Annotated in this window: 107 protein-coding genes and 4 pseudogenes (1 of these 111 running past the window's edge); 61 read left to right on the plus strand and 50 right to left on the minus strand. The window is 60.9% G+C overall.

Translation table 11 applies throughout. The features are described 5' to 3' along the window. The 3 genes from hutG to BX592_RS22220 form a co-directional block, all read right to left on the minus strand. Positions 1-133, minus strand: partial view of an N-formylglutamate deformylase gene (hutG, locus tag BX592_RS22210; protein WP_134194548.1) — the 5' end (the start) only. Its footprint begins 677 nt before the window's first position; 133 of the gene's 810 nt are visible here — the first part of the coding sequence; it begins with the start codon at positions 131-133; the stop codon falls past the left edge of the window. A 125-nt stretch (positions 134-258) separates the two neighbouring features. Continuing rightward, entirely contained in the window at positions 259-1,458 is a 1,200-nt protein-coding gene (locus tag BX592_RS22215) for an NnrS family protein (protein WP_134194550.1), read from the minus strand. Positions 1,459-1,659: 201 nt separating this feature from the next. Continuing rightward, on the minus strand, positions 1,660-2,544 hold the full coding sequence (locus tag BX592_RS22220) for a bifunctional helix-turn-helix transcriptional regulator/GNAT family N-acetyltransferase (RefSeq protein ID WP_134194552.1): 885 nt from the start codon (positions 2,542-2,544) through the stop codon (positions 1,660-1,662). Between the two features lie 350 nt (positions 2,545-2,894). Here BX592_RS22220 and BX592_RS22225 point away from each other — a divergent pair, with 350 nt between their 5' ends. Beyond that, complete coding sequence (locus BX592_RS22225; protein WP_134194554.1) at positions 2,895-4,247, plus strand: epoxide hydrolase family protein; 1,353 nt, start codon at positions 2,895-2,897, stop codon at positions 4,245-4,247. 258 nt (positions 4,248-4,505) lie between these two features. On the opposite strand, the gene BX592_RS22230 is transcribed toward BX592_RS22225, so the two are convergent. From BX592_RS22230 to BX592_RS33945, 3 genes are read right to left on the minus strand one after another with little or no spacing between them, the layout of a single operon-like run. Beyond that, positions 4,506-5,423: a hypothetical protein gene (locus BX592_RS22230; RefSeq protein WP_134194556.1), complete on the minus strand. Its 918-nt coding sequence runs from the start codon at positions 5,421-5,423 to the stop codon at positions 4,506-4,508. Continuing rightward, positions 5,420-6,784, minus strand: coding sequence for an ATP-grasp domain-containing protein (locus BX592_RS22235; RefSeq protein WP_166676422.1), 1,365 nt, complete (start codon positions 6,782-6,784; stop codon positions 5,420-5,422). Before BX592_RS22235 ends, BX592_RS22230 begins: the two co-directional genes overlap by 4 nt. Then, on the minus strand, positions 6,772-7,023 hold the full coding sequence (locus BX592_RS33945; protein ID WP_166676423.1) for a hypothetical protein: 252 nt from the start codon (positions 7,021-7,023) through the stop codon (positions 6,772-6,774). Before BX592_RS33945 ends, BX592_RS22235 begins: the two co-directional genes overlap by 13 nt. A 126-nt stretch (positions 7,024-7,149) precedes the next feature. Here BX592_RS33945 and BX592_RS22240 point away from each other — a divergent pair, with 126 nt between their 5' ends. Then, the gene (locus BX592_RS22240; protein ID WP_243849671.1) at positions 7,150-8,082 is read left to right on the plus strand and encodes a LysR family transcriptional regulator; all 933 of its coding nucleotides are present in this window, start codon (positions 7,150-7,152) and stop codon (positions 8,080-8,082) included. Positions 8,083-8,195: 113 nt separating this feature from the next. On the opposite strand, the gene BX592_RS22245 is transcribed toward BX592_RS22240, so the two are convergent. Next, the gene (locus BX592_RS22245; RefSeq protein ID WP_134194560.1) at positions 8,196-9,548 is read right to left on the minus strand and encodes an MFS transporter; all 1,353 of its coding nucleotides are present in this window, start codon (positions 9,546-9,548) and stop codon (positions 8,196-8,198) included. 547 nt (positions 9,549-10,095) lie between these two features. On the opposite strand from BX592_RS22245, the gene BX592_RS22250 reads away from it, so the two are divergent. The 7 genes and pseudogenes from BX592_RS22250 to BX592_RS34540 form a co-directional block, all read left to right on the plus strand. Next, positions 10,096-10,752 carry a DsbA family protein gene (locus BX592_RS22250; RefSeq protein WP_134194562.1) on the plus strand — a complete coding sequence of 219 codons (657 nt, stop codon included), beginning with the start codon at positions 10,096-10,098 and terminating at the stop codon, positions 10,750-10,752. Further along, positions 10,749-11,345, plus strand: coding sequence for a helix-turn-helix domain-containing protein (locus tag BX592_RS22255; RefSeq protein WP_134194564.1), 597 nt, complete (start codon positions 10,749-10,751; stop codon positions 11,343-11,345). Before BX592_RS22250 ends, BX592_RS22255 begins: the two co-directional genes overlap by 4 nt. Before the next feature lie 305 nt (positions 11,346-11,650). Further along, a complete protein-coding gene (locus BX592_RS22260) occupies positions 11,651-12,178 on the plus strand; it encodes a hypothetical protein (protein ID WP_134194566.1) in 528 nt (175 codons plus the stop codon). A gap of 55 nt (positions 12,179-12,233) precedes the next feature. After that, complete coding sequence (locus BX592_RS22265) at positions 12,234-12,725, plus strand: YybH family protein (RefSeq protein WP_208327952.1); 492 nt, start codon at positions 12,234-12,236, stop codon at positions 12,723-12,725. A 57-nt stretch (positions 12,726-12,782) separates the two neighbouring features. Further along, positions 12,783-13,679 (plus strand): alpha/beta hydrolase, encoded by an 897-nt coding sequence (locus BX592_RS22270; RefSeq protein WP_243849672.1) that lies wholly within the window; start codon positions 12,783-12,785, stop codon positions 13,677-13,679. 15 nt (positions 13,680-13,694) lie between these two features. Continuing rightward, on the plus strand, positions 13,695-14,483 hold the full coding sequence (locus BX592_RS22275; protein WP_134194570.1) for an enoyl-CoA hydratase/isomerase family protein: 789 nt from the start codon (positions 13,695-13,697) through the stop codon (positions 14,481-14,483). Between the two features lie 834 nt (positions 14,484-15,317). After that, positions 15,318-15,758: pseudogene (locus BX592_RS34540) on the plus strand (hypothetical protein); the annotation flags it as partial. A gap of 155 nt (positions 15,759-15,913) precedes the next feature. Here the strand turns inward: BX592_RS34540 and BX592_RS22285 are convergent. After that, positions 15,914-21,505: an ATP-binding sensor histidine kinase gene (locus tag BX592_RS22285; RefSeq protein WP_134194572.1), complete on the minus strand. Its 5,592-nt coding sequence runs from the start codon at positions 21,503-21,505 to the stop codon at positions 15,914-15,916. A gap of 153 nt (positions 21,506-21,658) precedes the next feature. Next, positions 21,659-22,627, minus strand: coding sequence for a helix-turn-helix domain-containing protein (locus BX592_RS22290; RefSeq protein ID WP_134194574.1), 969 nt, complete (start codon positions 22,625-22,627; stop codon positions 21,659-21,661). A gap of 98 nt (positions 22,628-22,725) precedes the next feature. Here BX592_RS22290 and BX592_RS22295 point away from each other — a divergent pair, with 98 nt between their 5' ends. After that, a complete protein-coding gene (locus tag BX592_RS22295) occupies positions 22,726-23,970 on the plus strand; it encodes a DUF1479 domain-containing protein (RefSeq protein WP_134194576.1) in 1,245 nt (414 codons plus the stop codon). 172 nt (positions 23,971-24,142) lie between these two features. Next, a complete protein-coding gene (locus BX592_RS22300) occupies positions 24,143-24,736 on the plus strand; it encodes a CBS domain-containing protein (RefSeq protein ID WP_134194578.1) in 594 nt (197 codons plus the stop codon). Positions 24,737-24,745: 9 nt separating this feature from the next. Here the strand turns inward: BX592_RS22300 and BX592_RS22305 are convergent, their stop codons facing one another. From BX592_RS22305 to BX592_RS22320, 3 genes are all read right to left on the minus strand, one after another. After that, the gene (locus tag BX592_RS22305; RefSeq protein ID WP_134194580.1) at positions 24,746-25,216 is read right to left on the minus strand and encodes a YaiI/YqxD family protein; all 471 of its coding nucleotides are present in this window, start codon (positions 25,214-25,216) and stop codon (positions 24,746-24,748) included. 78 nt (positions 25,217-25,294) lie between these two features. Further along, positions 25,295-26,284 (minus strand): AraC family transcriptional regulator, encoded by a 990-nt coding sequence (locus BX592_RS22310; RefSeq protein ID WP_166676424.1) that lies wholly within the window; start codon positions 26,282-26,284, stop codon positions 25,295-25,297. A 374-nt stretch (positions 26,285-26,658) separates the two neighbouring features. Then, the gene (locus tag BX592_RS22320; RefSeq protein ID WP_134194586.1) at positions 26,659-27,555 is read right to left on the minus strand and encodes a LysR family transcriptional regulator; all 897 of its coding nucleotides are present in this window, start codon (positions 27,553-27,555) and stop codon (positions 26,659-26,661) included. A gap of 410 nt (positions 27,556-27,965) precedes the next feature. Here BX592_RS22320 and BX592_RS22325 point away from each other — a divergent pair, with 410 nt between their 5' ends. After that, entirely contained in the window at positions 27,966-28,736 is a 771-nt protein-coding gene (locus BX592_RS22325; RefSeq protein ID WP_134194588.1) for a Smr/MutS family protein, read from the plus strand. A 20-nt stretch (positions 28,737-28,756) separates the two neighbouring features. Then, on the plus strand, positions 28,757-29,377 hold the full coding sequence (locus BX592_RS22330; protein WP_134194590.1) for a trimeric intracellular cation channel family protein: 621 nt from the start codon (positions 28,757-28,759) through the stop codon (positions 29,375-29,377). Between the two features lie 56 nt (positions 29,378-29,433). Here BX592_RS22330 and BX592_RS22335 read toward each other — a convergent pair whose 3' ends face one another. The 5 genes from BX592_RS22335 to BX592_RS22355 form a co-directional block, all read right to left on the minus strand. Beyond that, a complete protein-coding gene (locus BX592_RS22335; RefSeq protein WP_134194592.1) occupies positions 29,434-29,784 on the minus strand; it encodes a hypothetical protein in 351 nt (116 codons plus the stop codon). A gap of 170 nt (positions 29,785-29,954) precedes the next feature. Then, complete coding sequence (locus BX592_RS22340; RefSeq protein ID WP_134194594.1) at positions 29,955-31,070, minus strand: ABC transporter ATP-binding protein; 1,116 nt, start codon at positions 31,068-31,070, stop codon at positions 29,955-29,957. A 43-nt stretch (positions 31,071-31,113) separates the two neighbouring features. Beyond that, positions 31,114-31,971, minus strand: coding sequence for a carbohydrate ABC transporter permease (locus BX592_RS22345; protein ID WP_134194596.1), 858 nt, complete (start codon positions 31,969-31,971; stop codon positions 31,114-31,116). Next, the gene (locus BX592_RS22350; protein WP_134194598.1) at positions 31,961-32,902 is read right to left on the minus strand and encodes a carbohydrate ABC transporter permease; all 942 of its coding nucleotides are present in this window, start codon (positions 32,900-32,902) and stop codon (positions 31,961-31,963) included. The genes BX592_RS22345 and BX592_RS22350 overlap by 11 nt, the downstream gene beginning before the upstream one ends. Before the next feature lie 196 nt (positions 32,903-33,098). Next, entirely contained in the window at positions 33,099-34,346 is a 1,248-nt protein-coding gene (locus BX592_RS22355; protein ID WP_134194600.1) for an ABC transporter substrate-binding protein, read from the minus strand. Positions 34,347-34,857: 511 nt separating this feature from the next. Between BX592_RS22355 and zwf the strand changes: the two genes are divergently transcribed. From zwf to BX592_RS22375, 5 genes and pseudogenes are all read left to right on the plus strand, one after another. Then, positions 34,858-36,318 (plus strand): glucose-6-phosphate dehydrogenase, encoded by a 1,461-nt coding sequence (gene zwf / locus BX592_RS22360; RefSeq protein WP_134194602.1) that lies wholly within the window; start codon positions 34,858-34,860, stop codon positions 36,316-36,318. Between the two features lie 128 nt (positions 36,319-36,446). Continuing rightward, a pseudogene (gene pgl, locus BX592_RS22365) lies at positions 36,447-37,151 on the plus strand (6-phosphogluconolactonase); the annotation flags it as partial. Further along, the gene (locus BX592_RS22370; protein WP_134194606.1) at positions 37,129-39,045 is read left to right on the plus strand and encodes a bifunctional transcriptional regulator/glucokinase; all 1,917 of its coding nucleotides are present in this window, start codon (positions 37,129-37,131) and stop codon (positions 39,043-39,045) included. The pseudogene pgl and the gene BX592_RS22370, both read left to right, overlap by 23 nt. Then, complete coding sequence (locus BX592_RS33950; RefSeq protein ID WP_166676426.1) at positions 39,042-39,203, plus strand: hypothetical protein; 162 nt, start codon at positions 39,042-39,044, stop codon at positions 39,201-39,203. Before BX592_RS22370 ends, BX592_RS33950 begins: the two co-directional genes overlap by 4 nt. Before the next feature lie 41 nt (positions 39,204-39,244). After that, entirely contained in the window at positions 39,245-40,120 is an 876-nt protein-coding gene (locus BX592_RS22375) for an alpha/beta fold hydrolase (protein ID WP_243849673.1), read from the plus strand. A gap of 57 nt (positions 40,121-40,177) precedes the next feature. Here the strand turns inward: BX592_RS22375 and BX592_RS22380 are convergent, their stop codons facing one another. Continuing rightward, positions 40,178-41,395 carry a Bcr/CflA family multidrug efflux MFS transporter gene (locus BX592_RS22380; protein ID WP_134194608.1) on the minus strand — a complete coding sequence of 406 codons (1,218 nt, stop codon included), beginning with the start codon at positions 41,393-41,395 and terminating at the stop codon, positions 40,178-40,180. 270 nt (positions 41,396-41,665) lie between these two features. Between BX592_RS22380 and BX592_RS22385 the strand changes: the two genes are divergently transcribed. The 4 genes from BX592_RS22385 (at position 41,666) to BX592_RS22400 (ending at position 45,689) form a co-directional block, all read left to right on the plus strand. Further along, complete coding sequence (locus BX592_RS22385) at positions 41,666-42,292, plus strand: hypothetical protein (RefSeq protein ID WP_134194610.1); 627 nt, start codon at positions 41,666-41,668, stop codon at positions 42,290-42,292. 185 nt (positions 42,293-42,477) lie between these two features. Beyond that, positions 42,478-43,761 carry a glutamate-1-semialdehyde 2,1-aminomutase gene (gene hemL, locus BX592_RS22390; RefSeq protein ID WP_134194612.1) on the plus strand — a complete coding sequence of 428 codons (1,284 nt, stop codon included), beginning with the start codon at positions 42,478-42,480 and terminating at the stop codon, positions 43,759-43,761. 154 nt (positions 43,762-43,915) lie between these two features. After that, positions 43,916-45,037 (plus strand): bifunctional diaminohydroxyphosphoribosylaminopyrimidine deaminase/5-amino-6-(5-phosphoribosylamino)uracil reductase RibD, encoded by a 1,122-nt coding sequence (gene ribD, locus BX592_RS22395; RefSeq protein ID WP_134194614.1) that lies wholly within the window; start codon positions 43,916-43,918, stop codon positions 45,035-45,037. A gap of 16 nt (positions 45,038-45,053) precedes the next feature. Continuing rightward, the gene (locus BX592_RS22400) at positions 45,054-45,689 is read left to right on the plus strand and encodes a riboflavin synthase (RefSeq protein ID WP_134194616.1); all 636 of its coding nucleotides are present in this window, start codon (positions 45,054-45,056) and stop codon (positions 45,687-45,689) included. A gap of 292 nt (positions 45,690-45,981) precedes the next feature. Here the strand turns inward: BX592_RS22400 and BX592_RS22405 are convergent, their stop codons facing one another. Beyond that, positions 45,982-46,371: a GNAT family N-acetyltransferase gene (locus tag BX592_RS22405; protein ID WP_166676427.1), complete on the minus strand. Its 390-nt coding sequence runs from the start codon at positions 46,369-46,371 to the stop codon at positions 45,982-45,984. Positions 46,372-46,666: 295 nt separating this feature from the next. On the opposite strand from BX592_RS22405, the gene BX592_RS34545 reads away from it, so the two are divergent. Continuing rightward, positions 46,667-47,011: a low molecular weight protein tyrosine phosphatase family protein gene (locus BX592_RS34545; protein ID WP_134194763.1), complete on the plus strand. Its 345-nt coding sequence runs from the start codon at positions 46,667-46,669 to the stop codon at positions 47,009-47,011. A 261-nt stretch (positions 47,012-47,272) separates the two neighbouring features. On the opposite strand, the gene BX592_RS22415 is transcribed toward BX592_RS34545, so the two are convergent. Next, a complete protein-coding gene (locus BX592_RS22415; protein ID WP_134194620.1) occupies positions 47,273-48,220 on the minus strand; it encodes an oxidoreductase in 948 nt (315 codons plus the stop codon). Positions 48,221-48,487: 267 nt separating this feature from the next. Between BX592_RS22415 and BX592_RS22420 the strand changes: the two genes are divergently transcribed. Continuing rightward, the gene (locus BX592_RS22420) at positions 48,488-49,477 is read left to right on the plus strand and encodes a zinc-dependent alcohol dehydrogenase family protein (protein WP_134194622.1); all 990 of its coding nucleotides are present in this window, start codon (positions 48,488-48,490) and stop codon (positions 49,475-49,477) included. Positions 49,478-49,912: 435 nt separating this feature from the next. On the opposite strand, the gene BX592_RS22425 is transcribed toward BX592_RS22420, so the two are convergent. The 4 genes and pseudogenes from BX592_RS22425 to BX592_RS22440 form a co-directional block, all read right to left on the minus strand. After that, positions 49,913-50,419 carry a hypothetical protein gene (locus tag BX592_RS22425; RefSeq protein WP_134194624.1) on the minus strand — a complete coding sequence of 169 codons (507 nt, stop codon included), beginning with the start codon at positions 50,417-50,419 and terminating at the stop codon, positions 49,913-49,915. 656 nt (positions 50,420-51,075) lie between these two features. Further along, on the minus strand, positions 51,076-51,552 hold the full coding sequence (locus tag BX592_RS22430; RefSeq protein WP_134194626.1) for a cupin domain-containing protein: 477 nt from the start codon (positions 51,550-51,552) through the stop codon (positions 51,076-51,078). Positions 51,553-51,584: 32 nt separating this feature from the next. Next, the gene (locus BX592_RS22435) at positions 51,585-51,920 is read right to left on the minus strand and encodes an HdeA/HdeB family chaperone (protein WP_134194765.1); all 336 of its coding nucleotides are present in this window, start codon (positions 51,918-51,920) and stop codon (positions 51,585-51,587) included. Positions 51,921-51,998: 78 nt separating this feature from the next. Beyond that, positions 51,999-52,115, minus strand: a pseudogene (locus tag BX592_RS22440) (DNA-binding response regulator); the annotation flags it as partial. A gap of 312 nt (positions 52,116-52,427) precedes the next feature. On the opposite strand from BX592_RS22440, the gene BX592_RS22445 reads away from it, so the two are divergent. From BX592_RS22445 to BX592_RS35380, 3 genes are all read left to right on the plus strand, one after another. Beyond that, positions 52,428-52,937, plus strand: coding sequence for a sulfite exporter TauE/SafE family protein (locus BX592_RS22445; RefSeq protein ID WP_134194628.1), 510 nt, complete (start codon positions 52,428-52,430; stop codon positions 52,935-52,937). Between the two features lie 144 nt (positions 52,938-53,081). Beyond that, positions 53,082-53,795 (plus strand): DUF4396 domain-containing protein, encoded by a 714-nt coding sequence (locus BX592_RS22450; protein ID WP_134194630.1) that lies wholly within the window; start codon positions 53,082-53,084, stop codon positions 53,793-53,795. Positions 53,796-53,900: 105 nt separating this feature from the next. After that, complete coding sequence (locus BX592_RS35380) at positions 53,901-54,224, plus strand: four-helix bundle copper-binding protein (protein WP_134194632.1); 324 nt, start codon at positions 53,901-53,903, stop codon at positions 54,222-54,224. Between the two features lie 83 nt (positions 54,225-54,307). Here the strand turns inward: BX592_RS35380 and BX592_RS22460 are convergent, their stop codons facing one another. Both BX592_RS22460 and BX592_RS22465 read right to left on the minus strand, forming a co-directional pair. Then, positions 54,308-54,619 carry a zinc-binding dehydrogenase gene (locus BX592_RS22460; protein ID WP_166676428.1) on the minus strand — a complete coding sequence of 104 codons (312 nt, stop codon included), beginning with the start codon at positions 54,617-54,619 and terminating at the stop codon, positions 54,308-54,310. A gap of 60 nt (positions 54,620-54,679) precedes the next feature. Continuing rightward, positions 54,680-55,498: an alpha/beta fold hydrolase gene (locus BX592_RS22465; protein ID WP_134194636.1), complete on the minus strand. Its 819-nt coding sequence runs from the start codon at positions 55,496-55,498 to the stop codon at positions 54,680-54,682. 374 nt (positions 55,499-55,872) lie between these two features. Between BX592_RS22465 and BX592_RS22470 the strand changes: the two genes are divergently transcribed. After that, positions 55,873-56,790 (plus strand): LysR substrate-binding domain-containing protein, encoded by a 918-nt coding sequence (locus BX592_RS22470; RefSeq protein WP_134194638.1) that lies wholly within the window; start codon positions 55,873-55,875, stop codon positions 56,788-56,790. Positions 56,791-57,120: 330 nt separating this feature from the next. On the opposite strand, the gene BX592_RS22475 is transcribed toward BX592_RS22470, so the two are convergent. The 3 genes from BX592_RS22475 to BX592_RS22485 all read right to left on the minus strand — a co-directional run bounded on the left by BX592_RS22475 (position 57,121) and on the right by BX592_RS22485 (position 59,705). Next, entirely contained in the window at positions 57,121-58,017 is an 897-nt protein-coding gene (locus tag BX592_RS22475) for an NmrA family NAD(P)-binding protein (protein ID WP_134194640.1), read from the minus strand. A gap of 44 nt (positions 58,018-58,061) precedes the next feature. Then, a complete protein-coding gene (locus tag BX592_RS22480) occupies positions 58,062-58,604 on the minus strand; it encodes a carbonic anhydrase (protein ID WP_134194642.1) in 543 nt (180 codons plus the stop codon). Positions 58,605-58,718: 114 nt separating this feature from the next. Further along, the gene (locus BX592_RS22485) at positions 58,719-59,705 is read right to left on the minus strand and encodes a nitrilase-related carbon-nitrogen hydrolase (protein ID WP_134194644.1); all 987 of its coding nucleotides are present in this window, start codon (positions 59,703-59,705) and stop codon (positions 58,719-58,721) included. A 210-nt stretch (positions 59,706-59,915) separates the two neighbouring features. On the opposite strand from BX592_RS22485, the gene BX592_RS22490 reads away from it, so the two are divergent. Further along, positions 59,916-60,872 (plus strand): GlxA family transcriptional regulator, encoded by a 957-nt coding sequence (locus BX592_RS22490; protein ID WP_134194646.1) that lies wholly within the window; start codon positions 59,916-59,918, stop codon positions 60,870-60,872. 340 nt (positions 60,873-61,212) lie between these two features. Here BX592_RS22490 and BX592_RS22495 read toward each other — a convergent pair whose 3' ends face one another. Further along, a complete protein-coding gene (locus BX592_RS22495) occupies positions 61,213-62,112 on the minus strand; it encodes a LysR substrate-binding domain-containing protein (protein ID WP_134194648.1) in 900 nt (299 codons plus the stop codon). 152 nt (positions 62,113-62,264) lie between these two features. On the opposite strand from BX592_RS22495, the gene BX592_RS22500 reads away from it, so the two are divergent. From BX592_RS22500 to BX592_RS22510, 3 genes are read left to right on the plus strand one after another with little or no spacing between them, the layout of a single operon-like run. Beyond that, positions 62,265-63,011, plus strand: coding sequence for an SDR family NAD(P)-dependent oxidoreductase (locus tag BX592_RS22500; RefSeq protein ID WP_134194650.1), 747 nt, complete (start codon positions 62,265-62,267; stop codon positions 63,009-63,011). Between the two features lie 49 nt (positions 63,012-63,060). Then, complete coding sequence (locus BX592_RS22505; protein ID WP_243849674.1) at positions 63,061-63,897, plus strand: SDR family NAD(P)-dependent oxidoreductase; 837 nt, start codon at positions 63,061-63,063, stop codon at positions 63,895-63,897. After that, positions 63,894-65,552 (plus strand): mechanosensitive ion channel family protein, encoded by a 1,659-nt coding sequence (locus BX592_RS22510; RefSeq protein WP_243849675.1) that lies wholly within the window; start codon positions 63,894-63,896, stop codon positions 65,550-65,552. Before BX592_RS22505 ends, BX592_RS22510 begins: the two co-directional genes overlap by 4 nt. A 39-nt stretch (positions 65,553-65,591) precedes the next feature. Here BX592_RS22510 and BX592_RS22515 read toward each other — a convergent pair whose 3' ends face one another. Next, positions 65,592-66,272, minus strand: a complete 681-nt coding sequence (locus tag BX592_RS22515) for an alpha/beta hydrolase family protein (protein ID WP_134194652.1) — start codon at positions 66,270-66,272, stop codon at positions 65,592-65,594. A 278-nt stretch (positions 66,273-66,550) separates the two neighbouring features. On the opposite strand from BX592_RS22515, the gene BX592_RS22520 reads away from it, so the two are divergent. Next, complete coding sequence (locus tag BX592_RS22520) at positions 66,551-66,799, plus strand: hypothetical protein (protein ID WP_134194654.1); 249 nt, start codon at positions 66,551-66,553, stop codon at positions 66,797-66,799. Positions 66,800-66,925: 126 nt separating this feature from the next. Here BX592_RS22520 and BX592_RS22525 read toward each other — a convergent pair whose 3' ends face one another. Further along, entirely contained in the window at positions 66,926-67,333 is a 408-nt protein-coding gene (locus BX592_RS22525; RefSeq protein ID WP_134194656.1) for a MerR family transcriptional regulator, read from the minus strand. Between the two features lie 64 nt (positions 67,334-67,397). Here BX592_RS22525 and BX592_RS22530 point away from each other — a divergent pair, with 64 nt between their 5' ends. Then, positions 67,398-68,045: a cation efflux transmembrane domain-containing protein gene (locus BX592_RS22530; RefSeq protein WP_279589203.1), complete on the plus strand. Its 648-nt coding sequence runs from the start codon at positions 67,398-67,400 to the stop codon at positions 68,043-68,045. A gap of 39 nt (positions 68,046-68,084) precedes the next feature. Here BX592_RS22530 and BX592_RS34555 read toward each other — a convergent pair. From BX592_RS34555 to BX592_RS22560, 6 genes and pseudogenes are all read right to left on the minus strand, one after another. Then, a pseudogene (locus BX592_RS34555) lies at positions 68,085-68,251 on the minus strand (transposase domain-containing protein); the annotation flags it as partial. A gap of 65 nt (positions 68,252-68,316) precedes the next feature. Further along, a complete protein-coding gene (locus BX592_RS22540) occupies positions 68,317-69,558 on the minus strand; it encodes an MFS transporter (protein WP_134194660.1) in 1,242 nt (413 codons plus the stop codon). 49 nt (positions 69,559-69,607) lie between these two features. Then, positions 69,608-70,687: a lactonase family protein gene (locus BX592_RS22545; protein WP_134194662.1), complete on the minus strand. Its 1,080-nt coding sequence runs from the start codon at positions 70,685-70,687 to the stop codon at positions 69,608-69,610. A 32-nt stretch (positions 70,688-70,719) separates the two neighbouring features. Beyond that, positions 70,720-71,445, minus strand: coding sequence for a hypothetical protein (locus BX592_RS22550; RefSeq protein WP_134194664.1), 726 nt, complete (start codon positions 71,443-71,445; stop codon positions 70,720-70,722). A gap of 110 nt (positions 71,446-71,555) precedes the next feature. After that, positions 71,556-72,698 carry an NAD(P)/FAD-dependent oxidoreductase gene (locus tag BX592_RS22555; protein WP_134194666.1) on the minus strand — a complete coding sequence of 381 codons (1,143 nt, stop codon included), beginning with the start codon at positions 72,696-72,698 and terminating at the stop codon, positions 71,556-71,558. Between the two features lie 55 nt (positions 72,699-72,753). Next, positions 72,754-73,545 (minus strand): glycosyltransferase family protein, encoded by a 792-nt coding sequence (locus tag BX592_RS22560; RefSeq protein ID WP_134194668.1) that lies wholly within the window; start codon positions 73,543-73,545, stop codon positions 72,754-72,756. Positions 73,546-73,899: 354 nt separating this feature from the next. Here BX592_RS22560 and BX592_RS22565 point away from each other — a divergent pair, with 354 nt between their 5' ends. Both BX592_RS22565 and BX592_RS35260 read left to right on the plus strand, forming a co-directional pair. After that, positions 73,900-74,295 (plus strand): transposase, encoded by a 396-nt coding sequence (locus BX592_RS22565; protein ID WP_166676429.1) that lies wholly within the window; start codon positions 73,900-73,902, stop codon positions 74,293-74,295. A 146-nt stretch (positions 74,296-74,441) separates the two neighbouring features. Next, positions 74,442-74,681 carry an IS3 family transposase gene (locus tag BX592_RS35260; protein WP_377681501.1) on the plus strand — a complete coding sequence of 80 codons (240 nt, stop codon included), beginning with the start codon at positions 74,442-74,444 and terminating at the stop codon, positions 74,679-74,681. A gap of 498 nt (positions 74,682-75,179) precedes the next feature. Here BX592_RS35260 and BX592_RS22575 read toward each other — a convergent pair whose 3' ends face one another. Beyond that, complete coding sequence (locus BX592_RS22575) at positions 75,180-75,992, minus strand: DUF3800 domain-containing protein (RefSeq protein ID WP_134194674.1); 813 nt, start codon at positions 75,990-75,992, stop codon at positions 75,180-75,182. Between the two features lie 526 nt (positions 75,993-76,518). On the opposite strand from BX592_RS22575, the gene BX592_RS22580 reads away from it, so the two are divergent. The 6 genes from BX592_RS22580 to BX592_RS22605 all read left to right on the plus strand — a co-directional run bounded on the left by BX592_RS22580 (position 76,519) and on the right by BX592_RS22605 (position 82,992). Continuing rightward, positions 76,519-77,838, plus strand: a complete 1,320-nt coding sequence (locus BX592_RS22580) for a hypothetical protein (protein WP_134194676.1) — start codon at positions 76,519-76,521, stop codon at positions 77,836-77,838. A gap of 10 nt (positions 77,839-77,848) precedes the next feature. Next, a complete protein-coding gene (locus tag BX592_RS22585) occupies positions 77,849-78,238 on the plus strand; it encodes a hypothetical protein (protein WP_134194678.1) in 390 nt (129 codons plus the stop codon). A gap of 662 nt (positions 78,239-78,900) precedes the next feature. Beyond that, positions 78,901-80,067, plus strand: a complete 1,167-nt coding sequence (locus BX592_RS22590) for a dsDNA nuclease domain-containing protein (protein ID WP_134194680.1) — start codon at positions 78,901-78,903, stop codon at positions 80,065-80,067. After that, positions 80,064-80,543 (plus strand): hypothetical protein, encoded by a 480-nt coding sequence (locus BX592_RS22595; RefSeq protein ID WP_134194682.1) that lies wholly within the window; start codon positions 80,064-80,066, stop codon positions 80,541-80,543. The genes BX592_RS22590 and BX592_RS22595 overlap by 4 nt, the downstream gene beginning before the upstream one ends. An 80-nt stretch (positions 80,544-80,623) precedes the next feature. Then, complete coding sequence (locus BX592_RS22600) at positions 80,624-82,342, plus strand: coiled-coil domain-containing protein (RefSeq protein WP_134194684.1); 1,719 nt, start codon at positions 80,624-80,626, stop codon at positions 82,340-82,342. 407 nt (positions 82,343-82,749) lie between these two features. Further along, positions 82,750-82,992: a SymE family type I addiction module toxin gene (locus BX592_RS22605; protein ID WP_134194686.1), complete on the plus strand. Its 243-nt coding sequence runs from the start codon at positions 82,750-82,752 to the stop codon at positions 82,990-82,992. A 243-nt stretch (positions 82,993-83,235) separates the two neighbouring features. On the opposite strand, the gene BX592_RS22610 is transcribed toward BX592_RS22605, so the two are convergent. Continuing rightward, positions 83,236-84,627 carry an aminotransferase-like domain-containing protein gene (locus BX592_RS22610; RefSeq protein WP_134194688.1) on the minus strand — a complete coding sequence of 464 codons (1,392 nt, stop codon included), beginning with the start codon at positions 84,625-84,627 and terminating at the stop codon, positions 83,236-83,238. A gap of 12 nt (positions 84,628-84,639) precedes the next feature. Further along, complete coding sequence (locus BX592_RS22615) at positions 84,640-85,023, minus strand: hypothetical protein (RefSeq protein ID WP_134194690.1); 384 nt, start codon at positions 85,021-85,023, stop codon at positions 84,640-84,642. On the opposite strand from BX592_RS22615, the gene BX592_RS22620 reads away from it, so the two are divergent. The 10 genes from BX592_RS22620 to scpA are packed head-to-tail and all read left to right on the plus strand — an operon-like array spanning position 85,022 to position 95,033. Beyond that, positions 85,022-85,504, plus strand: coding sequence for an MSMEG_0572/Sll0783 family nitrogen starvation response protein (locus tag BX592_RS22620; protein ID WP_134194692.1), 483 nt, complete (start codon positions 85,022-85,024; stop codon positions 85,502-85,504). The genes BX592_RS22615 and BX592_RS22620 overlap by 2 nt on opposite strands. A 12-nt stretch (positions 85,505-85,516) precedes the next feature. Then, complete coding sequence (locus BX592_RS22625; RefSeq protein WP_134194694.1) at positions 85,517-86,584, plus strand: Nit6803 family nitrilase; 1,068 nt, start codon at positions 85,517-85,519, stop codon at positions 86,582-86,584. After that, the gene (locus BX592_RS22630) at positions 86,553-87,689 is read left to right on the plus strand and encodes an MSMEG_0568 family radical SAM protein (protein ID WP_134194696.1); all 1,137 of its coding nucleotides are present in this window, start codon (positions 86,553-86,555) and stop codon (positions 87,687-87,689) included. Before BX592_RS22625 ends, BX592_RS22630 begins: the two co-directional genes overlap by 32 nt. Before the next feature lie 3 nt (positions 87,690-87,692). Beyond that, a complete protein-coding gene (locus BX592_RS22635) occupies positions 87,693-88,262 on the plus strand; it encodes an MSMEG_0567/Sll0786 family nitrogen starvation N-acetyltransferase (protein ID WP_134194698.1) in 570 nt (189 codons plus the stop codon). Continuing rightward, the gene (locus tag BX592_RS22640) at positions 88,259-89,281 is read left to right on the plus strand and encodes a sll0787 family AIR synthase-like protein (protein ID WP_134194700.1); all 1,023 of its coding nucleotides are present in this window, start codon (positions 88,259-88,261) and stop codon (positions 89,279-89,281) included. Before BX592_RS22635 ends, BX592_RS22640 begins: the two co-directional genes overlap by 4 nt. Beyond that, a complete protein-coding gene (locus BX592_RS22645) occupies positions 89,278-90,459 on the plus strand; it encodes an MSMEG_0565 family glycosyltransferase (RefSeq protein WP_134194702.1) in 1,182 nt (393 codons plus the stop codon). Before BX592_RS22640 ends, BX592_RS22645 begins: the two co-directional genes overlap by 4 nt. A gap of 29 nt (positions 90,460-90,488) precedes the next feature. Next, a complete protein-coding gene (locus BX592_RS22650; protein WP_134194704.1) occupies positions 90,489-90,773 on the plus strand; it encodes an MSMEG_0570 family nitrogen starvation response protein in 285 nt (94 codons plus the stop codon). Positions 90,774-90,787: 14 nt separating this feature from the next. Further along, positions 90,788-92,086 (plus strand): MSMEG_0569 family flavin-dependent oxidoreductase, encoded by a 1,299-nt coding sequence (locus tag BX592_RS22655; RefSeq protein WP_134194706.1) that lies wholly within the window; start codon positions 90,788-90,790, stop codon positions 92,084-92,086. Continuing rightward, positions 92,083-92,904, plus strand: coding sequence for a Pnap_2097 family protein (locus BX592_RS34560; protein ID WP_243849676.1), 822 nt, complete (start codon positions 92,083-92,085; stop codon positions 92,902-92,904). The genes BX592_RS22655 and BX592_RS34560 overlap by 4 nt, the downstream gene beginning before the upstream one ends. Next, positions 92,901-95,033 (plus strand): methylmalonyl-CoA mutase, encoded by a 2,133-nt coding sequence (gene scpA / locus BX592_RS22660; protein WP_243849677.1) that lies wholly within the window; start codon positions 92,901-92,903, stop codon positions 95,031-95,033. The genes BX592_RS34560 and scpA overlap by 4 nt, the downstream gene beginning before the upstream one ends. Positions 95,034-95,089: 56 nt before the next feature. Here the strand turns inward: scpA and BX592_RS22665 are convergent, their stop codons facing one another. Then, positions 95,090-95,392: a hypothetical protein gene (locus BX592_RS22665; RefSeq protein ID WP_134194710.1), complete on the minus strand. Its 303-nt coding sequence runs from the start codon at positions 95,390-95,392 to the stop codon at positions 95,090-95,092. 208 nt (positions 95,393-95,600) lie between these two features. Here BX592_RS22665 and BX592_RS22670 point away from each other — a divergent pair, with 208 nt between their 5' ends. Next, positions 95,601-96,632: an aldo/keto reductase gene (locus BX592_RS22670; protein WP_134194712.1), complete on the plus strand. Its 1,032-nt coding sequence runs from the start codon at positions 95,601-95,603 to the stop codon at positions 96,630-96,632. Here the strand turns inward: BX592_RS22670 and BX592_RS34890 are convergent. Further along, positions 96,550-97,275, minus strand: coding sequence for a PepSY-associated TM helix domain-containing protein (locus tag BX592_RS34890; RefSeq protein ID WP_166676430.1), 726 nt, complete (start codon positions 97,273-97,275; stop codon positions 96,550-96,552). The genes BX592_RS22670 and BX592_RS34890 overlap by 83 nt on opposite strands. Here BX592_RS34890 and BX592_RS33955 point away from each other — a divergent pair. From BX592_RS33955 to BX592_RS34895, 3 genes are all read left to right on the plus strand, one after another. Further along, positions 97,253-97,579 (plus strand): Rieske (2Fe-2S) protein, encoded by a 327-nt coding sequence (locus BX592_RS33955; protein WP_166676431.1) that lies wholly within the window; start codon positions 97,253-97,255, stop codon positions 97,577-97,579. The two genes, BX592_RS34890 and BX592_RS33955, sit on opposite strands and share 23 nt — an antisense overlap. A gap of 47 nt (positions 97,580-97,626) precedes the next feature. After that, positions 97,627-98,847 carry a glycosyltransferase family 4 protein gene (locus BX592_RS22685; protein WP_134194716.1) on the plus strand — a complete coding sequence of 407 codons (1,221 nt, stop codon included), beginning with the start codon at positions 97,627-97,629 and terminating at the stop codon, positions 98,845-98,847. A gap of 439 nt (positions 98,848-99,286) precedes the next feature. Then, positions 99,287-99,505, plus strand: a complete 219-nt coding sequence (locus tag BX592_RS34895) for an NAD-dependent epimerase/dehydratase family protein (RefSeq protein ID WP_208327954.1) — start codon at positions 99,287-99,289, stop codon at positions 99,503-99,505. Here the strand turns inward: BX592_RS34895 and BX592_RS22695 are convergent. The 4 genes from BX592_RS22695 to pdxR form a co-directional block, all read right to left on the minus strand. Further along, positions 99,497-100,000: a hypothetical protein gene (locus BX592_RS22695; RefSeq protein WP_134194720.1), complete on the minus strand. Its 504-nt coding sequence runs from the start codon at positions 99,998-100,000 to the stop codon at positions 99,497-99,499. The two genes, BX592_RS34895 and BX592_RS22695, sit on opposite strands and share 9 nt — an antisense overlap. A 414-nt stretch (positions 100,001-100,414) precedes the next feature. Further along, positions 100,415-100,843: a hypothetical protein gene (locus tag BX592_RS22700; protein ID WP_134194722.1), complete on the minus strand. Its 429-nt coding sequence runs from the start codon at positions 100,841-100,843 to the stop codon at positions 100,415-100,417. A gap of 173 nt (positions 100,844-101,016) precedes the next feature. Next, on the minus strand, positions 101,017-102,189 hold the full coding sequence (locus BX592_RS22705) for an acyl-CoA dehydrogenase family protein (protein WP_134194724.1): 1,173 nt from the start codon (positions 102,187-102,189) through the stop codon (positions 101,017-101,019). Positions 102,190-102,612: 423 nt separating this feature from the next. Further along, positions 102,613-104,091: a MocR-like pyridoxine biosynthesis transcription factor PdxR gene (gene pdxR / locus BX592_RS22710; protein ID WP_134194726.1), complete on the minus strand. Its 1,479-nt coding sequence runs from the start codon at positions 104,089-104,091 to the stop codon at positions 102,613-102,615. Positions 104,092-104,185: 94 nt separating this feature from the next. Here pdxR and BX592_RS22715 point away from each other — a divergent pair, with 94 nt between their 5' ends. Further along, the gene (locus BX592_RS22715) at positions 104,186-104,857 is read left to right on the plus strand and encodes a pyridoxamine 5'-phosphate oxidase family protein (RefSeq protein WP_134194771.1); all 672 of its coding nucleotides are present in this window, start codon (positions 104,186-104,188) and stop codon (positions 104,855-104,857) included. Positions 104,858-105,047: 190 nt separating this feature from the next. Here the strand turns inward: BX592_RS22715 and BX592_RS34570 are convergent, their stop codons facing one another. Both BX592_RS34570 and BX592_RS22725 read right to left on the minus strand, forming a co-directional pair. After that, the gene (locus tag BX592_RS34570; RefSeq protein WP_134194728.1) at positions 105,048-105,278 is read right to left on the minus strand and encodes a hypothetical protein; all 231 of its coding nucleotides are present in this window, start codon (positions 105,276-105,278) and stop codon (positions 105,048-105,050) included. A gap of 52 nt (positions 105,279-105,330) precedes the next feature. Then, complete coding sequence (locus tag BX592_RS22725) at positions 105,331-105,639, minus strand: hypothetical protein (RefSeq protein ID WP_134194730.1); 309 nt, start codon at positions 105,637-105,639, stop codon at positions 105,331-105,333. Between the two features lie 611 nt (positions 105,640-106,250). On the opposite strand from BX592_RS22725, the gene BX592_RS22730 reads away from it, so the two are divergent. The 4 genes from BX592_RS22730 (at position 106,251) to BX592_RS22745 (ending at position 109,901) form a co-directional block, all read left to right on the plus strand. Beyond that, positions 106,251-107,294 (plus strand): hypothetical protein, encoded by a 1,044-nt coding sequence (locus BX592_RS22730; protein WP_134194732.1) that lies wholly within the window; start codon positions 106,251-106,253, stop codon positions 107,292-107,294. 102 nt (positions 107,295-107,396) lie between these two features. Then, positions 107,397-107,657 carry a SymE family type I addiction module toxin gene (locus BX592_RS22735; RefSeq protein WP_279589204.1) on the plus strand — a complete coding sequence of 87 codons (261 nt, stop codon included), beginning with the start codon at positions 107,397-107,399 and terminating at the stop codon, positions 107,655-107,657. A 126-nt stretch (positions 107,658-107,783) separates the two neighbouring features. Continuing rightward, positions 107,784-108,839 carry a UDP-glucuronic acid decarboxylase family protein gene (locus BX592_RS22740; RefSeq protein WP_208327955.1) on the plus strand — a complete coding sequence of 352 codons (1,056 nt, stop codon included), beginning with the start codon at positions 107,784-107,786 and terminating at the stop codon, positions 108,837-108,839. 348 nt (positions 108,840-109,187) lie between these two features. Further along, on the plus strand, positions 109,188-109,901 hold the full coding sequence (locus tag BX592_RS22745) for a phosphatase PAP2 family protein (protein ID WP_134194736.1): 714 nt from the start codon (positions 109,188-109,190) through the stop codon (positions 109,899-109,901). Between the two features lie 176 nt (positions 109,902-110,077). Here the strand turns inward: BX592_RS22745 and BX592_RS33960 are convergent. After that, positions 110,078-110,260 (minus strand): hypothetical protein (locus BX592_RS33960; RefSeq protein WP_166676432.1); only part of this gene is annotated, 183 nt, incomplete at its 5' end.

The raw sequence follows: 110,260 nt of genomic DNA on the forward strand, positions 1-110,260 counted from the left end.
AGTCGGTATCCGCGACAGTCAGTGCGATATCCGTGTATTGGTCGCGCATCGCATCGGGGATTTGCGTGCCGAGATGCGGGATCGAAATAAGCAACGGCGCTGTGCCGCGCTCGAGGGAAAACAGATCGGTCATGGAAATCGACTCCGGATAGGTGCGCGCATACACGTCCGAACACCAACGTGCCTTCGTTGCGATGACCGCGGTGGTGGACCACTTGCGCTGCCGACATACTACAACCGTATCGTTTCTCCCCGGACCTAGCCAGCCTTGCCATCAATACGTGAACGGGTCAGATAAGGCGCATATTTGGTCAGGTACAGAACGAACGCAACGCACCAGCTCGCGCCGGCCAGGTCGATCCAGAAGACGGCGGCGCCGGGCACGGCCCACGGCCCGAAAACGCGCACCAGCGCGGCGACGATCATCAACACGTAGGCCGCAATTTCCGCGCGGCCGGCGACTAGCGCACGCCCCGTGTGTCCGAGTGCGGTACGCGTAATCATTGCGATGATCGCGCATCCGATCGCTCCGACCGTCAATGCGTGAATCGCGAGCGAATGCCGCACGACGCCGATCGATGCGAGCGCAAGCATCGCGAAACCGACTGGAATCCACGCATACGCGACATGCAGGATCCAGAGAATGGGTCGTGAACCGGTCCGCCATGAGCGCCATCCGACGACCCTGGTCCCGTGGACCAGCGCTGCAGCGCCCGCGCACGCAGCCATAACTGAAGGCGGCGCGTTAGCCAGATCCGCAACGAACGTGACGAGGACAACCGGCACGGCAAGTGTCTCGATCATCTTCCAGCGTTTCAGCGAAAAGCCAGGGATCGCGTTGGTCGTGAACATCGGCACCACGCGGCCCGCGATCACGGTGACGAATAGAATGACGAGCCCCGTTGCCGCATAAGCGATGCGCAGGGAAAGATCGACGCGACCGTGCCATGCCCACCAATGGCACAGCGCATTTAACACGCCGAACAATGCCAATGCGACGGGTAGAAAGATATTGTGCCGATTGCGCGCCGCGATCAGCACACGCAACAGCACAACGGCGGCAACCGGCAGGAAAGCGGAATCGACTATTGCCGCGACCGGTTCCGGGCCGGTCCAGGTGAGCACGCGACCAGCCGCCCACAGCAACCAAAGCGCGGCAAGCGCCGCGCCACGCGGGGTTTCCAGTGACGTCCACGCGCGCACAGCAGTGAGCAAAAAACCGACGACGATGGCGGCGGCGAAGCCAAATACCATTTCGTGCGCATGCCAGAGCATGCCGCTCAGCGCCGGCGAACGACCGGCGATAGGATGGCCGTGCAGCGCGATCAACCAGAGCAGCATTGCGATAAGCCCGAAGCACGCGCCGCCCAGGTAGAACGGCCGGAAGCCAAGGCGCAGGACCGGCAAGCCGGCGGCTGTGCTGGGCATTCCATTTAACGCCGGATCGTCGATCTTCATTCCGCCTCCTTGCAAACATGCACACTGTGTGCATGTTATAGCGTGCACCGGCGCAAAGATACTGTTCCCGTTCGGGATGCGACAGCGTGCCGCTGCTACCCATAAGACGCAGGAGTGCGATGGTCATCTGATGACGAGCGGCCAGGAGAAGAGTTGGCTCGCTACCCCGCCGCACCGCGCGGAAAGACATTCAATGGACGTTCACGGCAGTCGCTTTTCAAACCAGTGATGCGCGTACGGCTCCGCGCTGAACGCCTCGACTTCAACATATCCGCACTGCCGGTATAGAGAAATCGCCTCGCGCAGCGTGCGATTGGTTTCGAGGCGAATAACGCGCACTTTGCTCTGTCGAGCATGTTTCTCAGCCTCGACAATCAACCGGCGACCCACCCCCATACCGCGCGCAGTCGGACTCACCCACATCCGCTTGAGCTCCGCCGGGGATTTCTTATGAAACTTCAGCGCGACGCATCCGATCGGGCTTCCATGGAGTCTCGCGACGATCAACGCGCCCTCCGGCGCCCTGAGTTCATCGGCCTTCGCCGACAGGCTTGCAGATGGGTCGAAGCCCGCGTCAAAGCGCTGATCGAGTTCGCCGAAGTACTGTTTAAAGCACCACCGCGCGTCGTCACTGTCCGGGTCCTCCAGCGCGAAATGCACGAGAGACGGCTGCAGCAAGCGCTCCACTTCAGCCATGGCGACGACAAGTCGCCGGCGCTGTTCCTCGCCCAGCGGTTCGAGCGCGCGCGAAGCGACTTGATCGGAAAGCCGTTCGAGTTCAGCCCTTTCGTTGCGGCCTGCCTGCGTCAAGCAAGCCCGGCGCACGCGCCGATCATCCGGATGCGTGACAACAGCGACAAGCTTCTGCCTTTCAAGCGAAGCCAACGTACGGCTGAGATAGCCTGAATCAAGATTGAGCCGCGCGCGGAGCGTGCGAAGATCCGCACCTTCAACTCCGATCTCCCATAAGAGGCGCGACTCACCCATCGGGCGGCCCCTTCCCAGAAAATGATCGCTGATCGCGCCAATGCTTTCGGCCACGATGCGATTGAAGCTGCGAATCTGGAGAATGTCGGTTGCGCGCATATCTCTGACTTTAGTCAGAGATACGGGAGCCGTCAACACGCGCCCCGTTCTTCGCGCATGCGGCGCATTAATCTACCTACACTATTGCAGTCACGCACTGGTTGATTCGATCGTCCGTTTGCGTCTGTCTCCATACATGCCGATACATTTGCGCAGATCTGAGACACGTTCGGGATACGTGCAGGTCTTCTAATACGCGGAACCGACAACTTTCGCAATTAAGTGTGTGTATGCATAAACGACCTGTTCGAGCTAACCGGCCGCCAACCGATGAGCATGTACGAATTTGTCAGGCTGCATGCAGCTCAATTCACGCGCAACGCAACACATTGACCGGAACCGGATCTGTCATGTCAAACCAAGCCCCCCAATCGTCATCGCGCCGGCAGTTTGTCGGTCTGGCTGCCGCGGCACTCGCCGCTGGCTCGCTGAGCCGGTTCGCCTTCGCGGACGCGAACCCGGCAATCGGCGAAACCGCGCAACCCACAAACGGCGACAACACCGCAATTCGCCCGTTTCGTGTCCACTTCCCGGAAGCGCAGCTCATCGACATGCGGCGTCGCATCAAGGCGACGCGCTGGCCCGACCGCGAGACGGTGCCCGATGAATCGCAGGGCATTCAGCTCGCGACGATCCAGGGGCTCGCCCGATACTGGGCAACCGGTTACGACTGGCGCAAATGCGAAGCCCGCTTGAATTCGTATCCGCAGTTCGTGACCGAGATCGACGGACTCGATATTCACTTCATCCATCTACGCTCGAAGCACGAAAACGCGATGCCGCTGATCGTCACGCACGGCTGGCCCGGCTCGATCATCGAACAGTTCAAGATCGTCGATCCGCTCGTCAATCCCACCGCGCACGGCGCACCGGCTTCCGATGCGTTTCACCTCGTGATTCCGTCGTTGCCCGGCTACGGATTCTCGGCGAAGCCGACCACGACCGGCTGGGGACCCGAGCGCACCGCCCGCGCATGGGTCGTGCTGATGAAGCGGCTTGGCTATGACAGGTTTGCTTCGCAGGGCGGCGACCTCGGCGGGATCGTGACCAACATCATGGCCAAACAGGCCCCGCCTGAGCTGATCGGGATCCACGTGAACTTCCCCGCTGCGGTACCGGCCGACATTCTCAAGTCCATTGTCGCCGGCGACCCGACGCCTGCGGGCCTGTCGGATGATGAGAAGCACGCGTACGAGCAACTGAGTGCGAACTTCAAGAAGAAACGCGGCTACGCGCTCGAAATGGGTACGCGGCCGCAAACGCTCTACGGTCTGGCCGACTCACCCGTCGGGCTCGCTTGCTGGCTGCTCGACCACGGCGACGGTTACGGCCAGCCCGCCGCGGCGCTGAGCGCGGCCGTGCTCGGTCACCCGGTCAACGGTCATTCGGCGGGCGCGCTAACGCGAGACGACGTGCTCGACGACATCACGCTTTACTGGCTAACCAATACCGGCATTTCGGCCGCGCGCTTCTACTGGGAGTCGCATTCGAACTTCTTCCTCGCGGCCGATGTGAATGTACCCGCCGCGGTCAGCGCGTTCCCCGGAGAAAACTATCAGGCGCCGAAGAGCTGGACCGAGCACGCATATCACAACCTGATTTACTTCAATAGGCCAGAGACGGGCGGGCATTTCGCGGCGTGGGAAGAGCCAATGATCTTCGCGAATGAAGTGCGCGCGGGTTTGAGACCATTGCGGACCTGAACGGTGCGTCGCAAATGAAGATCGGCGAGTTCCTCGATCGTGCGGCTGGCGAGCCGTGGGCCGACGCGCTCATATTCGGCGCGCGGTTCATCATCGGACGGATGCAGCGGCCAGTCGATGCCGTGAGTTCGCAGAAACCCGAGCCCGACGCCAATCGCCTGGTCAACCCGGTTGAGCGTCAGGTACAGATCGATGCAAACGCGTGCGCGCGACGGCGGGATCGCCGCAGGCGGTGGGCCCGCCGCGACGCGAATCACGTCAGCGCACGGCGACCGGCGCAGGCTTGCCGCGCCCGGCGAAACCATCGAAAAGCAGCGCACCGGCCACGATCAGCGTCCCCGCCAGCGTGACCGGTTGCCACTGATAGGCCGGCGACAGCATCGACAGCATGAACGACAGCACCGGCTGCAACGCCATGCAGATCATCAGCGTCAACCCGTCGGTCTTGCGCACGGCGAACTGCAGCAGCAACAGCGGCAGCATCACGCCGATCACCGCGACCGCGATAATCGACAGCGCATCCGCGGGCGCGGGAAGCGCCAGACCAGCGCCGCCGCCGGTACCGCCGTCGAACGTGAGCCAGACCAGCGCCACCGCGATCGTCAGATAGAACCGGTGTGCGAGGATCGAGGCCGGACCCCAGCCGCTATCGGCGAGCCGGCGAAACGACCCGATGATCATCGTCGAAGCGGCGCCTGCAATCGCGGCCGCGACAAGTGCCAACACCGTGTGCCACGATGCGGCTGCCGCGCGTTCGAGTTCCACCGGAACGAGCAACGCGCATCCGCCGACAATGCCGACGCAGGCGACGAACTTCGCCGCACCCGGCCGACCACCGGATTGCGCGCTCCCTCTGCGCCACGCTGCAACCACGACCGCCACCAGCACCGCGACACCGATCTCGATCGCACCGACCGCGGCCGGCGACAAATGCTTCAATGCGAAGAAGAAGCCGATGAATGCGACGGCCGTCCACACATTGACCGATACGATCGACGCGCGCGAGCCGGCCGGCAGGCGGCCACGCGCGACCACGAGGAAGACGCCCGCGACGACGCAGAAACTGATCAGCAGAAATTGCGCGGGCGCGATCATCCCGAGAAAGGTGCCGTACATCACCTTGCCGGCCGATTGCAGAAACACGGCAAGAAACGACAGCGCATGGGCAGACGTCATGACGCACGATCCGCTTCGGTTGCGAGTGCAACTTTTCTTTCCGGGCGATTGCCGCGTTCCGGTGCGGCTTCGGATGCGGCGGATGCACGCGCGGATTCGGGTTCGATCGCATACAACGCACCTGCGTCTTCCCATGCGCGAAACTGTGCGATGTCCATGCGGATCTGAACCGGATCGTCGTGAATCAGGTAGACGACGCCACCGCAAAACAGCGAATCGGAGGTTCGCCACACGCGTGCGCCGCGCTCGAGCCGACGATAGTGCGCATGAAACGACGGCAGTTTCGCGAGTCTGCGTAAGCCGTCCGTCGACGCAACATAGCCGCCGTCGTTAAACACGAAGAACACTTTCGCGAAATGGCGCCGGCGCTCGTACACATCACGTTCGGCAAACACATTGTCGGCTCGTGCGACGAGCCGGTCCGCGAAGCAGCTGGCCTGCGTCGGCAGTCCCGCGACCGCGTATGAGGGCGCATCCATCATGCCGCCCATCAGCCGCGCGCCGGTTTCGATTAGCGCCGGGCCTGCTTCGGTCAGCCGCAGTTCGCTGTGGGCGGGGCCGTTTTCGATGCCGAGCGCGCTAATCGCGCGCTTCGTGTAATCGAACAGTGCGACGCTCAGCTCGGCGTCGGGGTCGAGCAGCGTCATCGAACACATCGCGGGCGAGCCGCCGCATACGTTGCGACAGTGGACATGCCACGCGTCGGTGACCCGATGTCTGCCGTTCGCGCTCACCGTGTTCACGATGAATTGCGGCCCTCTCAGATAAGACTGGATGACGAGGCTATCGTTGAAGCCGCCAAGCAGGTTATCGCGGTACAGCGCCGCATGAACCGCGCGATCGATATCGGCATGGTCGTAGCAGATCACGACGCCATCGGAACCGGCGCTCAGCAAAGGCTTGATGACGACCGGCCAGCGGCCGTGGCTATGCGCCCATGCGTGCGCTTGCGCTGCGGACACGATGCGCGCCTGCCGCGCCGCATGCAATCGATGCGCATGCAACTGGTTAATCATGTCGAACTTGTTGCGCCTTGCACTGAGCGTATCGCTACGATTGGTCGGCAGACCAAGCGCGAGTGCCAGCGATTCGGCAAACGTGACACCCCATTCCGAGCCCGCGACGACAGCGTCGAAGCGCACCGGCGGCAACTGTGCGAGCGCCTGGTCCTCGGTGCCGAGATAGCCCAGATCGGCCGCGTACGGCGTCACGTCGAAACACGGCGCCGCGAGTTGTGGAATCTGCTGGGTCGAGCGCAGATGAATGCAGACTGCGCCGCGCTGGTTCAGTTCGCGCACGAGTTCGCGCCCGGTCGAGTAGCCGTCGACGATCAGGATAAGTTTGCCGCTCAAGCTTGCCATGGTGAAGTTTCCGTCTGATGTGGAAGCGCGATACAGGCGATTCCAGCGATGAGATCGCTCTCGTCCATTGACGGCGTCGCATGTTTGCGTTGTGTCGCCTGCAAGGTTCGAAAGCCCGTGTCGGCAATGTACAAGGCGAAGCGGCGGTTCGAATATTCGAAAAAACTTTGCGAAGCGAAGAAAAAAGCAGGCGGTAAAGCAGGTTTGACGGGCGCTATCGCCGCTAATTTCCGACTCATTCTGCGCGGATAAGATGCGCGGCATCGACACATCGTGCGCGATTCAGACGTTGCAGGCGCGTCGTCCGATAGGTCGATTCATCAATTCACAGCGCGTGACGAATGCACTCACGCATGGATGCGCTCGTGCGCGCAGATCGATCGTGTATCGACGAAGGACGGGTGGAGCGGATGAACTACAAGCACCTGTATTACCTATGGATGACCGCCAGATTCGGCGGCATTGCCGGCGCGTCGCAGCGGCTGCATCTGACGCCGCAGACCGTGAGCAGCCAGATCAAGCTGCTCGAAGACCGCGTCGGTTGCGCGTTGCTGCGCCGGCGCGGACGGCTCGTCGAACTGACCGATGCCGGGCGCGTGGCCGCCGACTACGCGGCGAAAATCTTCGCGCTGGGCGCGGAGCTCGAACGCGAATTGCGCGCGCCTTGCAGCAACGCCGATGTGCTGCGCGTCGGTATCGCCGATTCGATTCATAAGACGATCGCGTGCCGCCTCATCGAGCCGGCCGTGTCGTCGCGTGACGGCCTGCGCGTGGTGTGCCGCGAAGGCAATCAGGCGGCGCTCGTCGGTGCGCTCGCCGAGCATCGGCTCGACGTCGTGCTGTGCGATGCGCCGTTGCAGGCCAACGTGCAACTGCGCGCACGCAGCGACAAGCTCGGTTCAACCGGCATGTCGGTGTTTGCGACAGCGGCCGTCGCGAAGCCGTATCTCGATGCCGCGTTTCCCGCCTGTCTCGCGCAGATGCCGATTCTGCTGCCGGGTGCGGATAGCGTGCTGACCGCGCGCTTCGACGCGTGGCTCGATTCGAACGGACTCGCGCCGCCGATCGTCGGCGAGTTCGACGATGGCGCATTGATGATCGCGTTCGCCGGAGAGGGCAAAGGCGCGATCGTTGCGCCATCGGTGCTCGAAGCGTCGTTGCGCGCGCAATACGCACTGCTGCCGGTGGGTCAGATCGACGGCGTGCGCCACGATCTGTATGCGATTTCGCTCGACGGGCGCGGCAGGCATCCGGCGGTCAGCGAAATTACGCGCGCGGGCAGACAGCTCGCGTTTTGAAGCTGGAAACGAATACGCCGTTCGACGGACTCGTCACGACATCGCTGGCGCTCATGCATGAAGCGCTCGCGGTTCCCGGACATCAGCGACCCGCACATCCGTGCCCGCACACGCTACCGCGATGCGGCGCGGCGCTCCAGCACCGCTTTCGGGATACAGGTCAACAGCACGACGGCGCCGATCACCAGCAGCACCGCAATCGCGTACAGGCCGCTGGCGAGACTGCCTGTCGTCGTCTTCAGCCATCCGACGATGACCGGACTGACAAGGCCGCCGATCAGGCCAATGCTGTTCGTCAACGCAAGGCTGCCGGCCATCGCATCGGTCCCGGCAAAATAGGTCGAGCAGATCACCCAATAGAGCGGCAGCGTCACATAGATCGCCGTCGTGCCGATGCTGAGCACCACGAGCGAAAGCGCAAGGCTATGTTCGACTAACGGAATCAGGCATAGCATCGCCGCGCCGACGACCGCGCAAATCGCCAGATGCCAGCGTCCCTCGAGGCGCTTGTCCGCGTGGCGGCAGATGATCACCATGCCGATCGCGCTGGCACCGAACGGGATCATCGAATAAAGGCCGATCGAGAATACGTCGCGAATACCCGCGTTTTTCAGCACGCTGGGCAACCAGAAGCCAACCACATACACGCCGCAGATGCAGGTGAAGTACGCGGCAGTCAGTATGTACAGGTTCGGGTCGCGCACGGCCTGCAGGAAGTTGTGAGACTTCGCGTGGACCGCGCTTTCCACCTCGGGTCGCAGGCCTTCGGTGATCACGTCCCGCTCGGTCCGCGAAAGCCATTTGGCTTTGGCCGGAGAGTCGGTAAGCAACAGCGTGCACACGATCCCCAGCACAACCGCAGGGATGCCTTCGACCACGAACAGCCATTGCCACCCAGCCAGACCGAACACGCCCTGCAAGCTGTCCATCGCCCATCCCGCGAGCGGGCCGCCGAGCAGACCCGAGATCGGCATGCCCAGCATAAACAGTGCGATGACGCCGCCGCGACGCCTCTGCGGAAACCACTGGGTCAACAGAAAGAGTGCGCCGGGAACAAGGCCGGCCTCGAATGCGCCTAGAAGAAAACGCATCACGTAGAAGATCGCGGGACTGGACACGTAAACCATCGCAATCGACACGAGGCCCCACGGGATCAATATCCGCGTCAGCGTCGCACGCGCGCCGATGCGTGTCAGGATCAGGTTGGACGGCACCTCGAAGAGCGCGTAGCCGATAAAGAACACCCCCGCGCCCAGGCCGTACACGGCATCGCTAAAGCCAAGCGCCTGTTTCATCTGCAATTGGGCGAAGCCGATGTTGGTCCGGTCGAGATAGGCGACGACGTAGCACAGAAACAGAAACGGAATAAGGCGCCACGCAACCTTTCGATATGTCTTTGCCGCTTCATCCGATTCAACGTCGTCTACACGAGGCAATTCTTGTGTCGCGGAAGATAAAAGATTCATACGCTGATCTCAATCAGAGTGCTATGGATTTCGCGGGGCTCGAGCTTACGCTTCGATTGTTTGAGACGGGGTTCGGCCGTGGCGCGAGCTTCGTCGCCCAGGCGCAAAGCGATGCCTGGTGGTCGAATCGGCGGCGTGAGCCGTTCCGCACATCAGGCAAACGTAGCGGTTGCGGGTTGTCTCCTGCGCTGGAGATTAACAGCTTCATTGGCTAAGCGCACGAGTTCGCCGCTTAATGCGGCGATTAATGAGCATTGAAAGCGCTCGTGAAAGCACTCATGAAAAAAGACGAAAGATACTTATCAGGATTACTTTTTTATTCGGGAGTTTTGACCTGCTTTCGGTTTGTCAGGACTGAGTTTCCAGTCGCCCGGGACCGTGCGCGAACGTCGTATCGCGGTTATTCAGCAACAAGCGGGCGAACTCGACAAAACATGGCCGGATGAGCAGCATTTTTGTACCAGACCGGATAGAACATGCGCTATGCAACATTAAGCGGAATGTATTATCGTTCCCCGCTCTCGCGGAATAATAAGGCGCTCTTCGCATGACTGCGTTGCCAACCGTTCGTTTGGATTGCTGGACAGACTATGTGTGCCCGTTCTGCTATCTGCAGATGGGTGTGCTCGACCGGTTCATCGAGGAATCCCGCGTGCCGCTCGTGATCGAGTGGCACGCGTTCGAGCTGCGCCCCACCCCCATCCCGCTCATCGAGCCTGACGGTGAATACATCACCCGCATCTGGCTCAACGCGGTCTACCCGCTTGCCGCCGAACGCAATGTGAAGGTGAAGCTGCCTCCGGTTGCGCCACGCAGCCGGCTTGCATTCGAGACCGCTTTTTTCAGCCGCGCGGCAGGTCGTTTCGACGCCGTGCATCGTGCGATTTTTAAAGCGTATTTCGAGGACGGGAGAGATATCGGCAATGCGGACGTGCTGCTGGATATAGCGAACGAATATGGCGTCGATCGCACGGAGCTGGCCGCGTCCTTAACCGCACAGCGATTCCAGACCGCTATCGAGCATGACGAAGCAATGGCCGGTCGACTCGGCATAACGGGGCTGCCGTTCGTCATGCTGTCGCGCACCGGCGATGCGGCGAAAATGACGCCTCCCGTGGTCGTGCGTGGCGTCGCGCCAGTCGAGCACATGACGGCTGCGCTGGACCGGCTGCTTGCCGACGCGCCCGCGACCGACCTTCGATGATCGTTGAAGGAGTCGACCACGCCGTATTCGAGCGACCCACGCCGGTCGCCGCCAAGCCTTCGTTCCTGACCGTTCAGGTGCAAGCGGCGCAAGGCCATGCAGCGGACGGGAAGCCATGCGGCACGTCGGCCGCGCTGTTCTTCGATCTCACTACGCGAACCATTCACAGCTATGTCCTCGACGGCTACGTGCGCACTCACGCGACCGGAACATTGCGCCGTGTGCGCGGCGGGCTTTCTCCCGCTCACCTGCAACTTGCCAAGGCCATGCTATCGATTCGCGACCATGACAAGGTCACACTCACCGCGCTAGGCCGCGCGTGCGGGCTGTCGCCGAGTCATTTTGCGCGGGAGTTCAAGCAGTCGACGGGTTTGCCGCCTCACCGATGGGCGCTCAAAAACAAGGTCAGCCGCGCTCAGGACATGCTGCTGCACAGCGGTCTTACGTTGCCGGCCATTGCGTTCGCGTGCGGTTTCGTCGATCAATCCCATCTGGGACGATGGTTCAAGCGACTGACCGGGCTTAGCCCGAAGGCCTGGCAGCGCCTGCACCTCGATGGCGATCGCACGCCGGGGCCCTTCGCTCACCAGTAGGCTCCGCGAAACGCGGCATCAGAGCAGCGCTTTTCCAGCGGCTGCAGAAAGCATCATTTTTGTACCAGCGCACGCCGAAACCCGTACTGCTGCCGCGCTCGCAACCGCTACGATATTCACCGGCCGACCCGAATTCCCAAGCCACCGCGTAACGGATGCACATCGCGCTGCCCGGGTGTACTGCTCTCCTGTTCGCGAGAGTCATCAATCCGTGCTCGCTGCGACGCACCGCAAGCACCGGGATGGGGCCGGCATAGGACCAGCCGCACCGACACAACGCTTCCTTTCCGCATCGGGATCTGATCATGCACAAAATGGTTTTGGCGGTTGTCGTCACACTGATTGTCTCCACGCAATCTTTTGCAGCTACTTCGGCTAACTACACAGACCCGTTGGACGCAAAGACGCTGGACACGATCCGATCGAACTTTACCCACCTGATGCAATTAGCGAATCGCCACGACTTCAAGGCGCTACATGACATGTTCTGGCAATCCCCTGCTGCCCTTCTGGTCGCGAAAAGCGCGATCCCTTCTGAAGGGAACTGGGCGGGATTCTGGGGCAATGACGCGATCGATCGGAAGCTTCACGATATCGGCACGTCCGGCCCAGTCGTCCTTCAACCGGATTATTCGAAATTCAAGGCGGTAGGCCTGACGAAGGACGTCGCGCAAACATACGCGCCCGTGACTATCACGGTTTCCTACGCGGGCCAGGACGGCACACCCAAGCCGTTTCTATTGCTGATCAACTGGATAAAAGTGGGCAAGGACTGGAAGGTCGCTTCGGAGATCATCCTGCCCGTGCCGCCGGCGCCCGCGGCAAAGAGTTAGGCGGCACGGTATTGGCGTCACCGGTGCCCGGATCTATCAACCAGGAGCCTCGATCATGATCTTCAGCGTAAAAAAGTCCCTCTTTGCGGGCCTCTGCATGACGGCACCGCGCATTGTCAGTCCATCGCCGGCTGCTTCGGCCAGCCCGGATGACTTACGGGAAATCCGCGCGCTTTTCTTGCGACAGGCGGCGGGTGAAACGGCTCACGACATCGAGGTGATCGAGTCGGTGCTCGCGCGCGCACCGGCTGGACAACCGGACCCCGTCAACTTCGTGGCGCGCGCCTACACGTTCTGGGGCCGTGACGCGGTGCTGGCTCACTTCCGCAAAGTCTTCACCGGCACGTGGCGATTCGAACCCGATGAAGATGCGATCCGCGTGATCCCGCTTGGCCCGGATGTCGCGCACATCTACGCACCGGTTCGAATCACAGCCGGCGCTATCGGCCAGCCGGCAGCCGTGTTTCAGTTTCTCGTCAACGAAATCGCGATCCGTACGCCCGACGGTTGGAGGATCTCAGTCATTGTTCCCGTGCCGACGCAGTAACGTGACGCTTCGCGCCACCGTCATTCACCCCACCCGAAGAAGCAAGGAGAAGTGTCCATGGTGCAGCGACTGGATGTTGAGTTTGAAGCAGACGGAGGCGTCAGACTGCGGGCCTGGCTGTTCGTGCCGTCCAGCAATGGCACGCTCCGGCCCGCGATCTCGATGGCGCACGGATATGCGGGTACCCGGGAGCATGGCATTGAGGGTTTTGCCCGTGCGTTCGCCGACGCCGGTTTCATCGTGTTGCTTCACGATCACAGAGGGTTCGGCGCGAGCGAAGGCGAACCAAGGCACGACATTGATCCATGGCGGCAGATTGCCGACTGGCGGCGCGCACTTTCGTTTCTCGAATCGTGTGAAGGAGTCGACCCCGCGCGGATCGGCCTATGGGGTACCAGCTACGCCGGCGGCCACGCGCTCGTGCTGGGCGCGACCGATCGCCGTCTTCGCTGCGTGGTCGCGCAAGTGCCGACCATCAGCGGCTACGAGCAGGGGCTACGGCGGATTCCACCCGAATTGACCGCGTCGATCGAGCAAGCATTTACCAACGACGAGCGCGCGCAGGCCCGGGGAGAGCCACCGATGCGACAGGCCATCGTCAGTGTCGATGCGGGCGTGCCGGCCGCGTATCGCACGAACGACGCGATGGACTTCTACCTGCAGCCGGTCCCCGAAGGCACCTGGGAAAACACGGTCACCCTGCGTTCGACCCGGGCCGCTCGAATGTACGAGCCGGGCGCGTGGATTTCGCGGGTGTCGCCAACGCCGCTGCTGATGGTCGTGGCGACCTACGACACGATCACCGTCACCGATCTCGCGCTAGCCGCCTATGAAAAGGCGTTGCAGCCGAAGCGCCTCGTGATGTTCCCCGGCGGACACTTCGACGGCTACGCGAAGTATTTCCGCGAGTCCAGTACCGCTGCGGTCGACTGGTTCCGCGAACATCTTTCATAGCCCACGGAGGCGCACATGTCTCATCTGTTTTTAGACGTCTCAAACCAGGTCGCGACCATCAGCCTCGATAACCCACCGCAGAATCGTCTCGCCGAGCAGATGATCGGCGAACTGCAAGAGGTTTTGACAGCCATAAGCCGCAGCGATGCTCGCGCCGTCCTGCTGCGCGCCGACGGGCCTGATTTCAGTTTCGGTGGCGACATCCTTCCATGGGACGGGATGTCGAACGCAGAACTACGGTCGCTGTTCGAGCGTTACCTGAGCGCGTTCAACCGCTTCGAGCGCCTACCGCTTCCCGTTATCGCGGCTGTTCAAGGACTGTGCTTCGGTGGCGGTCTGGAACTCGCGCTTCGCGCCGACATCGTCTTCGCCGGCGAATCTGCCCGATTCGGCCATCCCGAGCAGACGCTGGGAATCGCAACGATGCTGGGCGGAATCTATCGGGTAGCGCAGCAAGCGGGTCGATTCCTTGCCGCTGAATGGGCGTTCACGTCAGAACCGGTGCGAGCGGACACGATGGAGCGGTTTGGCGTCGTGAATCGCGTCGTGCCGGACCGCGACTTGCTTGAGCAGGCCAATGCTTTCGCTTTGAAATTGGCCAAGGGCCCGACGCGAGCCCATGCTGCACACAAGGCACTGCTTCGCAGCTGGGCTACCGGCGGCGTCGATGCGGCAGATGACGCGCTGTTCGACATTGCGATGCCGCTCTTTGATACGGAGGACGCGAAGGTCGGGCTCACCTCCGCTATCAAGGCCGCCAACGCGGGAAAGCCACGGCCTGCTGTCGAATTCAAAGGCCGCTAGCCCCGCGCGCAAAGCATTTGCCGCGACCATACATGTTGTCGAACGCTGAGCGTCCACGACACGGCGGACCTATCGAACCAACTTCCGGGCACGCGTTGTGCAACACGTCTGCAATACGCGTGCATGGAGCCTGCCGACATGATGTTGTGGAAGCACTGCCTCGCCGCGGCTTTGGCCGCCGCTGCCGCCGCATTCGTGCCGGCGCGCGCGCAGACGCAGGTACAAGGTGTGGTGCGGCCTGAGGCGCCCGCCTCGCAGCCTGCGGCTCCGGCGTCGCCACCGGTGATACACGCCGTTCCGCTGCATCCTTCCGCGTCGGCACCCCGGCCCGCTCAGTCGCAGCAGCCTGCTGAAAAGCCGGTTGAAAAACCTGAAGAAAAGGCCGCGGGTAAGCCTGTCGAAAAGCCGGTTGAAAAACCAGCGGAAAAGGCCGCTGAAAAGCCCGTTGGAACGCCCGCCGAAAAACCCGCTGAAAAGCGTGCGCAGAAACCCGCTGAAAAACCGGCTCGCAAGCCCGCGCAAAAGCGTGCGCATGAGCCCACTCCAAAGACGCCTGCGCCGCCTACCGTGCAGCGAACGCCCCCGATCCTGCCGGTGCCGACGCCGCAACCCGAGGAGCCCGCGCCCACACCTCAGCCCTATGCAGCACCCTCGCCGGCACCGCAGCCCCACACACAACCCGCGCCCGTGCCACAGCCGTATGCAGAGCCAGCGCCGGTACCGCAGCCGCCGCACCCGCAGCCGACCCCGGCGCCACAGCCGTATGCAGAACCCGCGCCGGCGCCGCAGCCTTATGCACAACCCGGCGCACGACCAGGCGAACAAGCCGGCGCACAACCGGGCGCACAACCCGTCGTGAACTGGACGCTGCAGGTGATCCGCAACGGTCAGCAAATCGACTCATTCGATGGCACGAGCGCGGTCGGGCAGACCCGGACGAACCGGCATCACAAGGTGGTCACGCATAACGTCGGCTGCAAGAACGAACCCGCGGGCAGCATCGACCTGCAGCGCACCATCACGGTCACGCCGCTGCGGGTGGACCCGAGCGGCCCGGTGCTCGCGATCGACGCGCACGAAACCGTCGAGAGCGACACCGCTCGCATGACCCGGAGCGGTTGCAAGCTGCCGCCACAGCCAAGCCAGGTGCACGCGATCCATCCGGGACTGATCGTGCCGTCGGGTCAATGGGTCAGCTGGCAAATCGTCAACCAGGATCCTTCACTGCTGTACCGTGTACGCGCGAGCGTCGCGCCGGCGGCCGCGCAGCAGTAACCGGCAACACGGGACGATCACATCGACCGGAACTCCGTCATCGATGCGCGGTGCTCGCCACGCGTTTGCGTTCCGTTCATCGCTTCGTTCGCTTCATGCGTTGCGGAACGACTGTGTAGAACGGTCTGAACGGTCACCGGGATGCGCTGACCGCGTCACGCCACCGGCAGCCCCTCGTCCTCGCTCGACGGCGCGCGTGCGATCTCCCCGCGCGGCAGAACGAGTCGAAAAATAGCGCCATGCGGCGCGTTCGCGCTCGCGCACAGCCGGCCGCCGTGCGCCTCGGCGATCGCACGGCAAATCGACAAACCCATGCCGAGGCCATTCTGCTTCGTCGTGTAGAACGGATCGAAGAGGCGCGTGACCTCCACCGGCGGCAGTCCCGGGCCAGAATCCCGTACAGCGATCGTCACGTCATTCGATGTGTCCACAGCGGTGCTGATCTGCAATTCGCGCAATCCGACGCCGCGCGCGCTCATCGCTTCAATCGCATTGACGATCAGGTTGAGCATCACCTGCTGCAACTGCACGCGATCTCCGAGCACCGGCGGCAGCCCGTCGCCGAGCACCGTCAGTACCGAGACTTCGTGCTTCGCCGCTTCGCCCTGCGTCAGCTCGATTACTTCGCGCACCGCCTCGTTGATGTCCACCTGGTCCTTGCGCGGCGGCGCTTTCTTGACCAGATTGCGAATGCCGCTCACGATGCCGCCGGCCCGCATCGCCTCATTGACGATGTACTCGAGCGCCTGCCTGACCTCCTCGACATTTGCCGGCTTTGCGTCCAGCCAGCGTAACGCAGCGGATGCGTACGTTGCCGTCGCGGAGATCGGTTGCTGCACTTCATGAGCGATCGATGCGGTCAGTTGCCCCATCGTCGCCGCGCGGTTCAGGTGCGCGAGTTCCATCTGTACTTCGCGATAGCGCCGCTCGCTCACGCGCGCTTGCGCTTCGGCCCGTTTGCGCCCGGTCAGATCGAGTACGAACCCGACACCTTCGCTGCGCGCTGCTTCGAACATCGCGAGACCGATCAGCACCGGCACGCGGCTGCTGTCCTTCCTGAAGTATTCCTTTTCGAAGGGCTGCAATATTCCCGTTGTCTTAAGCTGCTCGGTGCGCTGAACGTCGCTGTCCCGCCATTCTGGCGGCGTCAGGTCCGTCCAGCGCATCCGCCCGGATACCAGGTCTTCGCGGTCATGGCCGACCATGCGAAGAAACGCTTCATTGGCCTCCAGGATGCGCCCGTCAAGATCGAAGATGATGATCCCGACAATGTTGGCATCGACGAGGCGCCGGATCCGCGCTTCGCGTTCCGCGAGATCGCGGTACAAGCGGGCATTCTCCAGCGTGATAGCGGCCTGCGAAGCCAGCAGTTCGAGCACGCTCACACGCTCCGGCGTGAACGCGCGGGTGGCCAGATTGTTCTCCAGATACAGCAGCCCAATCAACGCGGAGCGCCGCATCAACGGCAGGCACAACACGGACTTCGGCTGTCGGCTGACCACATGGTCGTCCGCCGAAAAGGGGTTGGCTTGTGTCGCGTCGTCGAGCAACACCCGCTCCTGGCTGCGCTGCACGTAGTTGACGATCGAGCCTGGCCAATCCGGCCCGCGCGCGGCCGACTGGGGGAGTGATGCCGCGGGCGCGGGCGGGTTCAGGTATTGCCGCACATGAATCGCTTTCTGCTCGACGCTCGCCTCGGCCACGAGGTCCGCGCGCTCGTCGCGCACGAGCAGCAACTGACCAGTCTGCGCACCCGCGGTTTCGAGCAGGATATGCATCAACGTATCGATCAGGTCCTCGAGCACGATTTGACCGGAGATCGCCTGCGACGCTTTGGTCACCGACAGCAGGTCCAGTTGCGCGCCATCGCCGGGCGCAGTCGCATGCGATACCGACGCTTCGCGCAACGGCGACATCCGCGCGTCGAGTTGCGCGACTTTGCCATGCGCGCCCAAACGCGCGAAACAACCGCGCGCCTCGTCAAGGTGCGCGCGCGCAGCGGTCGCCCATCCGCGCGCCACACATAATCCCGCGGCCAGTTCGTGCGCGACACCTTCGTTCAGCGTGAAGCCGTGCTCGCGCCCTGAAGCAATCGCCCTCTCGTATAGACCCATTGCATCGCTATCGCGCCCTTCGATGCGGGCGATCTCGGCCAACACCAACGCATGCCTGCCGGCGTAAGTCGGCGGATGCGTGTTCGCCCACGCGCGCAGTTGCTCCTCATGGGAGCTGAGCAGTTCACGCCACGCGCGCTGCCCGCCGGACGGCGCGCTTTCAAAAAGCGCCGCTACCGTCAGCGCGGTGTAGTAAAAGTACTCGACCAGCTCGACCTGATCGAAGAGCGCCCACAAACGCGGTTCCGCCTGTTTGGACGCGGCAAGTGCGGCCGCGTAATCGCCCGCCAGAAACCGCGCTTGCAGCTTGGTGACCCAGTACCAGCAAATCATCATCGTCATGCGGTCGTCGGTTAGCTGCGCCTCGAACGCGGCCTCGTCGAACTGCGCGTCGCTAAACGTGGCGAGGTTCGCGGTCCGGCCCTGCAGTGCCGCGATCAGGCGTTGCTGAGCGACGATCACGTCTTCGATGTCGCGAAACCGGGCTTTTCGCACGAAGTCGAGACCGCTCTGCGACTCGCGCCACACCGCATCGAGCGGATCGTTGCGCAGCAGCAGGGTCGTGTTGATCTGAAACGTGCTGTAGCAAGCGAACGTCAGCGTCCCTGTCTCGATCGCGGAACGAACGGCGGCCCGGTGAAACTCGATCGCATCGCCGACCGGCTCGGTCCACACGCAAACCCGTCCCATCGAGTGCTGGACCATCGCGCGGTAAGCGACGAAGCTGTGCTTTTCCGCGAGGTCATATCCGACTCGCGCGAAACGATAACCGTCGCGGTAGCGGCGAAACACCGGCCCAAGCGTGAAGCCCAGAAAACCGCACGCATGCGCGCAATTGCCGCTCGTCCCATGATGCACGCTAATGTTCACCATGCGGCACAACAGCAGGCAAAACAGATGGACGTCGGTGATGTACGCGGCTTCTAGCAGCGTCGAAAAGAGACGCATCGTGGTCTGCAGTTCCGGATCGGTCATCAGCGGAAGGTCGATCAGGCTCTCAATCGGCTGCTCGCCGAGATTGCGCCATACCGTGTCATATTCGGCCTCGACCTGTTGCTGGGTCGGATGCGCGGGAAAGTCGATACCGAACAGTCGCAGGCACGTGAGCCCGTGATCGACCGCCAGCGGATTCTCCGACTTCACGATATGCAGCAGCACCTTGCGTTCATAGACAGCCGCCACATCGATTTTCGATGCGCCACGCTGCAGTAGCTCCGCGATCAGCTGCTCGGCCTGAGCGAACTCGCCGGTCAGATACGCGCACTCCGCGCGCTCGAGGCGCAGGCTGAACATCAGCCGATACTGAGTGTCCCAATCGCTGTCGTCGAACAATGCGATACCGGCTGCCAGATAAACGCTCGCCGACGCGTACGCTGCCGACACTTTGGCCCGGTGCCCCGCACGCAGATCGAGCGCCGCCACCTGCGCTTTCTCGTCGCGCCCGATCACAAGCGCCGCGCCCCGGTTGTACTGGTTCGCGACGTCGAACACGTGCTCGGCGAGTTCTTCCGCGTTGAGATTCGCCAGCAGGGTGCGGCCGATGCGCAGGTGCGCTTCGGCACGGTCCGCTTCGGGGATCAGCGAGTAGGCAGCCTGCTGGATCCGGTCATGCAGAAACTTGCCGGTGCCGTTGCTGCAAACGATCAAGCTGGCGCGCACGGCCGTGGCCAGACCTTGCTCGGACTCGGAGAGACTCAAGCCGTGCCGGTCCTGCGTCGCGGCATGCCCGCTGACGAGCGCGAGATGCCGCAAATCGAACGTGTTGCCCAGGCACGCGGCCAACTGCAGTGTTTGTTGCGCGGCGCGTGGCAGTTGCCGCAGCTTGTCCACCATCAGGTCGACGACGTTGTCGGCAAAGTCCCTCGCATTGATCTGTGCGAGGTCCCACTGCCAGCCACGCTGCTGCGCGTCGCGCCGCAACAGGCCCTCCTTGTGGAGCGCATCGAGAAACTGGATAAAGAAGAACGGGTTACCCTGGGTGCGCTCGCAGACGAGCCGCGTCAGCGGCTCATAGGTGACAGGCGACGCATGAAGCGTGTCGGCCACCAGCTGATTCAGATGGACGTCCGTCAGCGGCGCGAGCCTGACGTCGATAACCGGCGCGCCGCTGTCGCGGATCGTCGCGAACACCGTCATTAACGGATGCGCGGCGCTCACTTCATTATCGCGGTATGCGCCGATCAATAGCAGATAGCGCGTGTCCGGGTGCGTGAGCAGATGCTCGATCAAAGCAAGGCTCGCCGCATCGATCCATTGCAGGTCGTCGAGGAACAGGACTAGCGGATGGTCCTCGCTCGTAAACACCGTGACGAATTGCCGGAACACCATGCGGAACCGGTTCTGCGCGTCGGTCGGCGGCAACGCGGTCACCGGCGGTTGCGGACCGATAATCAGCTCGACCTGCGGCAGTACGTCGACGATAAGCTGGCCGTTGACACCGACTGCCGCCTGGATCTGTTGACGCCATCCGGCGACCCGCGCCTCGCTTTCGGCGAGCAGTTGCTGCACCAGTTCGCGAAAAGCCTGCGTGAGCGTCGCATACGGCACATCGCGCTGGTACTGATCGAACTTGCCCGCAATGAAATAGCCATGCTTCGCGAAGATCGGCTTGCGTACTGCGTCGACCAGCGTCGACTTGCCGATGCCCGAGTATCCCGACACGGTCGCCAGCGCGGCCTGTCCGGTGGCGACCATCTGCTCGAACGCGCCGAACAGACGCCCCGCTTCCGCGTCGCGCCCGTACAGTTTGTGCGGCACCTGGAAGCGTGCCGGGACATCTTCGGCGCCCAGCGCAAACGCGTCGATGCGGCCCGCTGCTAGCCATTGCGCGAGACACTGGTCAAGGTCGGCGCGCAGACCCTGCGCACTTTGATAACGGTCTTCCGGTAGCTTGGCCAGCAACTTCATCACGATGTCCGATACCGGTCGCGGCACGTCGGGTGCGATCCCGGCCGGCGGAACCGGCACACGGGCGATATGGCAATGCGTCCATTCGAGCGGATCGTTTGCCTGAAAGGGCAACTGGCCGCTTAGCATCCGATAGAGCAACACGCCCATCGAATAGCAGTCGGTCCGGTAGTCGACCTGACGATTCATGCGGCCCGTTTGCTCAGGGGACACGTAAGCCCAATCGCCTGCGCAAGCGGTGGCGTCTTGTGCGGAGACGGCGCTCGATTCCTCCGCGGTCGCCATACTGAAGTCGACCATCAGGACCTTGCCGGTCTCGGGCTCGAACAGGATATTGGCAGGCCGGATATCGCGATGGATCACCCGCGCGACGTCGATGCCCGCCAACGCGTCGGCCAGATGCTGACCGATGCGCAGGCAAAGCGCGAGGTCCAGGCGCGGCTGCTGATCCAGATGAATCTCAAGCGACTCCCCTGCGAAGTCCTCGAGGACCAGCGCGGAACGGCCACGCTCATCGATCAGCGCAAGCGGTTTCGCAATACCCGCGACATCCAACGATTGCAGCAGCTGGTATTCGCGCTTCAGACGAGCGGATTGGGCCGGGTCGGCATAGTCCGCGGCCAGCTTCACCAGCACTGACGTTCCATCCGTCAGGCGGCCGCGATAGAGGTCCGCGCTCGCTGTCGCGCCGATCCGGTCATTGATCTGACAGTTCGCGATGGTCATTGCGTCCCCCTTTGTTCCGCTAGCGACTACGGCGAGACCTGTGCGTTGCGTTCCCCATATTGCCCAAAAGGCAGGTCCGGATGCGTGCTGGCCAGTATCGTCACCTGGGTGTCCGCAACGACTTGATGACTAGTCTAGTCGGTCGTCAATCAGTCAAGTGTCTGGATGCTCCTGCTTTCTTCGATGTTTTTCGAGCTTCTGCAGAGACGGGGAACGTTCTGTCAGTCGCGGCGACATTGCGTCGCCCGCATGACGTGCTCCGCTGAACTGCTGCCTGAATTCGACAGGCGTCATGCTTTTGGCGCTCTTGAACAGGCGGTTGAAATTCGCGAGGTTCGGGAAGCCCGAGCGCGATGCGATCACGGATATTGGCACGCGTGTATCGGTCAGCATCCGGCACGCATGTCCAATGCGCACACGCGTAATGTATCGGCCGACGCTCTCCCCTAAATGTCGCGTGAAATGGCGGGTTAGCGAGCGCTCCGACAGACCGGCCGCCTTCGCGAGCGCGGAAAGGCGCAGCGGACGCGCAAATTGCGTCTCTATCAGCGCAAGCACGCGATTGATCTGGTCCGGTTCATGGCCGCTTGCCGCGCCGGTTTGTGCATCAAATGCACTCGGAGATGCGAGCGGTGTTGCCGGAAGTTCAGAGAGAAGATCGAGGACCTCCAGCACAGCCTGTAGCCGCACCTGGGGTTTATCCGCCAGCAGGCGTTCAAGATGCGGCCGCATCAGCGCGCCAGCGCCGTGTTCGAACGCGAGTCCGCATGCGGCTCGTCGCAGCAGATCGCACAAGCCGACGTATTCCGGGCAGACATCGGCGAGTCGGCGCAGCCACGCGCCATCGAACCATATGACGATTGCGACTTGCGGCGCTTCGTCATCGATCGAGCGGTTCGACGCCCATGTATGCGGCAGATTGGGCGGCACCAGCACCAGATCGTCCGCGCCATACGACGCGACCGAATCGCCGATGTACCGCTTGCCCTGACTGTTCGTCGTCAGCGTGAGCTCGTATTCCGGATGGTGGTGCCATTCAAAAGGGATGCGGCGCAGCAGGCGATGGTAGACCCTGACCGAACAATCCTCGCCAAAATCGACACGTTCGTAAGCGGCTTTCATGTCCTGAAACAAGGAATCTTTGACCGGATAGTATCACTCAGATGCACGTGCGTCGCGTACGCTGCGATGTATCTGACACGTCACACGGAGACCATCAAATGGCACTGCAAATCGATGACCTGCCGGCGGCGATTCGCACCGCGAAGCGACAGCTTCGCGCGATGCTGCCCAACTACCGCGAAGTGTTCGCCGAGATGGAAGCGGCGATGACACAGCAAGCGCAGCATCTCGCGACGCTACGCGAGCGTGGCGAATCCGTGATTCCGGAAATCCGGTTCGACGACATTGTCGCGAACCGGGTCAGCGAACAGCAGATTGCGCTCGTCAAATCGCGAGGCGCCTGTGTGATCCGCAACGTATTCGAGCGATCGCTCGTCGAGCAATGGGACAACGACATCGCCGAGTATGTCGAGCGAAACAACCTCGACGCCAGGTTGCTGAACCGGGCGGAAGACAAATATTTTGGACAGCTCGCGTCCAGCAAGCCGCAGATTTACGGCGTGTACTGGTCGCGGCCGCAGGTGCTCGCGCGCCAATCGCCCGAACTCACGCAGACGCGCGTGTTCCTCAATCGTCTGTGGCGCACCGAAAGCGAAGGCCGGGTGCATTTCGATCCGGACCATGTTCCGGTCTATGCGGACCGCCTGCGCCGCCGGCCGCCTGGTTCGGCGTCGCTGGGTTTGTCCGCGCACTGTGACGGCGGCTCGGTCGAGCGATGGATCGAGTCGAATTTTCGCAACGTGTATCGCCACGTGTTCGCCGGCAACTGGCGCGATTACGATCCGTTCGATGCAGCGTGGCGCACCGAAGTCGAGGAGATTCCTTCGCCGGCCGTGTGCTCGATGTTCCGCACGTTTCAAGGATGGACGGCGCTAACGCCGCAAGGCCCCGGCGACGGGACCCTGCAGCTGGTGCCGATCGCGAACGCGATGGCCTACATCCTTTTGCGCGCGTTGCAGGATGACGTGGCTGACGACGACCTGTGCGGGGCGATGCCGGGTCGCGCGCTGTCGATCAAATCCGAATATCACGCGCCGCTGTTTCATGCGCTGTCTTCTATTCCGCTCATGCAAGCCGGCGACGCCGTGTTCTGGCATAGCGACGTGATTCATGCAGTCGAAGACGCGCACCGCGGCAACGGCTATAGCAATGTGATGTACATCGCATCCGTGCCGGCGTGTGCGAAAAACGATGCGTACCTGAAGCGGCAGCGGCCGAGTTTCATTGAAGGCATGAGTCCACCGGACTTTCCCACGGATCATTTCGAAGTGGACTTCGTTGGCCGCGCAACGGCAGAAGACCTCACGGCGCTTGGGCGTGTGCAGATGGGTTTTGACCTGTGAGCAATACAGGGCAACGGTGGCGCGATTTCCCCTGCGCGACAATGCGACGCAGCTCGCATCGACCGGCATCGGGAAATTGCTAATCGCATCGCTTCCCATCGGTCTGCAAACTAGTTATTGGCGCGCATGTTTTGCTGCGCCGCACAGCGCATGACTGCATCGAAAATCAACCATGGGGACGAAGACGATGACCTTTCGCTATCCCGGTCGACGCCTGGTTGGCAAAATGCCGTTTCAGCACGCGTCGGTAAAAACCCACAACCCGAACAATGGAAACGCCGCAGGCGAGCGAGCGCAGTCGGCGGTGCTCGCGGAGTTGCGGCGCCAGTCCGTACTGCATGGCCTGCTGGAGCTCACCTGTGCCGACGTGATGCGCGCGCCTGTCATCACCGTCAGGGCCGACGATACAAAGGAGTACGCGCAAACCCTACTGGCCCGCTATCGTTTCAAGCTGCTTCCGGTTATCGATGCATCCGGCCATCTTCTGGGCGTTGTGAGCCACTCGGATTTGCGGCGCGTCGTTGGCCATTTGCGGGCCGTTGGCGACGAATCGCCACTGCCCAACGGCACAGATGCTGTCGAGAGCGTGATGTCCAGCTCCGTCGCCACCGTGAGCTCAGATATGAAGCTAACGGACGTGGTTCGGCTATTTATGGCGAGGGGGCATCATCATCTGCCCGTCATCGATCGTGATCGCAGGATCGTCGGCATGCTGACCCAGTCGGATCTTTTCGCGATCATGTGCGAACTGAACCCGATGCGGTAACAGGTACGCCTACTGCTGCGTCCCACGATGCCGCGCGCCGTGCAGCGCAAGAAACCGGTCGAGTTGACTGGCAAAAGCCTTGCTGTCCCGCGCGCTGAACGGGGCGGGACCCCCGGTATCGATGCCCGCACTGCGCAGTTGATCCATCACATCGCGCATCGTCAGGCGTTCCTGAATGTTTTCGCGCGTGAACCAGACTCCGCGCGGATCGAGCACCTGTGCGCCTTTGTCGAGTGCCGCGGCGGCAAGCGGTATATCTGCGGTAATCACGAGGTCGCCCGACATGACCAGTTCAACGATACGGGCATCGGCTGCGTCAATGCCCGCCGGTACCTGAATCGATTTGATATACGGAGACGGTGGCGTACGTAAATATTGGTTCGCAACCAACGTCACCTGGACTTCAGCACGCCGCGCAGCCCGGAATAGCATCTCCTTGATGACGACAGGGCAAGCATCAGCATCGACGAGCACTTGCATGCAAGCAGTTCCAAAGCATTAGAAGACGCTTGTATATCACATGGAGCCGCAAATGGCCCGGTGAAATTCCGGCAACACTCAGGAGCGCGCGCGCGACGTGCGTCCTTCGAGCGCGTCAACGGCCGCCGCGTGCTGGCTCGCCGCATACTCACGCGGCGTCATTCCGTAGCGCTCCTTGAACGCGCGGCTAAAATGCGACGTGCTTTCGAAACCGCACTGGTACGCGACTTCCTGAATGGCGCCGTGCGGCGCGCCGCCAAGCAGCCGTGCCGCATGCTCCAGCCGCAGTGACCACGCATAGCGCATCGGCGACAGCCCTTTCGCTTTCAGTGCGCGCAGCAGGCTGCTGGTCGACATGTTCAACTCGGCCGCAATTCGCGCAGGGCTCAGTCTCCTGTCGCCGATGTGGCGCGCGATAACCTGCTTTGCACGCAGCACCGTCGCGACGCTCGCGCGTTCCGAGGCGCGCGTTCCGCGATCGCTAACCAGCACATCCATCAGATCGAGGCACTGCTCGGCCAGACGTGCAAGCAGTGGGTCGCTTGCCTTGCCGGCTTGCGAGGTCAGATTCAATACGAATTCGCGTACCGCACCGACATCCGCCGATGCCGGATCCGGACGAAACGCTAACGGAAAGCGGTGGCGAAGTCCGCGTTCGCGCAACGCGTCTTTGGGGACGCACAGCGCGGACATGCGAACCGGTTCGCACACGAACTCGTTGAACATATGTTGCGGATCGAGTACGACGACATCGCCGGGCTTAAACGTCGCTGTCTGTCCGCTTTGTTCGATTCGCAGCGTGCCGCTCTTCACGACCTTCACGATCAGTCGATCACCGTTCCATGGCGCACTGATGCGATGCAGGACAGGCGATACCGACTGCCACGCAACGTCGATGTTGACGATGCCTGTCTGCCCCGCCTGCGCCATGTCGATAGTCGACGGGCCGCGGCGGGACGCGTCGAACTTACAGTTCCAGCCTTGCTTCGATATTGCGTTGATCCACGCGTGACGCGTTATCGGCGTTGCATTCCACTTATGATCCTTGAAACACGGGTGCATTTCCATCGTTAGCTTTCCTGAAATTAACCATTGCTTCGATGCCTGCATAGCGACGGGCGCGAGACCCGGTACAGCACGTACGGTCATGCGCGCCTAACGCGCATAGCAGCGATCGTCCGTTTGCAGTCGCTAGTGGGCGTTCTTGCCCATTGTTCGACTTTTCGAAGATGATTAGCTGCCTCTCAAGCAATGCAGAAAGGTTGCTGCAAGTCGTATCGAGCTGGTCGGGCGCATCGCGGACCAGAAGTAAAGTCGAAAATTCGTGTGGGCTCAACATACGAAAACAGTATGCGATCAAAGCGCCCGAACAGGCGTGCATCGAGCGGTACAGACTGTTCGTCGTTGAGCACAAATGCCACCGCTTCGGATAACGCACTGCGTTACTCGTGCGGCTTCGTCGTGAAGAAGTCGACAAAGGCACGAATGCGCGCAGGCAACAGCGCGCGGTGCGGCATCAGCAGATTGACTTCGATCCCCTCCGGGATCCAGTCGGACATTGTCTTCACGAGTGCGTGACGATTCACATCGTCTTCCACCTGGACATCGGGCAACAGCGCGAGGCCGAGGCCGGACAACGTCAGTTGGCGCAGTATCGCGAGGCTGTTCACCCACACGTTTCCGGACACATCAAGGGTCAGTTGTTCACTGTCGCGCGAGAAGGACCAACGCTCGCTCGAGTTGGGCTGATCGCCAAGCATCAGGCAGTTGTGTGCATTGAGATCGTGTGGATGCTCAGGGAAGCGACGCTGTTCCAGATAGGCAGGACTTGCATAGACAGAGCGCTTGAGCACGCAAAGCCGGCGCACGACGAGGCCCGAATCCTGCACGTCGCCGGTCTTGATCCATACGTCGACGTCGCTTGCAATGAGTTCCACGAGCCGGCTGCCAGCGCCCGCATGGATCTCCATCGTGATGTCCGGATGCAGCGAAATAAATTCCGTGAACCACGCGGCATAGCGAAGCGCGCCGAGTTCGGATGGAACGGCGATGCGCAGTGGTCCGCCTGGCGACCGGCGCTGTTCGCTGACCATCTGTTCGGCTGCCGCGATCTCGTCGATCACGCGCGCGCACCGCTCGAAATAGGCTTTACCGATTTCGGTCGGATACAGCTTGCGCGTGTTTCGCTTGAGCAGCTGAACGCCGAGCTCCTCCTCCATCTTCTTGATACGCCGGCTTCCGGACGACTTCGGAATATCGAGCTGCAGAGCCGCCTTGGTCAGGCTTCCCTGACGCAATGCCTCGACAAAAAAGCGCATGTCGCCGAGTTCGATGCTCATCGTGTTCTCCTGTGCAACGGGGGATGCGGTTCCCTATCCGTGGCCACCAGACGAAGTCTCCGTGCAGTCATAGGGATACAACATGCCCCGAAGACATTTTTGCGTCGGCATATCGATAGACGATATCTCGCATTGCACAGAACCGATTTCGTCGGAAATATATCGGATCGGCGGTCAAATTGAAGCGACCTTGTCCGCAGGCCCGCCAGTGGCGCGCGCGGGGTCGCAGTGTGACCCGATCGGGCTGCGCGTGGCGACGATGAAACGGATGCGTGTCCTTGCCCGCGCAGACCGAGGTGGCAGTCGCCCGGATCCATTTCGTCCAGCAAGACTCGCCCGACGATGACGGATAAAATTCCTGCTAACGTTCCGCGTCGACGGACCTGCCGTTTTCTTCCTGTTCCCACGCCATGCCAAAGAACCGCCCGCATCCGAGCGACCCCAAGCCCAAAGCGAACGCGCGCGTCTCAGCGCCTGCTCCGGTGGAGGCCGACCGACCCCGGCCGATCGAACCGACGCTCACGCGCGGCGCTGGACTGGCCGACTTGCGCACGTTGCGCGACGCGCTCAAAGGTGACGCACAGCGCCGTGAACAGGAAACCGCTCGGGCGAAAAAAGCCAAACGCGCTGCCGACGCGGACGCTGAGCAATTCCGCCGGGAACTCGGCGAAGTCACCCCACTCGGCACCAAACCGCGCGCGAGCTTGTCTCGCACGCCACCTGTGCCGCTTCCTCTGCAAACGCGACTTGACGAAGCGGCGGTGCTAAACGAAGCGATCTCCGACGAATTCGACCCGGAGATGCTGCTCGACACGGACGAATCGCTGTTCTATCACCGCCCCGGCATCAACCAGGAAGTCGTTCGCAAATTGCGGCGCGGCGCGTGGATCGTTCAGGCGCAACTCGATTTGCACGGCATGCGCAGAGACGAAGCGCGAGATGCACTCGCGGAATTTATCCGCGACTCAAGCAAGCGCGGCTTGCGCTGTCTTAGAGTGATCCACGGTAAGGGCCTCGGGTCCATTGGAAAGGAACCGGTCCTTAAAGGCAAAGTACGCGCGTGGCTAGTGCAAAAGGAAGAAGTGATTGCCTTTTGCCAGGCCAGACCGCACGACGGCGGCGCAGGCGCCGTGCTGGTTCTGCTACAGCCCGGTGCGACCCCGCCCCAACCCAAAAACTAGAACGCCCCAAACCATTCCCCATGCACCCGCGACTCACGTTGGCCCTATCCGCGATGGAGGCAATCGCGATTCTCGCGTACGCGATTTCCGGCTTTATCGAAGCCCGCGCGCGCCGTCTCGATCCGATTGGAACATTTCTCGTCGCAATGGCCACTGCGTTCGGCGGTGGCACCGTACGAGACATCTTGCTGGAGCGCCGCCCGTTCTACTGGGTCGAACACCAACCGTATGTGATCGCGCTGTTTGCGGTGTCGTTCTTCTCGCCGATGCTGCTCAAGGCCGCTTCCGGCCTTTTCTCCGAACGCGTGCTTCTGGTCGCCGATGCGATCGGGCTCGGCCTCTTTAGCGTTTCCGGTACATCGCTAGCGCTCGATGCCCAGTTGCCGTGGTTCACCGCGGCCATGATGGGCGTCACAACCGGTGTCTTTGGCGGGGTGATCCGCGATGTGCTTTGCAACGAAGTCCCGCTAATCCTGCGCGACTCGCGCCCGTACGCAACCTGTGCGTTCGCGGGCTGCCTGCTTTATGTATTTCTCGAGCACATCGAGTTCGACACCGTCTATAGCGTGCTAATCGCGACGCTCTTCATCCTGCTGGCGCGGTTAGTCACGTTCAAATACGACATCCGCCTGCCGCATTGACGACGGCAACGCGAAAAGCGGATGGGCGGCGGCTGCCCGGCCGCCAATCGATTGAATCAATGCCGGGTCGTCCCCGCCTCGACCACAAAAACGTCCTTGCGCAATTGCGCCTCCTGCTCGGCTTTGCGCTTCATCATCCGTCCGCCCAGCAGGCTTTCGAACATATCGACATCGATCTGCGCCTGCGCCTCGGCGTCCGTCGCGAGTTCGCGAAGCAGCGTGAGGAAGCGCGCCCGATCGATCGACGGTGTGTCGAGGCTTTCGATCGCGCGAGCCAGCGACGACAGCTGCGAAAACTGATGGAGATGCCGGCGTCCGGTGAGCAGCGCTTCCTGCAAAAGGGCTGCGAGCAGATCGACGCGCTTCTGCGACAGAGGCTTCTTGGGAACCGAAGAGTTAGACGTCATGGTGCAATCTCCGAAATGCTGACTAATCGCCCGGCACGCGTGGATACCGGTAAGCGGGCAATGGCAAGAAAGACCGGAATCGTGTCGAAACCGGCCGTTGACACAACAAAAAAGGCCCTAAGCGCTGATCAAACGCATAGGGCCTTTGAGCAAACCATCAGCACCAGTCCTTAAGCAATCCGCTCTTCCGTCGCCGGGTCGAACAGCACCGCTTTGGAAACATCGAACAGCAACGACATCGTCTGCTCAGGCTGCGGATTCGCGCCCGGGTGCACACGGCTCACGATGCGTTTGCCATTCACTTGCGCAAACACCAGCGTATCCGGCCCGGTCGGCTCGATCACATCGACCTTGACCTCGACCTGCTGCAATTTTCCATCCGCCGTATCGTGAGCATGCCGCGGATCGGTAATGCGCTCCGGCCGCAAGCCCAGCACCACTTCCTTGCCGATATGCGAACGCACCTTCCCATCGAACGGCAGATTGAGCACCGTCTTCTTCACGCCGGTATCGAGTTCCATTCCGACACCCGATCCCTGCTCCACCACCTTGCCTTGAATGAAGTTCATCGGCGGCGCGCCAATAAACCCGGCAACAAACAGATTGGACGGTGAATCATAAATTTCCTGCGGCGCGCCGAACTGCTGCACGATGCCGTCCTTCATCACCGCGATACGATCGCCGAGCGTCATCGCTTCGATCTGATCGTGCGTCACATAGACGATGGTCGTACCCAGGCGCTGATGCAGCAGCTTGATCTCCGAACGCATCTCGATACGCAGCTTCGCATCGAGGTTCGACAAAGGCTCATCGAACAGGAACATCACCGGGTCGCGCGCCAATGCGCGGCCCATCGCCACGCGTTGCCGCTGACCGCCGGAAAGCTGCCCCGGCTTGCGATCGAGCAGATGCTGGATCTGCAGCATGCTCGATACGCGATCGACAATCTGCGTCTGCTCGCTCTTCGGCACCTTGCGGATATTCAGCCCGAACGAAATGTTGTCGCGCACCGTCATCGACGGGTACAACGCATACGACTGGAACACCATCGCGATGTCGCGATCCTTCGGCGACAGATTATTGACAGTCTTGCCATCAATCTGGATCTCGCCCTTGGTCACGGTCTCGAGGCCGGCGATCATATTGAGCAGCGTCGACTTCCCGCATCCCGACCCACCGACCAGAATAAGGAACTGACCATCTTCGATGTCGATGTTGACACCCTTCAAGACCGGCACCCCATTCGGGTAGGTCTTGTACACGTCACGGATGGAAAGGCTTGCCATGCTGTGAATCCTCTAGTCTCTGAACCTGCTCATTTAACTTTCGTTAACCCTTCACCGCGCCCGCTGTCAGGCCGCGCACGAAATAGCGGCCGGCGATCACATAAACCAGCAGCGTCGGCAGCGCCGCGATAATCGCGCCTGCCATGTCGACGTTGTATTCCTTCACACCGGTCGACGTGTTCACGAGGTTGTTCAACGCCACCGTGATCGGCATCGAATCGACGCCCGAAAACACGATACCGAACAGAAAGTCATTCCAGATCTGCGTGAACTGCCAGATCAGGCACACCATGAAAATCGGCAGCGACACGGGCAGCAGAATCTTCGAGAAGATCATGAAAAAGCCCGCGCCGTCGATGCGCGCCGCTTTCACCAGTTCCGCCGGGATGCTCACGTAGAAGTTGCGGAAGAACATCGTCGTGAACGCAATGCCGTACACCACGTGCACGACCACCAGCCCAGTCGTCGTATTCGACAGGCCGAAGTAGCCTTGTACGCGCGCCATTGGCAGCAGAATGGCCTGGAACGGAATAAAGCAGCCGACCAGCAGCATCGTGAAAATCGCGTCCGCGCCACGGAAGCGCCAGTGCGTCAGCACGTAACCGTTGAACGCGCCGATGATCGACGAGATCAGCACCGCCGGAATCACCATTCGCACCGAGTTCATGAAGAACGGTTGCATGCCGTCGCATCGCACGCCCGTACAGGCCTCGCTCCACGCCTTCACCCACGGCGCGAAGGTCCAGTGCGTCGGCGGCGTCAGCAGGTTGCCGCTGCGCAGCTGGTCGATATCCTTGAACGACGTCGACAGCATCACGTACAGCGGGAACAGGAAGTAAAGCGCAAACAGAATCAGCGCCGCGTAAATGACCGCGCGGCTGATGTTCATCTTAGGCTGCATTGCGGGTACCTCGCGATTCCAGATACATCAGCGGCACCAGCACGGCGACCACCGTCGCCAGCATCATCATCGACGATGCCGCACCCACACCCAGCTGCCCGCGGTTGAACGAAAACGTGTACATGAACATCGCCGGCAACGACGATGAGGTGCCCGGCCCGCCCGCCGTCAACGCGACGACCAGGTCAAAGGTCTTGATCGTGATGTGACACAGGATGAGCAGCACCGAGAAAAACACCGGGCGCATGCTCGGAATCACAATCTTCCGGTAAATGGTCGGCAGCGTCGCGCCATCCACTTGCGCGGCCTTGAAAATCTCGCTGTCCACGCCGCGCAATCCGGCGAGGAACAACGCCATCACAAAGCCCGTCGATTGCCAGACCGCCGCGATCACCACGCAGAAAATCGCCCGGTCCGGGTCGCCGAGCCAGCCGAACGAGAAGCTCGTCCAGCCCCAGTCGTTCAGCACCTTCTGGAAGCCGAGGTCCGGGTTGAGAATCCACTGCCACGCGGTACCCGTCACGATGAACGACAGCGCCATCGGATACAGGAACACCGCGCGCAACGCGCCTTCGTTGCGGATCTTCTGGTCGAGCAGAATAGCCAGCAACAGCCCGAGGCCGATGCAGATACCAATGAACGGAATGCCGAACCAGCCGAGATTTTTCGCGGACGTCCAGAACACGTCGTTATCGAACAACTCGCGATAACGCGCCAAACCGGCGAACTTGTAACTCGGCAACAGTTTCGAATTCGACAGCGACAGATAACCGGTGACGAGAATGAAACCGTAGACGAAGACCAGGCTGATCACGACGCTGGGCGACAACACCAGCTTCGGAATCCAGCGGTCGGCGAGTGCCGCCATCGGCGACGTGCGGCGCGCAACGGCAACCGTGCGCTTTGCGTTTCCGCTAAGAGAAGCAGTCACAACTCGACTCCTGGAACTATGCCGTCAGGGCCGGCGCTTTTCGTCGGAAGCTCCGGAAAAACGCGGCGCTTAAGCGGCCGAGGGCGCGACTGTCGTCGAACCGTCTTTGCCCGGAGCACGCTGATGCAACGCACGCAACGCAACTCCGGGCATTCTGCTACTGCACTACCACTACTTTAGTGCGTGAAGATACCAATTACTTCGTCTTCGCTGCCTTGGCCAGCGCTTCGACGGCGGTCTTCGAATCTTCCTGCGAGTTCATGAACTTGGTCACGACGTCGCTGATCGCACCTGCGGTCGCATCCGGCTGAGCCATGCCGTGCGCCAGCGACGGCACATAACCGCCGGCCTTGATCGCCGTCTGCTCATCCGCGTACGACTTCTTCGCGCAATCGTCGAACTTGTCCATCGGCACACCGAGGCGCACCGGGATCGAACCCTTGTACAGGCTGAACTGCTCCTGGAAAGCCGGGCTCATGATCGTCTTCGCGAGTGCGAGCTGACCCGGCGTCGCAGCCGATTGACCCTTCTGCTGGAAGAACACGAACGAGTCGACGTTGAACGTGTAGCCCTTTTCCGTGCCCGGCACCACCGCGCAGATATAGTCCGTGCCCGACTTCTTGCCGGCGTTCAGGAACTCGCCCTTCGCCCAGTCGCCCATGAACTGCATGCCGGCCTTGCCATTAATGACCATTGCGGTTGCGAGGTTCCAGTCACGGCCGGTGCGGCCTGCGTCGAAGTAGCCCTGGATCTTGCGGACCGTGTCGAACACCTGAACCATCTGCGGCGAGGTCAGCGTCTTCTGGTCGAGGTCCACCAGCGCCTTCTTGTAGAAATCCGAGCCTTGCGACAGCACGACGCCTTCCCACAGCGTCAGGTCCTGCCACGGCTGGCCGCCCATTGCGATCGGCTGGATGCCCGCGGCCTTCATCTTGTCGGCCACCGCGAAGAACTCAGGCCACGTGGTCGGCACCTTGCCGCCTGCCTTGTCGAGCGCGGCCTTGTTGATGTACAGCCAGTTCACGCGGTGCACCGAGAACGGCGCGGCGACATAGTGGCCGTCCGCGCGCATGATCTTGTCGATTTCCGGCGGAAGGTTCTTCTTCCAGTCGCCGGCGACGGAGTCGATATTTACCAGCACGCCTTGCGATGCCCAGTCCTGGATCAGCGGACCCTTGATCTGCGCGGCGCTCGGCGCGTTGCCCGAGATCACCTGGGTCTTCAGTGCGGTCATGGCCGCTGCGCCGGCGCCGCCGGCCACTGCGAAGTCCTTCCAGACGTAGCCCTGCTTCTGCAGATCATCCTTCAGCACGCCGACGGCCTTCGATTCGCCGCCCGACGTCCACCAGTGCAGCACTTCGACCTGCTCGGCCGCCTGCGCTACAGAGACGCCACACATCAGACCCGCAGCGCACAGAGCGCCCATGATCGAACGGAATTTCATTGCTTATCTCCTCCAGACACCTGAACTTAAACACGTTGAGCCCCTGCTGGACAGGGAGCTGGTTATGGTCGAAATCAAACAGGCAAACAACTGGACGAACGGGCACCAACGAGCGCTTTTTTCGTGCGCTTAGCTAGCCGATGATGTCCGGCCGCGGATGCTCAAGAGATGATTGACTCGGAATGCAACTTGACGTCTCCTCTTTTGCTTTTGTGCCTGCTCGCGTCGCGCGTTGCAGACTCGAGGCGCCGACCCGCATGCCGTTCGCTAAAGCCCCTGATGCCGCGGCAGCCAGAGCCGCGCGCTACATCGATAAGCATTTGTCGATAACATGCCGGGAAGCTTGGCTGACTCGGTGAAAACGCGCATTTCCGCAGGCCCCGCACGCTTTTTTCATCGAATGCACGCTACCTCTTGATTTGGATTGTAGTTAAACTACAATTCAGTGTCAAAAAAAATTTTATCGCACTACGGCCTGCTTTCAGCGCCTTGAAAGGCATCGCGGAGACTCATGCAAACGGATTCCAGCTTCACCTTCGTGCTGTTCGGCGGCACCGGCGATCTGTCGATGCGCAAAATTCTGCCTGCACTGTATGAAGCGCATCGCGCAGGCATGCTCGCGCCGGCCGGCAAGATCTTCGCCGTTGCGCGCCATATCGATGGGCGCGAACAGTATCTGCAATGGGTCAACGAACACGTGCGTGAGCATGTGTCGAAAGCGCATCTCGCGGAAGACACATGGAGCGCGTTCCTCGATCGCATCGACTTTGTCGGCATCGATCTGGGCAAGCCCGAAGACTTCGCGTTGCTGCGCGATGCGGTCGCGAATCTGCCCGGTACGCGCGTGTTCTATCTGGCGACCGGCCCGTCGCTGTTCGTGCCGATCTGCCGCGCGCTCGCATCGGTCGGGCTCAATCAGAATTCGCGCATCGTGCTTGAAAAGCCGCTCGGCTATGACCTGCGTTCGTCGAATGCGATCAACGATGCGGTCGGCGAAATCTTCGCCGAAGATCAGATCTATCGGATCGACCACTATCTCGGCAAGGAGCCGGTGCAGAACCTGCTCGCGCTGCGTTTCGGCAATGCGCTGTTCGAGCCGCTGTGGCGTCGAGACTGGGTCGAGAGCATTCAGATCACGATTGCCGAAGAACTCGGCGTCGAAGCGCGCGGCGATTTCTACGACAATACCGGCGCGCTGCGCGACATGGTGCAGAACCATTTGCTGCAACTGCTTTCGATTGTCGCGATGGACCCGCCGCATTCGATGGATTCCGATTCCGTCCGCGATGAGAAGCTGCGTGTGCTGCGTGCATTGAAGCCGATCGATCCGCGCGACATCAGCCGTGTCGCGGTGCGTGGCCAATATCATGCGGGCGTGATCCGCGGTGCATCGGTGCCGGCCTATGCGGCCGAGGCGGGTGTGCGGCCCGAAAGCACGACCGAAACATTCGTCGCGCTGAAGGCGGAAATCGAAAACTGGCGCTGGGCCGGCGTGCCGTTCTTCCTGCGTACCGGCAAGCGCCTGGCTGACCGCATCGCGGAGATCGTCGTCAACTTCCGCGCGGTGCCGCATTCGGCACTCGGCGCGACCGCCTTGCGCGCCGGCGCGAACCGTCTGGTGATCCGCCTGCAGCCGAATGAGACGATCCGCTTGTACTGTCTCGCGAAGAAGCCCGGCGAAGGGATGAACCTGTCTAGCGTGCATCTGGACCTCGCGTTCGATCAGTTCTTCCGCGAAGGTCAGATGGAAGCGTATCAGCGGCTGTTGCTCGATGTGATCAACGGCCGTCTCGCACTGTTCGTGCGTCGCGATGAACAGGAAGCCGCATGGCGCTGGGTCGAGCCGATTCTCAACGAATGGGCGGCCTCCGGCACGAAACCGAAGCCCTACGCGGCCGGCACCTGGGGTCCCGCGGCGGCCAGCGCGATGCTCGCGCAGCACAATACCTGCTGGCTCGAGGAAGAGAATTGAATGGTGGCGGCGCCTCGCACGCAGCAGCGCGCGGCGCCGCTATGCTTTTGTATCCTTATCATGTTCGGGGATGTCATTCACCACGCTGTTCCTAGACTAAACAAGAAAGCAGCACGGAGGAGAAGTCAATGATCCAGCTACATGCTTTCGACGACCCAGGCGCGCAGTCCGCCGCTCTGGCGAGCGCGGTCGGCAAGGCGCTACGCGCGTCGCTCGCCGCGCAGGCTGCCGCGCCCGGCGCGAGCGGTGCGCGTGCGACGCTCGCGGTGTCCGGCGGCACCAGCCCGCGTCCGTTCCTGCAAACGTTGTCCAACGAATCGTTCGACTGGTCGCTCGTCGATGTAACGCTGGTCGACGACCGTTGGGTGCCCGACACCGATAGCGCAAGCAACTCGCGCCTCGCGCACGAAACGCTGCTGCAGAACGCCGCGGCGCACGCGCGCTTTCTGCCGCTGGTCGACACGTCGACCACGCTGGAAGCGCACGTCGCCGCGCTGAACGGCGACCCGCAACGGCGCGTGCCGAACGTCGCGGTGCTCGGCATGGGCGAAGACGGCCACACCGCGTCGATCTTCGCCGACGCGCCCGAATGGGATTACGCGATCACCACGACCGATCACTTCGTCGCGGTGCATCCCGGCAGCGCGCCGCATGCGCGCATCAGCTGGTCGATGTCGGCGTTGAAGAAGATCGACCATCTGTTCCTGCTGATCGCCGGACCGAAAAAGATGGACGTGTTGAACGAAGCGTCCGCGACCCTGCAAAAAAAAGCCATTTCTCAGCTCGCAAACGACAAGGGGGTAAGACTCGATGTCTACTGGTGTGCCAACTAAAGCTGCCCCGCAAGCGGGCCAGCACGCCGATGGACCGAGGCTTCTCGCCGATGTCGGCGGGACCAATGCGCGCTTCGCGCTCGAAACCCGGCCGGGTGAAATCACCCAGGTGCAGGTCTATCCCTGCGCCGACTATCCGGGCATCGCGGACGTCATCAAGAAGTATTTGAAAGATACGAAGATTGGCCGCGTGAATCATGCGGCAATCGCGATTGCGAACCCGGTCGACGGGGACCAGGTTCGCATGACCAATCACGATTGGCACTTTTCGATCGAAGCGACGCGGCGTGCGCTGGGGTTCGACACGCTGCTGGTGGTGAACGACTTCACCGCGCTCGCGATGGCACTGCCGGGGCTCACCGATACGCAGCGCGTGCAGGTGGGCGGCGGCACGCGCCGGCAGAATAGCGTGATCGGCCTGCTCGGTCCGGGCACCGGGATGGGTGTGTCCGGTCTGATTCCGGCCGACGACCGATGGATCGCGCTCGGCAGCGAAGGCGGTCACGCGTCGTTTGCGCCGTCCGATGAACGCGAAGACCTCGTGCTGCAGTACGCGCGCAAGAAGTGGTCACACGTATCGTTCGAGCGTGTCGCGGCAGGGCCGGGCATTGAAGTGATTTATCGCGCGCTGGCTGCGCGTGACAAGAAACGCGTGGCGTCGACACTCGATGTGTCGGACATTTCGAAGCGCGGGCTCGAAGGCGATCCGCTTGCGGCCGAAACGCTCGATTGCTTCTGCGGCATTCTCGGCACCTTCGCCGGCAATATCGCGGTGACGCTGGGCGCGCTGGGCGGAATTTATATCGGCGGCGGGGTCGTGCCGCGGCTTGGCGAGTTCTTTGCGAAGTCGTCGTTCCGTCAGCGCTTTGAAGCGAAAGGCCGCTTCGAAGACTATCTGAAGAATGTGCCGACCTTCGTGATTACCGCGGAATATCCGGCCTTTCTCGGCGTATCCGCGATTCTCGCGGAGCAGTTGTCGAATCGCGCGGGCGGCAGTTCGTCGGCGGTATTCGAACGCATCCGGCAAATGCGCGATGCGCTGACGCCCGCCGAACGGCGCGTCGCGGATCTCGCGTTGAATCATCCGCGCTCGATCATCAACGATCCGATCGTCGATATCGCGCGCAAGGCCGATGTCAGTCAGCCGACGGTGATCCGCTTCTGCCGTTCGCTCGGTTGCCAGGGCTTGTCGGACTTCAAACTGAAGCTCGCGACCGGTTTGACCGGCACGATTCCGGTCAGCCATAGCCAGGTGCATCTCGGCGATACCGCCACCGACTTCGGCGCGAAGGTACTCGATAACACCGTGTCCGCCATTCTTCAGTTGCGCGAGCATCTGAATTTCGAGCATGTCGAAACGGCCATCGATCTGCTGAACAGTGCGCGCCGGATCGAGTTTTATGGGCTCGGCAATTCGAACATCGTCGCGCAGGACGCGCACTACAAGTTCTTCCGCTTTGGCATTCCGACCATCGCGTATGGCGATCTGTATATGCAGGCCGCGTCGGCCGCGTTGCTCGGCAAGGGCGATGTGATTGTCGCGGTGTCGAAGTCGGGACGCGCGCCGGAGTTGCTGCGCGTGCTTGAAGTCGCGATGCAAGCGGGCGCGAAGGTAATCGCGATTACGTCGAGCAATACGCCTTTGGCAAAGCGCGCGACCGTTGCGCTCGAAACCGATCACATCGAAATTCGCGAATCGCAGTTGTCGATGATCTCGCGCATTTTGCATCTGCTGATGATCGACGTGCTGGCGGTCGGCGTCGCGATTCGCCGTGCGGTGCCGGATGCCGAAATGAGCGAGACGGTTGCGAAAGCGCGCGAAGGTGCGGATGAAGAAACCAGTGCGGTGCTCGATTGGCTCAGCCACGGCGCGGCGGCCACGCCGAAGGATTGAACCGCTCGCTGATTTATTCGCTTTTGTTTGATCTCACGGAAAAACCGGCCTCGCTGGACAGGCCGGTTTTTTTACCCGTCGATTATTCGACGCAAAGCGCCGCCGCGCCGTATGCTAGCCAAGCTGCAATCCCGACAGCAGCGATTCCCAACGTATGAGACGATTCATGCATTCCCCACGCACGCATTGAATCTCTCGCATGTCGGATCTGATTTCCTTACCTGCCTCGACCCTTAACGAAGGCCGCGCGGCCCTTGCGCGACTCGACTCACTCGCCACCCACCAGCAGTACCGTCTTGCATCGTCCGGCCGCCACGTGATGTGGCGCGTTTTCGGCGATATCTATGAGAGGCCGCTCGTGCTCGTGCACGGCGGTCACGGCAACTGGACGCATTGGGTGCGCAATATCGAAGCGCTCACCGCATCGCGCGCGGTATGGGTGCCCGATCTGCCGGGCTATGGCGATTCGGACGCATTGCCCGATGGCGCGCGCTTCGACGATCTGATCGCAGCGACGCTCGAGTCGCTCGACGCACTCGTCGGCGCATCGACCGAAATCGATCTCACCGCGTTTTCATTCGGCGGCGTCGTCGCCGCGGCGCTCGCATGCCGCAGGCCGGTTGGCCAGCTGGCGCTGGTTGGCAGTGCGGGACATGGCGGCAAACGTCGAGTGCAACGCGAATTGCTGAACTGGAAAAAGGTCGACGCGGAAGACGAACGCCGCGCGATGTTCGACGCGAATCTGAAGTCGTTTATGCTGCACGACCCGGCGATCGCGGATTCGCTCGCACTGACGGTCTATGAGCAAGCGTGCCTGAAAACGCGCTTTCGCAGCAAGGACGTGTCGCTAACGGACAATCTCGCCGCGCTGCTGAAAGAGGCGAATGTCGATACGCTGCTGCTGTGGGGCACACACGATGTAACCGCCGCTGAACCGCAACGGTTCTCCGAGCGTCTGCGCACGGAAGGCGTGCGACACGCGTTTGGCATGGTGGAGAATGCGGGCCACTGGGCGCAGTTCGAAGCGGCAGATGAAGTGAATCGGCGGCTTACCGCGTTCTTTTCGAAGGGCTAGCTGCATGCGCGGCCGTTTCGCCGTGACGGCAGGCCGCGCCCGCTTGCCGTTACACGCTCAAACAGCCGAAACGACAGGCCGACCGTGCCATCGCACAACCAGCACGCGTCCGACATAGCACAGCACGCCGCACACAGCGATCGTCACGCCCATCCCTTGCGGCGACCCATCGCGCCACAAGCCCACCGCGAGACTCGCGAGCGCGCCGAGTCCGAACTGCACCGCGCCGAACAGCGCAGCCGCGGCGCCCGCATTGCGCGGATAGCGGTGCATCAGATCGGTCACGCAATTCGCGGATAAAAGCCCAACCATACTGACCACGAAGAACAGGCCGAAAACGATCGACCACAATCCGCCCCACCCCGTCAGGCACACTAGTGCGACGAACAGCGATGCGACGCAACTGATCGTCGCGGCCGCGACGATCATCCGCACCGGCCCATACTGGCTGACGAGCCGCGCATTGACAAAATTGCCGGCCATGATGCCGACGATATTCAACCCGAACAGAAAGCCATAGTGCTGCGCGGACACATGGAAGTACTCGATATAGACGAACGGCGTCGCGGTGATATAGGCGAACATCGACGCAAACGCCATCCCGCCGCATAGCAGATGCCCCCACGCTACCGGGTCTTTCAACAGCGTCATGTACGCCGCGAATGATTTCAGAAGCGCCGAATTCGCGCGCTTCTCGCGTGGCCACGTTTCCGGCACGCGCAGGAACGCGGTCACCGCGCACAGCGCGCCGAACAGCGTCAACACGATAAACACCACGCGCCAACCGCCCAGCAACAGAAGCTGCCCGCCGATCAACGGCGCGAGCAGCGGACCGACCGACGTAACGATCGCCATCATCGACATCACGCGCGCGGCTTCAGCCGGCTCGTGCGCATCGCGCGCGATCGCCCGCGCGAGCACCGACGCCGCGCCGGCACCGAGCGCCTGCACGAAGCGAAACACGACCAGCGAGCCGATCGAGAACGACACCGCGCATGCAATGGTCGACAGCACATACATGATGATGCCGCCGAGCAGCACCGGCCGCCGGCCGAACGAATCGGACAACGGGCCATACAGCAGCATGCCGATTGAGAAGCCGAACATAAAGCTGGTCAGCGTGGTTTGCGCGGCGCTGGCGCTGACCGAGAACGCCTGCGTCAACGACGGCAGGCTCGGCAAATACATGTCGATTGAAATGGGCCCGCACGCGGCGAGCGCGCCAAGCAGCAGAATCAGCCGGAGGTCGGGCCGGCCTTTGACGACATGGGACATTGAATTAGATGAAACGTGAAGCCGGTTCGCGCAATGAAACGCAGTGCGCGCGTTGGATGCGGGTGCAACGAACCGTGAGTGACGGTGCGGCGGATTCGTTATTGTAGCTGACAGGCAATCGAAAGCAGCGTGCTTCGCATTTGCGTCGCGGACCTGTCCGACGGCCGCGATACGCGCTTTCGGTTAAGCTCCGGGCTTTGGCGCGGGGCGCCGCCACACGCCCGCACGTCCGCTCGCCCACACACGACTCCTCGACTGAAACCGTCCGTCATGACCGCATTTCTGCTGATCTGGAGCCCCAAAAAGTGGCCCTGGCCCGAACTGCCCGACATCGCGAAACGCGTCGCCGCGGGCGAGGCGGTCACCGATGTCTGGGGTTGCGGCGTCGCGCGCAGCATCCTGCCGGGCGATCGCGTGTTCGTGCATCGTGTCGCGCAGGAGCCGAAGGGCCTGTTTGCGTCCGGCTATGTGACGCGCGGGCCGTATGAAGTGCCCGACGCCACAAGCAAGTGCGGCTATCGTCTGTGCATCGACTTTGTTTACGATTGGCTTGTCGACGCGCACCACGGTGTGGTGATTGCGCGCGACGCGTTGCGCACGCACCCGTTTTCAGTGCAGACGTGGGATGCGCAGAGTTCGGGCACGTCGATCAAACCGATGGTGGAAGGTGCGCTCGAAAAGCGGTGGAAGGAACTGACCGGCACGCGAGGCCGGCCGGCACTTGCGGCTGCGGCCGCCGCTAAAGCTAGCGCGAGCGCGAGCGCGAGCGCACCGCAGAAAAACGCCGAATCGACGAAAACGGCCGCGCATGCTGCTGCGAGAAAGCGCGCGGAGTCCGCTGCGCCGGCGCCGGTGCGTCAGAAGGACAAGCGATCACGCCGCCAATCGCCGCGCTAACCGGTCACAGACCGATCCGACGCGACTCCGGTACAATTTCACGAAGCCATTCAGCCGCCGCGGCCCGCCCGCAGTCAACAGGCGCGCCGCCCCCCGGCTCTGAACGCGCCACCGGCGCGGCCCGGTACCACGGGCTCATTTCCGACTCACTTTCGACTCCATGTCGATCTACGCAGATCCACGCCATGTCCAGGAACCAAGCTCTCTTCGAACGCGCGCAACAGACGATCCCCGGCGGCGTCAACTCCCCGGTGCGCGCTTTCCGTTCGGTCGGCGGCACACCGCGCTTTATCGAGCGCGCGCACGGCCCGTACTTCTGGGACGCCGACGGCCAGCGGTATATCGACTATATCGGCTCGTGGGGGCCGATGATCGTCGGCCATGTGCATCCGGAAGTGCTTGAAGCGGTGCAGCGCGTGCTGGTCGACGGTTTTTCGTTCGGCGCGCCGACCGAGGCAGAAGTCGAGATTGCCGAGGAAATCTGCAAGCTGATGCCGTCGATCGAGCAGGTGCGGATGGTATCGAGCGGCACGGAAGCGACGATGAGCGCGCTACGCCTTGCGCGCGGCTTTACGAACCGCAGCCGCATCGTCAAGTTCGAAGGCTGCTATCACGGCCACGCGGACAGCCTGCTCGTGAAGGCGGGCTCCGGGCTGCTGACGTTCGGCAATCCGACTTCGGCCGGCGTACCGGTCGATATCGCGAAGCACACCACCGTGCTCGAGTACAACAACGTCGAGGCGCTCGAAGAAGCGTTTAAAGCGTTTGGCAACGAGATAGCATCGGTCATCGTCGAGCCGGTCGCGGGCAATATGAACCTGGTGCGCGCGACGCCGGAGTTTTTGCAGGCGCTGCGGCGTTTGACCAGCGAATACGGCGCGGTGCTGATCTTCGACGAAGTGATGTGCGGGTTCCGCGTTGCGCTGGGCGGCGCGCAGCAGGTGTACGGCATCACGCCGGACCTCACGTGTCTGGGCAAGGTGATCGGCGGCGGCATGCCGGCTGCCGCGTTCGGCGGCCGGCGCGACATCATGGCTCATCTCGCGCCGCTTGGCGGCGTCTACCAGGCGGGCACGCTGTCGGGCAATCCGATCGCGGTCGCTGCCGGACTGAAGACGCTGGAACTGATTCAGGCGCCCGGTTTCTACGACAAGCTTGCGCGGCAAACCGCGCGCCTCGTGAGCGGACTGACCGAAGCGGCACGCGCGGCGAAAGTTCCGTTCGCGGCCGATTCGATCGGCGGAATGTTCGGCCTGTATTTCACCGATGCGATTCCGCGCAGCTTCGCCGAGATCTCGCATTGCAATGTGCCGCGCTTTAACGCGTTCTTTCATAAGATGCTCGATGCGGGCGTGTACTTCGCGCCGTCCGCGTATGAGGCGGGTTTCGTGTCGAGCGCGCACGACGATGCGGTGATTGACACGACTGTCGAGATCGCGCGAAAGGCGTTTGCGGCGTTGAACGCGTAACAGGCGCGCGTTGCGCTGCATTGCGCTGCACTGCCTCGCGCCGAAAGACGAAAAGCGTCGAACACGTCGACATAGCAAGCAGATCGATCATAGCGGCCGGGTTTCACGTGCTTGCACGTTTTCGAAGAGCCGCTCACGCACGAACAGGACACCGATGTTCTCGCAAACCGATTTCGTTCATATGGAGCGCGCGCTCGTCCTCGCGGCGCGCGGCATGTACACGACCGATCCGAATCCGCGGGTGGGATGTGTGATCGTCAAGGATGGTCAAGTGATCGGCGAAGGCTTCACGCAGCCTGCCGGTCAGGACCACGCGGAGATCCGCGCGATGAAGGACGCACGCGCGCGCGGCCATGATCTGCGCGGCGCGACGGTGTATGTGACGCTCGAACCGTGCAGTCACTTCGGCCGCACGCCGCCTTGCGCGAATGCGTTGATCGAAGCGAAAGTCGGCCGCGTGGTCGCGGCGATGGAAGACCCGAATCCGCTGGTGTCGGGGCGAGGTCTGTCGATGTTGCGCGATGCCGGCATCGAGGTGCGCTGCGAATTGCTTGCGAATGAAGCACGTGAGTTGAATATCGGCTTTGTGTCGCGGATGACGCGCAACCGTCCGTGGGTGCGAATGAAGGTGGCGGCGTCGCTGGACGGCCGCACCGGCTTGCCGTCCGGCGAAAGCCAATGGATTACCGGGGAAGCCGCGCGCGCGGACGGCCACGCGTGGCGCGCGCGCGCGTCCGCAATCCTGACCGGCATCGGCACGATACGCGAGGACAATCCGCGCATGACGGTGCGTGCGATCGACACGCCGCGTCAGCCGAAACGCGTGTTGATCGATAGCCGGCTCGATGTGCCGCCTGAAGCGCATATTCTTGCCGGCGCGCCGACGCTGATTTTCTGCGGCAATCTGAATGAACAGCTGGAGCAGCGCGCGATCGCGTTGCGTGATCGCGGCGCGGAGATCGTGCCGCTCGCCAATGAAAACGGCAAGGTTGATTTGCCTCGCGTGCTGACTGAACTGGCTGAGCGCGGCGTGAACGAATTGCATGTCGAAGCGGGTTACAAGCTGAACGGCTCGCTGCTGCGCGAAGGTTGTGTCGATGAACTGCTGATCTATCTTGCGCCGAGCCTGCTCGGTTCGGATTCGATGAGCATGTTTAACCTTGTTGCACCTGCATCGCTTGAAGAACGCGTGCATCTTGAGTATCAATCGGTTGACCGGATCGGCAGCGACATTCGTATTCTCGCGCGGCTTGTTCCGCCTCCGCCCTTGCACTGAACAGGAAACTGCAACGATGTTTACAGGTATTGTCGCGGCCGTGGGCCGTATTGCATCGATTACGCCGCTGGGTAGTGAACCGGAAGCGGGCGTGCGTTTGACTGTCGAGGCCGGTGGGTTGGATCTCGAGGACGTACAGCTTGGAGACAGTATTGCGATTCAGGGTGCGTGCATGACGGTGATCGGGAAGACTGATCATTCGTTTGACGTCGATGTGTCGCGGGAGAGTTTGAATCTCACTGCAGGGCTCGCGCAGATGGGGGATGTGAATCTTGAGAAAGCGTTGCGCGCGCATGACCGGCTGGGCGGGCATATCGTGTCGGGGCATGTCGATGGGATGGGGACGGTGACGCGCTTTGCGCCGGTTGGCGAGTCGCATGAATTGCGCGTGCTGGCGCCGAAGGAGATTGGGCGGTATCTCGCGTATAAGGGGTCGATTACGGTGAATGGAGTGAGTCTTACCGTGAATTCGATTGCCGATCGTGATGATGGGTGCGAGTTTTCGATCAATCTGATTCCGCATACGGTCCAGGTGACTACGCTTAAGCACCTGAAGGAAGGGGTTAAGGTGAATCTGGAGATTGATTTGATTGCGCGGTATGTGGAGCGGATGCTGGGGGCGGATCAGGGCGGCTATAACAAATTGAAGTAATCTGGTTTCTGATTAATCAGCTGTCTATCAGTGACTCGTCAAATCTCGCTGAATCAACGATTAGGTGACGATATCGCTAACGGTATATGGTCGTGTTCTGCGATTCGTATACCGTCATCCCTCCAGAAAGCCGCCTCCTCAACCGACTAATCCGGGAGCTTAGGACTCTGTGGGCTCGGCGCGGTCGCCGCATCTGACGGCCCTTCCGACCGCAGGCGGCCACAATGAGTCATTCGACGCCGCACTCAGGATCCGCGACAATGTATCCCTGCATGAAGACCACATGCAAAGGTCAGTCGTCTAATGAGATCTCGTAGCGGACGTGGCCGCTGCGTTTCGCCAGCCGGTCGTATGTGGCCTGAGCCGCGATGTTGTCGCCGTTTGTTATCCAATAGATGCGTGTCCAGTTCTCTTCCACACCAATCGACTTCAGTTTCTCGATGAAAGATGTGGCTACTCCCAAACGCCGGGCCACGGGCGCCACGAACACGTCCTCCAGGTAGCAAACGGTGCGGTCGCTCCAGGTGTTCGGATGGCAGACGTAATGACATAAGCCCAGCAATTCACCGCTCATGGACTGCGCAAGCAGGCCGTGAATTGGGACCGTCGGTTCGTTGATCCGACGCCACGTTTGCGCTGTAACGCGCGGGTCGAGGTTCACGTGATAGAAGGAACAGTACATGTCCCAAAGTCGGAGCCATCCGACATAATCGTCTGCGGTCACTAAACGAATCTCAAAGCGGGGTATAGGCATATCTGGTCACGTTGAACTCTCATCGCCGGCATCATAACTGAAGGTTGCCGGCAGAACATCTGTCGAAGAGCCGCCAGTTGAATGGCCGCTTATGAGCGCCGCGACTGACCGCTCCGGGTCAATGAGAGGCAGACACATCCACACAAAAGACTATTAGCAAAAGACGATGTCGAACGGTTTGGTCTGGTCTCAGCGTGCCACTCGTGTGGAAAGAAAAGATCATTTGAGGCGGTGTCAATCGACGAGAGCGCTATTCATCTGCAGCCGGAATCGACTTCGGAGCCCAACTGCTGAAGAGGTATTCTCGCGCTGGCCTGGCGTCGAAGCGGATTCAGCGGGACTCGCCCCTGATGCAACGACGATGGTTTCGGCCGGGCAAGTCGTGTGGGCAGACATAATTTTTGTGATGGAACGCGCACACAAGGTCAAGCTGTCAAAGAAGTTCGGCTCGTACCTAAAGGGGAAACAGGTCGTGTGCCTCGATGTCCCCGACAAGTATGCATTAATGCAGCCGGAACTCATCGCTGTGCTGGAACGGAAGGTTGGATATTTTTCGCGGTCCGACTGAGCACTCCGTTCGCGTTATGCCTCTCGCCTGATCGCGTTCCGGAGACCCTCGTGGCTCGGTTGCGCGACGCGCTGCGGTCCAGAACGGACCTTCGACATCGCTGTCTGGATCGTCGACAATCCATCAGGCGGCTGTGCCCAAATGACGACGAGTGCCGAGACCTCGTTACGTCGTCTCTGACGCTTCGACAATGTTGAGCAACAAACGCCACGTTCGTCGCAACTTCAATACACAACACGCTTCCGCGGGCAAAGCAGGCGCCTATCCATACAGCGTTCCTGTCAGCGCCTCGCAAGTCTGCCAGAGCCGCTGGGCATCCGCTTCGCTCCTTGCCTGGGACGCAACACTTGCCGGTCCCACCCGCTCGCCGCGCGTCTCGAACATCCCGAGCGGGCCATAGTATCCGCCGTCGACGACATCGGGCGCGGTCGCCGCATAGAGCGTCGGCAGCGCGCCGGCCACGTCGCTGTTCATTACGGCGCGGATAAAGCCGCTTAGTACGGCGCGGGCTGCCCGGCCTGTCACCGAATGCTCGCCGGCACGAAACAGATTTGTACTTGCGACGCCGGGATGCGCGGCAACCGACATCACGCCCGATCGGGCCGCGCGCAACCGTCGATCGAGTTCGAACGCGAGCATGAGGTTGGCCAGCTTCGACTGCCGGTAGGCCACCATCGGCTTGTAGTGCCGCATTGCCTGAAGGTCGTCGAAGTCGAGCCGCCCCCGCTTGTGTGCAATCGAAGCGACCGTTACCACGCGCGGTCGTTCGGGCGACCTTACCGCAGCCATCTCGAGCGCGGGTAGCAACAGGCAGGTCAGCGCGAAATGGCCGAGCACGTTGGTGCCGAGTTGCAGCTCGAAGCCCTCGGCCGTTTCGATGCGCCGGGTTGGCGCCATAACGCCTGCGTTGTTTATCAGGAGGTCCAGCGGCTCGCATGACGCAAGCTCTCGCTCGGCGAAGGCGCGCACCGACGCGAGGCTGGCGAGGTCGATCTGCGCAAGCCGCACCCGGGCTTCGGGCACTTCCGCCCGCAGGCCGGCGAGTGCGCGTGTGCCGCGCTGTTCGTCGCGGCACGCGAGCACGACCTCGGCGCCATGGCGCGCCAGCGTTGCGGCCGTGTAATAGCCGATGCCGCTGTTCGCACCGGTGACGATGGCGCGCCGGCCGGCCTGGGGCGCGATATCGTCGGAAGTCCATGGTTTGTTCATGTTCGTTGAACGTCTCACTGGGTGAAGGCGACACGGAGACTATCACTTCAGATTTTCGTTATCGTGTTCACGGCTCATCGAGCGGCAAGTGCCCACGCAAGTAGTGGACGGTTTAGAGGGCATCGCCCAAGACCGGTGCGCGTTTTACGACGCACCGCTGAAAAGCAGCGCAAATTGCTTCGGCACGCCAGGCACTGTGCAAGGTAAGATGGCGTCGACGCCCTAAGGCGCGATCAACTGTTCCTTACGATTTTTCGAGAGATTTCCATGACGCGAATCGTTCGCTTCTATCAAACTGGTGGTCCCGAGGTTCTCAAAGTCGAAGTGGCCGATATCCCCGCGCCGGGTCAAAACGAAGTGCAGATCGCGGTCAAGGCGATCGGGCTCAACCGCGCGGAGTCGATGTTTCGCAGCGGCCAATATATCGAGGCACCGAAGCTGCCCGCGCGGCTCGGTTACGAAGCGGCGGGCACCGTTGCCGCGATCGGCGCGGGTGTCTCCGGCGTTCAGGTTGGCGATGCGGTAAGCGTGATTCCGGCATTCAGCCTGAACGAATACGGCATGTACGCGGAGGTGGTGAATGCGCCTGCGCATGCGGTGGTTCGTCATCCGGCGTCTCTTTCCTTCGAAGAAGCAGCGGCGGCATGGATGCAGTATGTGACCGCATACGGCGCATTGATCGACATCGCAGGCCTGACGAAAGGCGACACGCTTGTGATTCCGGCGGCGTCGAGCAGTGTCGGGCTTGCAGCGATTCAGATCGCGAACAAGGTCGGAGCGATTCCGGTCGCGTTGACGCGTGGAGCGTCGAAGCGGCAGGCGTTGCTCGACGCAGGTGCCGCACACGTCATCGCCACCGGCGAGCAGGACCTCGTGAAAGAAGTTCACGCGATCACGCAAGGCGAAGGGGCGCGCGTGGTGTTCGACCCAGTCGGTGGCCCGGCATTGACGAAGCTCACGGAGGCGACAGCCATGCGCGGCATCATCTTCGTCTACGGTGCGTTGAGTACGGAGCCGACGCCGCTCCCGTTGTTCGACGTCCTCGCCAAATGGATCACGATTCGCGGCTATGTGATGATGGAAATCACGCGAGACCCCCAGCGACCCGCGCGCGCCGTATCGTTTATAAACGACGGTCTTGCGGACGGCAGCCTCAAGCCACTGATCGCCAGGACGTTCGCATTGGACCAGATCGCCGATGCGCATCGCTATCTGGAATCGAATCAGCAAATCGGCAAGGTCATCGTCACGACCTGAAGGTCGTGAACTTCGCTCCAGGGACGAAGGTGCGCCTTGCCTGAGGCTGTATGTCGCTGATGATCAACCGTGCAGGATGCTTTTGGTTGTGGCCGGTTTCGGGGGGGCGACGGGCGATGGCATATGTATGGCCGAGGCACAAGCCAAGGCACGACCAGGAAGGTCGAGATCGAACAGCTTAACGATGGAAGCTTTCTACTGATACGGTATGAAGCCGTAGATGCGGCACTTCCGACCTCGGATCATTGGTACGCCTCAATCGAAGACGCATATGACGAGTGCGATCACGTCTATGGCATCGGTCGAGACGATTGGCTGCAACGGTGACTGCGTGCTGACCGTCGCGCTTGGACGCGGGCCGCAGTGCGGTCTGCGCGGACAGTCAATGAGGCTTCAACAAAGGCTGCTGAAACCAGGTTGCTCAAACCGGTTGCTCTATTTTTTCGACAGAGCCATGTAGTAGTCGGCAATATTAGCTTCAGAGCCTTTTGTGATCCGATTGAACGCTCGTGCCCATGGCCAGAAGCTCCTGCCAGCGGTGGTTCGCAGGCCCGGAAATCGGTTTTCTCCAAGAGTGACCATACCCCATTCGCCGCCGTGATTGCGACGATACACCTCACCCACGTAACTCCCATATGCTTTTGCAAACGACATAACTTGTTCGTCCGTTGGCTTGGGGTTCGCGCCGATATATGACGAATTCATACGCGCCAGTGCCTTCTCAACATCTGCAATGCTCGCGTCCGACCAATCAAGTTTGATTCCGAACTGCTTCCCGGAGAAATCAACGGCGTCCATTGCGTAAGCTTCCGCAACCTTTTGAATTTGGGGATCAGGAGAAAACGACTGATTAGTCGGAGTGTCTGCCAAAGCAGCTTCCCCGAGCGAGCCAATTATTAAGGTAAGCAACGCTGCCGCAAGGCGCTTCGCGATTACTTTCAATGGGCTTCCCTTTACGAAGTTTCCGAATCGCTTCGGAGAAACGGATCGCTGGCTCTCGCGCCCCTGAATCTCGCGCGTTGACCTGCCGAACCAACTATGTAAACGGCCGTTTTGGGGAAATCTAAAGGTCCCTTGTGGGTCGAACGGAGCGGCTGCTGTACCAGCGCGATCCGCGCGGGAGCTACTGCACTTCCGGAAAAGTTACTGCTCCTGGCTGGTTCTTACCGGAACTACTCCTCATCCGAAACCTGTCGCTCGCGGGCCCAACTAGTCGGGTAGTGGTCCCATCAAGGAGAAGTGGAAGTAGAAGAAGCGCGGGCCGAATGGGCTGCAACCCAAACGACCCGCTGACCACAACCAACTCACCAACGGAGTTGACCATGGCTAAGGCTCATCACAATGCAGCAAAACGCCCTTCGGTTCGTATCTTGACTGTATCGCGTCAGCGCTGACGAAGCACCTTTGCGTTTCGACGGCGCACGGACCATGCCAAAGCCCGACCGCAGTGAAGAGCAACCGACGACCGCGTGACAATCGGTCGTAAGTCTCGCACCCGGATACCGACAGATGCGCCGTATCGTTCGGATCTCCAATCGATGGATCGCGGGTCATGCTGGAGGAGCCGCGCGACGAAGCATGCCGCGACCGCGAGCGAATCACTGCTCCACTTTCAGCGGCGGCCCGAGAAACTCGATGTGCCACTTCGCACCCAAGCGTGCGAGCGTGACCGGATCGGGAATGCCATCCGCCATCACGTCGCGCAACTGGCTGAAGAAGCAGGTAGCGTCAAATCCAGGCGAGATCAGGACCAGCATGCGCGACGTCTCATCATCGATGTTGACGAAGCGATGCGTGGTGCCGACCAGCGCGGTCAGCGTCTCGCCCGCCTGCACGACTTTACGTTCGCCGTTCACTTCGAACAAATAGCGTCCTTGCAGGACATGGAACACTTCGGTTTCGTTTTCGTGCCGGTGGATCGGTGGGCCGAAGCCTGGCGCATCGTATGTTTCGATGAGCGTCGCGCGCCCCTGCGTCGCCGTTGGCTCGATGTACACCTTCAGATCGAGGCCGATGGCGGGAATGTGGATGGCGTTGTCCGTGATCGTTTCATCGTCGAGGAAGTGCGATTTCATGATGTCGGTCCCTGGCGTCGCTGATTTGTGGGTCAATGGTGATCGAACAGTGCGATCTGCTTCGACTTGATCATCGAACGGACCTTGGTCATAAACCCGCTCTGCGGGTCTTTCTGGCACGCCCGCGCGACCGTCGCAGCGACGGGCTGCATGGTATCGACCACGGTGGTTTCAGTGCCTGTGACGCCGAGCTTGTCGACGCCTGCAACCCAATAAACGACCGCCGGCTTATACGCATCGTCTACCTGAACGAAGTCGGCACACGTCATTTTGGCCGGAGTGATCTTCTGTTCGGCTGCGCGGGCGACATTGGACGCACCGATGACGAGAACACACATCGAGGCTGCAATGGCTTTCACGAGTTTCATTTGAACTCCTTGACAGGTTGAGATGTTCGAGACTGCCTGCGCATCGTATCGATGCAGAGTTAGCCAGGAATTACCATCAACGAGTGACGTCCAGCCAATTCCGCGCACGTCGCGAATCACGTTGCGTCCGAAGCGCTTACGCATGGAATGGATCAGCACGTCTAGCGCATTGCTTTCGACTTCGTTTCCCCATCCGATAGGGAAGCGATATTTCCAGGCGGTCTTGTCAATTTGGCGCGCTAAAAGCGACGATTTCGGCATAGTTTCAAGATTCGCAATGAAACGTATGACGAGCTTAGAAAGTCGAGTAGAAAACTGTGGAAAAATGAATCGAACGTTCAGTCAGCCATGTTTATTTTCGGCTTTTTGTGTCGCACGGTTGATATCCCGTTACGACAACATCTTTTAATAGGCTGTGAGATCGGCCAGTGGTTTCCATGACCGGCGCATCGTATTTCGACTTTCTCGCTGCGCTCATACTCGCGGTTCTGCACTGAAGGAGCCATCATGAGCTTCACGCCCGAAATCATTGTTGTCGTTGTGGTGGGTGGCCTCGTCTGCGGCTTCCTGAACACTGTGGCCTCGTCGGGATCGGCGGTCACCCTGCCTATCCTGATGGCGATCGGTCTGCCTGCGGCCGCCGCGAACGCGACCAATCGCGTCCCGGTTCTGGTTGGCGCCATGGCCGCTACAGTCGGGCTCGCGCGCCACGGCGCCATGCTGTTGACGACTTCAGCAGCAATGCTCGTTTTCGTCACGCATCAAAGCGTCGAGTGGGGGATCGGCGGTCTAATGGGAATTGGCGCTTTGTTTGGTGGGCTCCTGGGCGCGCGCGTCGCCGTCTCTGAGCATGCCCGACGTTGGATCGTCGGCTTGCTTGTGGTCGTAATCGTCGGCGAACTGATTCATCTGGCCGTGCCACTGCATTGGCTCGATAAAGAGATCAGACCTGCCATCGATGTCTTTTCCGCCGTATATCCTGCAGCACTTCAAACCGTCGCACGGCTGCGTGTTTGAGCACCGGCTTGAAAGTTCTGGGTTTGGCCAGAAGACGATGCTCGGCCAGCTGAATCGACTGACCGAACAACGGCGAACACCAGTCATCGGAACGGAACGCGTCTTGCTGGCTGCTTGGCATTTGTACCGCCGGCACCAAAAGAGATGACCTACGGAACCTTCCCACCCTGGCTGAATACGCTATCGGTCACGTGGATCATTTTGGGCGCGATATCCGCAGGTGCGGTCGTCGTTGACGAAGTTCGACACCCCCAGAAGATGTGGGTCATGAACGTCGTCTGGCCCCTAACGGCGTTGTTCGGCACAGTCGTATGGGGTGCCGCCTACTACGCGTGGGGACGAAATATCGCTGACGCCGGCCGGAAGGCCGACGACCAGCCGTTCGCCGTGATGGCGATGAAAGGGACGAGCCACTGCGGTGCCGGCTGCACGCTGGGAGACATCATTGTCGAGTGGTCGGCGTTTGCCTTCCCCGCATTGGCGGTCTGGTTCGGGTGGCACACGGTGTTCAACGAAAAAACGTTTGCCGTCTGGATCCCCGATTTCGTCGTCGCCTTTCTGCTCGGCATCGTCTTTCAGTATTTCACCATCAAACCGATGCGGGGGCTGTCGGTAGGCGCAGGTCTGGTGGCCGCCGTCAAAGCTGATATCGCGTCGATCACTGCGTGGCAGGTGGGCATGTATGGACTTATGGCCATCATCCAATTCTTGTGGTTCAAGCCGGCTTACGGGGGGATCGCGAAAGTCGCGAGTGCGGAATTCTGGTTCGCCATGCAACTCGCCATGCTCGCGGGATTCGCAACCAGCTATCCCGTCAACTGGTGGTTAATCCGTTCGGGTGTAAAGGAAAAAATGTAAATCCGCCCGACTGAGGTGACGTTCACGATTGGGCACGCGGTCTGCGGGGGTTAGGAGGCGGGCACGCAAGTGCTCGGGAAAATCACAGACATCGCGGAGGATCAAATGACACAGAAACACCAAGCTTGCGTTGAAGCCTGCGACGCATGCGCTAGCGCTTGCGACCATTGCGCAGCCGCATGCCTTTCGGAACAAAACGTTTCCGAAATGGCCGGATGCATCAAGACGGACATGGACTGTGCGGATATTTGCCGCCTCGCATCCGCTGTCATGGCTCGCGACAGTAGTCGCGCAAAGGAAGTTTGCTCGCTATGCGCGTCGATATGCGACGCGTGCGCCTCTGAATGTGACAAGCATCAGCACGAACACTGTAAGCAATGCGCAGAAGCCTGTCGGCGTTGCGCGGAACAATGCCGCGCTATGGGGTAGTGAGCCGGAACCATCGCGCGCTTCCCGCGGCCAAGAGGATGCGTAGCAGGGACGCGGATAGCTCGACGAGACGTTCGACCAGACTACGAGTCCAACGCGACCACGATCTTGCCGCGCATATGACCCGTCTTGTTACGTTCGATAGCGGTCGCTACTTCCTCGAACCCGAATATCTCGCCGACTTCTACGCGTAGCTCGTTTTTGGCCACGCTCCGGCATAGCGCTTCCAGTCGCCGCGTGTCGGGGTGGAAGCGGAACCATGTGCCGCGTCGCCCGGCAGGCAGGCGGCTTTCGATGTCCGGCACCGCGGTCGTCACCAGATGTCCCGTGTCGCTGAGGGTCGTCCATAGGCGATCGAGTGTCGCCGGGCCCACCAGATCAAGCGCCCAGGTCAAGTGGCGCACCCGTGGAGCGCGCCACTCGAATTGCCTGGTTCTGGTCGGGCTGGCGTCCCGTCAGGATTTGATGAACTCGAGAAGGTCGGGGTTTAGGACGTCCGCGTGGGTGGTCAGCATGCCGTGCGGGAAGCCAGTGTATGTCTTCAGCACACCGTTTGCGAGCAGGTCGACCGCGCGGGGCACCGAACTGGCGAACGGGACGATCTGGTCATCTTCGCCGTGCATGACCAGTACCGGCACAGTGATCTTCTTCAGATCTTCGGTGTAGTCCTCCAGCCAGGAGAATACGGTCTCGTAGTGGGCCTGGGCGCTGCCGGCCATGCCCTGGCGCCACCAGTTCGCGATCACCGCCTCAGACGGCTTGGCGCCCGCACGGTTGAAGCCATAGAACGGACCCTCCGGGACTGCCCGGTAAAACTCCGACCGGTTGCCAAGCACGCCTGACTTAACCGCGTCGAACCACTCCCGCGGCTGACCTGCAGGGTTCGCGTCGGTTTTCACCATGTTCGGCGTCAGCGAGGCCACCAGCACTGCCTTGGCGACCCGCTCCTGGTGGCGAGCGACGTAGCGGGCCACCTCGCCGCCGCCGGTGGAGTGCCCGATATGGATCGCGTCGCGGACGCCGAGGTGTTCGGTCAGTGCAGCGAGGTCAGCGACCCAGTGGTCCATGTCGTTACCGGTGCCGACTTGCTCGGACCGACCGTGCCCGCGCCGGTCATGGGCGATTACGCGGTAGCCGTGGTGAAGGAAAAACATCATCTGGGCGTCCCAGTCGTCGGCCGACAGGGGCCAGCCATGGCTGAAGACGATCGGCTGACCGGACCCCCAGTCCTTGTAGAAGATCTTTACGCCGTCCGGAGTGGTGATCGTAGGCATCGCTGGTACCTCCTATAAGAGATTGATTGAAGTGTTGGTTCTCCGCGAGACATCGAGAATGCCGCCAGCGGCTTCTTTCGAAGTCTTATTTCATGCGCATCTGAAAACCGCGCGAGCGGAGCGCACTCCGATCGCTGCGATGGATCTCTAAATGTCCCTCGGCGCGACGTCCTTGCTCCTGGCGCTTGAACGCATCGAGTACAGGAATCGGACTGTGATTAAGCACTCGGAATGCGGTGACCACGCCAGCGACAACTCCGCCTGGGCGGCTTGACCCGTCGATACGGCAGCCGTTGCAATATAGGTATCCCTTGCCTCGATGACAAAGACTTTCTATGATTTGACCTATGCCTCAAAGGCATACAGGAGAGCCAATGGAACTTCGACATCTGCGATATTTCATCGCGGTTGCGGAGGAAGGAAGCCTTTTGACAGCCGCCCAACGGCGGTTACACACGTCGCAGCCGTCACTTAGCCGGCAGATCCGCGATCTTGAATTCGAAGTGGGTGTGAAATTACTGGAGCGCCAGGCACGCGGCGTGGCGCTTACCACTGCTGGAAAAATTTTCCTTGATTACGCGCGTCTGGCGCTGCTGCAAGTCGAAGCTGCTATCGACGGCGCACGGCGCGCGGAACAGCCTGAAAAGCCCATTTTGGCCATGGGTTTCCTTGCGGGGCAGGAAGTCGTATGGTTACCGCACGCGCTGCACATCCTCCGCGAGGAGGCACCAGATGCGGAGATCACACTGTGCAGCCAGTCTTCTCCTGAACTCGCTCTTGGGCTGATGCGAGGAAAGCTAGACGTCGCCTTCCTTCGCCCCGAGAGACAGACCGTTGGCCTGTCATTCAAAGTCTTGGCGAAGGAGCCACTGATCGCCGTACTGCCGGCAGACCACCGGCTGACGTCACGCAAGAAAATGCGGCCGCAGGATCTCGCCAGCCAAATTTACGTCAGTTCATCCAAGACTTCTCCCGTACTGGAATCCGTGATTCAGCACTACGCATCGAGCGTCGGAATAACGCTCAAGGCGGGATACGAAGGCGAAAACCTCCCGTCCGCAATGTCGCTCGTTACGTCAACGGGTGGCGTTACGCTTATCCCGCTGTATGCGCAAAATATGCTGACACCAAACGTTGTTGCGAGGGCGCTTGACGGCGTACCTCCGACGATTGATCTCGTCTTGGGATACAGCGATGCAAATACAAACCCGTTACTTCTTCGGCTGTTATCTCGTGCGGACGAGTTGGTCGCAAATGTTCAAGATCAAAGCATCATTCGCTATGCCGTCTAGGTCATGGACGCCGGCTCGGTCACTTCGAGATCGAACCTCGACCATGCAAACTGGATGGTCGCCTCGACCGGCGGCTCCTGGCCGGTCGCAGTCCTATGCAGCGCGGATGAACAGCTGAACTTCGGAACATCACGCTGGGCAGCACACGACCCGAAGCCGACTTGCCATGTTCTCTTTCAGACGTCCGATAAGCGCGTAATAGCGGCTGAAAACCGTTTCCCCTACTCGCGGTGAACCTTGCCTTTCAGACTGGCCGAAAAACGGGGTGCTTCAGGTCTGCTCACGATACCCGGGCGTATACTTTTTGCGATCGGGTGCATGTCCGGCAGGCTAACGTTGTGTTCCTGGCTGAAAAATCCCACGGTTCGCGAGGACATAGTCGTGCACTGACATCGGCTTTTGTCCGGTAATCCGTTCGACAATATCGTTCGTGCCGGCGAATTCGCCAGCCTGGTAGCCGCGATACACAGACGTAATGTGCTGGATGAAATGCGCCGACAACCCGATTTGCGTGAGACGCGCCTCGAATGACTCCAGGCTTTCCGCTTCGTAACGCACCGGGCGATCAAGCGCATCGCCGACCATCTTCGCTACCTGCGTGTGATCGAGTTCTTCGGCGCCGAACAGCGGGTATGTCTTGCCCGCATGCGGCTCGGGGTCTAGCAGGATCCGGGCGATCACACGGCCTTGATCGGCCGCGGCGATCGGCGCGTGACGTCCATCACCAGCGGGTACGCGCAGCAAGTCATGGTTCGCGATTTGCGACCGCTGAAATCCGTAGCTCAGCCACTCCATAAAGAGCGTCGGCCGCAGATGCGTGACGGGAACGCCCGCCCAATCGAACACGCGCTCACCATACCAGTGCGCAAGCGAAGCCCGGCTCTGCGCATCGGCACTCGCGGAAATCTGCGACATGTTGACGATCAAGCGAACGCCCGCCAGCTTCGCGGCATGCGCAAAATAGGCCGTCGCATCGACGAGCTGCGGCTGCATGATCGGGTACACGAAGTACGCGCCGGTCACGTTTTGTAGCGCCGCCTGGACGGCATGACTGTCCAGCAGATCGCCGACAACAATCTCAACGCCTCGTGCACGCAATGCGGAGGCACGCTCATCGTCGCGATGAACGAGCGCCCGCACGCGCGCGCCCCTCGACAAGAGTTCCTCGATGGCTGCGCCACCCGTCGCGCCGGTCGCGCCCGTAATCAGATACAGATAGTCCTTCATGTCATGCTCCAGGATCGGAAAGAGAGATTTCCCCTGCGGCGTGGTTAGCCTGCGGACTGGCGCAGCGGTGCCGGCGGAACGACGGTGGTGACCTGCCCGGTTTTGACGTCGTAGACCAGACCCGACACGACGAGGCCATCGGGAAGTTCCTTGTTCGCACGAAGTGCCGCGGCGTCGAGGGCCACTGCCTTGTAGGGCTCCGTAATGGCAAGCCCATCAAGCGCCTCTGTCTCGACACCGAGATGCTTCGCGAGCAACGCAGGCGCATGCTTGTGACAGCCGATGATTCCGCAATCGGTGTGCTGGAGCAGGACAAGGTTGCGCGCGCCGTCGGGGCGACCTGCCGCCCTGGCGAGAACGCTCAGTATGGACAGCGTTTCGAGCAACGGTTTGTTCAACCGGCCGCCTACGTTACGGATCACGGCCGCTTCACCCTGCTTCAAGCCCAGCACGTGCGCGGGGTCGACGCGCGGATCGACACAGCCGATCACGACCGTTCCTGTCGACGGCATCATCTTGAGTTCGGGTGCGAATGCCGTTTTGGAGAAGTCGGCGTTGCGCTCCAGCATGACATCGTTGAAGTCCATTTTTCATACTCCTGTATTTCGAGGGCGACGTGGCCCGGTCGAATTCGCCGTCATTGTCGTTTCGCACGGGCGTAACGCATTCGACGACGGGTATCGTGCGATTGCGCAAGCGGCTCAGGCGAGTACTTCCGGCTGCTCGGCCGGTTCTTCTTCCGGTATGCGCAGCGATCGCTCTATCACGTGGTTCTTCGGCGTACGGTCGATCACGAGCCCCAGCACGTCGGGGCGGCTGTAATGGCCACGCGAATCCATCATGCGTTTGCGCTTGTCGATCTGCCAGAAATCCAGATCGGCGATGATCTCGCCTTCTCCTTCACGCAGCGGCTGACCGCCCATGAACTCGCCGTCAGGCGAAACGATGGCGGTGAAACAACCGCTGGAGATCGGGCCGAGCTGGGTTGTGTGGGTATCCTGCAGAATCTGCTGTTGCTGCTCAGGTGTGAGCCACGCGGTTGCGTTGACCACGAAAGCGCCGGCCTCCAGCGCGTGCTGACGGATGTTGACCGATATCTGCTCGGAGAATAGATCGCCCGCAAACGAACCCGGGTACATGGCCGAATGAATTTCCTCACCGTCGGCCATCAGCGCATAGCGGGCCAACGGGTTATAGTGCTCCCAGCAGGCCAGTTGGCCTACGCGGCCCACAGCCGTATCGACGGCGCGCAGGCCTGAGCCGTCGCCCATTCCCCAGACCATTCGCTCGTGATAAGTCGGCGAGAGCTTGCGGCGGCGCTGCACGAGCGTGCCGTCGGCGTCGAATAGCAGTTGCGTGTTGTAGATCGTGCCGCTGTCGCGTTCATTGACGCCGATCGACACCACCATGCCGGCCTGTCGAGCCGCCTCGCCGATTGCGCGAGTCGAGTCTGACGGAACCGTCACGGCCTGCTCGAGCAGCTTGTAGTGCTCGGCGCCCATCGCAAACGGCGATTCGATGAACGAGAAGTACGGGTAATACGGAACGACGGTCTCCGGGAACGTCGCGAACTGGACGCCCTGCTGGCCGAGCGCCAGAATTTTTCTGACGACCTTATCAACAGTGCCTTCCCGGCTATAGAGAACAGGCGCGATCTGGACGGCGGCGGCGCGGATGATTTTCGACATGATGGTGCTCCTTTCGCTGGCTGCGAGACGGATTTGAGAAGTGCTTGTACCTTAGCGCCGCGGGCCATTACGATGATGTCGTTGTTGCCACCATTCATGACATCCGTTGTCTGCGCAGCACGCGCACTACTCAGTTTCACCAGACTGCTATCTGGGAATCAGGTGGCGCCCATTCATGTCACATTCCATGTTGCGGATGGCGAACTAAACATGCACCGGATTGGCTTTATCGTACCGAGAAGATTTCAGATGATGAGTCTCGCGGCCCTCACTGTGTTCGAGGTGGCGAACATGCCTCCGGGAGGCTCGTGCTACGACATTCGTGTGTTGTCTGAACATGGCGGGCCTGTCGAGTCTTCTGGTGGCATGACATTGGAAACCGACGCGTTTGGAGATCCAGCATTCGACACGGTGATCGTGGGTTCCATCACGGAAATGACCATGCCGTCAGCCGACGCTGCCGTCCTCGCATTCGTGAAAGAGGCGGCCAAAGCATCGAGACGGATCACGTCGATCTGCAGCGGCGCATTCGTGCTCGCCGAGGCCGGACTGCTGGATGGCAGGCGCGCCACGATGCATTGGGCACATGCATCCGAATTCCGGGCGCGCTTCCCCAACGTCATCACCGAAGAAGACCGGATTTTCGTCAACGACGGTCCCATCTGGACCTCGGCCGGGATGACGGCCGGCATCGACCTCGCCCTCGCGCTGCTCGATAACGACCTCGGCCCCGATGCCGCGAAACGGGTCGCCCGACTGCTTGTGATGAATCAGCGTCGGCTGGGCGGGCAAAAACAGCACTCCGCGCTGCTCGACATGACGCCAAAATCCGACCGGATCGAATCGGTGCTTGCGCACATCCGGCGCAACTTGCGCAATCCGCTCACCATTGAGGAGCTTGCGGACGTGGCGAACCTGAGCCCTCGCCAGTTCAGCCGCGCTTTTGTCGCCGAGACCGGTCAGTCGCCTGCGAAGGCAGTGGAACAGTTGCGCCTCGAAGCGGCCCGATTCATGATCGAACAAGGGCGGCACACCATTAACGTGGTGGCGCAGGAGACCGGCTTCGCGGACCGGGAGCGCATGCGCCGCGCGTTCGTCCGATCGTTCGGCGTGCCCGCCGACGTCCTGCGGAGGAACGCCCGGCGGGAACCGGTCACTGGTAGTTGAAGTTTGATCGGTTGTTGTGCCGTCCCGCAGAGGCGAAAGACGAACGATCTGGTCGGGGATTTCCGCTGTTTCGCTTGTAGCGACGGCGAACGGCTGCAATTGGATAAGCTGCGGTCGCTTGGAACGTAACGACGAACGTCACCTCATGGCCGATTGGGTGAGGTCGCCAACGGCCGCTTACTGGCATTCCACTCCGCAAACTTGAAATTGGCTGACTGACCGGTTTGGCAGGTGCACATGCCGATTGCATGAGGCGGCGATCGGCCGTGAGCGGTCATTTACACTGGCGCAGCAAATGTCGGAAAGCCGAAAGGGGATGGTCACATATCTCAGTTCAGCGTCACGCTGAACGCTTTGCGATCCTTGAAATCAATTCGTCCACCCGCGACAGAAACAGGCTGACAATCGGCGCCTTATTGCCTGGGCTGTAACCCACGGCCAGCTCTATGGTCGGAACATCCCCTTCTAGCGGCCGGCTCACGACGGACCATGGCATCAGGTTCTGCACATAGGCCGGTATCAGCGTCACGGCGCGCATCGAAGCAATCAGCGACATCACCATCGCCGGATTGTCGACGCTTTGCGCGACGTCCACTTCGACGCCCGCTTTGGCCAGATAAGCGTCGATCACCTGTCTCAGCGCCTTGGCTTTGTCCGCCATCGCGATGAACGGCTCGTGCCGGAGTTCCTCCGCACGCACCGTTTTGCGCGCAGTCAATGGATGGTCGCTCGGCATCAGCACGACGAGCGGTTCCTTGCCGACGACCTTGTACTCGAGGCCGTATCCGGGCTCGGCTCGCATAAACGCCACGTCGAGCTTGCCGTGCGCCAGTGCGGCGGCCAGTTCCGTCGAATAGTCGCTGGAGACGGAAACCTCGATATTCGGCAACTCCTCACGCAACAGGTGCATCGCGTCGGTCAGCCATGTCATTTCCTGACCCGTCAGAAAGCCCAGCGCAAAGCGCGGTTTTGCCGGCTGCGCTGCGCGCCGTGCCGCCTCCACGGCTGTGTCCAGCTGAGCTATCGCGAGCCGCGCATGATCGATGAAGGCCTTGCCCGCGTCGGTCAGTTCGACGCCGCGCGCGCTGCGGACCAGCAGTTCCACGCCGACCTGATCCTCCAGATCGCGAATTTGCCGGCTTAACGACGGTTGCGAAGTATGCAGCCGTTTTTCAGCCGCCTCCGTCAGGCTGCCGGTCTCGGCTACCGCAATGAAGTACCGCAAATGACGCAGTTCCATGGTCTCTCGCTCCATGCCTGTCAGGCATGCACCCAAGCTTTCAAAGTCTTTTTAATCGACCCGGCAAGCACGTAGATTAGCCCTGTCATCAATTTCCTCACCGCGAACGCCACTAAGCCATACGTCGCAGCGATGCCTCACAGGAGTTTCTCATGAACCGCCCCGTCGTCCTCATCACCGGCGCGCTGACCGGCATCGGTCGCGCCACCGCCATCGCTTTCGCCCGCTCCGGAGCGCGGCTCGTCGTCTCCGGCCGTCGCCCCGCAGAGGGTGCAGCCCTCGAGGCCGAGTTGCGCGAGCTGGGCGCTGAAGCCTTCTTCGTTCAGGCCGACGTCCGCCATGACGAAGAGGTCCGCAGTCTCATCGATCAAGCCGTTTCCCGGTTCGGCAGGCTGGACATCGCGGTCAACAATGCCGGCACAGAAGGCACGCCTGGGCCGGTAACCGATGTGTCCGCTGACAGCTATGCCGCTACCTTCGACACCAACGTGCTAGGCATGCTGTTGAGCCTCAAGCACGAACTGCGCGTCATGACGGCCCAACGTTCCGGCAGCGTGATCAACATCTCGTCGACTTACGGCCACGAAGGTGCGGCCTATGCCGCCATTTACGCCGGCAGCAAGCACGCCGTCGAAGGGTTCACCCGATCGACGGCGCTCGAAGTGGCCAGCACGGGGGTGCGCGTCAATGCGGTCGCGCCAGGACCGACCGACACCGGCATGCTCGACCGCTTTACCGGCACACCAGAGAGGAAAGCGGCGCTGGCACGTGGCGTGCCGCTCGCGCGTATCGGTAACCCGGCGGACATCGCCGCAGCGGTGCTCTATCTGGCGTCCGAAGGCGCGGCCTTCGTGACGGGGCAGATCGTCACGGTCGACGGCGGCAAGACGGCTGGCTGATCCGCGCTTTCTTCCCTCCCCTACCCTCTGATGCCGGGAGTATCGAATCATGAACACGCTATCGGGCAAGACCGCGCTGGTGACCGGCGCATCACGCGGCATCGGCCGCGCCAGCGCGCTTGCGCTGGCGAAGGCAGGTGCCCAGGTGCTGGTGCACTATGGCCGAGGCGCGCAGGAGGCCGACGCTGTCGTCGCGGAGATAAGGAAAGCGGGCGGTACAGCCGAGAAGGTTGCCGCTGACCTGCGCGCCGCTGATGGTCCACACCTGCTCGCGCAGCGGACGCGCGCGATCGTCGGCGGCCGCCTCGACATCCTGGTTGCCAATGCCGGCATTTCCGGCGCGGCGACGATTGAAGAAACAACAGTCGAACACTTCGACAACCTGTTCGCGGTGAACGTACGCGCGCCGTTCTTCCTTGTTCAGCAACTGCTGCCCGTGATGTGCAAGGGCAGCAGCATCGCGCTGCTTTCTTCGCTAGCCGCGCGCGCGGCGCTCGGCACGCTGGCCGCCTATGCGGCCACCAAGGGCGCCATCGACACGCTCGTCAAACATTTCGGCGCGGCGCTCGGTGACCGGGGCATTCGGGTCAATGCTGTCGCGCCCGGTGTGGTGCCGACCGATATGTCCAGTTTCGCGAAGACTGAAGCAGGACAAGACTTCGCGATCGGCATTCAGGCGCTAAAACGCATGGCGCAACCAGATGACATCGGTGCGGCTGTGGCCGAGGCCTCCCGCATGGATCACAATAACGGCGTCCCATCCCGGGTAAGGATTGACTTCGGTCAAATCAGATGGTCGAACCGCAATCAAAATGAAGTCTTCTCGCCGAACCGACCCTTTGCTTGCGGTGACACGATCACGGCGTTACCTGCACGAGCGGAATGATGAGCCTCAGAATTCCCGTCCTCGCGGTGTTCTTCATGATGCTGGCTGCTCCGCTTCAGGCTGCAAGTGGGGAGGCTCTGCCGGACGCGGCCCCCGTCCTTGAGTCGGCACTGGAAACGGCTCCGGTCGACATCGACGGTCAGCTCCTGTTCAAGGTCCGCGGGGTTTCGTCGTTTCCCGCCGAGGAACGCGCCCAGGCCATCAGGAGACGCATCGAAAAGGTAGCCGCGGACCTCTCATTCCCGAGCGACGGTTTGAGTACCGAGGTCGTTGAGAACGTCACGATGATCATGGCCGGGGAAACTACGCTGATGATCGTGAGCGAAGCGGATGCCCGGTTGGAACACACGAGCCGCGACCATCTTGCCACGTTGAATCTGATACGAATCCAACGGGCCATCGACGAATACCGGCAGTCCCGTAGAAACGACGTCATGCTCAAAGCGGGGCTGTATGGTGCCGGAGCCACGGCCCTACTGGCACTCGGTATCGCAGTTCTGCTCGTGCTCAACCGGTGGTTAGACAAGGCGCTCTCGCACGTTCTGGAGAGTCGTGTGCACGCCGTGGGCATCCAGTCTTTTGAGATTGTGCGTTCCGAGACTATCTGGAAGACATTTCATGGACTGATGCTTGTGATTGGCGTCGCAACCATCGTTGTGTCCGCGTATGCCTACCTGCATTACGTACTTGCGCTCTTTCCCTGGACCCGCTCCCTCTCCAACGGCCTATTCATCATTGCCGCTGGTGCGGTCGAGCGTATGGGCAAATCCGTGGGTGCGATGATCCCGGACATTCTCATTCTGGCCATCATTTATTATTTGTCCCGGTTCGTTCTGCGCCGGACCCAACGTTTCTTCGATGCGATGGCGCAGAAGCGCGTCACCTTCGCGCAATTCGAGCCGGAATGGGCCCTCCCGACCTACAAGCTTGTCCGGGTTTTGATCGTGGCCTTCGCGCTTATCGTCGCGTACCCGTACATCCCCGGCTCCGAGTCTGCCGCCTTCAAAGGGATTTCGATCTTCATCGGTCTGGTGATCTCCCTCGGCTCGTCGACCGCGATTTCCAATCTCATTGCCGGTTATCTGATGACGTATCGAAGGGTGTTCAAGGTCGGGGACCGGGTGAAGGTGGGAGAGGTGATCGGGGAGGTGATCGCCATCCGCCTCCAGGTGACCCATCTGCGGACGGTCAAGAACGAAGAGGTCACGATTCCCAATTCCCAGATCCTGAACGGCGACGTCACGAACTTCAGCTCCATGGCAGGTACCCGGGGATTGATCCTACATACCACGGTCGGAATTGGGTACGAGACCCCCTGGCGACAGGTTGAGGCCTTGCTACGTATGGCCGCGGAGCGAACTTTGGGCGTGCTCAGGGAGCCGCAGCCGTTCATTCTGCTCATCAAGCTGGGGGACTTTGCGGTCACCTACGAACTGAATGTCTATATCCATGACCCGCATCTGATCGCCCGGATCTATGCGGACCTGCACCGGCACATACTCGATGTCTTCAACGAGTACGGGGTGCAAATCATGACGCCTGCTTACGAGGGCGATCCCGACCAACCGAAGGTTGTCCCGCGGGAGCAGTGGTATACGGCACCGGCATCGCCCGATGAGAGGAAGGCGAGTTCGACTACTGACGATCGCCCGTAGCGGAGAAAGAGACGCATCGTCGCGATTTCCGGAGGTGAATCACCGCAAGCCTTCGGCGAAGAACCACGCCGCCATCGTCCGTGCCAGTTCGAGCACGACCTCCGCGTCCGTCCGGCCGGAGGACGCGCGCACGTGTAACGAATGATCTGCGTCGTCCACCAGATGCAGCGCGGCGCGTGGCCCCAGCGTCTCGACGACCGACCTCAGCAGGTGAAGCTCTGCCAGCTTGTCGCGCGTGCCCTGCAGAAAGAGAAGTGGCACCGTGACGTCCGCCAGGTGCCGTGCCCGCTCCACGCCGGGCGCGCCCGCCGGGTGCAACGGGAACGCGACGAAAGCGAGGCCACGCACGCCGTCGAGTGGGGAGATGGCTTGGGCTTGGGACGTCATGCGGCCGCCGTACGATCTGCCGCCGGCGAAGAGCGGCAGGGCTGGCAGCCGCCGGCGGGCCTCCGCGACGGCTGCCTGCACGGCAGCATGTGCCACGGCCGGCGAGTCCACCCGCCTGGAGCCCCGCTCCATGTACGGAAACTGGTAGCGCAATGTGGCGACGTTGGCCGCCGCAAGCGCGTCGGCCAACGACGACATGCCGGCGTGCTGCATGCCCGCCCCGGCACCGTGCGCGAAGACATACAGGGCTCGTGCGCCCTCCGGCACCCGGAGGAGCGCAGAGACCTTGGTGCCGTCGGGCAGTGCTATGGAAAGCGATTCTGGTTCGTCCATCGTATTCAGGTCGTGTCGTTGCGGCCTTAGCGCCGATTCTGCATCAGTGAGGCATCGGGGTGTGTTTGTGGCGGCCTCCGGCAAGGCATGCACAGGTGTTCTGGGTTCGGCCATGAACAGTCAGTCGACGCGGACAGCCAAAACGTTGACAATCTGTGTCCCTAACTCCCCGTGTGTTGAGCCTCAGACACCAGCCAGCCACAAGCGGTCAATCGACGTGCAGGTCCAGATCGCCGACAATCCAGTGCCACCAGTGGACACCAGGCGTTGAACGACATATGAATTTCACCTTCCAGCCGCGATGGAAAGAAGAGCTTGTTTGTTCAAGTTCACTTGGCGAATTGATTCTCGAAATGCCCATGGGTGTTCCCTCCATCTATCTACCAACCGAAGCGGTGTGGCAAGCCGCTGCACCCGAATGGGCACGACCGTACTGGAACTCGATTCACGTGCAACTGAAAGCGTGGTGCGCACTCCGTGACATTCCCCTTTTTGTGGACGATACGGCAAGCGTATTCACGCAGTAGCGCCCCATAGCGAACTCGCGACTCAGTCAGGTTCTTGTGCCAGTGACGTAGAGAAAGTCGACGCAGTGTGCGCTACCGTTCAACTGATTTTTCATAAGCAGTCATTCAACCACGCCCCTCTGATTTTCAGCGCCCTTTCGGAAGGGCAAGTGCCCTGAGAAGCTCGCAGTGCTCGGCGGTGCGACTGCTGCAATCAGCCACCTGCCGCAGCGCACGCCGCATACGCTGAAGGTCGCGGATCTTGCCCTCGATGTCGTCGAGGTGAACACGAGTCATACGGTCGGCGTCCGCGCAAGGACGCTCAGGGTGATGCGCCAGTTCGATCAATTCGCGGATCTCGTCGATGGTAAATCCCAGTTCCCTGCCGCGGCGAATGAATGCCAGACGCTCCAGTGAGGTGTCGTCGTATCGCCGGTAGCCGTTGCTTGCCCGGCTGATTGCAGGTAACAGGTCGACTTTCTCGTAGTAGCGGATCGTTTCGACATTGACGCCCGAGCGCTGGCCCAGGTCGCCGATGGAGTATGTGTCAGTCATCGCTTGACCCTGTAGTGGCTACAGGGTTCACGATACTCTTTTCGAGACTCGTCGGGTGACCTCCGTGCCAGGACACTGCTGTAACCATTGTGATGCTCAATCCACGCCGCCACGCGCCGGGTATCGCAGATTGCTTTGGATCGCGCTCGCTATCAACTTCGTCATGTTCGCCGTCGAAGTGTCGACCGGACTGCGCGGCGGATCGGCGTCGCTACTGGCGGATTCGCTCGACTTTCTGGGCGACGCGGCCAACTACGGCATCAGCCTCTTTGTATTGGGACTGGGCCTGTCCGCGCGTGCAAACGCGTCCCGACTCAAGGCCCTGTCCATGCTGGCGTTCGGCATTTGGGTGCTAGGCCTCGCAGCGTGGCATCTCTTCAGCGGCCGAGTGCCGAGCGCGCCGACTATGGGGGTTGTTGGAACATGCGCCCTTCTTGCAAACGGCACCGTAGCGGCACTGCTGTTTCGCTTCAGGGACGGAGACAGCAACATGCGCAGCGTGTGGCTCTGCACCCGTAACGACGTACTCGGGAACGTTGCTGTCCTGCTTGCCGCATTCGGCGTGTTCGGGACCGGCTCTGCATGGCCAGATCTGGTCGTTGCGGCGATCATGTCGCTGCTCGCCTTGACGTCCGCTACGCACATCCTTCGTCAGTCCAATGCAGAACTGCGCGATCACGCCATCGGTCGAGGCGTTCCTGCAGAGCTGTAATTTGCATCGGCATTGCGCTGCTCGACATGTATCTGGCGAGTTCCAGGGAACGAGTGCCGCGTATTCGTCGACGGACATCGCATGCGGTAGCCGCTGGAACAGCCAGAGAAGGTAGCGGTAAGGATCAGTATGTTTGCCTTGGCGGACTCAACTAGCGAGTAGAGATTGGCGCTAGCCTGCGCACCCGCAACCGTGTCGTCAAATAGTCAGCCCTTGCGTCCGACGCAGTTTCCGTTTCCGATGTAGCAGACCAGCTTGGGTCACTGTCCGCTCATGTATTGCAGGGCTCCCCATCGGCAGCTTCCGTCCGGACCGCCCCCGATTCGACGCGACCGACGCGAGCCAATTGACGACGGCCCTCAGCCGCGCCTGACGCCAACATCAGCGCGAAGCCGCATAGCGCGATCACGGCTGCGATCACGGGCAGAAACGTCAGCGGCTTACCCGCGGCCAACGCGGCGCCGCCAAGCCATGCGCCGGTCGCGTTGCCAAGATTGAAGGCGCTCAGATTCAGCGTGGATGCGAGATTCGGCGCTTCGCTGCCGCGATTGACAACCAGCGTCTGCAAAGCGGGAAACTTGGCAAACGCGACGACTCCCCACACGAATGCCGCACACATCGATGCAACAGCCGAATGCATCGTCAGCGCAAATACGGTTTGAACGACCGCGACCAGAAGAAACAGCACGTTCACGGAGGGCACCAGCCGCCAGTCCGCGAGCTTTCCACCCAGCACGCTGCCCACCGTGAATGCGACGCCGAGCAGCAGCAGGCCAAGCGTCACGCCATGCGTCGACAATCCCGCCTCGCTCTGGAGGATCGGCGCGATGTAAGTTAGAACCGAGAAGAAGCTCGCCGCCGCCAGTACGCTCACACCCAGTGCGAGCAGCAAGCTGCGGTTTTTCAGTGCGGCGAACTCACGGGTAAAACTCGTTTGCTGCTGGTCGAGCCGGGACGGCAGAAAGAGCGCGAGCCCTAGCGCCGCAAGAATGCCGATTGCGGTGACGGCCCAGAACGTCGCGCGCCAGCCGGCGAACTGCCCGAGCGCGGTGCCCAGCGGAACGCCCGCTACGTTGGCGAGCGTGATACCTGAAAACATCATCGCGATCGCCCGCGCGCGCCGCTTCGGTTCGACGAGTTCGGCCGCCACGACCGAGCCGATTCCGAAGAACGCACCGTGACACAACGCGGTAATGACGCGCGCAACAACCAGCATTTCATATCCGGGCGCCAGCGCACAGGCGAGGTTGCCGACAATGAATATCCCGATGAGACCGATCAACGCCTGCTTGCGCTTCATGCGCGACGCCGCGATCACGACAAGCGGCGAGCCCACGGTCACGCCCAGCGCGTATGCGGTAACAAGAAAGCCCGCTGCCGAAACGGAAACGGAGAGGCTCTTCGCAATTTCAGGCGACAGGCCGACGATGACAAACTCGCTGGTGCCGATCCCAAACGCCGCGAAGGTCAGAATGAGTAAAGGCAGATAGGTGGTGCGCCAGTGCTTGTTCATGATGGAAACTCAAAAAGAACCGCGTTGACAGGAGCGCTCGTTCAGCGGTTCAGCGACCGCGAGGTCGCTCAACCATCTGCACCCAGTTGGCCCCTTTTCCGCATTCCGTGCGCGAAATCAGGTGAAGCGAACCGGTTTCGGTGGCTACCGCATAAGCACTGACATGAGCCGACTTGCCGCCGCAGACAACGAGGAAGCACCCGGACGGGTCGATTGCGAAGCCGCGCGGCTCGGATTCGGTCGGCGTGGCGCCCACGTAGGCAAGCGCGCGATCGCTCCGCACGCGGTACGCAATCAACTGGCTCGAGGTTCGCTCGCTGACGTACACGAACCTCCCATCCGGTGTGATCTGAATGTCCGCGCCCCAGACACGCGATGCGAGGTCGTCGATATCGGCAGGCCTGCCGGGCGCGAAACCCGAGCGCACGCACCCGTGCTTCAGATGCGCAAGCGCGTGCGCAGGCGCGGACATACGCGGCCCGATGAGCGCGCCGGATTCGGCATTGCGAGCAAACGCGGCGACTGTCGCGCGGAATTCGCTGACGACATAGAGCGTGTCTTCGTTGGGCGAGAATTGCAGATGCCGCGGCCCGAAGTTTGCGTCGACTTTCGCGACGCCGGTCCGCTCCATCCGGCCGTTGTGCATCGCGAAGCAAAACACGGCGTCTCCGCCGAGCGACGACACGTACGCGAAACGCCCGTCGCCGGTGAACACGGCTGCGTGAGCGTGCTCGATGCCGTCGGCGGTTTGCAGCGCGCGGGCGTCGCCTTCGGCGACAGAAGCCGCGTCGTATAGCGTGGCGCGATTCTCGTGGTACGACGCGCCGAGCAGATAGTGGCCGGACGCGTCCACGCAAAGATGCACCAGCTTCGAATCGATATGCGCAACACCACGCTGCTTGAGCGCGCCGCTATGCGTATCGAGCGCATAGGTGACGATGCTCGGGCGATCGCCTCGCGTCGCCGCGTACAGTGTTCCGCTATCACGCGATAGAGCGAGCGGTGCCACACCGTCGCCGGCAACATAGCGCGCTTCGGGTTCGAGCGTGCCGTTTTCCGTGTCGAAGCGATACGCGCCAATGTCGCCATCCGCTGCGTTCGAAACGAAGACTGAGTAAACGGGTTTCATATGATGTCCCCTGATGCCAGATCGCATCCGGCTCATTTTTCCTTGATCCAGTCGTACGGCTTGCCCAGTCCCTCGTAAAAGCAGCCCAGAATATGGTTTGCCTGGTACAACCGATGGCCCGGATTGAATTCGCCACGGTCTTGCCGCTGGACAACGCAACCTGTCGCGATCGTGCCGATCGTCAGACCGTCGGTCAACGCGCGGGCCAGCAGGTACCACGTCACGCCCCATCCATTGCACGTCTGGCCATAAAACATGCTGTCGCGCAGCGTGCGGACGTGCGACGACGGAATGATCGCGGGTCCGTACACATAGTCGCCCGCGAGTCCCAACTCGTAGCCGATGATGTTGCTTTCGGCCGCCTCGATCTCCCGCTGGACCATCGGAAAGCTTTCGAATTCGCTCTGCTCTCTCGCAATGACTGCGTAGTCGAACGGCAGCTCGCGATAACGCCGCAGCGTTTCTTCGAGCCGCGTCGTGAAGAACTCGTACTTGTCGACCTCGCAGTAGAAGACATGGTCCGCGGCCTCGCTCGCGCCAAGCAGGGACATCTCCTTCTGGCTGCGCAAACCGTCGGACGTACGCAGCAACCGGTGTCCCATCGACTCGATTTCGCGCAGGAACTGCGGAGTCGAGCCGCCGTCCGCGACGACCACCTTATAGCCGTTGGTCGCGAGCCACGCCAACGACTGCAGCATAAGATCGCGATTGCCCTTGTGTTCGTGGCAGAAGGTCGCCACTGCAAATTGGTCTTTCATAGAACCTCCAATACTGTTTGTCGATGAGCGAGTGCGAACGTGCCGATGTTCGCGTCGCCACCTGGCTCCCGTATGCGCATCGAGCCGCATCGCGAGAACCGCGGAATCCTTCAGGAAACGCAGACGCTATCGCTGTTCGCGTCGTGGTTCACGTCGAGATTCGTCAGGCACGCGTCGACCTCGTAGATGCAGTCGAGCTTCGAACCCAACACGGAGACGATTTGCGGACTTTGCTCGTGAACCGTGAACAGGATCGGACGGGCGTCGTCGAATTCGTTCTTGATCGGAACAGCCTTGACCTCGAACGTGCTGTAAAGGTATTCGACGCCCGCGAGCCCCGGTACATAGAGCGCACTATCGTTCTTCATATACGAGAACCGGCTCTCCATTGCGGCGGCGCTGGTCTTCGATCCAACGTCCCAGCCGGCTTGCGCGGCGTTCCATGACGCGTGCGGCGTATAGCGCACATGGCTCAGAGAGTGGCAACCGTGCGCGGGCGCCGGCATGCACGAGAAGAAATTCCCATCCATCACCGTGAACCCGAACTTTCTCAGCGGTTCGGGCATACGAACCATGCATATTTCGGCGAGTTCGTTCTTGATGGCGAGCGGCTGCTGGCCAATCATTCGCAGTATCCGGTTGATTCCCGAATACGTGACGTTGAACACGCGGCGGGTGACAAAGCGTTGAGCGCCGCCGTTGATCGAAAGCGTCACTTCCCCATCCGAGATGTCCATCGCATCGAGATCCGCGTTGCAAAGCAATGTCAGATCCGGCAGAGCCTCGAGATCGGACAGCATCCTCGCGCGCAACTTCGCGTTATCGATCGCGGCCTCCTCGACGACGAACGCTCGCTCGATCCGGGTCGGGTCGAACAGCTTGAATGTTTCGCGATCGACATCGTGATACGGAAGGCCGATGAAGTCGCAAAGCTTCGCGAACTGGTATGAGCTCGTGAGCGATTTGTCGCGAGGGATCGCGTAGATATGCTCGAAACCCGAATACACGCAATCGCCATAGTCGCTCATGAACCGGTCGTAGTTCTGGTGAGACGACCACGCGGTCGCAAGGCTGCGCGGATAGTGATAGCCGTTGTGAACCCGCGCCTGATTGAAGAACGATGCGCGGCCGAGAATCTGAGGTTCCTTTTCCAGAAGAAGAACACGCTGGTTCTGTCTGGCAAGGAACGCGGCGATGTTTGCACCAAAGAAACCCGCGCCGATCACAACTACGTCATAACGTGTGGTTGACATGATGAACTCGCTTGAATAACCGATGGTGGTCCCGGGGGAAGGAAGCGCGTGCCGGTCAATGCGCGTTGACGCTGAGTTCGACGATTCCCGGGTTCCGGAAGTTGATCGAGTCCTGCTCGTCGAATTCGCAGGTCGACGGCCGCGACCGCGCGCGCGCGACGAGGTCCTTCAGCCACGAAGCGGCCACTTCGATCGGTGCAGTCCGGCTTTCGTCGGCCTCCAGCAACTGGCCGTTGGCCAGCGTGTACCGGGACAGGCCCAATTCGCGGATCGCCTTCGTGACGTTGCATCCGTGACTGGCGGCACGGGTGATCGTGTTGACCGCGCTGCGCGGAAACACGCTGACCGGTACCGCAAAAGCACGACTGTTGTCCTTCAGCTTCAAATGGAATGCACGCTTGCTTCTTTTCGCGAGCGTCGTCGCCATTTCGGCGAATTCGTCGGTTCTGTCGAGGTGAGCATGCGGAAGCAGCATCACGAAATCGCCGATCGATACGCTTAACCCGACCGACACGGCTTTTTCGGAGCTCTGCTTCTTCTGCAGCGAGATCCACCGCACATTGCGATGCTGCGCGAGCAGCCGGGAGCGGCTTGCCGAACTCAACGCTGTACCGACGTTATCGACTACGATGATTTCGTAGTTGATGAATCTGCCGCGCAAGCTGGCTTCGAGACCGACCAGTGTCAGCCGCTCGACCTCGGTCTCGGTGTTGATCGTAATGACAGCGGACGCGATGGTATTGGCGTGCAGGTTTCTTGCGAAGTCGCCAGTCCGGAAGTCGCCGTGTGGCCGCCCGCGCGATGCATGGTCACGGGGGTTCAGTGAGGTAACGGTCGAATCGTACATTTTCTGAGTCTCCATTTCGAAGTCATGGTCGGACAATAAGCAGGATTTCAGCTTGTGCGCGGTCGCCTGCCGGTAACGGAATCTGCGAAGCCCCTTGACGGGATACGGCGTCGCTTGTCGATGGAAGGAATAATGGCAGCGGAGAATTAGCCTGAAATGATGGCTGGGAGCGGCGTTGGACGCCGCGCTAGCGAGCAGCTAGCGGAAGCTGGAGCAGCCGTCCAGGCGCCTGGCCGCGCGCCGGAAAGATGCGGGAAACGATGTGGGGGCTTGGGTCGATCAGATATCGTCAGATGTTCGATATGCAGTCGCGGCGTTCGTTATTCGGCGCTAATTCTCGCCGCGCAGAAGAGATTGATCGTTGATCAGCAGGGGGAAATCAGCGCCTCGAGCGGTGCTGCGCGCATCAAGGTTCCGGGGATCGGTCTTGAGGTTCGCGATACGGCTGTGGATTTTGCACGGTATGTAGAGAGGATGCTGGGGGCGTCTCAGGAGAGTCGATACAGCGATGAGCAGATTGTGCGGATTTTGCGGGAGGCGGACAGTGCGCCGATAGCCGAGGTGGCGAAGCGCCACGGCGTGAGCGATGCGTCGATCTACGCATGGCGCAAGCGTTTCGGGGAGATCGTCAGCGACGACGTGAAGCGTCTGCAGGCGCTGGAAGCCGAGAACAACCGGCTGAAGAAACTCGTCGCTGAACGGGATCTCGAACTTGAGGTGATGAAGGAGATTCTCGGCAAAAAGTGGTGAGCGCACAAGTACGCCGCGAGCAGGCCCGCTATGCGATTTCGCGCGGGTTGAGCGAGCGGCGTGCGTGTGCGCTGGTTCGGGTCAGCCGCGCCAATGTCGGTTACGTGAACAGGATGCTTAGCAAGGATGCTGGGGTAATCCAGACGATGCGGCAGCTCTCGGGGGACGATCCGCGATTTGGCTCGCGCAGGATTCGCATCATGCTTGCCCGCGAAGGCATTGTCGTAGGCAAGGAACGCTGCGGCCGGTTGTGGGCGCAGGCGGGGCTGCAGGTGCATCGCAAGCGGCGCAGACGTCGGGGGGTGTCAGTAATTTCGTGTCGCCGGCTCGCGCCCGCGGCCATTTGCACCAGAGATGCGCAATGCGATGTTGAGCTATCTGTCTGATCGTCGTTGACGAGCACGCGCGCGAATGTTTGGCAATCGATGTTGCGGGCTCGATCCGGTCTGCCCGGGTCATCAAGGTGTTAAGCCAGCTGATCAGCGTTCACGGCGCACCACGATATATGCGCACCCCGCTAGAGAGCCGCCTCCTCGACCGATTAATCCGGGACTTTCGGATTCTGTGAGCGCGGCGCGGTCGCCACTTCTGACGCCCCTTCCGACCGCAGGCGGGCCATGAAGGGCCATTCGCCCGAGCCTGCGCGCCGACATTCGGAGGTCGGTTCCACTCGGTAAGCTCGCCGTTTGGTCGTTGCCGAACGCGAACGTTGCTCCCTCGTCCGAGGAGGATGGTGAAGCAAATCAGCCGTTGCCGTCTATCGAACCGGTTGCTTCCAAGTATCGCGTTCAGCGCCCTTCTTATGTGAGGCGTCGCACAAGACCGCGCAATGCACTCCAGTTCGCCCAACGCTACCGCGATCAAGCGGCTAGCGATCGTGGCGGTCAATATGCAATTGTCTGTCGCGCTTCAATGCCATTGTCACGTAGGTAGTCACGCAGCACGACGTAACGCTCACGATACTTTTTCGACTTGATTTCCTTCGGACTGAACCAAAGACTAATTGAGTGTACCTGATTGGCGTCTCCGGATAAGCTGGCTTCCCGAAAGAACAATGGCGACAACTGCTGAAGGATGGCTGCGGCCGACGCTTTATGTTCTTTCGTCCCTTGGGTAAACGCGTTAATTGCAAACCTTAACGATCCGAGTATGACGTCGACTAAGCTACAGAAATGCGACTGACCAATCGCAGCTATGTGATAGCCCACGATGTATTTGATTGCCATTGTGTTGCTATACGGAAGCTTGCCAGTCAGGCCGATTGCCAGCTTTTCCCGTAAATGTTCGTCAAGCTGCTTATCGACGAAACGGTCGATAAGTACGAGTCCGGCGACTTTGGGTCGATGCAGGAAACAGTCGAAGTGATAGCACAATGTATTGATGCCGTTTCGTCTTGCGTCGTCTGAACTGGTAGCGATGTCGTGGAGTAGCAGATTGACCAGCAGTTTGACTTCGAATTTCACTGCAGTCGCGATAATGGCCTGTTTGAACTTGATAAAATCTTCATGTGACATACCCTGGGGGCCAGGATTGAACTTCACAAGAAAATTAGGTGGCACGCAGAATCGCTTTCTGATCTTTGCCAGTTCGCTGGACAAGCCCTCCGCCCGTACACCATTGATGGCAATTCCTCCGTACACGAAAAAATCTCCAGAGATCTTCTGGAAGTTTGTCTCGTCGCAATAGAGCAAATACATATCGCCTCCAACTTCGCAAGTGTGAACACCCTAGTGTTCTGCTGTCTGTTGCACTATCGAATGGATGAGAGAGAGTGTAGATCAGCGAGCGATACGTGGAACCGTTCCTGGTGGGTTGCGCAAGCTACAGGAATGGAAGTCGTCGCCAAGATTTACGAAGCTTTCGTTGCGTTGCACGGGTTGATTGCAAACACTGTCGCCGTGCCGACGGCGGGCCATGAGCGTTATCTAAAGTAGCTTTCAGTTAACACCATATGCAGTCCGGATGAGGCTATCCTAGCGAGTGAGCCAATTCGGCGGCTAGCAGATTGCATGAGAGTGTCGATTCAAACGACGCACACAGTTCAATTTTGCTATTAGCGTGGAATGACCTATTTTGATTTAACAATGCGATCCGAGAAAGTCGCATTGCCTTCCAAGCGCGTCTAACGAATCCGCTAGACGTAGCGAAGAGTCTCTTGTCAGAGACAAGAGAGTAGACGATACGATCTCTTGCATCGACACGGCGGCCATCATGGAGGCATAAATGCATGGGAAAAGACACACCCCGGTGTCGGCGTTCGTGTTGGTCGTTTTTCTCAGTATGCTCCAGGGATGCGGATCGGTCGACTCGCAACCTACCGACTGGGTATCGCGTGACTGGGCCGGGAGTATGGCTACGTACAACATTTTCCCAATCTACCCTCCCAGTGAAGATGTTCACATTGGTGACATTTATGCATACCGCCTTGATGAAGCAAAACGTGGCGACGGGAATCTTTTCAGGTCGGTCAAGCTCGATTACGTTTCCCAGACAGCTGCGCTACGAGCCTACTACGACCACGTGCCAGTAATGCCGTCTACCTCGGATGAGCCAAGCACAGGCAAGATTTGGCGACAGTTGGCAGCAGGCGAAGCGTATCAACCATCTGCGCAGGCGAGCTCTGATCCGAAAGCAGACGAAGGAAAAGGCGGCTCGGACGCCGTGCCCCCTCCGGCCAGGGGCAACAACAAAGCGCAAGAGCCGAAACACCCGGCGCGATCACCTGCAGATGGTGGAGCGCAAGTACGGGCGAACCCACAAGGTACAAAGGACCAGCAGGCCGCAGATCAGAAGAAAGCCGTCAAACCGGTCAGCATTTTCACCGAAGTGGGGACGATGGAGCGTTTGCCTCTAGTCGCTTTTCCCGGCTTTACTCTCGCTCACGCTGACGTCGAGTCGCTCGGCGGAAGCGTTCCACTGCGCTTCTTCCACGCGTTGTTCGGCGCATCCCGCAACGCCGAAGGTTCAATCAACGTGAAGATCACCGCGGCCGAGACGTACGGCATCCCGGTTATGCAGGCCGCGAGAGCGTTGGCGAACTATTGCAAGACGGATATTGGACAGGTCGCCTGTTCGACCGGCTTTCTACGAGAGCAGATGAAGGCAATCGGAACCGTCGATTCGACAGTTCCCATGGCCGTCTCGATGATCAATAGACTGTACGTTGCCAGGTCGATCGAGTACACCTACGAAGCTTCGACTGCGGAGGGTGCCCAAAGCGATCTCTACGTCAACCTTCAGAAGGCACTCGACAATCAGAAGTCGTTATTGGACGACATCGCAGCAAAGAGTGCGTCCGCTGTCGCCGTCGCTGGGGCATCGGCTCCTGATCAGACAGTCGGTAAGCTGACAGATATCAAATCGGCATTGGACGCCGTTTTGAAGCAGATCCAAGCGACTAACCAGCAGTTTGGAAACTCGCCGGTACCAGGTGCGAGCTTCACCGTTGGTCGAATCGATGCTCAGGGCGTAACTCTCATCCAAATTTTTGAGCGTCCGGTAGCTATCGGATATCGCGCCGTCACGATGCGGTCGAAGGACTAAGGGAGCCGATATGAACCCCAACCATCCGTTTTGCCCTCAGGGCCCATACTTGGTTGGCGCGTTGTTGCTAATCTGCTTTAGCCGGACCGCGGCGCAAAATACACCCACCCGTGCGCCTACCGATACCCCAGCCAGCGCACCTGTTGCCGGTGCGGGGCCAGCGTCGACTGGGTTGTACTGCGACGATCCTGCCCATACAGGCACGCGTTGCTGCCAACTCACACCGGACGCGCGCGATAAGGATGACCTCTGCAGCTTGATTCCCAATATCAACGTGCCGCAGAACCCCATCGGCACATTGATTCCATCCGGTCCAATAGATGGCATTGTGGTGTCGCCCGCCAGCGATAAATTCAATCCAGACAACCTTGCGCCGGGCAACCTAAGGATGAAACAGTGAAGCCGGGATAGACGACGACTTCCACGCTTCGCGATCTAACTTCTGTCGCCGGCGCATGAGCGCCAACGACATCGCTTCGACGGTCAGCCGGTACTCCATGGAGCGGATGCGTGGTGTGTCCTTGGCAAAGATGCCTTTGATCACAAACATGCGCTGCCGTATAGACCAACGGCCGCTATGAGTCCAAGACGCGGCAGATATCCGTGCAGTGACGGACGACCGAGAAGGGTCCGACTTTTGCCGGCCATATCGGGCAGTAGTCGGCCATCGCGAGTCAGACAAGCGGTGTCTGCTTCAGGCTGGGAGCAATCGGACATTAAGTTGCAACGTGACGGCCAGTGCCACCAAGGCAGCCTGTCGACTCACGGCACAACGATGCACCTACCCGAAAGCTTTCGATGGGCTGCATGACTTCTGGCTCACGCCCCCACGCTGCGGCAGCAGAGGTAATACTGTATATTTATACAGTATTCAATTTTTCTTCAAAGTGAGGCAGAGCCGCGATGAAAACGACCTTGAGGATAGGGCGAGGTCGCAGTGCCGCCGCTTACATGAGCATCTGGTGCCACAATTCCCGTTGGACCAGTAGAACGTCTCGTGGGCTAGCGCACGCAAATGTGATACAAAGCGGGCATACGAAATCCGGGGATAATGCGAAAGGCATGGACGTCATCCATGATAAAAAGCCGCGCGAGACAGTTGGTCGAACCACCGTCGCAAGGTTCCGTATGCAGTTCCAAGCGGCCGCCTATGCAGCGCTTGAGATCCTGAGCGGCAAAGAGATCGACCGGGTCTACTGCGATTATCACGACGATTTTGTCGTGCGCAGAACCGTAGCGGGTGTCGTCGACTACCACTTCTTCCAAGTGAAGACCAAGGGCAAGGCAAACCAGCAATGGGATGTCGCGGAGGTGTTCGCTCTCAAGAAGACAGGTGCGCTGGATACGGACGACAAGTTGGAGGCGGTCCGCAACAGCATCGCCGGCAAGCTGTTCGTGCATACCGTCGAATTCGGCGACCAGTGTCGTGAAATCACGGTTCTTAGTAACGTTCACTTCAACGACGATGTTCACGGCGTCGTCACTGACCTTTCCGCCGGCGCGTCCAGCAAGAAGTACATCCGTCAGTTCATCGAAAAGTTCGCGGAAGTCATTTCACCCGAGAGTCCACTGTCATCCGAGCAGATTGATGCGGCTCGAAAGAAACTCTCCTTGCTGCCGAACGTTCAATACATCGGCGATACGCTCGAAGCCTTCAGTATTGCCGCACACAATGCAATCTGGAGGCACAGCGAGATTGAGCTGCATCAACACGAGATTGAACGCCTCGCAAAAAGCTTGGTGACGCTTGTTGAGGAGAAGTCCTGCTCTCCCATCGGAGGGCTATCCAAAGCTGACATCGATCTAGCAACTGGGGTCGGCCTGGAAGACCTGCTTGACGTCCTGAGCATTTCCACCCAGGTGTACCAGACCCTGCTGCAAGGGGGCGACCCTGCTGCCATCAAAGCAGCGTCCATTCTTCAGCGGAAGCTAAAGGAGGCGGGCGCCACTGAATCCATGATCGAGGCGGCCTCGCGAGCCAAGGTGTCTTGGGACGTCTGGGTTAGAAGTGCGCGGCATACGTTTCCGGACTTCACGTTCAACGTCTTGCTCGATGAAATCGACAAGAAGTGCAAGGCTTGGCTGCTCGGAGGTGGCGTCTTGGGAGACCTTGAGAACTTCGTTCAAGAAACTCTTGACTCGCCCATCGCAAAGAAGTTCGCGGCATTGGATACGGACCTGGTGTTCGGAGCTTTCTGTGCTGCCGTCGTTAGGAGAGCAACGCGATGAGCTCGCCAGAATTTTTCAGCGAAGCTAGGCGGCTCGGCCTCAAGCTGAACCTCTCTGGTGAAGGATCTTCGCCTGTGCACACGCTCGACAACGAGGCTCTGTTCCAGTTGCCCCTGCTAGCCATGACCATCTTGGCAATCTCGAAGGGGCAGTCCAAGCCCCAGTTGCCCGAGATTGGGCAGTTGGTCGGCGAGTGTCTGGAGCGGACTGTCGCCGGCTTCAAAGGATCTTCTCAGGACATTGGTTGGTCCGGCAACCTGCGGATCAGGACCATCAAGGCGCTGACGTTCCTGGAGTCGACGGGGCTAGTCACCATCGACGAGGTGACACGCCGGATCGCCTCCACCGACTTGGGCAAGAAGGTCTACAACGACGCCGTGAAGGGAGAGAGTCTCTTGTCCCTCTCCATGAAAACCGTCGAGCTCAGCTACCAGTACATCCGGGATGAAGCTCAAGCCAGAGGGGAAGTAAATTGAGGCTGAAGTCACTGCAGATCGAATCTCTGGGCGACGGAGGTTGGGAAAGCCCGCTCCTAGAGTTTGGCTACAGGACCACGATGCTGTTTGCGCGTAACGGCAGCGGGAAGACCCCTGTCGTCCGTGCGCTTGCGTCCGCGCTGGGGTTCCCTAACAGCTTTCGAACTGACATCCTTGAGAAGTGCAAGGCGGTTGTCCTGCGTGCCGAGTCGGAAGGGAAACCGCTCACGATCTGCCGCACCATTGAAGCGACGAACGAGGGGTTTTACGCCACGATTGACTTCGATGGTGAGCAGACCGAACACCATTCACAGGGTACCTTCTCGCTCGCGCTATTCCAGCTTCTTGGGCTGAAGCCGCCACGGCTTGTGTCGACAAGGGGCGAGGAAGCGCAGCCCTACATCTCAACCTTGTTGCCGGTGTTCTACCTCATACAAGGCTACGGATATTCGGCTGCCTACCGCGCCCCAAACTCGTTCATCGCTGACCAATTTGCGGAAATGGTGCGTTTCGCCTTCGGGCTGAACCCCAAGCATTCCTATGAGGTCAAGAAGACCCTTATCGAAGAGAGGAGTGCCCTAGAGGCGCAAACACGCAAGATCGTTGCTGCACAGCGTGTGCTCGAGTACCAGAGTCGCGGCGTGGACGACAGCGATGCAAACCAAGCGGTGCTGCAGCGGACGGCTGAAAACCTGACGCAGCAAATCGACGGACTTCGTGAATCCGTGGACGCGAGGGGAACAGCGAGTTCGACGCTCACGGAACTCCTGCGTCAGAAGGATCTCCAAATTCGAGCTCGGCAATTGGAGCTTTTCGAACTGCAGAATCGTGTCGCGGGCATCGAGACCATCCGGGCGGAAATTGATGGCGAGGTCAAGACCCTCGGGCTGAACGAAGAGGCCCGGCGTGTCTTCACGTCATTTCAGGAAATCTGCCGCGTGCCGAACTGCGGGTTGTTTCTGGGTAGCACGGAATCGTACGGGAAGAACCTGCTGTATCTCAAGGACCAAATCAAGGACCTTGAGCGGAACAGCCAGCGTGCCGAGATTCGTGTTGAGCAATTGGAGGAGCGGCTTGAGGAGCTAGGCGCGGAGCGCCAGACGCTCGTTGACAACCTCGAGTCGCCCAATACCTCGGGCGTCGATCAGTTAGTGACGGCTGTGCAGGCCTTGACCAAGCAACTTGTCGGCGTGCAGGGCGAACTCGGCCGAATCTCTGGGTTGAAGGAAGAGCGCTCGAAGCTATTCAAGCTGGAGCGAGAACGCGATCGTATCCAGGATCGCATTGACGGGCTGTCCAACACTGGTAGAGCCGATCATGAGTTCAATAAGCTTCGATTGACCCTACGCGAACTCACAGTGAAGTGGATGCAGACGCTTGAGACACAAAATGTGTCGACGAACGTCGACATTGACTTGAATCTGCGCTTTACGTTCGGAGGCGAAACGCTTGATGTCATCGGCAGTGGCGGCAGCAGTAGCACGACGATCAGACTAGTCCTCGCCATACACGCGGCTCTACTAGAGGCGTATCTGTCTGATAAATCTCGTCCATTCCGCTTCCTGATCCTCGATACTCCGAAGCAAGAGGAACTCCACACTGCCGACCTAGCCCGATACCTCACGGAGCTCGAGAAGATGTGCGAGGCAAACGATGCCCAGCTTCTCTTTTCGTCCACCGAGTATGACCACCCAACCGGGTCGAAGGACAAGCGTTGGCTGCCAAGCTACCGTGGACCGGACAAGCCGATGTACCTCGGCAAGCGAAGCGATCTGCTAGCACATGATGAGCCCACGTGATAGAACAACCGAGCTAAATCATACGGCGTCGATGAATGCGCGCAAGATGACAGCATGCGGACCGCTGCAGTTATTTTTGTCTGCCTCCGTGCTCTTGATTTAGTGAATGTAGCACGCAGACAGCATTGGATAATTCTGCTTATACGCCGAGTCACCGCAACGAGTTCAAGAAGAAACACTAATCGCTGATGACCTCAGTATTCCCTCGATTCGACAACAGCAATTCGTGTTGCATCCATCACAGCAATCGAGGAAAATGCATTGGATGTCTAATCAAATAGAAGTGAAGTGATCGTCGAACCGACGATTCCAGCATCAAGGAGAAGTGGCAGTAGAAAAAGCGCGGGCCGAATGGGCTGCAACCCAAACGACCCGCTAACCACAACCAACTCACCAAGGAGTTGACTATGGCTAAGGCCAATCATAAATCAGCAAAGCACCATTCGGTTCGAATCTTGACCGTATCGCGTCAGCGTCGCCCCTGGGTTCGTCCTAAGGACTATTACTCCTGCTGGACCTGCAAGCCGGACTATCCGGATGCGCCTTGGATTCGTCTTGCGGGGCGATGGCTGGAGAAAGCGGGGTTTCCGATTTCAAGTCAGGTTCGGGTAGAAGTTGAAGAAGGCAAGCTTACTATCACGCCTGCGTGATCTGAGTAGTTACCGACGGGCCACCGGCATGTCCCGACGAGCGCCTGATTAAGTAGCCGAGCTTCTACCATCAAAGCCGACAGGACACTCCGTAGACCCCGCGACCGGCAAGGCTCACGGGGTCTTTCTTTCCTGCACTAATGTGACGGTCTTTCGGCACTACCGGCATTAGAGTTCGCGCACTCCCCTGTTACGGCACTGCCCATTCACGCCCTTCCATCCAGCCAGCACTTCCAAACCCCCTCACATCATCGGCATATGCAAATGATGCGGATCCCTGAGCGTTTCAGCGACCCGCTTTAGCGCCTCACGGCAACCCGCACGATCCTGAGGCCCACCAAGACACACCCGTATCGCATTCGGCGGATTGCCATCAGTCGAAAACGCCGCACCCGCCACCGTACCCACACCCTGATTGCGCAACTGCAGCGCAAGCTCCGGCGCGCTCCAGTTGCAGTACGACGGAATCGCCAGCCACAGATGAAACCCATCGCTCTGCGCATCGAACCGCCACTCATTCAGTTCTTCCGCCGCAATCCCCTGACGCGCATTCGCTTCACTACGAATCGCGGATAGCATGTCGTGCGCCGTACCGTCATTAACCCACTGCGTCGCAAGCATCACAGTAAAAGGACTAGGCATCACCGTAGTCGCGCGCAACGCGCCCGATATACGCTGCGCCTGCCGCGCACTCGGCGCGCGAAGATAAGCAACACGCAGTCCCGCGCCGAACGTCTTCGAAAACCCGGTCACGTAGTAAGTCAGATCCGGCGCGAGAGTCGCCAGCGCGACCGGCTTGTGCGCCGGTAGCCACCCGTATGCATCGTCTTCAATGATCGGCACGCTGTAGCGCAACGCGACGTCCGCGAGCGCCTCGCGCCGCTGGCTCGACAGCGTCAGCGTGCTCGGGTTCTGCAACGTCGGGTTGCAATAGAACGCGCCGGGCTTTTCGCTCTTGCACAACGCTTCGAACGCATGCGGCAACGGGCCCTCGTCGTCGCGCGGCAGCGGTTGCAGACGCACCCCCAATTGCGATGCGATCGCCTTGATACCTGGGTAAGCGAGCGTATCGAGGCAGATCGTCTCGCCGGGCCGCGCGAGTTGCGACACGAGCGCCACGAGCGCGCTATGAATGCCCGGGCATACGAGCACCGTGTCTTCCGTGCACTCGGGCAATCTATCCTTGAGCCACGCGCGCCCCGCCGCCCGGTCATCCGGCGTGCCGCCGAAATCCTGGTAACGCAGCAGCCGGTAAGGGTCGGTCTGCGCAAACAGCTGCGATGCCGAATCGCGCAGGCGCGCAACGAGTTCCGGCGGTTCGGGCGGCATGTTCATCGACATCTCGACGCTGCTGCCGCCCGCAAGCGGCAAGGTCTGCGTGCGCCCTCGCACGAACGTGCCGCTGCCCGCGCGCGCATCCAGCAGCCCCCGCTTGCGCGCCTCCGCATACGCGCGCGCGATCGTCGTGTAGTTCAGCTGCAGCGCGCAGGCCAGATCGCGCAAGCCGGGCAGACGGTCGCGCGGACGCAGCCGGCCGCTCGCAAGGTCTTCCTCGATCAAATCCGGAATCACCAGATAAGCCGGTTTGCGACTTTCAGTCAGCCGCTTCTGCCAGTGATGCGTGAGGCTGTCCACGATACGCATTCCTTAACGGGTCGCTAAAAAAATAACACGACGTCCCCACCGGAAAACAATTTTCTTTGATGCGCCGCGCAGCTTGATTGCATTGATCGCATCAATGCACGTCCGCGGGGTATCGCGCACCACGTGCACGCACAGCGCGCATCGCCGCTGCGCAGAGAAGGTGCGCACGCAATCGATGCAATCAGCCGCAAAGCCCCATCCAGCAAGCGTTGCAAAGAATTTTTCGGGTCGCTCGAACTTTTTGGCTTTGATTGATCGGCAATTGATTGCATGAACCGCGCCGGAAATTGGCATATCCGTTGCGTTATGCAGCGGGCCGGCCCGGATACCCATGCGGGCCGCTTCAGATTCATTCGATCCCTTACGCGACTCATTGGAGAGCACCATGCCTGCCGTCACGAAACCATTGCATCAGAAAGGCGATTATCTGGTCGACTACGAAGAAAAGGTCTTTCCCGACGTCAAGGCCGAGCCCGGCGAAAAGGCCCTCGTCACCTTTCATACCGTGGCTTTCGAAGGCTCGATCGGTTTCGTCAACCTGTTGCAAGCGACGCGTTTGCAGCGCAAAGGCTTCGAAACGTCAGTACTGCTGTACGGGCCCGGCGTCACGCTCGGTTTGCAGCGCGGCTTTCCGACGCTCGGCGACGAGGCGTTTCCCGGCCATCTGAACTTCAACAAGCAGCTGATCAAGTTCATGGAGGAAGGCGGCAAGGTCTATGCATGCCGTTTCGCGTTGCAGGCGCTGTACGGCCACGGCGAAGCGTCGCTGATCGAAGGCATCCGGCCGATCAACCCGCTCGATGTGCTCGATCTCCAGCTGATGCATCGCAAGGAAGACGCGCTGATCATCCATACGTGGACCGTCTGACGGGGACCTGCGATGGCCGACCAGCGAATCATCCGTGCGGCGGCGGTGCAGCTCGCGCCCGATTTCGAGCGGCCCGGCGGCACGCTCGACAAGGTCTGCGCGGCGCTCGATGAAGCCGCGGCGAAAGGCGTTCAGCTCGCGGTCTTTCCCGAGACGTTCGTGCCCTACTACCCGTACTTTTCCTTTGTGCGTCCGCCGGTCGCATCGGGCGCCGATCACATGCGCCTGTACGAGCACGCGGTGGTGGTGCCCGGCCCGGTCACCCAGGCGGTTGCGGAGCGCGCGCGGCGGCACCGGATGGTCGTCGTGCTCGGCGTGAACGAACGCGACTACGGCAGCCTGTACAACACGCAACTCGTGTTCGACGCGGACGGCCGTCTCGCGCTGAAGCGCCGCAAGCTCACGCCGACGTTTCACGAGCGGATGATCTGGGGCCAGGGCGACGCGGCCGGCCTGAAGGTCGTGCAGACCGCGTACGCACGCGTCGGAGCGCTCGCGTGCTGGGAGCATTACAACCCGCTCGCGCGCTATGCGCTGATGACGCAGCACGAGGAAATCCACTGCAGCCAGTTCCCCGGTTCGCTGGTTGGGCCGATTTTCGCGGAGCAGATCGAGGTGACGATCCGCCACCATGCGCTCGAATCCGGCTGCTTCGTCGTCAATTCGACCGGGTGGCTGACCGACGCGCAGATCGAATCGGTGACGCCCGATCCGAAGCTTCAGAAGGCGCTGCGCGGCGGTTGCCATGCGGCGATCGTGTCGCCTGAAGGCCAGCACCTGGCGGAGCCGCTGCGCGAAGGCGAAGGCATGGTGATCGCGGACCTCGACATGGCGCTGATCACCAAGCGCAAACGGATGATGGACTCAGTCGGCCATTACGCGCGGCCCGAATTGCTGAGCCTCGCGATCAACGACCGGCCGGCCACGACGTCGATGCCGATGGCCGCCTCGATGGCCTCCTCCTTCGGCCCGGCGTTCGATCCGATGCAGACCGCCGCAGCCGCCGGGCCCGGCGGCGCAACCACCGATTCAACCTCAGGAGGCGACCATGAACGCCAGCACGAATCTGTCGCCGGTTGACGCGCGCGCCAGCGAGCAGCGGATGATGGACCTGCGCACCGAACTGCAATCCGCCGGCCTGCGCCTTGTCGATCCGCACGCGGGCGCCGCGAGCCGTCGCGGCGGCGCGGGCCCGTCGGATCACAAGGCGGTGATCGTCGATGGCGTGCCGATCATGGTGCCGGTCCACACGAGTTCCGCGTGGGATTCGCCGTTCGTCGCCGGCGCGCCGGATGCGTCGGGTGACAGCACGCTGATGCGCGGCACGATTCGAATCGCGACCATCAGCTTCGCGCAAGCGCCGCGCTTCACGCGGCTGCAAACGCTCGATGGCGTGCCCTACTCGCATATCGCGACGCTGCACGGCACCGACGTGCTCGCGACGACCGTGCTGCAAACCTGCATCCGCTATGAAAGCCGCAAGAAAAGCTGCAAGTTCTGCGCGATCGGTCAGTCGCTTGCCGCCGGCCGCACGATTGCACGCAAGACACCGGAGCAGCTTGCCGAAGTCGCGCGCGCCGCGGTGTTGCTCGACGGTGTCAAACATATGGTGCTGACCACCGGCACGCCGCCGACTCCCGATCGCGGCGCGCAGATTCTCTGTGAGAGCTCCTTTGCGATCAAAGCGGCAGTCGACCTGCCGATTCAGGCGCAATGCGAGCCGCCCGACGACGACCGCTGGTTCGAGCGGATGAAGGCAAGCGGCATCGATACGCTCGGCATGCATCTCGAAGCGGTCACCCCCGCGGTCCGCGAGCGGATCATGCCCGGCAAGGCGAGCGTGCCGGTGTCGCGTTACATGGACGCGTTCAAGGCAGCCGTCGCGGTGTTCGGGCGTGGGCAGGTCAGCACCTACATGCTCGCGGGCCTCGGCGACAGCGCGGACGCGATCCTGTCGATGTCGCGCGAGCTGATCGCGCTCGGCGTCTATCCGTTCGTCGTGCCGTTCGTGCCGATCAGCGGCACGCCGCTCGAAGACCATCCCGCGCCATCGCCGGAATTCATGAAGTCGATTCTCGCGCCGCTTGGCGCGATGCTGCGCGACGCGCAGATGCGTTCAGCCGATATCAAGGCCGGCTGCGGCAAATGCGGCGCGTGTTCGTCGCTTGCATCGTACGAGGCTTAAGTCATGTATTGCGACACCTTCGATCTGGCTAGCGAAGCGGCGCCGCTCGAATTCACGCCGGCGGAGTACCGCATCAAATGGGCGACGCTGCCGTGGGAAACCGAGCGCGCCTACGCGCTGCGGCGCGCGGTGTTTTGCATCGAGCAGGGCATTTTCGCCGGCGACGACCGCGACGAGATCGACCGTCACGCGAAGCTGTTGGTGGCGTTGAGCTGCGTCGCGGGCATGCCCGAGCAGGTGGTCGGCACCGTGCGGATTCACGAGACCGCGCCGCGCGTATGGCTCGGTTCGCGCCTTGCGGTCCACGCGGCGTTCCGTTCGCACGGGCGGCTCGGTTCGACGTTGATCCGGCTCGCCGTATCCAGTGCGCACGCGCTCGGTTGCGACAGGTTCGACGCGCATGTGCAGAGCCAGAACGTGCCGCTGTTCCGCCGCCTGCATTGGCATACGGTGGCCGAGGAGATGCTGTTCGGCAGGCTCCATCATCGTATGCAGGCGGACCTCGACTACTATCCGCCGTGCGCGACGCCCGAGAGCGGATTCGTCACGTCCGCGGCGCGGGGGCGCGCATGAGCGTCGATGCACTGGTCCAGCGGCTGCGCGAAAGCCGCGGCTTTCGCCACAAGACCGATATCGCGGACGTCGTCGCATCGTTGTCGGAACGCTTGCCCGGCGGCGTCGCCGATCTCGCGCAGGCGGTCGCGGTCGGCGACGATTGCGCGGCGCTGGCGGACCATGACGGGTATCTGCTATTTGCGATCGAAGGGCTCGTCAGCGACTTCGTCGAAACGATGCCGTGGTTTGCCGGCTATAGCAGCGTGATGGTCAACGTCAGCGATATCTACGCGATGGGTGGCCGACCGCTCGCGGTGGTCGACGCGTTGTGGAGCGACGGCACCGAACGGGCGCGCGAGATTCTCGCCGGCATCGCCGCCGCATCGTGCGCGTACCGCGTGCCGGTGGTCGGCGGCCACAGCAATACGCGCAGTGCGCAGCCGCAGCTCGCGGTGTCGATTATCGGCCGCGCGCACAAGCTGCTGTCCAGTTTCAATGCGCGCGCAGGCGATCGCCTTGTGATGGCGGTCGATCTGCGCGGCCGCTTCGAAGATCCGTATCCGTTCTGGAACGCGTCGGTCGGAGCGCCCGCCGAACGGTTGCGCGGCGACCTCGAACTGCTACCGATGCTGGCCGAAAGCGGCCTGTGCGATACCGCGAAAGACATCAGCATGGCGGGCGTGCTCGGCACGTCGCTGATGCTGCTCGAATGCTCGGGCGTCGGCGCGCGGATCGACCTCGATGCGATTCCGCGTCCCGACGGCGTCGATTTCGAGCGCTGGCTCAGCGCATTTCCGAGCTTCGGCTTCTTGCTGTCGGTGCGCGCGCCGCAGGTCGACGCCGTGCTCGCGCGGTTTCAAGAACGCGGTCTTGCTTGCGCGGCGATCGGCGCGCTCGATGCGTCGCGCGAAGTGGTGCTCACGCAGCGCGATGATGCGGCCCAGCTATGGGATTTCGCCGACCGGCCGTTTATCGGCGCACCTTCAAACGACTCCACCCGCGCGGTGGCCGACGTGCCGCGAAAGGAGCCGGCATGAGCGACACGACATTGCGTATCGCGCTGTTCACGCATTCAGTCAATCCGCGCGGCGGCGTGGTCCATACGCTCGAACTCGGTCGCGCGCTCGTCGCCGAGGGACACGACGTAACGATATTCGCGCCAACCGAGCATGACGCGCCGATGTTTCGCGCATCGCCGTGCCGGATTGTGCTGGCGAACGTCGCGTCGCGCGCGGCCGATACGGCATCGATGGTGCAAACGCGGATCGATGCGCTCAAGCACGCGCTCATTGCGACGCTGCGCGCGCAGGCTCCGGCCAGTTTCGACGTGCTGCACGCACAGGACAGCATCAGCGGCAACGCGCTCGCCGAATTGCGCGCCGACGGCGTGATACGCGGCTATCTGCGCACGGTCCACCATCTCGACGCGTTTCGCGACCCTCGCCTCGCGCACTGGCAGCAGCGCGCGTACGCAGACGCCGACGCGGTGTTCTGCGTGAGCGAAGCGTGGACGCAGACGATGAAAACCCGCTTCGGCATCGACGCGGTGACGGTGAATAACGGCGTCGACGTCCAGCGTTTTCGCGCGGCGCGCGAAATGGACGATGTGATGCTGCCCGCCGAGCTCGGCGTGCGCGGCGACCCGCTCGTGCTGGCGGTCGGCGGTATCGAGGAACGCAAGAACACGCTGCAACTGCTCGAAGCGTTTGCGCTGCTGAGAAAGACGCGGCGCGATGCGCAGCTCGTCATTGCGGGCGGCGCGAGTCTGCTCGACCACGACGCGTACACGCGGCGTTTCACGGCACGTGCGGCTGAACTCGGTTTATCGATCGGCCCCGGCGAAGCAATCGTCGTGACCGGCGCGCTCGACGACGACGCGATTCCAGCGCTGATGCGGCGCGCCGACGTGGTCGCGATGGTTTCGCTGCGCGAAGGCTTCGGCCTTGTCGTGCTCGAAGCGCTGTCATCCGGTGCGCCCGTGGTGGTGTCGCAGATCGCGCCGTTCACCGGGTACCTGAACGACCGCGTCTGTTACTGGGCGCAGCCGCACGACGCGTCCAGCATTGCCGCGGCGTTGCAGCGCGCGATCGACGATCGCCGCGGCATCGATTTCACCGACGCGGTGTCCGCGCTGCTGCAACGCTTCAGCTGGCGCGCCAGCGCGCTGCGCCATCTCGCGCTGTATCGCGAGCGGATGCACGCGGCCGCGCTGTGAACCATTCAACGAATGCAAAGGAGAGTCTGATGCCCGTCATGCATTTCCGGGTCCAGTGGCCCGATGGCGAAGAGATCAACTGCTACTCGCCGTCGACGGTGGTCGGCGACTTTTTTATTGCCGGGCAGCACTATCCGCTCGCCGATTTCGTCTCGCGCGCGCGTGAGGCGCTGCATATCGGCTCCGAACGCGTGCGCGAAAAGTACGGCTTCGCGTGTTCGGCGGCGCTCGACCAGCTTGCGCAGATCGAACAGCACGCGGAGCGCTTTGCCGCGGACCCGGCCGCCGAAGTGAAAGTGATCGAACTCTCGTGAACGGGAACAGCATCATGACAAACGCAACGTTGGCATCGCAACCGCAAGACGACGTGCCGCACCGCACGGTGATCGTGGTCGGCGGCGGTCAGGCCGGACTGTCGATCAGCTACTACCTGAAGGCCGCCGGCATCGACCATCTGGTGATCGAAAAGGCAACGCTCGCTCACACGTGGCGCACGCAGCGCTGGGATACGTTCTGCCTCGTCACGCCGAACTGGCAGTGCGCGCTGCCCGGTCATCCGTATCGCGGCGACGATCCGCACGGCTTTATGAAGAAGGATCAGATCGTCGCGTATCTCGACGGTTTCGTCGCGAAGCTCGATGCGCCGGTTCTCGAGCATACCGAAGTGAAACGGGTCAAGCGGCAACCGGACGGACGCTTCGCCGTCTCGACGTCGAACGGCAACTGGACCGCCGATCACGTGGTGGTCGCATCAGGCGGTTACCACACGCCGATCGTGCCGCGCATGGCCGAGCGGCTGCCGGCAAGCATCGCGCAATGGCAATCGTCGGCATACCGCAACCCGCAAAGCCTGCCCGATGGCGCGGTGCTGGTGGTCGGTTCCGGCCAGTCCGGCGCGCAGATCGCGGAAGATTTGCATCTGGCGGGCCGCAAGGTCTATCTCGCGGTCGGCGAAGCGCCCCGTTGCGCGCGCTTCTATCGCGGCCGCGACGTGGTCGACTGGCTCGCCGACATGCGCTACTACGACATGCCGGTCGACCAGCATCCGCTGCGCGAAGGCGTGCGCGACAATACCAATCACTATGTGACCGGCCGCGACGGTGGCCGCGACATCGATCTGCGGCGCTTCGCGCACGAAGGCATGGAACTGTATGGCCGGCTCGATGACCTGCGCGACGGCCAACTGCAGTTCGCGCCGAATCTGATCGCGAACCTCGACAGTGCCGACGACACGTACAACCGGATCAACGCCAGTATCGACGCGTTCATCGAACGGCAGCGCATCGACGCACCGCCGGGCGAACCGTACCAGCCGGTCTGGCGGCCGCCGCACGAGCGCACGTCGCTGGATCTGGCGGCAAGCGGCATTACATCGGTGATCTGGTGCATCGGCTTTACGCCGGACTTCAGCTGGATCGACGCACCCGTGTTCAATGGGCGCGGCTACCCGGCGCACACACGCGGTATCACGCCGCAAGCAGGACTCTACTTTATTGGCTTGCCGTGGCTGCATACGTGGGGCTCAGGGCGTTTCTCGGGTATCGCGCGCGACGCGGAGCATGTGGTCGACGCCATCCGCGCGTCCACGACGGCTTCGCAGACAACGTCCGCGAGCCTTGCCGCATGATCACGGTCGACCGCTATCGGGCCGGCATGCCGCAGCTGACCTACACCGGTCTCTCGGAAAACTGGCTGCTCAAGGAGTGCGGGCATCGGCATTGGGAAGCGCTTGCGGCGCACGCAGGTCGCGCGACTCACAGCTTCGGCGACGACGGCGGGCACCGCTCGTACGCGGCCTTTACCGCGATCCGGCTGCAGGCATTCGGCTTCGACGCGCTATCCGAGAACGACGAATTCGACATCGGCAGTACGTTGCATCGGACCGGCGCGGTGCGGCACGTGAGCACCCATCGCGTGCAGCGGGACGGCGTGCCGCTTGCGCAGATCGCGATGTCGTCGACGTTCGTGACGCGCGGTGGCGCGCGTGGCAACCGTTGCATCGCGCGTGCGGCGCTGTCGGCCTTGCCCGGCGACATCAGCCCGGTGCCGGACGAAGCGGTGCCGATGATCGAACTCGGCAAGCGGCTGCGCGCGGGGGATGCGGCGCTTGCCGACGGATTGACGGCGACCGGCTGCGCACCCGCCGAGTTTTTGCCGTGTCCGAACAGCGATTTCAACGGCGCGGATTTCCTGTACTTCGCGAACTTCCAGGCTTTCGTCGATCGCGCCGAGTGGCAGCGGCATCGCTTCCCGGAGCCGCCGGTGGTCGCGAGCCGTTCGCTTTACTACTACGGCAACGTCGACCTCGGCGATACGCTCGCGGTGCACGTGGTCGGCGAGCGCACCGGCGAACACGGCATCGCGCACTGGAGCGAAGTGCGCCGCGCGAGCGACGGCCGCAAGATCGCCGACGTGATGACCGAAAAACACTGGAGGCGGCGATGAAGCGACGGTCCGCGCGCAGGCATCGTCGCGCTGTTGAACTCAAGCCGCTCTATACGCGCGCGGAGACGGAAGGTCTCGCTCATCCGGACAGCCTGCCGGGTGAGGCGCCGTTCGTGCGCGGCCCTTACGCGTCGATGTACACCGGCAGGCGCTGGACGATCCGCCAATACGCAGGCTACGCGCAAGCGGCGGATACCAACCTCGCGTTTCGCACCGCGCTTGCGGAAGGCGCGCAAGGGCTATCGGTCGCCTTCGATCTGCCGACGCAGCGCGGCTACGACTCCGACGATCCGCGAGTCATCGCGGATGTCGGCGTGACCGGCGTCGCGATCGATACGGTCGATGATATGGCGCGGTTGTTCGCGGAGATCCCGCTCGAGCGCACGTCCGTATCGATGACGATGAACGGCGCGGTATTGCCGGTGCTGGCCGCCTTCATTGTCGCGGCCGAAGAGCGCGGTGTGCCTGCGGCGCAATTGAGCGGCACGATCCAGAACGACATTCTCAAAGAGTTCGTGACGCGTAACACGTGCATCTTCGCGCCGGAACCGTCGTTGCGTATCGCAGCCGACGTCGTCGAGTATCTGGCGAGCCATGCACCGCGTTTTCATGCGCTGTCGGTGTCCGGCTATCACTTTCAGGAAGCGGGCGCCGACCCGGTGCTCGAACTCGCGCTGACGATGGCCGACGCGCGCGAATATGTGCGCACGCTCGTCGAGCGCGGCATGCGTGCGGACGAGGTGTGCAAGCGCATCAGCTTCTTCTTCGGCGTCGGCACCGATTTTTATGCCGAGATTGCGAAGCTGCGCGCGGCGCGGCTTGTCTGGTCGACACTGGCCGGGCAATGCGGCGCAGGTTCGGATCAGGCGCGTGCACTGCGCATGCATTGCCAGACATCGGGCTGGTCGCTGACTGCGCAAAAGCCGCTCAACAATATCGTGCGCACGACCGTCGAAGCGTTGGCCGCGGTATTCGGCGGCACGCAGTCGCTGCACACGAATGCGTACGATGAAGCGTTCGCACTGCCCTGCGCGGGATCGGCACGCGTCGCGCGCGACACGCAGCTGGTGCTGCAGCACGAAACCGGCATCTGCGATGTGATCGATCCGTGGGCCGGCTCGTACATGATGGAAGCGCTGACCGCGGATATCGCGGCGCGTGTGCATGCGTTGCTTGACGAGATCGACCAGCAAGGCGGGATGGTGGGTGCGATCCGTTCGGGGTGGGCGCGTGAGCGTCTGAATCGCAGCGCGCTCGAGGTGCAGGCGCAGATCGAAAGCGGCGAGCGGGTCATTGTCGGCGTGAATGACTATCGGCAAACAGATGATGAGCCGGATCAACGCGCGAGCGCGCACGGTTCGGGCTTCGATGCTGAGCAGGTTGCGCGGCAACAGGCCCGCCGCATCGCCAATGTGAAATCGACGCGGGATGCCAAGCGCGTCAGCGCCGCACTGCGGATGCTGGAACAGGCAGCGCGCGATGGCCGCCGCAATCTGCTCGCGTTGACGATCGATTGCATGCGCGCACGCGCGACGGTCGGCGAATGCACGCAGGCGCTCGAAGCCGTATGGCCGCGGCACGCGGTCGCGCTGCAGGTCGGGGCGGGTGCTTATCACGATGCGCTATCGGAAGACCCGGCATGGCGCGCGGCTTGCGATGCGGTCGCGCGAGTGAGCGCCGCGTTCGGCCGGCGGCCGCGCGTGCTGATGACCAAGCTCGGTCAGGATGGTCATGATCGCGGTGCGCGGGTGGTCGCCGCCGCGCTGACCGATGCGGGCTTTGAGGTCGTCGCGAGCCCGTTGTTCGCGTCGGCCGCCGATGTGTGCTCGCAGGCGATGGCACAACAGGTGGATATGATCGGCGTGTCGTCGCTAGCCGGTGCGCACCGCGCGCGCGTGCTCGAATTGCTGGAGGAATTGCGCAGGCGACACCTGGAGGTGCCGGTTGTGGTTGGCGGAAATCTCGATGCGGAGAGCCGGCGGATGTTGCAGCATGCGGGCGTGGCGGCATGCTTTCCGGTCGGTAGCGGCGTGAGCGACATTGTGTTGGGGCTTGTGCAGATCTGCGACCGTGATGCAATGGACACTGCATGCGAGTGGTCAACTGTGCTCCCCAACGCGCGAATTTGATCTGTCGCGCTGTTGCCAGCCCACGCTGTCGAACGTCTCCAGCGGGCAGACGATGGTCACCGTTCGACAAACTCTTGATTGAAGACGTGAAGGTTGTCGGCTGCAGCAGACCATGCATTTCCATCGAATGAAATGGTCGAACCGCCAGAGGAAGTCTGAAAGCGTAGCTGGACGGTCTGATTGCTCGTCGCACCGATGGTCTTGCGTGCTTGAAGGGCCTGTGCATCCGCCGCTCCGCAAGCACGAAGCAACGCCGACAGGGTCGACTTGCCTCGTCCGTTATCGGCGTAGATAACCGTGACCCTCTTCAGCGTGACGGCCGATGGTACGGCTGCCTTGAACACGCCAATGTTATCCACACGAGTCCGATCGAAAGTAGCTGGGTGCCGACGGCAAGGCGCTCCTGCGTGGATACCTTTCGATGGGCTTCCACGTTTAGCAAGCAAGGCTAAATCGAGCACAACTTCGAACGTTGTCGTACCCTTGTCGCCTGTTCAACTCAGCCTTTAGTTGAGCGCTCTGCCTGACATTACGTTTATGCAATCAGACTAACTCAAAGGAGCACACATGGAATACCGACATCTAGGCGTGTCAGGCTTTAAAGTGCCTGTGCTGAGCTTCGGCGCAGGGACCTTCGGCGGCAAGGGCGATTTCTTCAAGGCTTGGGGGGAAATCGATGTCGCCGAGGCACGCAGGATGATCGACATCTGCCTGGAAGCGGGTGTGACGATGTTCGATACCGCAGATGTCTATTCGAGCGGCGCGTCCGAATCGATCCTTGGCGAAGCGCTGAAGGGACGTCGCGACAAGGCCATCATCTCGACCAAAGTGACATTCCGGGCAGAGGGCGACCACGAACCGAATCATGTGGGCTCGTCGCGCTTTCATTTGATCAGGAGCGTCGACGGGGCGCTCAAGCGCCTGCAAACCGACTATATCGACCTGTTCCAGCTGCACGGATTCGATGCGATGACGCCGGTCGAGGAAACACTGTCCGCGCTCGACGATCTCGTACGGGCCGGCAAGATTCGCTACACCGGTGTATCCAACTTTTCCGGCTGGCACCTGCAGAAGTCGCTCGACGTGGCGGACCGTTATGGTTATCCGCGCTATGTCGCGAATCAGGCGTATTACTCGCTGATCGGCCGCGACTACGAATGGGAACTGATGCCGCTCGGTCTCGACCAGGGCGTGGGCGCGGTCGTGTGGAGCCCGCTCGGCTGGGGACGCCTGACTGGCAAGATCCGGCGCGGCCAGCCGTTGCCCGCGACGAGCCGCCTGCACGCCACAGCGGACTCGGGGCCGCCGGTGCCTGACGAATACCTGTATCGCGTGGTCGATGCGCTGGAGGCGATCGCGGAGGAAACGGGCAAGTCGGTGCCGCAAATTGCGCTGAACTGGCTGCTGCAAAGGCCGACGGTATCGACCGTGTTGATCGGTGCGCGCAACGAGGAGCAGTTGCGCCAGAACCTCGGCGCGGTCGGCTGGAGCCTGAGCGAGGAACAGATGAAGCGGCTCAACGACGCGAGCCACGTACGACCTTGTTACCCGTACTGGCACCAGGAAGGCTTCGCGGAACGCAATCCGTCACCGGTGTAAAACGACTGGCCGGCAGGGAGCAGCTCGCGTTACGCGGCGCTTCCTTGCCGGCAGTTTGCGGTTGAGGTGCCGCGCACGGCCGCGAGCGCTGCGGGCGTCCCGCCTCCAGAACGCGGGGGGCTAACGTGTCACGGCGAATGTTCCCCCGCACGCTCCTCGACGGTGGCCTCGAACAACGAAGTTCAAATCGAGGCGAATCCGCCGCCAGCACAATCATCGCGATCAACGAAACAATAAAAATCGTCGCGCCGATCGCTCGCTTGCGGTTGAGTTCCGTCCACAGGATCACGCCCGTCAGCGAAAGCACGATCAAACTGCCTGCAATCGAATCGGCAAGCAGAATCCAGCCGACATTGGCTCCCTGCGAGCGGTGCATCGCTTCGAGCACGCCGATCACGCCCTGTTCGCGCCGTTCGACATGCACGAACGTCCCGCCTTTCCAGTAGTCGGCGTCCACCAGATAGCGCGGCGCGATAAAGCGCACCGTCCAGTGCTCAGGCTCGATGGCCGGACGCTTCATCACCATGTTCACGATGCCGGCCGGCACCGTGAAGCCGTAATAGAGCGCCGATGCTCCCTTCAGCACTTCGACGCGCTCCTTGTCCTCCATCGGCATCCAGATGTTGTTGTCGATCGGCAGCACGCCGTCGATCGGTCCATCTGTCTCGCGCCGTCCTTGCTTCAACTTTCTGCCGAAAGAGCTCGAAGGGTGCCGCGATCCCGCGCTGCTCAATGACTGGCACGTGGTCGGCGTGTCCGAAGACGTGGTGCAGGGTCAGCTCGTGCCGGTGACGCTGCTCGACCGCGATCCTGTGATGTGGCGCGACTCGGACGGCACGCTGCACGTATGGGAAGACAATGGTTTGACTCGCGTTCAGCTCGACAGACATACTGCGAAAGCATGGCAATTACCCGTACACCTGCCAAATGAGAGCGGGCAACGTTGACGAACCATTTCCGCCGACTGTTCAAGCAGGCGGCGCGGAGCACGTTAATGGCACGCGAAGTCAGGCCTGTTTCGATCGACGATACACGGCACTCTAACGCCCCGGGAACCGGAACCAGTTCCGGACAAGGTCGCGAGCGGATGGTAATAGCACTTGTCGTGGAAGCGGCCAACGGCGGCGCGGCCGTGCACGTGGCGGATCTGATTCGCGGGCTGCATTCCGACCAAACCGTTGATCTCCACCTTGTCGCGTCTATCGGTGAACGTTTCGATTCATCGATTCTCAATGAAGCCGTGACGTCGTTGTGCACATCGGTTCATCGGATACCGATGCACCGGACCGTGAGCGCGTCTGATCTGAAAGCGTTCCCGCACCTGCTCCATTGTTTGCATCGGATCAAACCCGACATCGTTCACAGTCACAGCTCAAAGGCAGGTACCCTGGCACGTGTTTGCTTTGGTCAATGGAGACACGTCTACACGCCTCATTCCGTATATACGTTGAACCCCTCTCTTTCGCGCGGCGAACGCACTCTTTACGGGATGGTGGAAGGTCTATTGGGCCGCTTCCGAAGCGACCGCGTCATTGCGGTTTCCGAAGATGAGGCGAACCACTTGCGGGAGTCTCTGGGTGTTCCAACACACATCGTCGAAACTATCCTGAATGGCATTACCAAGCCCGATCTCGTTTCGAAATCTGAAGCACGAGAAGCACTCGCGCTTTCGAAGGATGCCCTGGTGGTCGGGTTCGTGGGACGGCTCGAGTTTCAGAAGGGCGTCGACCGCCTCGTGCGCATCGCAAGTGCAGTGAAGGACCGTGGATTGGCGCATGTCGTATTCGCAGTCGTAGGGCCAGGTGACTTTGCCTCGGCTGCAAACATGCCGCGCGACGCGATTCCTCCGAACTTGCGACTCGTGGGTCCTATTCCTGATGCTCGGCGTTACTTTTCCGCGTTCGACATATTCGCACTACCGAGCCGTTACGAGGCGTTCCCGTACGTGATTCTGGAGGCAATGGCTGCGAACGTACCGATCATTTCGACGCGGGTTCCCGGAGCAGCGAACCTGATCGAGGCTGAAGACGTTGGAATCGTGGTACCGAATCACGATGAAACACAGGGATTTGCCGATGCCATTGTGTCGCTGGTGAAGGATGACACCGGACGACGTCGTATGCGGACGAATTGTGAGCGTGTCGCCGAACGGTTCCGCGCGGATCGCATGGTGAAGAACACCATCGATTTATATCGCAGAGTTCTAACGAAGTAATCGACGCGACAACGACACAGGTAACGCGGCTGCGTGCCAATGTTCGTCCTTTATCTGACCCGCCTTCGTACGCAAATCGACGCAACCCACAGCATACCGATTAACGCTTCGCCAACAACGAATGCCGCGACGTAAGCAACGACTCCCCTGATCTCCCTCATTGCGGTCGCCATATCGCAGGTCTCCATGTCCGTAGTAATTCTGCTAGCCGTGTTCATTCGAATCGCGCATGATGTTGAGTGCGTATCCGTTATCGTCCCGAATTCGATCGTTGATTGACAATTACGGGCTCTTAACAGGCAGAGCGTCGTACGCCTGATGAACTGGTTCCGGCGCCTGGTCTTCGCGAGGTTTGCGTACCGAATCGTGAAACGAATCGTTGATCTCCGACTAACCTTATATTGATAGTAGTGCCTCCCTCGCATCGATGGACTTCGACATGACGACTCGAACGCTTGTGACGGGCGCGGCCGGATTTATTGGTTCGCATCTCTGCGATCGCCTGATCGCGGACGGACACGACGTGATCGCCGTCGATAACTTCTTTACGGGTAGCGAGGAAAACATCGCCCACTTTGTCGGAAACGAGCGTTTCCGGGTCGTCCGGCATGATGGAGTTGCCCCTGTAACTGAGGACACGCGGACACCGTTAGATTGATGACTCCGCTGCACGCCTGAACTCGCGAGGCGTGGCGTCGGGATATTCTCGACCGTTCCAGTACGCCCAACGCAGTTCCGGAATGTGTTCAAACGTATAGCCGGGGACAGTACCGGGTGATCCATTTTCGATGCCATGCCCAAGCTCGGCGATGGCCTTGGCAAGCGGCTCAATTTTGCGTACGGGCTTTTCGAAGTCGAAGGCGAAATGAAGCTCTATCGCGCGCCCACCGGCCTCGCGATGCAATGTTTGCGCTCGTTGGAGTACTGCGTCGCGGTGCCGTTGCTGCACTTGTTCGCTGCTAGGATCACTACCATCGGCGAGATATAAATCCGTAATCTCAATTCCGATCTTACGCGTTCCGTCAATAACCACATCTGGTTTGTCGCCGTAGACGATTGCCCCCGCAGGCAATTCGAAGTCGCGTGCGAATATTTCGAACAAGGCTCGTTCCTGCTCCTGCTTTTTCTGGTTCTTGGTGGACTGACCTATCACTCTCGTCTCCAATTGATCACCGAAGTTCCTCCCGGTTGTTCCAAAGTGCATGCGCCGACGCCAGCGCTGACCCCGCTACTGATCATGTGCGCAACGGGTCGCCGCTGTCAGCAACGTATCGCGCGTCGGGTTCGTGTCCAGCATTTCGAAACAGATCGAGTGCGGCGGAGTGGAGCGCGCATTCGGGGACGCTTATGATGCATGATAGGCGCGCAATAAAACTTACAGTAAGAGCGATGCTCGAAGATTGAACAAAAGCGGCCGATCCTACGGCGATGGCAAGTGTCCGAGAAGGGTTGCGTCATGCCGGTAGCAGGCGGCACCCGCGGCGATCGCCGCGCTCAGTTGTCTGGCCGTTAGGCGGCCAGTTTCGGTCAGTCGAACTGGAGCTCTCAATCGTTGACAGCTCGAGATTCAGTGGCCGCTCAAAGGGGCCTCCTGGACGGGCGCCCCTACCTGGAAGCCCGGCGCTGGCCGCCAATGAACAAATGGTGGGTACAGTGCGCCGTTGAGGAAGGCCAGAAATACGTCCACAACCTGATCAGCCATGAACCATTCATCTGATCGCAACGGGATGTTTCCCGCCCGGAAGACCAGGACGGTGCCATCTGGGCGTACAGGTGAAGGTTTGTCATGAAATGCTCTCCACCGATGCGTACCGAACTCGTATCGCTCAATCATGCAACTTACGCCGCCGCCCGCTACCTGCACATAGCTACCACTAGCGTCAGTCAATGATGCATAAGATGACTCGCCATAGGTTCGTAGTGATTGCAGGGCACGGGTAATCTGTCTCGCAGTTGGCGCGACGATTTCGGCTTTCCCTTCGATCTCAAGTTTCATTTGCTGAATTGCTCCGCTTCATCCAGTCGCCCGTGAATCCTACCAAGCACCGAGGCATCATACTGAATGGCCGCTAACGGCAAACCTGACTGACCGTTCCGGGTCGTCTGCAGGCGTACGCATTCGGCAGCAGGCCCCTTTGGCCACGTTCGACGGCATTGAAAGCAGACCGTTTACTGCCCCGTAGTCTTGTCGACGCCGTCTCGACCGAGCAGCATTGTGCCGCCGCTTATGTAGTTCCGCTGCTGCACGGCCGCGTGTTGGGCCGCTGCATGAAGGTCGCGCATCCGTCTTTGCAACGGCGACGTCTCGTAAATTGCGTTACTGCCGCCTAGCGCGAAGCATGCATCAGCAGCGCGAACACAGGTGTTGGCGATCCATGTCGCCATTTGCGAGCCCTCTACCAGAAGGTCCTTCTCGCTAAGCGTCCCCGCGAGGGCGTGACGCCAATGGCTGGCAGCCTGGTCCCGCAGAAATGCGCGAGCAGCCCTGAGATCCGCGTGGATGCGGCCCACCTCTGCCTGGAAAAACTCCGAGTCGCGCATCGCTGTGGCAGCTCGCTGTTGACGATGCCCGCTCGTTGCAAACGCAACGAGGTCGTCGAGCGAACCCTCGGCTATGCCGAGATTGTTGGCCGCGTGCATCAGGGGAATCAACTGCTGCGCGGCGCCATACAACGGGCCAGACAGGCGTGGCTTGTCGCCGGGATTGAAGAAATTCGATGCCGGCACCAGCGTGTCGTCGAGTGTCACGTGATTGCTCCCGGTGCCCTTGAGCCCGACGACGTGCCAGTTATCCTCGACGTGCCACTCGCGCGCAGGCAAGAAGAAGCCGCGAACCATCGGAGCTCCGTTACCCGGTCCCGGCACGGGCACGCCATTTTCATTCATGACACAGAGCCCCAGAATCCAGTCAGCATGCTGGCAACCGCTGGCAAACGGCCAGCGACCTGTCACGCGCCAGCCTCCGGCGACGGGCTCAGCGGTCCCGGCAGCAAACGCAGATCCCGCGATTATGATATCCGGACCACCTTGATAGATACGGTCGTAGAATTCCTCGGGCAGCACAGGCGCAATCATGGCCGCGCCGGCGCCGATCATCGCAGTCCAACCCAGCGAGCCGTCGATTTTGCCGAGTGCCGCGAAGATTTCGAGGGCCAGCGGAAAATCAAGTTCGCTGCCGCCGTATTGGCGCGGCACGAACATCCGGAAGACGCCAATTGACCGCAGCGTTTCGATCAGGTCCGGTGGGATCTGTCCTCGGGCTTCGATTTCTGCGGTGCGCTGGGCGATGGAAGGGGCCAATCTTTCAATATCTGCCAGTAGCTGAGAAGACGTGTGTGTCATCGGGTGAAGTCAAAACAGGACACTATCGCACGCAGAATGAAAGCTGCTCATTGCAACATGGTGGCAGACAGCGTTCCCACGTGACTATGGTTGGTGTTAATAGGATTAAACACCCTGCGTTGACGCCTTATTCCCTGTCGTCGGCGACAGCAGTTCTTTGTGCCACCGTTCCGAGCCTCTAACTGACAGTGGTGTAAAGGAAACGATGGAGTTGAAATAAGAAGCACAAAACCGGATGACTCTTGTTGAATGCGGTTAGAAGTGACGGGAGCGACGTCCGCTTTCACGCGCACATCGGACGTTCACCGACTGTCTGGCAACGACCGCCCAGGGTCGAATTGTGCCAGCTGCCAATGTTTGCAGCGATGTTTCACTGTTCCAGGTACTCGTCTTGGCAATGCATTTGTGGCATAAATTATCCGCTCACATCACGCATGAATCCACCGACGCCGTCTTAATGGTCGACCGTAGCTGTTGCGCCAAATGATCCATTTTTCTTTCGGGAACATCCCCGTAACCCAGCACCAGTCCGTTGTATCCCGCCTGCGTCCCAGGTAAGCAGAACGGCGACAGCGCACGCAATACGAGACCGTGCGCGCGCCCGGCACGGCTAACCTCGGTGTCCGCTACGGACACATCGATTCTTGCCGACAGATGCATGCCCCCGGCGCCGCCCGACACCGTCAACAGCCCGCTCAGGTGCCGTTGCAAGGCGTCTTCCAATGCCATGCGCCGCTCCGCATAGAGCCGCCGCATGCGCCGCAAGTGTCGCGTGAAATGCCCGGCTTCGATGAAGTCCGCCAACGCCAGCTGGTCGATGATGCGTCCACGCAGCATCAAGGCGCCTGCCGTGCGCAGAAAGGCGGGTGCAAGCGCACGTGGCAAAACCATAAAGCCGATGCGCAGTGCCGGAAACATTACCTTGCTGAACGTGCCGAGGTAAACGACCGGCGCGTCGTCGGCAAGCCCTTGCACGGCGGAGAGCGGCGCGCCATGGTGGCGAAACTCGCTGTCGTAGTCGTCCTCGATGATTAGCGCGCCGGCCGCGCGCGCTTCGGCGATCAATGTAAGCCTGCGTTCGAGGCTCATCACCGCGCCAAGCGGATACTGGTGCGACGGCGTGATGTAGATTAGTTTCGGCGGAGTATCGCGCCAGTGTTGCGGCCCTGGCGCGAGGCCGTCGGCGTCGACCGGAATCGGAACGAGGCGCAAGTCGGCAGCGAGAAACGCGTTGCGCGCGCCGCCATAGCCCGGGTTCTCTATCCAGGCGATGTCTTCGGCCTCCGCCAGCGCGCGAGCGCACAGATCGAGTGCACTTTGCGTGCCGTCCGTCACGAACACCTGGTCCGCATCGCACCGCACACCGCGCGACACACGCAAATACTCTGCGATAGCCTGGCGCAACGTCAGGTTGTCGTCGTATCGCATATAGCCAAGGTCCGCTGTACCCGCATCCCGCCACGCACGTTCGACGCAGCGCCGCCATTGCGCAAGCGGGAATTCGTCGAGCGCCGGCGTACCGGGCAGGAAGGGAAGCAGATCGTCCATGCCTGCACCGGGTCGCACCATATCGGCGACCCGCCGCGAGAGAACGGGCGCCTCGCCAGGAGCGACAGCAGTCGACTGCCTCAGGCCGACACTCGCGACGACCGTGCCTTGTCGCTTCGCATGGACGAAGCCCTCTTCCGCGAGACGTTCGTAGGCGTAAAGCAACGAGTTTCGCGCGACGCCCAGGTCCGCGGCGAGTTCGCGCGTCGGCAACAGGCGTGTGCCCTCTCGGATGTCGCCCTTCAAAATCGCGGCGCGCAGGCAATCGTACAGGCGCTGCTGCTGCGGAATGCGTGCGGATGCGTCCCGCCCCCCCTCGCGCTCGAAATTCGACAACATGACTGCGTAATCCATCGTGGCTCCAAACAGAGGCTTACCAGTGGGTCTATACATGGTGCCACGGCTTCACTACTGTTGAGCATCCCGATTGAGATTGGAGAACCAGAAAATGAGCCCAACCAACGCCACGCCGCCGTCCGAACGTACTCGGGTGCGCCGTGTCGCGCAACGCGGCCGCTACGACCGAGAAACGCTACACGCTATTGTGGACGCCGCGTATGTGTGTCACGTCGCATTTGCTGATGAACACGGCGTTCATTGCATTCCCACCGCTTGCTGGCGCGAAGGCGATCATCTTTACATCCACGGCTCCAACGGCAGCCGGATGCTGAAACTGGCGACGCACGGTGCGCAAATATGCGTCACGATCACGCATCTCGATGGGTTGGTGCTAGCGCGCTCGGCGTTCCATCATTCAATGAATTACCGATCCGCCGTTATTTATGGCGTGTTCGACATCGTGGAGGGCGCGGCCAAGGCCGCGGCACTCGATACGTTCGTCGAGAAGATCGCTCCGGGACGTTCGCGTGAAGTGCGGCCGGGAGACATCAACGAGCTTGCCGCGACCACCGTGCTGCGTGTCGCAATCGACGAAGCGGCGGCAAAGATCCGCACGGGAGGACCGAGGGACGACGAGGCCGATATGACTCGGGAGGTTTGGGCCGGCGTCCTGCCTTTGGCGATGCGGCCGCGGACACCGATAATCGATGCCGCGCCGTCCGGTACGCCGGATTATGTTCGGCAGTGGCATGAAATCGCGAGTGCGAACGCCGCGGTGTGAACGGACCTCGTGTTCGGGTCTTACTTGAATTGAACGACCGCACTACCTCGGCTACGGAAGTTCGCCGACCAGAGCGACGCGACATGCATACCCGCATGATGGGTTCCCGAGTTCGTATTGGCGCCGTCCCTGTCAGACGCGCAACCCGGTCGGCGCGGCGAAATCCTGCGAGGACACCTATTCCGAAGATTTATTGATGTCGTGCTATCGGGTGTTGGGCGGCCTGCTCCTCGGCGCGTTTTTTCGCCATGTGTCTTCCCACCACGCAGCCTCCGACGGCGCCCAGGACCGCATGGTGTCCTGCATAGTGGCCCGCTACTCCACCCACGACTGCGCCTTTGAAGCAGCCAGCCGCGTTCGCTGTCTCTATTGTTACCAAGATCAGCATGGTGGCTAGTGCAAACTTGCTCTGAGTTTTCATCTTGGACTATCTGTCTGAAGTGTGAATCCGATGCTGCGGCCGGTCGACTGATTCAATCGCCGTCCCAGCCATGTTGTTCGTGCCATTTTCGCTCATGCTCTTCGTGACGTCGCCACTGCCGCTCGCGCCACTCGCGACGTTCGCGCCACTCACGCGCTCGCCAATCCTCGTCTTCCCCATAGGCAACCACCGGTGGGGGCGCGTATACGACCGGCGGCGGTTCCACGTACTCGGGCTGCGGCGCCACGTACACTGGCCCGGGGATGCCTACACCGACGTCGACATCAACGTGTGCGGATGCGGTCACCGAAACTACCAGCACTGCCACTCCGAGCGTTATTTCAGCCAGCTTCCTGTTCATATGTCCTTTCGCCTTATTCATTCAGCCGATGTCAGTGAAGACGCGATGGAGTCTAGGTGGCGTCTCTGGACACAGGTGAAACGACGATGCGTCATTGGTAACACGTAGTTACTGTGCGGACCGCTGGGCTGTACGTTGAGTCGGTCACGTTGCGGTCCGCCTCGACGAGTCGCGAATTCCATGTGCTCGCCCGATTCCGTCTGCATCGACACCGCGTATGTCATCGACAGGGCGATCGGCCCCGCGCCGGTGGTGCGCTGCGTTGACCCGTGCGGCAGCGTGTACGTTCGCCGCCACGTACATCCGATTCTGCGTGAGTGCGCCGAGCATCGCAGGGATCAGGCATTCGCCGCGCGCTGACCAGGCGCCGTGCGGTTTCCAGTCTTTGAAGCCCCCTTTTTCTAACCATGCCTATGCGGTTGTCTCTTCGGCCGACGCATTCCCATCGGCTGACACTTGGGCACGCGGCGTGGCCGAAATGGACAAAATATGCGTCGTTTGAGCTAGAGCCCCGCAAGGCTTTTGTCGTTATCTCCCTGTAAGCGTTGCGCTTTCATTGTTCACCAGCGCTGACAGACTATCCGATAAATAACCACGCCTGGTACGCTCAAATGTCCTCACCGATCAGCAGCATCACCGACGCCCGATTGCCGGGCTTGCAGAGTACTTCGTCTACGTCCGGCAGCGCCGGAAGGAGATTATCCAGTCAATTGGCAGGGGTGGAGATCGGCCAGTCTGACATCAACGAAATGCAGACAGGGCAGATGCAGCTCGCAATGGTTCGGGCGGCGGTCTTGACAATCAACGTCAACCAGTTCGAAGCTGCTTTCGAGCAGGTCATGAAAACTGCAACCACCGTCGATCCAGCGACCGGGCATCGAGAGATGACGGCAACCGCTGACAGCAAACTGAGCGACGCGCTTCAAAACCTCCTTCTGGCAAGCGGTTTTACGGAGCAGCAAGCCCAGGCAGCCAGCGCGAGCTTTGCCGAACAACTGGCAAAAGGCGGTTCTATCAGCCTGAGTGCAAGCTTCGCCGCGACCTCTACCAATACCGTCACGGTATCCGGTTTCAGCAAAGCCATTATCGGCAACGTTGTCTTATCGGCCGGTAATGGGACGACGATGTCGGCGTCGGTGACGTCAGTCGTTACACGAGCGGGCTCGGTGTCGATCACGTTTGATCCCGATAGCGGTGCTTTGTCGGTTTCACTCGAAAGTCACACGGTATCCGCGGGCTCGTCGATTTTCGCTGCTGCAACCCTCGACACGCGTGCTACTTCCCTCCCGCCAGGCAACACGACAACAGTCGGGCAGCACCCGAATTCTGACGGTACTAATGACGACAAGGATAGCCATCTGCGCGGGTTGATCGCCGGCCTTGCGAATCCGGCGCTACACGACGCAAGTACCGCACTCGATTTGCTGCGCATTGCGGCTAGTGCCGCGCAAACGAAAAACGCGGCGAAGGATGCCGGCACCGAGCCTGGAGATCGAGTGCGCAACCATGCAAAGCCCGTCACCGTAACGGTGGGTTTCACGCAGCCTTTGTCGATCGCGAGCCACGGTGAAAATGGCAATCGCGCAGCGCTATTCAAACGACCCGACGGTAGCACCGGTGTGGTGTCATTCAGCCCAGTGAACGTCGAGGCTTGAACAAGGGGATATTTTTCATCAAGGTCATTCGGTTCGAATCTTGACTGTATCGCGTCAGCGTCGCCGCTGGGTTCGTCCTAAGGACTATTACTCCTGCTGGACCTGCAAACCGGACTATCCGATGCGCCCTGGATTCGTCTTGCGGGGCGATGGCTGGAGAAAGCTGGGTTTCCGATTTCAAGTCGCGTTCGAGTAGAAGTCGAGGAAGGCAAGCTTATCCAGCCGATCAACTTACCGCGACCCTTATCCATGCCGATTCGATCCGGCTGCTGTCGATCGAAAACAATCAAATCGAAGATATCGGGAACCGGAACGCCGCGGGACAATTACCCGTTTGAGTCAACGAGAGTGCCCTACTATTGAGGTACTCGTTCTGACATTTGATCATTGCGAGGTTTGCATACTGAAGTCGCAAAACAAATGGCTGATGTCCAGTTCCCCTTGTGTTGATACTGGTTCCTCGTTTTTGCATCGACGGACTCCGACATGATGACTCGAACGCTTGTGACAGGCGCCGCCGGGTTTATTGGTTCGCATCTCTGCGATCGCCTGATCGCGGATGGCCACGAAGTGATCGCCGTCGACAATTTTTTCACCGGCAGTGACGGAAACATCGCGCACTTGACGACTAGCAGGCGCTTACGGGTGGTCTGCCATGACGTGGCGCTGCCACTTAGAATCGACCATATCGGCGCGATCTATAACCTTGCATGTCCCGCGTCGCCGTGTCATTACCAGCGTGATCCGGTGCGGACGATCAAGTCGAACATAATGGGTGCGCTCAACATGCTCGATCTTGCACGTCGCACGAATGCGACCATCTTGCAGGCGTCGACGAGCGAGGTGTATGGCGATCCCGTCATTCACCCGCAACCCGAGTCGTATCGCGGAAACGTCAATCCGATCGGTCCACGGGCCTGCTACGACGAAGGCAAGCGTTGTGCCGAAACCTTGTTTTTCGATTATCACCGTCGACATGGCACGCGCATCAAGGTGCCGCGTATTTTCAACACGTATGGTCCGCGTATGAGCACTAACGATGGCCGTGTTGTTTCAAACTTTATCGTACAGGCGCTAAAAGGTGACGACATCACGATTTATGGGAATGGCGCACAGACGCGTGCATTCTGTTACGTCGACGATACGATCGACGCCTTCGTGTTGTTGATGAATACACCGGTAGATGTGACGGGACCGGTGAACATCGGGAATCCGCATGAAGTGTCGGTAAGAGAACTCGCGGAATGTATCGTCCGGATGACTGGATCACACTCCAGACTGGTGTATGTCAGGCTACCTGCCGATGATCCTGTTCAGCGCTGTCCCGATGTTTCCTTCGCGCGCAGTATTCTAGGGTGGACTCCGAAGGTATCGCTTGAAGATGGCCTCGCCAGAACGATCGATTACTTCAGGAAGACGTTGTCAGTCCGGCCTTCCCGCGGCGAAGCGCGACCGGCGCCGGAGCCCGCGCGTCAAATGTCGAGCCCTCTTTTGCGCGCCACGACGCCTTACTCGCCGCCAGATGAAGTGCCCCCGCGAGCATGATGACCGCGGCTCACGAATAATAAAACCACGTTGACACGAGTTATTTTTCGTGTCTTCAACCATTTCATCAGCCTAACTAACAAGTCGATCTATTGGTTTTTCAACTTCGATTGACTTATTTTTTTTGCTTTATTTGTCGGGTAGCTGAAAAGCTCCGAAGTGCTATGTTTTTCCGAGCTAACGCATTGCTGGCAACAACGCGATCGCCAAACAAATCAGGCACCCGCGTCGCATGTTCGTGCAGGCACGCGCCGTGCGAAGGGAGATTGCCGCAACACATCGACCGCTAGCTGCCGCTGCATCGAAGTGCGGGCAGGTAAAAGCTTCGCCTTGTACACAATTAAACATATGAACGCTTTTGATACGACAATTCAAACCTGGCTCGTCCCAATCGGCTCATCGTCTGTCCTTTTCACCCACACTGTTCGCGCGATCGCGGCGTTCTATTTCACCAAAGGCGTCGTGCCGCTTGGGGTTCTCTGTGCGATCTGGTTCCACCCCGGCGAGGCCCAGCAAGTGCGCCGCGAAACTGTCGTCGCAACGCTGTGCGCCGGGCTCGTCGCATTCCTGCTGGGCCGCCTGTTAGCACTGACGCTGCCGTTCCGCCTCCGCCCGCTTTATGATCCATCGATTCATTCAATGTTTCCGCTATCCGACCAAACCGGAGCAGGCATGCGCTTATGGAGCTCGTTCCCAAGCGATCACGCCGCACTCTGGATGGCGATAGCCGTCGGAATTTTCCTTGTCTGGCGATGGATAGGCATGCTTGCGATCCTGCATTGCGTGGTCTTCATCTGTCTGCCGCGCGTCTATCTGGGGCTGCACTATCCGACCGACGTCATCGCGGGCGCGGCCATCGGCGCATTCTGCACCTGGCTCCTCACGCGTACGCCGATACGCAGCCGCTTCGCGCCACTCTGCTTGCGGCTCATCGAATATCGGCCAGCCGTGTGTTACATGCTCGCCTTCCTGTTCTTCTTCGAACTCGCGACGATGTTCCAGGAGCCGCGCATGCTCGCGGTTCTGGTGATAAAGCAACTACACCGAGGGATTCTCCTTTGAGCGGCGCTGCATCGCGAGCGCGACTACGAACAGCGCTTAGACAAGACAAACGGGAAACGCCCGCGCGGCAATCAGCCCCGCGGGTCGTCGGAAGTCGGAAGAAGGCAAACAGTGACATCCGGGCATGCGCAGCCTATCGCCGCGCACCCCGAACAAATTGAAGCAATTGAAGCAGATCAGTTGAACAACGGCGTAACCGTCAAATTAGCCGTATTCGCCGGCGGGGCCGTAAGCGCAGTCCCCATCACCGGATCGAGGAACAGCGTGCGCGGCTTCGACACGTCCTGCGTGAAGTCGAACATGCTCATGATCGAGTTGTCCGCCGCGTCGTTCGAACCCTGACCGATGCGTGTGCCGTT

The sequence above is a fragment of the Paraburkholderia rhizosphaerae genome (genome assembly GCF_004366595.1).
GTDB classification, from domain to species: Bacteria; Pseudomonadota; Gammaproteobacteria; order Burkholderiales; family Burkholderiaceae; genus Paraburkholderia; species Paraburkholderia rhizosphaerae.

Coding starts and splice junctions, on each gene's coding strand:
- BX592_RS22215 (WP_134194550.1), bottom strand. CDS start 1,458: ATGAAGATCGACGATCCGGCGTTAAATGGAATGCCCAGCACAGCCGCC.
- BX592_RS22220 (WP_134194552.1), bottom strand. CDS start 2,544: ATGCGCGCAACCGACATTCTCCAGATTCGCAGCTTCAATCGCATCGTG.
- BX592_RS22225 (WP_134194554.1), top strand. CDS start 2,895: ATGTCAAACCAAGCCCCCCAATCGTCATCGCGCCGGCAGTTTGTCGGT.
- BX592_RS22230 (WP_134194556.1), bottom strand. CDS start 5,423: ATGACGTCTGCCCATGCGCTGTCGTTTCTTGCCGTGTTTCTGCAATCG.
- BX592_RS22235 (WP_166676422.1), bottom strand. CDS start 6,784: ATGGCAAGCTTGAGCGGCAAACTTATCCTGATCGTCGACGGCTACTCG.
- BX592_RS33945 (WP_166676423.1), bottom strand. CDS start 7,023: ATGAGTCGGAAATTAGCGGCGATAGCGCCCGTCAAACCTGCTTTACCG.
- BX592_RS22245 (WP_134194560.1), bottom strand. CDS start 9,548: ATGAATCTTTTATCTTCCGCGACACAAGAATTGCCTCGTGTAGACGAC.
- BX592_RS22250 (WP_134194562.1), top strand. CDS start 10,096: ATGACTGCGTTGCCAACCGTTCGTTTGGATTGCTGGACAGACTATGTG.
- BX592_RS22255 (WP_134194564.1), top strand. CDS start 10,749: ATGATCGTTGAAGGAGTCGACCACGCCGTATTCGAGCGACCCACGCCG.
- BX592_RS22260 (WP_134194566.1), top strand. CDS start 11,651: ATGCACAAAATGGTTTTGGCGGTTGTCGTCACACTGATTGTCTCCACG.
- BX592_RS22265 (WP_208327952.1), top strand. CDS start 12,234: ATGATCTTCAGCGTAAAAAAGTCCCTCTTTGCGGGCCTCTGCATGACG.
- BX592_RS22270 (WP_243849672.1), top strand. CDS start 12,783: ATGGTGCAGCGACTGGATGTTGAGTTTGAAGCAGACGGAGGCGTCAGA.
- BX592_RS22275 (WP_134194570.1), top strand. CDS start 13,695: ATGTCTCATCTGTTTTTAGACGTCTCAAACCAGGTCGCGACCATCAGC.
- BX592_RS22285 (WP_134194572.1), bottom strand. CDS start 21,505: ATGACCATCGCGAACTGTCAGATCAATGACCGGATCGGCGCGACAGCG.
- BX592_RS22290 (WP_134194574.1), bottom strand. CDS start 22,627: ATGAAAGCCGCTTACGAACGTGTCGATTTTGGCGAGGATTGTTCGGTC.
- BX592_RS22295 (WP_134194576.1), top strand. CDS start 22,726: ATGGCACTGCAAATCGATGACCTGCCGGCGGCGATTCGCACCGCGAAG.
- BX592_RS22300 (WP_134194578.1), top strand. CDS start 24,143: ATGGGGACGAAGACGATGACCTTTCGCTATCCCGGTCGACGCCTGGTT.
- BX592_RS22305 (WP_134194580.1), bottom strand. CDS start 25,216: ATGCAAGTGCTCGTCGATGCTGATGCTTGCCCTGTCGTCATCAAGGAG.
- BX592_RS22310 (WP_166676424.1), bottom strand. CDS start 26,284: ATGGAAATGCACCCGTGTTTCAAGGATCATAAGTGGAATGCAACGCCG.
- BX592_RS22320 (WP_134194586.1), bottom strand. CDS start 27,555: ATGAGCATCGAACTCGGCGACATGCGCTTTTTTGTCGAGGCATTGCGT.
- BX592_RS22325 (WP_134194588.1), top strand. CDS start 27,966: ATGCCAAAGAACCGCCCGCATCCGAGCGACCCCAAGCCCAAAGCGAAC.
- BX592_RS22330 (WP_134194590.1), top strand. CDS start 28,757: ATGCACCCGCGACTCACGTTGGCCCTATCCGCGATGGAGGCAATCGCG.
- BX592_RS22335 (WP_134194592.1), bottom strand. CDS start 29,784: ATGACGTCTAACTCTTCGGTTCCCAAGAAGCCTCTGTCGCAGAAGCGC.
- BX592_RS22340 (WP_134194594.1), bottom strand. CDS start 31,070: ATGGCAAGCCTTTCCATCCGTGACGTGTACAAGACCTACCCGAATGGG.
- BX592_RS22345 (WP_134194596.1), bottom strand. CDS start 31,971: ATGCAGCCTAAGATGAACATCAGCCGCGCGGTCATTTACGCGGCGCTG.
- BX592_RS22355 (WP_134194600.1), bottom strand. CDS start 34,346: ATGAAATTCCGTTCGATCATGGGCGCTCTGTGCGCTGCGGGTCTGATG.
- zwf (WP_134194602.1), top strand. CDS start 34,858: ATGCAAACGGATTCCAGCTTCACCTTCGTGCTGTTCGGCGGCACCGGC.
- BX592_RS22370 (WP_134194606.1), top strand. CDS start 37,129: ATGTCTACTGGTGTGCCAACTAAAGCTGCCCCGCAAGCGGGCCAGCAC.
- BX592_RS22375 (WP_243849673.1), top strand. CDS start 39,245: ATGTCGGATCTGATTTCCTTACCTGCCTCGACCCTTAACGAAGGCCGC.
- BX592_RS22380 (WP_134194608.1), bottom strand. CDS start 41,395: ATGTCCCATGTCGTCAAAGGCCGGCCCGACCTCCGGCTGATTCTGCTG.
- BX592_RS22385 (WP_134194610.1), top strand. CDS start 41,666: ATGACCGCATTTCTGCTGATCTGGAGCCCCAAAAAGTGGCCCTGGCCC.
- hemL (WP_134194612.1), top strand. CDS start 42,478: ATGTCCAGGAACCAAGCTCTCTTCGAACGCGCGCAACAGACGATCCCC.
- ribD (WP_134194614.1), top strand. CDS start 43,916: ATGTTCTCGCAAACCGATTTCGTTCATATGGAGCGCGCGCTCGTCCTC.
- BX592_RS22400 (WP_134194616.1), top strand. CDS start 45,054: ATGTTTACAGGTATTGTCGCGGCCGTGGGCCGTATTGCATCGATTACG.
- BX592_RS22405 (WP_166676427.1), bottom strand. CDS start 46,371: ATGTACTGTTCCTTCTATCACGTGAACCTCGACCCGCGCGTTACAGCG.
- BX592_RS22415 (WP_134194620.1), bottom strand. CDS start 48,220: ATGAACAAACCATGGACTTCCGACGATATCGCGCCCCAGGCCGGCCGG.
- BX592_RS22420 (WP_134194622.1), top strand. CDS start 48,488: ATGACGCGAATCGTTCGCTTCTATCAAACTGGTGGTCCCGAGGTTCTC.
- BX592_RS22430 (WP_134194626.1), bottom strand. CDS start 51,552: ATGAAATCGCACTTCCTCGACGATGAAACGATCACGGACAACGCCATC.
- BX592_RS22435 (WP_134194765.1), bottom strand. CDS start 51,920: ATGAAACTCGTGAAAGCCATTGCAGCCTCGATGTGTGTTCTCGTCATC.
- BX592_RS22445 (WP_134194628.1), top strand. CDS start 52,428: ATGAGCTTCACGCCCGAAATCATTGTTGTCGTTGTGGTGGGTGGCCTC.
- BX592_RS22450 (WP_134194630.1), top strand. CDS start 53,082: ATGACCTACGGAACCTTCCCACCCTGGCTGAATACGCTATCGGTCACG.
- BX592_RS35380 (WP_134194632.1), top strand. CDS start 53,901: ATGACACAGAAACACCAAGCTTGCGTTGAAGCCTGCGACGCATGCGCT.
- BX592_RS22465 (WP_134194636.1), bottom strand. CDS start 55,498: ATGCCTACGATCACCACTCCGGACGGCGTAAAGATCTTCTACAAGGAC.
- BX592_RS22470 (WP_134194638.1), top strand. CDS start 55,873: ATGGAACTTCGACATCTGCGATATTTCATCGCGGTTGCGGAGGAAGGA.
- BX592_RS22475 (WP_134194640.1), bottom strand. CDS start 58,017: ATGAAGGACTATCTGTATCTGATTACGGGCGCGACCGGCGCGACGGGT.
- BX592_RS22480 (WP_134194642.1), bottom strand. CDS start 58,604: ATGGACTTCAACGATGTCATGCTGGAGCGCAACGCCGACTTCTCCAAA.
- BX592_RS22485 (WP_134194644.1), bottom strand. CDS start 59,705: ATGTCGAAAATCATCCGCGCCGCCGCCGTCCAGATCGCGCCTGTTCTC.
- BX592_RS22490 (WP_134194646.1), top strand. CDS start 59,916: ATGCACCGGATTGGCTTTATCGTACCGAGAAGATTTCAGATGATGAGT.
- BX592_RS22495 (WP_134194648.1), bottom strand. CDS start 62,112: ATGGAACTGCGTCATTTGCGGTACTTCATTGCGGTAGCCGAGACCGGC.
- BX592_RS22500 (WP_134194650.1), top strand. CDS start 62,265: ATGAACCGCCCCGTCGTCCTCATCACCGGCGCGCTGACCGGCATCGGT.
- BX592_RS22505 (WP_243849674.1), top strand. CDS start 63,061: ATGAACACGCTATCGGGCAAGACCGCGCTGGTGACCGGCGCATCACGC.
- BX592_RS22510 (WP_243849675.1), top strand. CDS start 63,894: ATGATGAGCCTCAGAATTCCCGTCCTCGCGGTGTTCTTCATGATGCTG.
- BX592_RS22515 (WP_134194652.1), bottom strand. CDS start 66,272: ATGGACGAACCAGAATCGCTTTCCATAGCACTGCCCGACGGCACCAAG.
- BX592_RS22520 (WP_134194654.1), top strand. CDS start 66,551: ATGAATTTCACCTTCCAGCCGCGATGGAAAGAAGAGCTTGTTTGTTCA.
- BX592_RS22525 (WP_134194656.1), bottom strand. CDS start 67,333: ATGACTGACACATACTCCATCGGCGACCTGGGCCAGCGCTCGGGCGTC.
- BX592_RS22540 (WP_134194660.1), bottom strand. CDS start 69,558: ATGAACAAGCACTGGCGCACCACCTATCTGCCTTTACTCATTCTGACC.
- BX592_RS22545 (WP_134194662.1), bottom strand. CDS start 70,687: ATGAAACCCGTTTACTCAGTCTTCGTTTCGAACGCAGCGGATGGCGAC.
- BX592_RS22550 (WP_134194664.1), bottom strand. CDS start 71,445: ATGAAAGACCAATTTGCAGTGGCGACCTTCTGCCACGAACACAAGGGC.
- BX592_RS22555 (WP_134194666.1), bottom strand. CDS start 72,698: ATGTCAACCACACGTTATGACGTAGTTGTGATCGGCGCGGGTTTCTTT.
- BX592_RS22560 (WP_134194668.1), bottom strand. CDS start 73,545: ATGTACGATTCGACCGTTACCTCACTGAACCCCCGTGACCATGCATCG.
- BX592_RS35260 (WP_377681501.1), top strand. CDS start 74,442: ATGCGGCAGCTCTCGGGGGACGATCCGCGATTTGGCTCGCGCAGGATT.
- BX592_RS22575 (WP_134194674.1), bottom strand. CDS start 75,992: ATGTATTTGCTCTATTGCGACGAGACAAACTTCCAGAAGATCTCTGGA.
- BX592_RS22580 (WP_134194676.1), top strand. CDS start 76,519: ATGCATGGGAAAAGACACACCCCGGTGTCGGCGTTCGTGTTGGTCGTT.
- BX592_RS22585 (WP_134194678.1), top strand. CDS start 77,849: ATGAACCCCAACCATCCGTTTTGCCCTCAGGGCCCATACTTGGTTGGC.
- BX592_RS22590 (WP_134194680.1), top strand. CDS start 78,901: ATGGACGTCATCCATGATAAAAAGCCGCGCGAGACAGTTGGTCGAACC.
- BX592_RS22595 (WP_134194682.1), top strand. CDS start 80,064: ATGAGCTCGCCAGAATTTTTCAGCGAAGCTAGGCGGCTCGGCCTCAAG.
- BX592_RS22600 (WP_134194684.1), top strand. CDS start 80,624: ATGCTGTTTGCGCGTAACGGCAGCGGGAAGACCCCTGTCGTCCGTGCG.
- BX592_RS22605 (WP_134194686.1), top strand. CDS start 82,750: ATGGCTAAGGCCAATCATAAATCAGCAAAGCACCATTCGGTTCGAATC.
- BX592_RS22620 (WP_134194692.1), top strand. CDS start 85,022: ATGCCTGCCGTCACGAAACCATTGCATCAGAAAGGCGATTATCTGGTC.
- BX592_RS22615 (WP_134194690.1), bottom strand. CDS start 85,023: ATGGTGCTCTCCAATGAGTCGCGTAAGGGATCGAATGAATCTGAAGCG.
- BX592_RS22625 (WP_134194694.1), top strand. CDS start 85,517: ATGGCCGACCAGCGAATCATCCGTGCGGCGGCGGTGCAGCTCGCGCCC.
- BX592_RS22630 (WP_134194696.1), top strand. CDS start 86,553: ATGAACGCCAGCACGAATCTGTCGCCGGTTGACGCGCGCGCCAGCGAG.
- BX592_RS22635 (WP_134194698.1), top strand. CDS start 87,693: ATGTATTGCGACACCTTCGATCTGGCTAGCGAAGCGGCGCCGCTCGAA.
- BX592_RS22640 (WP_134194700.1), top strand. CDS start 88,259: ATGAGCGTCGATGCACTGGTCCAGCGGCTGCGCGAAAGCCGCGGCTTT.
- BX592_RS22645 (WP_134194702.1), top strand. CDS start 89,278: ATGAGCGACACGACATTGCGTATCGCGCTGTTCACGCATTCAGTCAAT.
- BX592_RS22650 (WP_134194704.1), top strand. CDS start 90,489: ATGCCCGTCATGCATTTCCGGGTCCAGTGGCCCGATGGCGAAGAGATC.
- BX592_RS22655 (WP_134194706.1), top strand. CDS start 90,788: ATGACAAACGCAACGTTGGCATCGCAACCGCAAGACGACGTGCCGCAC.
- BX592_RS34560 (WP_243849676.1), top strand. CDS start 92,083: ATGATCACGGTCGACCGCTATCGGGCCGGCATGCCGCAGCTGACCTAC.
- scpA (WP_243849677.1), top strand. CDS start 92,901: ATGAAGCGACGGTCCGCGCGCAGGCATCGTCGCGCTGTTGAACTCAAG.
- BX592_RS22670 (WP_134194712.1), top strand. CDS start 95,601: ATGGAATACCGACATCTAGGCGTGTCAGGCTTTAAAGTGCCTGTGCTG.
- BX592_RS33955 (WP_166676431.1), top strand. CDS start 97,253: ATGTTGTTGTCGATCGGCAGCACGCCGTCGATCGGTCCATCTGTCTCG.
- BX592_RS22685 (WP_134194716.1), top strand. CDS start 97,627: ATGGCACGCGAAGTCAGGCCTGTTTCGATCGACGATACACGGCACTCT.
- BX592_RS34895 (WP_208327954.1), top strand. CDS start 99,287: ATGACGACTCGAACGCTTGTGACGGGCGCGGCCGGATTTATTGGTTCG.
- BX592_RS22700 (WP_134194722.1), bottom strand. CDS start 100,843: ATGAAACTTGAGATCGAAGGGAAAGCCGAAATCGTCGCGCCAACTGCG.
- BX592_RS22705 (WP_134194724.1), bottom strand. CDS start 102,189: ATGACACACACGTCTTCTCAGCTACTGGCAGATATTGAAAGATTGGCC.
- pdxR (WP_134194726.1), bottom strand. CDS start 104,091: ATGGATTACGCAGTCATGTTGTCGAATTTCGAGCGCGAGGGGGGGCGG.
- BX592_RS22715 (WP_134194771.1), top strand. CDS start 104,186: ATGAGCCCAACCAACGCCACGCCGCCGTCCGAACGTACTCGGGTGCGC.
- BX592_RS34570 (WP_134194728.1), bottom strand. CDS start 105,278: ATGAAAACTCAGAGCAAGTTTGCACTAGCCACCATGCTGATCTTGGTA.
- BX592_RS22725 (WP_134194730.1), bottom strand. CDS start 105,639: ATGAACAGGAAGCTGGCTGAAATAACGCTCGGAGTGGCAGTGCTGGTA.
- BX592_RS22730 (WP_134194732.1), top strand. CDS start 106,251: ATGTCCTCACCGATCAGCAGCATCACCGACGCCCGATTGCCGGGCTTG.
- BX592_RS22740 (WP_208327955.1), top strand. CDS start 107,784: ATGACTCGAACGCTTGTGACAGGCGCCGCCGGGTTTATTGGTTCGCAT.
- BX592_RS22745 (WP_134194736.1), top strand. CDS start 109,188: ATGAACGCTTTTGATACGACAATTCAAACCTGGCTCGTCCCAATCGGC.